Here is a 115343-nt window from a genome sequence, read left to right as displayed (position 1 = left end):
ACCGTGTGCATATTATCTTAATAAGGTTTTTTTAATGTATTTTACAGGGCTACTGCTTAAGTGGCCCTTTTTTGTAAAATTATTAACTGATTGTTCCTTTGTTTTTATTTTTCATTGATTTTTTAAATGCTAGTCGTAGTTTCTTTGTTAGTTTTATTTCAATGTATCGATGAGATAAAAAAGCGATAAAAATAGATAGTAGCAGTAAGGATAAGAATCCTGCCGCAGTATAAGTGGCTCCCGGGAATGTTTTCTCTATTTTTTTAGAGAGAAATGCCCCGCACTGGACGTGAGTCAGATACCAGGAGAATGAAATATTACCAAGCATTATGAAAAATCCAGGTGTTATCTTAATTACAGCGTTGTTGTATAGAGCGAAGATCAGAATAACAACGGAGAACACCATGCCAGATAATAAGCTGTATCCTTTTAACTCACCCGAATAAATCCCGTAAGCTGTTAGTGAAATTATTAATGCCGGTGGGATTAGTGAAAGATAACTTGCCCGGTCCTTTAAGTATAGGTAAATGTAACCTGTCAGTATTCCCATACCAAACTCAAGAATAAGTGGGTTGGTTAAAAACCGCGCCATTACCGAATTAAAATGATAGCCTTTAGTAGAAAAACTCACCTGTGGGAAAAGATACCATGCGATGAAAACTGGAGCGATAAACCAGCAGGCAAGAGCTACCATTCTGAATCTCACTAACAGACACAATGAAAAAATGAGATAGAAATAGAGTTCGTAGTTGAGTGTCCACCTGACATTAAACATGCCGTTGCCATCAATATACAGCGGGGCGGGGTCAAGAAGGTAAGGCATAAATGTTAATGCACTGATGAGATTTTCAGTTTTATCCGTATAATGAAAAATACTCATTGCACCACTGATGAAAAAAGTGATTAGCAAGATAATATAATATGTCGGTATGATTCTGGTGAGTCTGTTAAAGGCAAAATCGATAGTCGACTTTAAACCATGAGGTTTATTATAAGTGACATATACCATAATGAAGCCACTTATTACGAAAAAAAGATCTACGCCAATCGAACCCCAGCCTAATAATTTATTAGGAATAACCATGCTGGCGCCATTTTCAACCAGACGAAATCGATAGTGGAACATAACAACCGCAAGGGCCGCCAGCCCCCTCAATATTTGAAGGGACTCTATTTTGTTTATCTTTGTTTGCTGAGTAATCATTTTTCCTTCGGGATGTTTAGAGAAGTCGCTAACATAGACATGGGTACTTGCATCCAGTCGAAACCACTTCTTAAAAATTAAGGTGTTTATACTAGCATCACTTTACCTGGAAAAAATACCTTAGCTTTGCTATTTCTTCATGTTTTACATTGAATTAATTTATAAAAATCAATGAGTAATTATTGACTTTTAAATCACACGTTGTCCCTTGCTCCCCACAACGCCCATCGCATGCCTGCATATTAAATTCTTGTCATCATGACCTCACCCCAACAACGGAGTGCAATAAAGATGGCTAATTATCACCACGGCGTCCGCGTCGTAGAAGTGAATGACGGAACCCGCAGTATCTCAACGGTTTCCACTTCCATTGTCGGCATGATCTGTACCGCAGAAGATGCCGATGCCACCACCTTCCCGCTGAATACCGCGGTGTTGATCACCGATGTACTGGCCGCCGTGGGCAAAGCCGGTACCAAAGGTACGCTGGCACAGTCGCTGCGTGCCATTGCTGACCAGAGCAAACCGGTCACCGTGGTCGTTCGTGTCGCGGAAGGTCAAGACGCTGCCGAAACCACCAGCAATATCATCGGCGGCAGCGATGCCAACGGCCGCTATACCGGCATGAAAGCCCTGCTCAGTGCGCAGACCGATCTTGGCGTCAAGCCGCGCATCCTCGGTGTACCGGGCCATGACTCTCTTGAAGTGTCTACCGCACTGGCAGCGGTCTGCCAGCAACTGCGCGCCTTCGGCTATATCTCGGCGTATGGCTGCAAAACCATTACCGAGGCAATCGCTTACCGCGAGAACTTCAGCCAGCGTGAGCTGATGGTGATCTGGCCGGACTTTGTGGCCTGGAACACCACGACCAGCGCGGCAGATACCGCTTATGCCACCGCACGTGCGCTGGGCCTGCGCGCCAAAATCGACAACGACACCGGCTGGCATAAAACCCTGTCCAACGTTGGCGTTAACGGCGTAACGGGCGTCTCCGCCTCGGTATTCTGGGACCTGCAACAGGAAGGGACCGATGCCGATCTGCTGAACGAAGCCTGCGTCACCACGCTCATCCGCAAAGACGGTTTCCGCTTCTGGGGCAACCGCACCTGTAGCGATGACCCGCTGTTTGCCTTTGAAAACTACACCCGCTCGGCGCAGGTGATTGCTGACACGATGGCCGATGCGCACATGTGGGCCAACGATAAACCGCTGTCACCGACGCTGGTGCGCGACATTATCGCCGGTATCAATGCCAAATTCCGCGAGCTGATTAACGCCGGGTATTTACTGGGCGCCAACTGCTGGTACGACGAAAGCGCCAACACCCAGGAAACCCTGAAGGCGGGCAAACTGTTTATCGACTACGACTACACCCCGGTGCCGCCGCTGGAAGATATGACGCTGCGCCAGCGCATTACTGACAGCTATCTGGCGAACTTTGCCGCTTCCGTCAACAGCTAAGGAGACACTCTTATGGCACTGCCAAAAAAACTGAAATACCTGAATTTGTTTAACGATGCCAACAGCTACCAGGGCGTGGTGACCTCGCTGACGCTGCCAAAACTGGCACGCAAACTCGACCCGTATCGCGGCGGCGGTATGAACGGCGTGGCGCACATTGATAACGGTCTGGAAGACGATGCGCTGGATCTGGAATGGACCATTGCCGGGCTGGATGACCGCATTCTCAGCCAGTGGGGGGGAGCAACGGTGCCGCTGCGTTTTATGGGCTCTTATCAGCGTGACGACACCGATGAGACGGTGGCGGTTGAAGTAGAGCTGCGCGGTAAGCACCAGCAGTTCGACTTCGGTGAGAGCAAGCAGGGTGAAGAGAGTGAAACCAAAATCACCACCAAATGCACTTACTACAAGCTGACCTGGAACGGTAAGGCGCTGATCGAAATTGACACCATCAACATGGTTGAGATCGTGAACGGCGTCGATCGTCTGGCGCAGCACCGTCAGAACATCGGTCTGGCGTAATCCGCAGGGGTCGGGCATGCCCGACCCGCATTGGCCAACCCACAGGGGTCGGGCATACCCGCTCCACATTGGTTAACCCGCAGGGGGTGGGCCTGCCCGCCCCACATCGGCAATTCGTAGGGGTTGGGCATGCCCGACCCGCATTCTCTCTAAACGTAAGGAAAGTCCATGCAACAGCAAGACAACCTGGTCACCCTGGTGACCCCCATTGCCCGTGGTGAAACCCTGATTACCAGCGTAGAGGTGACCAAACCCAACGCCGGTGCACTGCGCGGAACCCGGCTGGTGGATCTGGCCGGATCGGACGTTGAGGCACTGATCACCGTGCTGCCACGCATCACCCTGCCGAACCTGACGAAATCAGAATGCCTGAATCTGGACCCGGTCGATCTGATCGAACTCGGTGGCAGGGTGATCGGTTTTTTATCCGCGAAGCCGGACACGTCCGCTGGCCCGACGACCTGACGGTGGATGATCTGATGGCCGACATTGCGACCGTTTTTCACTGGCCGCCATCAGAAATGAACCCCATGTCGCTGGCGGAACTGATCGACTGGCGGCATAAGGCGATCGTGCGCAGCGGCATGCAGAGTGGAGAATAGCGATGAGTATTAACCTTGGTCTGGACGGCCTGCGCAAAGCGGTGATCCGGTCGAATTTGTTCCTCAATGATCTGCCGGGGGAGACCAAATCCCTCGGTAATGCGATGTTTCAGCAGCGTATCGCCCTGAAGGCGGCCACGTTAAGTGATGAGGTCAACCAGCGCCATCGTAAAGAGGGGCTGAAGCTGAGTGAGGAGCGGTTGCAGCAGATCGCCCGTCAGCGGACAGACGAACGGCGTCAGCAGGCCAGCGAGCGGCGGCAGACGCTAAGCAAAGGCTTGGATAATGTCGGCCAGCGCTATCAGGCCGGGCAGGCGGTCGTGGACAAAGTCAGCAGCGTCAGCAGCCGGGCAATGGGCGTTGCCTCCTTTGGTGCAAAGCTGCTGAAACCGGGCTATGAGCAGGCGACTGCCGGTACTGCAGCGGTGAGTGCAGCGTCAGGAGCCGCTGTAGCACCACAGGCTGATAATCTGGCAGGGGATATCGGCCAGCTTAATGCGGCGATCGACAGCATCAGCCTGACGGTGTTTACCCAACTGGACGGTACGCTGCGTTCCCTGACGCAGACCGCCACCGGGCTGTTAACCGGCGTTGATCAATGGATCCAGGACAACCCTACGCTGGCAGGCGGGATCACCCAACTGGTGGCGGGGGGCGGGCTGCTGATTGCCGCACTCGGCGGGATCGGTTCCGTGGTGGTGCCGGTACTCAGTGGCCTGAATCTGTTGATGGCGGGTGCCGGGATCCTGAGTGGCGTGTTTACCTTTGCTGGTGGGGCGATTGTTGCTGCGCTGGGGGCGATCACGTTGCCTGTCGGTATAGCCATTGCTGCTATCGTCGGCGCTGCTGCGTTGATTTACCAGTACTGGGAGCCGCTCAGCGCGTTCTTTGGCGGGGTGGTTGAAGGGATCAGTGCTGTGCTGACGCCACTATTCGAGGCATTTAAACCGTTAACGGTCATTTTTGATGAGGCAGGTAAGCAGATTGACAGTGCTTTTGACAGTATAAAGGCGTTTTTCTCACCGATTGAAATGACGGCGCAGAAGCTGGAGCAGTTGGGGAATCTTGGGCGTTTTGTCGGTGAGGCTCTGGTAAATGGATTGAGTTTACCCCTGACGATTTTACGTACGCTCGGTGGGAAAGTCAGCTGGCTGCTGGAAAAGCTTGGGTTAGCCGATAAAAAAGCGGCCGATGCAGATGCCTTGCTGGATGACGATCCGTCAGCACAACGTCCCTCGGTCGCCCTGGGGGGCGCAGACTTTGCTGCGCCGGATACTCCCGCGCCTGTCGCCTTTGGCGGTGCCCGCTATCAACCCGTCACTGCGGGCAGCGCCAGCAACAGCCAGCAGAACACCTTTAACAGCAGCTATGTGATCAACGTTCCTACAAGCATGGGGGAAGCGGAGGTTCGCACGATGATCGACAACCATCAGCAGCAAACGCAGGCGCGTGCCGCTATCAACCAACGCAGCAGCTTCTGGGGGCAATAAACCATGATGATGATACTCGGCATGTTTATTTTTAAACGTCGCACTTTGCCATTTCAGACGATGACGCAGGAAAGTGCGTATCGTTGGGCAGCGGGCAGCCGTATTGGTACTCGCCCGGCACAACAGTTTCTCGGTGTCGGCGATGAAAACATCACGTTGCTGGGCGAGTTACGCCCGGAAATCACCGGGGGAGCTCCTGCGTTGGCGGCGCTGATGGATATAGCAGAAGCGGGGCAGGCATGGCCTTTACTCAATGGTGAAGGATTTCTTTATGGCATGTTTGTCATTGAAAATATCAACGGTGTGCATGCTGACTTACTGGAAAACGGCACGGCCCGGAAGATCAATTTTACGCTAAAACTGAAACGAGTCGATGAATCGAGAAGTGCCATGTTTGGTGATCTCAAACAGCAGGCGGAGCGAATTTACGGCAATGTGAGTTCCCAGGTCTCAACCCTGGCAGGGAGCATCTTATGAATAACAGTTTACCGGTGGATATCGGTGCGCTGTTGGCACCTGATTATCTGATCCTACTGAATAATCTGGATATTACTGAGAACCTGCGGCCACGCCTGCTGAGTATGACCATTGATGATGCTCGCGGTTTAGAAGCTGACGCGCTGACGCTGTTACTGGATGACAGTGATGGCAGGATCATGATGCCGCAGCGTGGCGCTATCCTGCGGGTGTATATCGGCTGGCAGGGCAGGCCACTGTTCTGCAAAGGGGATTTTGTTATTGAAGAGTTGCATCACAGCGGTGCTCCCGATCAGTTGAAGCTGGTCGGGCGCAGCGCCAATCTGAGTGATTCGTTAATGGAAAAGGGAAACCATTCATACGATAAGACCACACTGGGGGCCATGGTATTGCAGATTGCGAAACGCAATGAACTTGGGGCAGAAGTGGCTGATGAACTGGCCTCAATTGAGATTGATCATGAAGATCAGAGTGGTCTTACCGATGCGCAATTTCTGACCACGATGGCGACAAAATATGGTGCAACGGTCACGATCAAGAAGGACAAAGTGTTGATGCTGGTACGGGGGGCGAACAAAACCGTCAGCGGGCAGGCGATCCCACAACTTCTGCTCACACGTAAAGACGGTGATAAGCATGATTATCAGGTGGTATCACAGATGCATTTTAGTGGCGTTAAGGCCAAATGGATGCAGCTCGATAAAGCCAGCAGTGGCACGGTGAGAGTGTTCCGAGTCATTCCTGAAAACCAACCCGATCGTTTTCCCGGCGCGGCCAGGCAGGACATCCCGCAGCCGCTTTATGAACGTTATGCTCTGATACCTGGGGTATTTAAAACCCAGGAAGAGGCGATGGAAGCCGCGAAGGCTGACTGGAAGAAACGCCAGGCGATGACCGCTAGCATGAGTTTTGTGATTGCTCAAGGAATGCCGGTGTTGATACCGGAAACACCGATACGGTTGAGCGGGTTCAAAACGATGATTGATGCCCAACAGTGGACAGTAATCAAAGTGAATCATGTGATTGATAATAATGGATTTCGTACAACGGTGAACCTGGAAAAATCGGTGGGTGGTGAAACCTGGGACATTGACGTTAAACCGAGTAAAGTCACAGGAAGTGAAAAAACCACTTGATGATTCACTTAAAGTGAATATAATTAGTTTTATTCACAATGTGTGAGTTTAACTGATGACCATTGGAGGTCAACCATGATGCCATGCCCGATTTGCCAACATAACAGCCATGCCCGTTCCAGCCGTATTCTCAGCAGCGAAACCAAGGAGCGTTATCATCAGTGCCAGAACCTGAACTGTAGTTGCACCTTCAAGTCGATGGAGAGTATCACCGGGATTGTTGCCCGCCCGCTGGAGGCTACGCCGCCGCCTGTGGCGCCGGTGAAAACCCGCACCAGCCGTCTTGGAAGTTAACCGCCAGCGGCGGGTTCGCGCCCGCCCTGGTTTTGCATTCCCCTGTTCCGCCTAATCTGCGCTATCATCATCTGTCTTCCTGACATCGCTGGCGCCCCCATGACACACACTTCTCCGACCCCTATCTTCGATGGCCATAACGATCTGCTGCTGCACCTGTGGTTGCACCACCCTGAAAACCCGGCTGCGGCGTTTCTGCATCAGCGTCTGAGCGGGCATCTCGACCTGGCGCGGATGCGTGAGGGCGGTTTTGCGGGTGGGCTGTTTGCCGTCTTTGTGCCACCCGCTGACTACGTGGCGAAATTTCCCACGCGCCAGGCGGAGGTGCATGATCCGCTGGCGATCACCGAACAGCAGATGGCGATTTTGCAGCAGCTGGAAGCACAGTCGGCAGGCCAGGCAAAAATCTGCCGCAGCGTCAGCGAGATTGAACACTGTATCGCCAGCGGCGTGCTGGCGATGGTGATGCATATTGAAGGGGCGGAAGCGCTGGATGATGACTTAAGCCAGTTGGATCGCTGGCAGCAGGCCGGATTGCGCAGCATCGGGCCGTTCTGGAATCTGCCTAACCGTTTTGGCGTGGGCATTAACGGCAGCTTCCCTGGCTCGCCGGATACCGGAGCAGGGCTGACTGACGCCGGAGAGCGGTTGATCCGGGCCTGCAACCAGCGTGGGCTGATGATCGATCTGTCGCATATGAACGAAAAAGCCTTCTGGCAAACGGCGCGGCTGAGTACAGCACCGCTGGTCGCCAGCCATTCTAACGTGCACGCCTTATGCCCTCAGCCACGTAATCTGACGGATGCTCAGCTGGGCGCGATTGCCGACAGCGACGGACTGGTCGGGCTGAATTTCGGTACCTCTTTTCTGCGCAGCGATGGCAAACGTGACGGCGATATGCCGCTCAGCGTCATGGTGCAGCATCTGGATTACCTGCTGGAGAAACTGGGGGAAGATCGTGTTGCCTTCGGTTCTGATTTCGACGGCATCAACCTGGCCGATGATCTGGGTGACGTTACCGGGCTGCCCCGTCTGCTGGCCGCACTGCGTCAGTCGGGCTATGACGATGCGCTGCTGAACAAGCTGTGTCGCGCTAACTGGCTGCGGGTCTTGCGAAAAACCTGGAAAGAATAACGCCTGATTTTTGAACCAAATAGTTCAAAACAGCATAAACCGTGCAGATTTTAGGGTTGATATCGATTTATCATAGGCGCAACATCTGTGCCGCCAAATTCCTGTAATTTGACAACATGCCGATTACTCTACGAAACTGGAGTATATCGCCTGTTTTTTAAACACCTTGAGGATATTACTATGTGGACTAAACCGACCTTTATCGATATGCGTCTGGGCTTAGAAGTTACCTTATACATCTCAAACCGCTAATTAGCCGTCATACTTCAAGCTGCAACTGCGTTGGCTGCGTGTGCTCACCCCGGTCACTTACCTGAGTAAGCTCCCGAGGATTCTCACACTTGCCGCCTTGCTGCAACTCGAATTATTTAGGCTAATGCCTGGTCATCATACTTTGAGCTGCAACTGTAACTCGAACGATTCAGGCAAGTAATGTGGATGCCTGCGCTGTAGCAGGCATTTTTATTCCTTCTCCCGGTTTACCCATGAAAATCAAAGTCCTCGGCTCTGCGGCAGGCGGCGGTTTCCCGCAGTGGAACTGTCATTGTCCCAACTGCCAGGGTGTCCGTGACGGTAGCGTTCCGGCCACCGCACGTACCCAATCCTCGATTGCGGTCAGTGATAACGGCACCGACTGGGTGCTGTGTAATGCCTCGCCTGATATCTGCCACCAGATTGCGGCCAACCCTGAGCTGCATAAACAGGGCGTATTGCGCGGTACGGCGATCGGCTCGATTATCCTTACCGACAGCCAGATCGATCACTGCACCGGCTTGCTGAACCTGCGTGAAGGTTGCCCGCATTCCGTGTGGTGTACCCCGGAAGTGCATGCGGATCTGACCAGTGGCTTTCCGATCTTTACCATGCTGAAGCACTGGAACGGTGGATTAGTGCATCACGCCATCCAGCCCGCGGAACCCTTTTCCGTGGCCGTCTGCCCGGCACTGCGTTTTACCGCGATTCCGATCCTCAGCAATGCGCCGCCGTATTCGCCGTATCGCGGACGACCGCTGCCCGGCCACAATATTGCGCTGATGATTGAAAACACCACCACTGGCAGCAAACTGCTGTATGCGCCAGGCCTGGGTGAACCGGATGCTGCGCTGCTGGCGTTGATGGCGCAGGCCGACTGCCTGCTGATCGACGGCACGCTGTGGCAGGACAACGAGCTGGCCACCACCGGCGTCGGGCGTAATACCGGCCGTGATATGGGCCATCTGGCGCTGGGCGAAGAGCAGGGGCTGATGGCGGTACTCAGCGAGCTGCCTGCGCAGCGTAAAATCCTGATCCATATTAACAACACCAACCCGATCCTTGATGAGTCCTCCGCTGAGCGCCAGGCGCTGACCCGGCGAGGCATTGAGGTCAGTTATGACGGCATGAGTATTGAACTATGACCAATCCGACGTTGATGACCCCGCAACAGTTTGAACAGGCGCTGCGCGATCGCGGCGCTTATTACCATATCCATCACCCGTTCCATATCGCCATGCATAACGGTGAAGCAACGCGTGAGCAGATCCAGGGCTGGGTAGCGAACCGCTTTTACTACCAGACCAGCATTCCGCTGAAAGATGCGGCGATTATGGCGAACTGCCCGGACCCGCTGACCCGCCGTAAATGGGTGCAGCGCATCCTCGATCATGATGGTCAGGGTGACAGCGATGGCGGCATCGAAGCCTGGCTGCGTCTCGGTGAGGCGGTCGGTCTTGATCGCGATGTACTGCTGTCTGAGCAGATGGTGTTGCCGGGCGTGCGCTTTGCCGTGGATGCCTACGTCAGCTTTGCCCGCCGTGCAGTGTGGCAGGAAGCCGCCTGTAGCTCACTGACCGAACTCTTTGCCCCACAGATCCACCAGTCGCGCCTGGACAGCTGGCCGCAGCATTACACCTGGATTGAAGAAGAGGGTTACGGTTATTTCCGTGGTCGTCTCAGCCAGGCGCGTCGCGACGTGGAGCATGGTCTGCAACTGGCGCTGGAATACTGCGACACGGTGGAAAAACAGCAACGTATGCTGGAAATCCTGCAGTTCAAACTCGATATTCTGTGGAGCATGCTGGACGCCATGACCATGGCTTACGCCCTTAACCGCCCGCCATACCACACGGTGACGGATCAGCCGGTCTGGCATAAAGGAAAACTGCTGTGATCAATGAACAAATGACCCCAATGTTCCGCCGTGGTTACCGCTTACAGTGGGAAGAAGTGCAGGGCTGCCATGTGATCCTCTACCCGGAAGGCATGGCAAAACTGAACGACAGCGCCACGATGATCCTCGAGCTGGTGGATGGGCAACGTACGCTGTCAGAGATTATCCTGGCGCTGAACACGCGTTTCCCGGAAGCGGGCGGCGTGGATGATGATGTGAAAGATTTTTTCGCCGCCGCGCGTGAACAGAAGTGGATTATTTTCCGTGAACCCGCTTAATCCTGCCGTAAAACCGCCGCTGTGGCTGCTGGCCGAGCTGACCTATCGCTGCCCGTTGCAGTGCCCGTACTGCTCTAACCCGCTGGACTTTGCGCAGCAGGAAAAAGAGCTGACCACCGCGCAGTGGATCGAGGTGTTTAAACAGGCACGGGCGATGGGCGCAGTGCAGATCGGCTTCTCCGGCGGGGAACCGCTGGTGCGTAAAGATCTGCCCGAGTTGATCAAAGCCGCCCGCGATCTGGGTTTTTACACCAACCTGATCACCTCCGGGATTGGCCTGACGCAGAAGAAGATCGATGCCTTTGCCGAAGCCGGGCTGGATCATATTCAGATCAGCTTCCAGGCCAGCGATGAAGTGCTGAATGCGGCGCTGGCCGGATCGAAGAAAGCCTTCCAGCAGAAGCTGGAGATGGCGCGTGCGGTGAAAGCGCACGGCTATCCGATGGTGCTGAACTTTGTGCTGCATCGCCACAATATTGACCAGATCGACCGGATTATCGAACTCTGCATCGAGCTGGAAGCGGATGACGTAGAACTGGCAACTTGTCAGTTCTACGGCTGGGCGCAGCTCAACCGTGAAGGGCTGCTGCCCACGCGTGACCAGATTGAGCGGGCGGAAGCCGTGGTGCACCGCTATCGCGAGAAAATGGCCGCCAGCGATAACCTCGCGAACCTGCTGTTCGTCACGCCTGATTATTACGAAGAACGTCCAAAAGGCTGCATGGGGGGCTGGGGAGCGATCTTCCTCAGTGTGACGCCAGAAGGCATGGCGTTGCCGTGCCACAGTGCGCGTCAGCTGCCGGTTCAGTTCCCGTCGGTGCTGGAGCAGAGCCTTGAGGATATCTGGTTTAACTCGTTTGGTTTTAACCGCTATCGCGGCTTTGACTGGATGCCGGAACCCTGCCGCTCCTGCTCGGAAAAAGAGAAGGACTTTGGTGGATGCCGCTGCCAGGCGTTTATGTTGACGGGCGATGCGGATAATGCCGACCCGGTGTGCAGCAAATCAGCGCATCACCATATGATCCTGGAAGCGCGTGAACAGGCCAACTGCACCAACATTCAGGTCAGCCAGCTGCAGTTCCGCAACCGCGCTAACTCTGAGCGGGTGAATGCTCAGCTGATCTTCAAGGTCTGACGCATGCAGCATCAACAGCGGCGCTTGCACAACGGTTTACGGGTTGAGTTGATCTCAGACCCGCAAGCCACGCGTGCCGCCGCGTTGATGCAGGTGGATGTGGGAAGCCATCATGAACCGGATGCCTGGCCGGGGTTGGCACATCTGCTTGAGCATCTGCTGTTTGCCGGCAGCCAGAGGTTTCAGGATGACCAAAGGTTAATGGCCTGGCTGCCCGCCCGAGGAGGGCGGCTGAATGCCACCACGCTCGGCAGCAGCACCGCGTACTTTTTCGAGTGCGGCCCCGAACAACTGGCCGATGCGCTGCCCCGCCTGACGGATATGCTGGTGGCACCGCTGTTGTCTGCCACCGCCATCCGCCAGGAAGTCGCGACCATTGATGCCGAATGCCGCCTGCTGGCTGACCATCAGGACACCTTGTGTGATGCGGCGCTGAGTGCCGCCTTTGCTGCCCATCAGTGGCAGCGCTTCCAGACGGGCAATGCGGCGGTTTTTGGTAACGACACAACCGAGTTGCGTGCGGCGCTGCAACAGTTCCATCAGCGCTATTACCATGCGGATACCGTGACGCTGTGGCTGCAGGGACCGCAGCCGATAGAAGCGCTGTTGCAGTTGGCCCAACAGGCCGCCGACGCTTTCCCGGTGGGCGCAGTCATGCCGCCCGAACTGCCCGCGTTAGTGCCTGCTGCTCAGCACGATATTGCCCTGCAACTGAACGGTGCACCGCGGCTGCGCCTCTCTTTTCTGCTTGATCAGCGGATCGACGGCGGGCTGGTGTTGCTGCGCCAGCTTCTGCTGGATGAAGCGCCGGGCAGTCTGATGGCCATGCTGCGTGAGCAGGCGCTGTGCGACGGTGCCCGCCTGCTGCTGCCGTATCGCAGCGCACAGCAGACGGTGATCACCCTTGAACTGCTACTGGTGGAGGCCGGGGATGCCGACCGGGCTGAAGCGCGGGTGCATCACTGGCTGGCACAGCTGACTCGACTGACGCCAACGCAGCGTGCTCATTATGCGCAGTTGTCCAGCCGCCATTTTGCACAGTTGTCCGTGATGGATCAGCTGCGTGAAAGTGCCTTTGGTTTTGCCCCGGCCCGCACCGGGGGCGACGACGGCGCAGCACTGTTCGCACGGCTTTCCGCCGCGCCCTTATCGCGGCTATCGATTACTGATAGCGCCCCATTGGCACAGCGCGATGTGCAGGGGTGGACGCTGGCCTGCCAGCCGGGAAGGCGTCCGGCGGTGCAGCCGGATGCAGCGGGTGAGGCGTTCGTGTTCTTTCCACAGCCACAGGCGTCTGCCTCCCCCGCGCTGCCTGCACGTCAGGTGTCGCTGCCCCATCATCGCCGTGATGAAACGCCCGCCGTGCTGCTACTCAGCCCTGAAGGCGACCTGCCTGCACACTGGGGGCTGGTCATGCAGGCCCGTCTGCGGGCGCTGGCGGCGGGCTGCGTTCATCGCGGGGGCGAGCTGGCGATCACTTGTCCGCAGGGGCGCTGGCTGATCCAGTTACAGGGAGAATCTGCGCTGATGGTCAACACGCTGGCATCGCTCAACGCACTGCTGGCGGATATCCCGCCTGCGGCGGTCGCACGCGGTGAGCGTGAGTTTCTGCGCCAGCGGCAGGCGCTGCACGATGATATTGCCGTGCGGGCGCTATTGGGTGCACTGCCGGAACGGTTGCAGATGCTGCACGCCCCCGCAGGCGATCGGACGCCGCTCAATCTCCCCTGGCGGGCGCTGCTGGAGGGCGGCGACCGCGAGCTGCATCAACAGCTGGCCTGCCTGCTGAGTGCCTTTCCGGCGCTGATCAATCCTGCGGTGAGTGCGCTGCCGCAACCCTTGCCCCCTCAGTCCGAATACCGGGTGGCGACCCGCAGCCCGGAGGCCGCACTGCTGCGCTTCTGCCCGCTGGTGGAAGAGAGTACGGCGTGCCTGGCCGCCTGGCAGCTGCTGGCGATGATTTATCAGCCGCTGTTTTTCCAGCGCCTGCGCGTGGAACAGAACATTGGCTATGTGGTGAGTTGTCGTTTCTATCAGGCAGCGGGGCAGGCAGGCATCCTGTTTGCGCTGCAATCCCCGTATCTCACCAAGGCAGAGCTGGCGGCGCGCATTGACCACTTCCTGGTGCAGATGAATAGCGAGCTGGCAGCGCTCAGCGCAGAGGCGCTGTGGGAAACCTGCCAGATAGTGCTGGCGGAACAGCAGCAGGTGCCCGCCGGGCTGCTTGAGGCCAGCCGCTATCGCTGGCTGCGGGCGCAGCAGATCACGCCTCAGCCTGATATCAATGACCTGCGGGCGCTGACGCCTGACAGCGTACTGGCGTTCCATCAGCGCCTGCTGGCCGACGGTCAGCAGGCCTTGTATCTGGTTAACCATTCCCTTTTCTGATCGTTCTCCCTCCCTGAGGTTGAGTTAACACTCCTGACAACAATTCGTGCTATTTTTGCTAGCAGAATGTAAATGAGAGTGATAATCATATTGATCCTTATTTGCAAAAACACTAGTGTCTTGTTTTTTGCTGCCTTGCAGCGCCTTTTGGGGAGTCTTCGCGAGAAGACTGGCATGAAGCCACAGAAAAATATGATGAAAACAAAAATTGTTGCAGCCAGCCTGCTGGCTGCGCTTGCCTCGCTGCTTACCGCCTGCCAGCAACCAGCGGCTAAACCGCAGGCTGAACTCAGCCGTGCCGTGATGGAAACGTCGCACATCAGCCTCCTCAGTTCGCGCCAGACGCTATCGCCACAGGCGTTAGTTGAGCGCCTCACCGTGCAGAACGTGGCGAATAAGAACTATGCCGATGCGTTAAACCGTATGAATCAGGACTTAAGCAACGCCGCAGAAGGGGTGTCGATCAATACCACGGCACGCGGCCGGACGTGGGTCTTTGGCGGTGAATACCGCTTCTAAAACAGAGCAGGCCACCTTGCGGTGGCCTGTTCGTGACGGCGTTTATGCCCGGTTTCCCCAGCGTTTTACCGCCTGCTGAGCTTGCCATAATGCGCAGTATCTCCCGCCTTTTTGCAGCAGATCGCTGTGTTTTCCCTGCTCTGCCACGCGGCCCTGCTCCAGCACCACGATATGATCCGCCGCCGCGATAGTCGACAGCCGGTGGGCGATCACCAGCACCGTTTTATTCTGTACCAGATGATCAATTGCCCGCTGCACGGCGCGCTCGCTTTCGGTATCCAGTGCCGCGGTGGGTTCATCCAGAATCACCACCGGGGCATTTTTCAGCAGGGCGCGTGCCAGTGAAATACGCTGACGTTCGCCGCCGGAAAGATGCCCGCCCCTTTCCCCCATCCGCGTCTGCCAGCCCTGCGGCAGCCGTTCGATAAAGTCCAGGCAGTGCGCCTTACGCGCCGCGTCTTCAATCTCATCCTCGTGGGCATCCGGGCGTGCCATGCGGATGTTGTTAAACAAGGTGTCATCGAACAGATACACATCCTGGAAGACCACGGCGATCTGCTGGTACAGCGTTCGGGCCGGAATGTGACGAATATCCGCGCCGCCCAGCGTAATGCTGCCCTGCTGCGGATCGGCATAGCGCATGATCAACTGGCTGAGGGTGGTTTTCCCCGACCCGGATGGGCCAACCAGCGCGGTCATGCTGTTTGCCGCAAGGGTTAGTGAGATAGCCTGGAGTGCGGGGGCGTTGCCCTGCGCGTACTGAAAACTCAGGTTGTCGATGCGGATCGTGGCGTCCTGCGGTGTGGCGGCGGGCTGATGTACGGGCAGCGGCTCAACCGCCAGCAGGGCCTCAATCCGTTGCAGTGCGGTGGCGATCAGCTCGACGATGGTGGCGTAACCCAGGAGCGTGGTCATCGGCTCCGAAAAACGCACCATGATCACCACCAGGGCCGCCAGCACGCTGAGATCCAGCGTGCCGCTCACCACCTGATGTACCGTTATCATCACCAGGGCGATCAGGCCTATCTCCACCACGCTGCCGATGGCCACCTGGGACGCCGCGCCCTGACGATGTGCCGCGGTTTGTACCTGTTCCACTTGTCGCAGGCTCTGTTGCAGACGTTGCGCTTTTTCCGCGTGGCAGCAGCTGGTGCGCAGTAACGCTAATCCCTGCACATAGTCGACGATATCGGCGTGAGCAGCCTGTTGCGCCTGATCCAGCGCCTGCATGGCGGCACGCTGATGCGGGTTGCGTCGGCGGTAAAGCCAGGCAATGGCGGCAAACACCAGTAGCAGCATCAGCGACAAGCGCCAGTCGATAGCCAGCAACGTCAGCATCACGACCAGCGGCGTCACCGTCGCCAGCATGATCAGATTGGCAATCGCCACCGTGTAGTTCAGGTTCTCATCAACATTGCCCAGCAGCAGCGCACTGACTTCCCCGGTGCGCTGCTGTTGCAGGTGCTCCAGCGGCATACGTCTGAGCTGCTGCCCCAGCGCCATGCGGATTTCATGGGTCGCGGCCGCCATCTGGCCGTTGTACTCAAAGCCCTGGCCGAACCAGCGCAGCGTCAACGTCAGCAGGCTTAGCGCACTCATCACGGCCAGCCACAGCAGACTATCGGCGGGGGCGGAGTGGTTGAACAGCGCTGCCAGCAGCGGAAACAGGCAGGCCAGCGCCAGACCCTGCGCGGCGGCGGCCAACAGCAGCAGCAGAAAACTGCGGCGCAGCGCCGCTGACTGGCTTCCGGCCGCCTTGATCAGGCGCTGGTAGAGCTGAGGCAAAGAGCGGTCAGAGTGGTTCATCGGTGCGGCTCCTGTCGCTGATAGCCCAGTCGCGGGCCTGCTGATAGTGCTGCGTCATACGGGCGTAAATCCCGGCTTTTGCCAGCAATGTTTGATGCGTGCCTGCCTCGGCCAGCTGGCCCTGATCGAACACCAGGATCTGATCGGCATCGCGGATGGTGGATAAACGATGGGCGACCATCAGCACGGTTTTACCCTGCATCAGCTGCGAGAGGGCGGCGATCAGCGCGGCTTCATTCTCCGCGTCGGCAAAGGCGGTGGCTTCATCGAGGATCAGAATGGGGCGGTTTTGCAGCAGAGCGCGGGCAATGGCAATGCGCTGCCGCTGACCGCCGGAGAGGGACGCGCCGCGCTCACCCACGTGGGTGTCGTAGCCCTGTTCCAGCTGCATAATAAAGTCGTGCGCCTGCGCGGCGCGGGCGGCATCCATCACCTGCTCGCGCGTTTTTTCCGGCTGGCCGAGGCGGATATTGTTGAGCAACGTATCGGCAAACAGGAATGTCTCCTGCGCCACCCAGGCTATCTGTTGCATCAGGATATCGGTGGACAGCGTGCGAATATCCACGCCGCCCAGCAAAATGCGGCCGTGTTGCGGATCGCGAAAACGTGGGATCAGGCTGGCGATACTGCTTTTTCCCGCCCCGGACGGGCCGACCAGCGCCGTCACCGATCCCGCAGGCAGATGGAAACTCACATTATGCAGCACCCGCCTGTCGAGATAGTCCAGGCTCACCTGCTCAACGGTGACGCTGGCATCAGCGGGGGCACAACCCTGCTCCGGGGCATCCATCACCGGCAGCCGCAGCAGATCCTGAATACGTTCGATACTCAGCCGCGCCTTACTGACCATATGGTTCAGCATCATCATCGGCATGATCGCCTCCGCCATGCCGCTGCCCAGTAACAGCACTGCCGCCCACTGGCTGAAGGAGAGCCCATCCTGCTGCCAGAGTCCGTAGCCGCACCACAGCAGCACCAGCAGTGTTGGCAGCGGATTCAGTACGGCAAACGACAACCGGGCGGCAATGCCGGCCTGGCGATACCAGGCGGTGATCACCGCCAGATAGCCCTTCAGTGCCTGCTGATAACGGCTGAACGTCTCCGTGCCGCTGTCAAAGGTACGCACCACCGGCATCGCCTGTACAAATTCAACAATTGCGCTGCTGACGCGCTCCCGTGCCTGGTTGTAGTGCTGCCCCATCGACCCGGCGTTGCGCATCGCCAGCGTGAGTACCGCGGCACCCAGCAGCAGCAGTGCTATCCCGGCCAGCGCCAGCCGCCAGTCGAGCCACAGCAACAGCAGCAGTGTGGCGAGGGGAGCGACGAACGCGCGGGCATACAGCGGCGTGCTGTCGGCGACAAAAATGTGCAGTGCTTTGACATCGTCCTGCATAATTTTCGACAGGGTGCCACTGTCATGGTGCTGGAGCTGTCCCAGCGACAGGCTGGCAAGATGCCGGGCAAGCTGGTTGCGCAGGATGGTTTCCAGCCGGAACGCAGCATAGTGCGACTGATTAAACGCCTGTAATTTCAGTAAATAGCTGGCGAGCAGGCATCCCAGCGTGCCTGCCAGTGGCCAGACGGGCCAGCGTGCAGGTGCCAGGCTCAGTGCCTGGATCACCTGGGCCAGCATCCAGAGTGATGCGGTGCCCGCCAGCGCCGCCAGCGCGGCAAGACACATGGCGCGATGCACCTGAGCACGCACCGGATGCATGATTTGCCAGTGGTGGGGGGATGTTTGAGGCTGGGGGGATGGCGACATCTCATCACTCTTTGTGCCGCGCCGGACATTGCTGGAAAACTGTGCAAATCATCTCGACGCCTGGGATAAAGTCGGTAATAATAACTATTCTCAATTGCGTATCTACCCGATTCGGTGCTTTTATCCCCCCAATCGGGTTGTAGTCCCGGAGATATCCCCGATGACCTCGTTGCAACCCTCGCTCCCTTCAGAGCCAGAAGTCTCGATCCTTAACCTGATTGGCGGCTCGCCTGTGCAGTCACAGTCGGATGCGGAGTGCAGTCTGCTGCGGGTGACGTTGCAGGAAGGGATGGATGTGGTGCTGTGGCGTGGGCAGTTACGCGAACCGATGGCGATGAATATTCGCGATGACTGGGGACGGGTGAACTTCACCTGTTCGCTAAAAGGGAACTCCAGCTTCGCGCTGGCCGGGCGCAGCGGCGATCTTATCCTGCGTCAGGGCGCGGGTTGCATCAGTTACACCCACGACTGTAAGGGGACCTCGGTGCATCAGGGGCAGTTTGCCAGTGTCACCGTCTCAGTGGCACCGCATCTGCTGGCCGACTGGCTGCCGGATCTGGACCGCGTGTTGCAGCAGAAGCTGGACAACGATCGCTTCTGCGATCCCTGTTACTGCGATGCGGAAATGCGCGCCACCGCGCAGACCCTCGGCCATGCGCTGGAACGGCTACAGCGGCCGACAGCGGGCAGCCAGCCGCGCTCCCCGCTGTGGCTGCTGGGGCAGAGCCTGGTGCTGATAAGCCATGCCGTTGAAGGGCACCGCCGGGGCGAAGTGCCGCCGGACACCTTGAGCCTGGCCGAGCAGCAGCGCCTGATGACAGCGCGCGATCTGCTGCTTTCTGACCTCTCTCAGGCACCCACGATTGCAGAACTGGCGCGCGCCACCGGCCTGAGCGTGCTGAAGCTGAAACGTGGCTTCCGGCTGCTGTTCAGTAACAGTATTTACGGGCTGTTTCAGGCGGAACGTATGCATGAAGCGCGTCGCCGCCTGTCCGTGACCGGCGTGCCTGTGATGGTGGTGGCCGCCGATCTCGGTTATGCCAATGCCAGCCATTTTACCGCCGCGTTTCAGAAGCAGTTTGGTGTCAACCCGTCGGCGTTTAAACGCGGTATTTCCTGATGCCGCCCCGATCCGGGTAGAAACAGAACGTCTGCGGGTAGCGCGCTGACCCCCAGAAGATATGCTTGCGCCTTCCCCGTTGTCTGCCAGGATTTTTTGCTATGACCCGCTACCTGCCTTACTGGAGCCTCTATCTTCATCAGGGGATGATTACCGCGTTGATTTTACAGGGCGTTGCGGGCTATTTCCGCTATGCCGGCCTCGACCTCGCGCAGCTGAGCTGGCTGTCGTTAAGCCTGCTGCCGTGGGTGGCGAAGTTCCTCTGGGCACCCTGGGGCGAGCGCCATGCGCTGCCGCTGCGCGGGGTGCCGTATCTGGGCAGCCTGGTGATCCTGCAACTGGCGATGGCGGTACTGCTGCTGACGCTGGGTTTTATGCCGCCGACACAGTCGGTGCTGCTGATTGTGCTGGCACTGATGCTGCTGGCGCTGTTCTCTGCCAGCCATGATATCTACGCCGATGGCCTGACGCTGTGTACCACCAACAGCGACAGCCGCCCGGCCGCCAATGCGGCACAGGTGGGCGGCAGCTATCTGGGCATGTTTGCAGGCTCGATGGTGTTTCTTTCCGTCGCGCAGTTCAGCGGCTGGGGGGCGGGCTTTGCGGTGATGGCGTTGTTTTCACTGCTGCTGGTGGTGGTGCCGCTGCTGACACGTTATCCGGTCAGCCTGCGCCCGGCGCAGCAGGCGGCAACGCTCTCCTTACGCGATATCACCGCGCTCTGGCCGGTGCTGGCGTTCACCGCCGTTTACTACCTGGCGATGCGCGGCATGATGGCGTTGCAGACGGTGATCCTCATCGACCAGCATCTCAGCTTGTCGGCGCTGGGCCAGACGCTGACGCTCTACAGCACGGTGGCCAGCGGGGCCGGGATTGTGCTGGGTAATCTGCTGGCAAAACGCCTGGGGGCGATCCATTGCCTGCTGCCGGTGATGATGCTGCATGCGCTGCTGGCGGTGATCCTCGCCTGTGGCTACGCGCAGTTCAGCCTGATCGCCTGGCTGGTGCTGTTTGGCGCGGTCAATCTGGCGGCGGCCATCGGTTTTGTCACCCTGTATAACGTGCTGATGGGGCTGGTGCGGCCGCATCAACCCGCGTCTGACTATGCGCTGTTCCAGTCGGTGGATGCCGCCGTGGCGCTGCTGGCTTCCTTCGGGGCATTGCGTCTTGCCCATCATGCCGGGTATCCGTTCACCCTGATGACCATTGCGCTACTGGCGGTGGCCTGTCTGTGGCCCGCAGCCCGCCTGCGCCGTCGCCTGTCAGCGCAGTTCGACATCCGATCCCTGCCAGCGGACTCATCCGTCGCGAGACAAAATTAAACGCCAAAACCGATCGAGGTAGTAATAAAACGGTTACGGGTAGCACGTTTTTTTTGAATGATTATCATTAACTTTTACCATTTCACGCACGCCCGATGAGGCGTGCGATTGTTACAGGGATCTGGGTTTATGTTGATAAAGCGCCTCTCTCCGTTGGCCCTTACCGGCCTTTTTCTTTCGCCTTTCCTGCACGCCGCCACCACCGAAGACACGCTGACGATCACCGCCAGTAAACAGTCTGCTACGGCTGCCTCATCACGCAACGTCTCCGCAACGGTGGTGACCGCGCCCGAGCTGAACGATGCCGGGGTGACCAGCACCGATAAGCTGTCGCGTGTATTGCCGGGCTTAACCATGCAGAACAGCGGCAGCCTGATTTTCCAGTCGGTTTCGCTGCGCGGCGTCTCTTCGGCACAGGATTTCTATAATCCGGCGGTGAGCTTTTACATTGACGGCGTACCGCAGCTTTCTACCTACGCCATGCAGGCGCTGACCGATGTCGACAGCGTTGAGATGCTGCGCGGCCCGCAGGGTACGCTGTACGGGAAAAGCGCCGAGGGTGGCATTATCAATATTGTCACCCATCAACCGGACAGCACGCCGCGTGGCTACATTGAAGGCGGCATCTCCAGTCGTGACGGCTATCGCAGCAAAATCAATCTGAGCGGGCCGATTGAAGATGGCCTGCTTTACGGCAGCGTCACGCTGCTGCGTCAGGTCGATTCCGGCTCCATCACCAACCCGGAAACCGGCACGGACCACCTCGGCGGCAGCCGCGCCAACGTCGGTAATGTCCGGCTGCGCCTGGCACCGGACGACCAGCCGTGGGAGATGGGCGTCAGCGTGACCGAAGAGTGTACGCGCGCCACGCAGGATACCTATCTGCCTTATGACGCGGTGAAAGGGCGCACGTTAAGCGTCTCGCCAGGATCGTCCGATCCGTTGCTGCGCCGTTGTACTCATAGCCAGGCGCTGACCGGGCTGTACACCACCGACGACTGGAAATTTAACCTGACCAGCGCCTGGCAGCAGCAGAACTACTCGCGTGAGTTCCCTTACTCTGCCTATAACGTGCTGTTACCTGAGCGCTGGAATCAGGATGTGCAGGAGCTGCGTGCGGCAACCTATGGCGGCGGCCGTGCGGTGGATATGGTGTTTGGGCTGTATCGTCAAAACACCCGTGAGAAACTGCATTCCGAGTATCAGTTTGGCGGCGCTCCGGTGATGTCGCTGGATTCGTACACCGCAGCGGAGACCCTGGCGGCCTACAGCGATCTCACCTGGCATGTTACCGATCGTGCCGATCTCGGGGCGGGCGTACGTGTTTCCCACGACAAAGCGAAAACCCGTTACAACGGCGACGCGGGCGGCTTTATCTACGGCGATAACAACACCACTCGCGATGATCAGGTGCTGGGCCAGGTTTCAGCGGGTTATCAGCTGACCCCGGATTTACGCGTTTACACGCGTGTGGCGCAGGGCTATAAACCGGCCGGATTCAGTATTACTAAAACTGCAGGCACCTCGGCCGATGCGTATAGCGCAGAGAAATCGATTAACTATGAAGTCGGCTCGAACTACCAGCACGGCGATGTAACCCTGCAAGGTGCGCTGTTCTATACCCATACCAAAGAGATGCAGCTCTACTCCGGGCCGCAGGGCGCGCAGGTGCTGAGTAACGCAGGCAGCGCCGATGCCACCGGGATTGAACTGAGTTCCGCCTGGCAGTTCGCGCCGGGCTGGCGCTGGGATGTGAACGGCAACTATGTGCGTTCGCAGTTCACCGGCGACAGCGAGCTGTATCAGCATAACGATGTGCCGCTGGTGCCACGTTTTGGTGCCGGAACCAGCATCAACGGGATGATCGATACACCGTTTGGTGCGCTGATGCCGCGTCTGGCGATTAATCTGGTTGGGCAGCACTACTTTGACGGTGACAACACCCTGCGCCAGGGCGCTTACAGCACCACCGACCTGCGTCTGGGCTGGCAGGCGACCGAACGGGTGAATATCGCGGGTTATATCAATAACCTGTTTGATCGCCGCTACCGCACTTATGGCTTTGTCAGCGGTACTGAGGCTTATGCGCAGGTCAATGAAGGCCGCACCGTAGGCATGGATGTGCGCGTCGATCTGTTCTGATTCAGCGGATAAGCGGTAACGAACCACCCGGCGCGAGAGATGGCGCCGGGTGGTTTTTTTATGGGGGGGGCAGACAATTGAGCGCGGGTATTTCTTTCTGCATCATCGGAGGCTATTTCTTCTCTGCCAGCAGCGCTGCTTTTGCGGCCGTCAGGAATTCATCTGACAGGTTATCCCCGGAGGTGGCACGTGCCAGCGTCAGTGCGCCGATAAGCAGGGAAAACTGCACCAGAGCATGCTGACGACGCTGTGCTTCATCATCGATATCCGCAACCGACTCCAGCATTCCCAGCATGCCTTTCACGCCGTCGAGATACACTTCACGTACCGGTTTATCCGCGCTTTCCCTAGCGATATCGCTGGCTAATGCCGTAATCGCACAGCCATCCTGTGCGCCATCCCGATGAGCGGGAGAGAGATAGTGCTCGACCAGCGTATGCAGCATCTGTTGGCTGGATTGCTGACCGATTGCCTGCCAGCGCGCCCCGGAATCGTCAAACGCTTTGCGGCTGGCGATGGCGGCCAGCTCATCTTTGGAATCAAAGTGGCCGTAAAAACCGCCGTGCGTTAACCCGGCTGCGGCCATCAAATCATTGACGCTGACGCCGTTCAAACCGCGCTCACGGAAGAGCTGCGAAGAGACCTTGATAATCTCCTCGCGGTGACGCTCCATCTGCTGTTTAGATACACGGGCCATCGTCTGCTCCTTTTGTTTGAGGGCATCATCTTAGGGGATGCGTCTCACACCATCAATAGATGATGCCCTTCATCAATAACTCATTCAGGCGCGCGGCCAGGCTGGCATAAACTCACCACCGCCCTGTGCTCTCGGCAGAGTGCTGGCAATCTGATCGTGTGGCGTGCCTGCGGAAATGGCGCTCACAGCATCCAGCCGGGCGATCTGATCTTTCTCTAACCTCACATCCAGCGCCTGCAACGTATCGTTTAACTGTGCCAGATTACGGGAACCAAGGATGGGGATCAGACTGGTTGTGGAATGTGCGGCTTTGTCTTGCAGCCAGGCGATGGCCACCTGAAGCGGCAGGATATTCAGCTCCCCGGCGATGGCAAAAACGGTATCCAGCAGCGTGGTGTCCTGTTCGGTATGCACCAGCCGCCCGCCGAATCCGGTGAGGCGTCCTTCGTTACTTTGACGGTATTTTCCTGTGAGCAGACCGCCGCCAAGGGGTGACCAGAGTGTCGCTGCCAGCCCAAGTGCTTCAGCCATTGGCAGCAGCTCTCGCTCGGCGGTGCGCTGCACCAGGCTGTATTCCACCTGAATGCCGGCAATGCGCGACCAGCCGCGCAGTTCAGCGATTGTGTCTGCCCGGGCAATGCGCCAGGCGGGGAAATTGGACAATCCGGCGTACTGGATCTTACCTGCGCGCACCAGATCGTCGAACGCACGCACGATCTCCTCGAGTGGGGTGAGCTGGTCGTCAAAATGTGCCCACAGCAGATCAATACGATCTGTTTTCAGTCGCTTAAGGCTGTTTTCGACCGACTGGATCATATTTTTACGACTGTTGCCGGTACGCGAGATGCCCGGCTCTGGTGAGGCGCTTAAGCTGTATTTTGTGGCGACAACGAAGCGGTCGCGCTCTGCGGCGATAAACTCCCCGACTATCTCCTCAGACTGCCCAAACTGGTAAGCGTCTGCGGTATCAATAAAGTTTCCACCGGCTTCGACGTAGCGGTCAAAGACCTGTTTTGCTTCTTCTCTTTCTGAACCGTAACCCCAGCCAGTGCCGAAGTTTCCGGTGCCCAGTGCCAGTGCAGAAACGCGTAAACCGCTGTTACGACCAAACGTGGTGTAGTTCATGCTATTGCCCTCGTGGGTTTTAAATGTTGTTTGACATTTATTATATATGTCATACATCATCTAAAAACACAATGATGATAACCATCATCTATAAAACCCACAAAAGAGAGCAAACGATGAACACGATCTCCGTCGTTCTGATCACGGTTGCCCCATTCGACATCGAGGTCTGAACAGTGATGAAAGCCTTTATTATTGAGGGTTACAGCAGCAAAAACGTCGGGCGCCTCACTGAGAGACCTGAACCCGAACTGCGGGCGGATGACGTGCTGATCCGGGTGCAGGCAACCAGCGTGAATCTGCTGGATGCCAAAATTCGCAAAGGCGAGTTCAGGCTGATTCTGCCGTATAAACTGCCATTGATTCTCGGTAACGACGTGGCGGGCGTGGTGGTGAGTGTCGGGCCTGAGGTGACCCGATTTCGCTCTGGCGATCCTGTTTATGCGCGGCCTGCCCAGCAGCGAATCGGCACTTTTGCGCAGTACATTGCGGTTAACGAGAACGACCTGGCGTTAATACCCGACAATCTCAGTCGGGAAGAAGCGGCTTCGCTTCCGCTGGTCAGCCTGACGGCCTGGCAGGTGCTGGTGGAGACCGCAAAACTGAAAAAAGGGCAGAAGGTGTTGATTCATGCCGGTTCCGGCGGCGTGGGCACCATTGCCATCCAGCTTGCCAAACATCTTGGCGCTTTCGTTGCCACCACCACCAGCACAGCCAATGTGGCATGGGTGAAAGCGCTGGGGGCCGATGTGGTTATCGACTATAAAACGCAGGATTTTTCCACCCTTCTGCATGACTACGATGTTGTGCTGAACAGCCTGGGCAGTGATGTGCTGGCAAAATCGCTGCAGGTGCTGAAACCCGGCGGCCAGCTGATCTCCATCTCCGGCCCGCCAACCCCGGCATTTGCCACGGAACAGGGGCTCTCCTGGGGGCTGAAGCAGGTGATGCGCCTGCTGAGTTACCGCATCCGGAGGCAGGCTAAACGGCGCGGCATACGCTATTCGTTTGTCTTTATGCGCGCCAGCGGGGCGCAGCTCAGTGAGATTAGCGCACTGGTGGAGGCCGGGGTGATTAAGCCAGTGGTGGACCGGGTATTTCCCTTTGCCGGGATCAAAGACGCGCTGGCCTATGTTGAGACCGGGCGAGCGAAAGGGAAGGTGGTGGTGCGGGTGGAGTAGGTTGATCGGAAAAATGAACCGCCCAATAACGTTGAACCCGCCTCTTATCCCAGGCGGGCGATACGCGATCTGGCCTCGTCAAGGTGGCGGCGTAAGGCCTCAAGGCAGGGGGTGAAACTGGCGGAAAAGCGATCGCAGCTGCTGGCTATAGCAAAAAAGTTCTCCGCCAGATCCAGTGCTTCCCGCCAGATATCTCCGCTAATCACTTCCGGTAGTGACGCGGGTCGGAGCTCGTTCACGATTGCGCCACTCGCTTTGGGTGCGAACCCCATAGGCAGAACGTCATAGGCTGGTGCGAGGTGATATGGGCGACCATGGTGACTGATGAACGACAGGTTTCCGTGGTGCATATCGGTATTGCCAATCAGGACCCCGAATGCCCAAAGCCGTGCGGTGTCGACGGCGGCATCAGCATGGACATGGCCCTCCGTAATCAGACTATTGACCAGCGCTGGCCATGAAGCCCTGGCATTACCGACAAACTTTGCATCCAGTGCCCGCAGCGAGAAGACGCCGACACGGCCCATTTGGCCAATGCGATCGAATCGGGGGATCTCGAGGAAGCGCTGTCCAGCAAAATCAAATACCTCTGTTTTAACACCCAGCACCTTTAGCGCCAGGTGTTCGGCCAGCAGGAGGTCGCGCCAGCGTTCGCTAACCGGGTTGTCATCCGGGGCCGAGAATTTCACTAACACATGGCCACGTTCTGTATAGGTGCAGAATTTCGGCTGTTCACCACCCGCAGATGATCCTGGCGCCTCACCCGCAGCCGCCGCCACGGCCAGCTCGGGGTAGGTCGTGTCGCGATCAACGGGGTGGGGTTCTGGCATCTCCAGGAAACGCTCCCGTGCCTGCTCCCCTATCAGCAGGTTGCCGATCGCATCATGACCCTGTGCGAGCAACGCCCTGACCACATCCGCGTCTGACCATTGCTCTGGGTTCGCCGCCAGGCCCAGCCCGACCGCGTGCGTCGACGCCCAGGCTCGCCCGAGATATCCTTGCGGTCGCATGTCAAACAGCCACCACGGCAGCCCGTCGCTATGGAGGCTCACATTGTCGGTTTGCACCATGACAAACCCGTCAGGGCGAACCGGAATCAGCTCGCCAAGAGGCTGAACGCGCCCTTCATCGGTGATGCGGTAAACAGGTGCAGACCTGAATCTGCGCCAGGTATCGCGCAGGGCATATTGAATAGAGGGACCCGCCCCGAATCGAACAAGATCGTCACCAAGCTGCCTCAATGCACGGGACAGTGTTGGCTGGCTAATTTTCATTTTTTCAATCAGTTGCCGTGCTTGCATTGGCCCCTGACTGAGCAACTGGCGTATCGTGTCGAAGCGATCAGGCATAATGTTGAATCACTGAGTGAATAGATAAGTGAATAGATAAATGAATAGGTATCCTATCAATTAATATGTCACTCGTCACCTCCCCGTTGGGGGAGTGGGCTGAGTACGTCAACGCCCCACGTATCGTTCTCGGACAGCGTCATACCGGTAATATATATATTGAAGCCATGCCAACTATCTAAACACTCAGTCCGATACTTTTTTTGCATAACGAAAATGACAATTCATCAATTGGAATAGAGATGAAACAATCAGATAGCTTAAAAAGGAGAACTTATGCATACCCGAAATCTATCTCAAAACCTCTCTGTCAGTTCTGTTGGCTATGGTGCCATGGGGCTGAGCGAATTTTATGGTCAGACTGACGATCAGGCCTCCCTGAAGCTCTTACATAAACTCGTTGACCTCGATATCACCTTTATTGACACCGCAAACCTGTATGGCCGTGGCCACAATGAACGTCTGATCGGCCATTTTCTTGCCGGTCTGGACAAGACGACTCGTGAGCAGTTCAAAATCGCCACCAAGTGTGGCATCGATCGCTCGCCTGATGAATCCTACGCCCGCACCATCAACAACCAGCCTGACTACATCACCCGCTGCTGTAATGAATCTCTCAAAAGACTGGGCGTTGAACGTATTGATCTTTTTTATCTGCACCGGGTCAGTCAGGCGACGCCCATCGAAGAGAGCATGGAATGCCTGAGCCGCCTTGTTAAAGAAGGCAAGATTAACCACATCGGTCTTTGTGAAGTCTCTGCGGCTACCCTGCACAGGGCACATGCCGTACACCCGCTGGCAGCCCTGCAGACCGAATATTCACTGTGGACGCGCGATATTGAACAGGAAATTCTGCCGGCTGTGAAAGCGTTGGGCATTGGTCTGGTTCCCTACTCTCCTCTGGGCAGAGGTTTCCTGACCGGTAAGTATCGTAATAATAGTGATTTTGCAGAAGGTGACTTCCGCAAAAACAATGAGCGGTTCATCCAGTCGAGTCTTGATCACAATGCTCAGCTGCTTGACGTTATGGGCCCGCTCGCGAAAAAATATGGCTGCACTACGGGTCAGATTGCGCTGGCCTGGTTGCTTGCACAGTATGACAAGCTGGTGCCTATCCCAGGAACCAAGCACATCAGTTACCTGACCGAGAATGCGCAGGCGGCCAATATTGTTCTGGAAGCAACCGATATCACCCTGCTGAACAACATTCATCAGCGCGTTGAGATCAAAGGCGGCCGCTACTCTGAGGAGGGCATGAAAGGCGTTAACGCCTGAGTACTGAGCTCATAAAAAAACCGGGCAATGCCCTAATGCCGATCCGGTGGCTGGTATAGAAAGGGTTCATGTTCATCATGGACCCTTTTTAAATGGAACTTTCATAAGCCCTCGGCATTATCAATGCCACCTTCCCAGAGTACGCCCGTAGCCTCTCAGACCTCATTCCTGCTGAATTCATTCAGAAAGCGTTAACGTTGACTGACACTGTCACGCTCCGCAAACTTCCTCTTGAATCCATGGATGGTGTTGTCTGGCGCACGGCAGACACGCCGGAAAACAGCGCTGCCTTCAGCCGCTGAAAACACACACACAATATCAAGTCGTGCGTACAGACCAGAATCGCTATCCGGGCAATAATATCAGTGACTTATATCGACACAGATGGGAAATCGAACGGGGTTATCGGGAAGTGAAACAGGGAATGTTGGACAGTCGCTGGACGTTACGCAGCAAGTTGCCAGAACTGGCGCGGCAGGAGTGGCGAGCTAACAACGTTGTATGAGAAAGAAAATGGCGGGTATTACCGGGGGAGAAGAGAGCGAAGTTACCCTCGGAAACGAAGAGTAAATGCACAGAAATATTCGGCGAGAAAAACGGCTGATCACCTTAAGTGACCAGCATTAGGGCATTGCCCGGTTTTTAATTTCTGGATATGACGGCTGACTGTTAGCTTTTCTGCCGGTAAACGCTCAGCGCGACACCTTCGCCACCGCCAACACACAGTGCAGCCATACCGCGTTGGCTGTTGGTTCGTATCAGGCCGTGTACAAGCGTGACCAGTATACGGCACCCCGACGATCCAATAGCATGACCAAGCGCGATAGCACCACCGTAAGGGTTGATGCGCTCTTGTGAAATGCCTGTCTGAGCGATAACTGCGAGAGCCTGCGCCGCAAACGCCTCATTTGATTCGAGATGTTCAATGTCTTCTGGCTTCCAGCCTGAACGGGTAAGGCAGTCTGTGATTGCCTGTATCGGAGCGGCACCCATTAGTGCCGGCTTGATACCTGAGTTGGTGAACTCTCCCAGAGAAGCCAGAACCGGCAATCCCTGTGCCTCAGCCGTACGCCGGGTGCACAGAAGAACAGCGGCGGCACCGTCGTTAAGTGAGGAGGCATTACCAGCAGTTACTGTGCCCCCCTTTCTGAATACAGGTTTGAGCTTATAGAGCTTTTCAATGCTGGTCTGACGCGGACCTTCATCAGTATCAACCCTCTGCGTTTCACCCTTTCTGTTCTGCCACTCTACAGGAACAATTTCGCGTTCAAAGAGGTGCTGCTCCTGCGCCCTGATTGCCTTCATGTGGGATAAAAGCGCGAATTCGTCCTGCATTTCACGAGTGATACCAAACTCATCCGCCACGTTTTCAGCAGTAACGCCCATGTGGGTATCATCAAAAGCATCCCACAGCCCATCAGATACCAGACTGTCTTTCATCTCGCTGTTTCCGAGACGTGTCCCGGTACGCGACGATGTCAGGATATGCGGTGCACTGGACATGCTTTCCTGACCACCAGCAATCACAAACGTTGCCTCTCCGGTGAGCAGTGCCTGCATACCCAGATGAACCGATTTCAGGCCCGAACCGCAGACTTTGTTGATGGTCATACACTGTGTTTCGACAGGCAGTCCGGCTTTCAGTGCGGACTGGCGTGCGGGGTTCTGACCGCAGCCGGCGGTCAGAACCTGTCCCATAATGACCTGTGAAATCTCACTGGCTTTGACGCCGGACTCTTCAAGAAGCGCGCGTATAACATGACTTCCCAGCGCGACGGCCGAGTGCCCGGACAGTACACCCATAAATGCACCGGTTGCCGTGCGTCTTGCAGAAACAATCACTACTTCATTCATGCACTTTTTCCTTTCAGACCGGGTAATGTATGCCCGGTTGCCGCCATTGCGGCACGATAGGCAGTCAGGCCATTCATACAAGCCGGGACGCCTGCATAAACCGCCATCTGAATCACGATTTCAAGCAACTCCTCGGGCGTGACGCCGGTATTGAGCGCCGCTCTCATATGCAGCTCCAGCTGCGGCATCGCATTACCCAGCGTGACAAGTGATGCCACTGTCAGCATTTCACGGGTCTTGAGGTCCAGTCCGGGGCGTCCCACCACTGCACCAAATGCGTAGTCGGTGATCAGGGCCGGTAATGAAGGATCAAGTTCAGCCAGTCGTCCGGTGACTTTATCGGCAAGACCGGGTTCAAGGCGGTCCATGATGTCTTTGCCATAACGGGTCAGATCGCTAGCTTCACTCATAAGATTTCTCCAGAACGTTTTGTGCAGACGCCACGCGCGTCGGGATAGCCGCCACCAGCAGTACAGAGAGCCCGATGGCCACGCCGGCTACGACGTAGAGCATCGGAACTGAAAATGCGGATACCATCCACGCACCGGCAGAGGCACCGATACCGATAGCAGTGTTGAAAAATGAAACGTAAACCGCAGAGGCAGGAAAGGTTTTATCTTCAGCCAGGCGCAGGACCCACGTCTGGAAGCCCACAAAGATTCCGGATACTGCCACGCCCCAGATAACCATAGCGGTGAAGACAGCAGTGCCTGAAAGCGCTGAACCGGAAGTTCCCAGGAATACCAGTACCGCACAAATGAGCAGTACTGAAATGGATACTGTCGCCTTGAGATATTTATCAATCATCATGCCGGTCAGGAAATTGCCGGCAAGTCCCGCAATACCGTATACAAACAGCACAGCCGGAATAACCGATGTGGCCAGTGAATGCTGCGTGTGCAGCCAGGGTTCAATGTACGTAAAGGCAGCAAAGTGCGCGGTGACAGCGAGCAGCGTAGCAGAATAGATTTTCCACAGTGCAGATGATTTCAGTACGCTTTTGAGCGCCTCAAAGCCAATTGCGCTTTTGCTGGTGATCTGTGGGATCAGCACGCTGATACCGGCAAATGCCACCACGCTGAGTATCGCCATCAGCCAGAACGCCTGCCGCCAGCCGAAGTGAATACCGATATAGTTTGAAACCGGCACGCCAAACACACTGGCTGCAGATACGCCACCAAATACGATTGAGGTAGCGGCACCAATATATCTTGTCGGCACAATGGAGACGGCCGTTGCACCAATCATTGCCCAGAATGCACCGTGTGCCAGCGCTCCCAGCACACGTGCAGCCAGTAGTACCGTGTAAGTGCTCACCGTCGCGGCCAGTACGTTAGACAGGAAAAGGATCACGGTGAGCGTAAGCAGCAGCCGCTTCTTGGCCACATTGCCCAGAAACACTGATGCAAAAAGTGCGCTCAGTGCACCTACCCATGCATACAGTGAGACCGTCATACCCACGGCTGATTCAGACGCATGCAGGCCGTTTGCGATTGGCGTCAGCAGGCCAACAGGTGCCAGCTCTGTGGTGACGATCGTAAACGTTGAGAGAGCCAGAATAAAAAGAGCAAGCCACGACCTTAAGGTCATATCCTGCGGAGTGCTTTCTACGTTCATAATTTTTTTCCTCTGGAATGATTTAAATAACGGGCCAGTGTTGGTGAATCGCATGACTGGCAAGCGATGACTTCTTTCCTACGCAAATCGGATGGCCGACGGATTCAAGCATGGGAATATCGGAGAGATCGTCTCCATAGGCATAGCAATCCGCAGGACTGATTTCTTTTCCGCGACAGAACGCAATAAGCGCCTCCCGTTTGCCACTGCCAATGGTCTGCGGCGTGCCTATTTCACCTGTCAGTGTTCCTGCCTCAGTGAGTTCCAGTGGGGCACAGAGAATCTCCGTGACACCCAGATATCGGGCAACCGGTGCAAGTACAGGACGCATCGATCCTGAAACAAAGATAGTCAGTCTGTTTTCCGCCTGATGCTGCTTAAGGGCTGCGACGGCACTGTTAATAAAGAGAGTTTTGACACACTGTGATCGGAACCATTTTTCACCCACCTCTTCCAGTTTTTTATAACTGACCCCAGAGAACTGTCGGTAATACTCTCTGTTCAGATACTCGCGACTCGTTCCTTTTTTAACGTTTTCCTTAAACTGCGTCATATAGCATTCAAGCGTGTTCATTTCATTATTTTCACGACACCAGAATGCGTAAAAATCAAACATGCTTTTAATTGTTATAAGGGTCTCGTCGACATCAAAAAATGCGGCTGATTTCTGCAAAGCTTATTCCTCGTAACTCTTTCTTCGGCTTTTTACCGGGAAATCTTTATGATCGCCGGGAATACCTGCATCAGACCAGCGTGAGGGCTGTATTTCAGAAATCACTACAGAGATTTTATCCAGCGGTGCTCCGGTGTTTTTATGCACGGCATAGGTAATGTCCTCATGCAGCCTGAGCATGTCGCCTTCGTCTTTAGCAGGCCAGGTCGTGATATGTACAAATGGCATTTTTAACTCACTTTACGGTAATTAATTCATCGAATGAGCGGCTTTTCAGTTTCAGATGTGCATGGATATCACCACCCAGCCCATACAGCCCAATTGCGCCCCCGTAGCTCTGGCGGGAACTCATATAAAGGACAACCACGTTAATTACCCGATTATCATTGCGTTCATGTGCCGGGAACGGATCGGGTAACTCCGCCCAGTAATCCGCATTGCCATCGTGGTCGGTAATAAATACGTTAGGGATACCCAGCGGTCCCGGCCGGCTTGGATTTTCAGTTGCCAGATCCTGCTCACGCAGGCTCATTACGGTATAAACACTGTCGGGAACCAGGTTGCGAAATGAGAACCTGAACAGCGCGCGCCGGCTGTCTCCTGACAGAAACACCTCAAGACTGCCTTCAGCGCGTAACCAGTCTGCCAGCGTGACAGGCGGGATCTGACGTTTACCGTCACTGCTGCGGTAATCTGCGATGTAGCCTTCATGCAAAGGCAGGCTAGGACGGCTTTCGGTATTAGCCTGTGGCCGCTGCTCTGGCGCGAACAGCATCCCGTAATTATTCAGCGGTACCGGCAGCGGAAGGGTATGCAGGATCACGTCCTTCAGTTCTGCCTGTGACATGTCATCGATATCACGCAATATTTTGTAGGGTGCCGTTTCTCCAAAGCCCGGAAGCGGGCTGTCTGCCGCCACAATCATGCTGCGCCATGCCAGGCCGTTGTCTCCTGGCACCATACCGACCACGACAAAGTTACCATCCTGATCCATTACCTCCGCAGGGGGATAAAGCGGCCCCTGCGTGGTAGCAGTCAGACGGTATTTCTGACTGCTTATTTCAGGCATGCGCTACCTCAAAGGTCGCACCCTGATGTTCTACTATCGCTGCCTGCATAGCCGCCTCAGCCAGGGATTTCTCTTTCTCAGAAATCAGCCCTGAAGGGTATACGGTGAATGAGACGTCCATGCTGGCGCAAAGCATCTGATGCTGCGTTACGCGCACCTGGGCTTTGAAACGGCCACGGCGGTCATTAACGTCCTTCTCAAGGTACTCAAAATGAACCAGCGCAGGTAAAGGAAACAGAAAACTCGAAAAGTTTATCGCCATGCTGTTAATGACGTAGTAACGCCCCGTTTCCTGCTTGTAGATAAATTCTTCAGTAATGGCGATAAACGCCTGACGGCTTGCCTCTACCAAAAGCATTCCCTGAATATGCTGACCGGTCTGATGATCGGCCATCAGCTCACAGCGCTCATCGATCAACAGCGGCATAGCAAAAAGATTACTGTTGTGCTCAGTCTGTTCTGCAGGACCTATCAGGACATTCTGTTCCAGCCGTTTATGGCAGTGTTCATTCTTTTTATCGTTAACAAGCTTTTCAAGAGAACACATTTTTAGTTTATTGCCGTGAATGGTATTTCTCGCCTGATTTGAAAGCACTTTCCCGGCAAAATCCTTACGCACACCCTGCCCGATAATAATTTCATGTTCTTTATCGATGATATTTGCAGGGATTTGCGTTAACAGCTCCAGCTGAGAAATAGTCAGGACATCTTTTCCATTTGCGAATTCATTGAATTTATCGCCGACAACAACCAGTTTCTTACAATTCATGAATCATTCCTCAGCAACAACAAGCGCGATAGATACGGGTATAGAGGCCTTCATTTCCTCCGGTAATATAGTTATCACCTGCCTGCTGAATGATTTCCTGGTAGCGTGCATTGGTAAAGGCTTCTTTATATGTTTCTTTATCGCCATTGAACGCAGAAATGAACATCACACCTGGCACGCCACTGATGAGCGAGTGAAAAGCTTCAAAGCTTTCGATCTTGTCTTTATTATCTCTTACAACGTTGAAGATCGTTTCGTCGCGCCACTGGCGATACTGCTCATAATTGTGTGCAGGAACTTCAACATGGCGCAGCTGAATATATTTTGTCTCAGGGAGATCTCTCTTGCTGTCGATAGGTGACTCGACAAACTTCAGAAGTTCTCTGCGAATATCCGCGGAAAGAACGTCAGCAAACTGATGGAACATAGATTCCATCTCTTCTTCCACCCATGATACTTCTTTAATGTCGTTAAACGAACGAAGTTCCAGTAATTCATTTACACCCTGTTCTTCACAAAAATAATAGCGCGTGCTCTCAGTGTTTTTTAATGACGAGAAAGTATCAGCAGAAACAGTATTTTTTAATGGGAATCGAGACACCAGCACATAGTTAGATGACATTATTATCTCCGAAAGGATATGGGATTAGATTTCGAGTCTAATTTATCAATCTGTGACGCAGGTGGAATTGTTAAATGTGTAATATAAATTTTGTATTACTGTAAAAGAGCCTTTTTCTGAAATGAAATTCCGTGTTATATCTTTACGTATAAATAAGATAGAATAATTTTTCTATTTGAAGGATGGAATCTATGGCAATTGCAGAACATTTAATCAGTAGCAACCTCCCCAGCGTTAAGCAGCTTCAGTGCTTTCTCGCTGTCGCACATGAGCTGAACTTCCGCAGAGCCGCAGAACGTCTCAGGATGACCCAACCTCCTCTGACCCGTCAGATAAAGTGCCTGGAAGCTGTGCTGGAGATACAGCTGTTCAGCCGCAGCACGCACGAGGTCAGTCTGACAGAGGCTGGTCGCGAACTGGTTATCAGGGCAGAGAAGCTCCTTCAGCAGCTCAGCGAAATGAAAACGGCTTCACCTTCCTCAAAGAAGAATCTGCGTATCGGTCTCACCCGTACGCTGAATTTTGAGCTGATAGAGCCTATCAACAAACAGCTCAATAAACTGGATGCCGGCGATGATGTTGAAACTCCCAATCTGACATCGGCGCAGCTGCTTCAATGTCTGTCAAAAAACACGCTTGATCTTGTGCTGACCGGCGAGAAAGGCACCGGTCATGAAGACATCGTCCAGTACCGTTGGGTCTACCGCGAGCCGCTGTTAATGGCAATGCCGGCTATGCATCCTGCAAGCCTGAAAGAAAAAGTCTCGCTGGAAGACATCTGTGATTTACCGCTCTTCTGGTTTGCAAGAAGCGCCAATCCCACCTTCTACGATAAGTGCGAAAGCTACTTCGATCGGCTCAGGTTTCCGCTTAAGCGGATCAAAGAGCCAGATGACTCACTGGTTATGCTCACCCACATCGCCCGGGGCAAGGGGTTTGCCTTGATGCCGCAGTCAAAGTGCACGTTCAATCAGGAGGGGCTATGCTACCGGGAGCTGTCCGATCACGAATCGTCAAAGCTGAATATCGATGTCTACGCGGCTACCCGACTCAATGAAAAGCGAGAAGACATCCTGAATGCGCAGGACGTGTTATGTTGTAACAATCTGTCAGAGTAGATTGGGGTATATAGTCAAAACTTTCTTCACGCCAGGCTTCGCCCCACTAATGATGAAAATCAGGGCACACAACAGCGAAGCACAGACCACAGATGCCCACCCGTTGCATAACGAAGATAAGTATTGCCCGTTTCTAATTAACGTTGATAAGCGCGGCAAGATCTTGCCATGACGCTGATGGCCTGACAGATCTCATACTACAAGCAAATTTGTTTAAGGCTGACGAAGCCGGCTTCTTTGTCACGCCGCTCACTCACTTTCTTGTCGAGTCTGTCAAACAGGCTCCTATGTTCTGTGTGCTGATAGCAGGTGATGCAGCATGTGGATGACATCACCCACTACCTCACCTGTAACGCCAGAAAACAAAAAGGACTCAGCCAGTTTCCTGTCTAAGTCCTTGATAAATTTGGTGGCCCCAGCTGGACTTGAACCAGCGACCAAGCGATTATGAGTCGCGTGCTCTAACCAACTGAGCTATGGGGCCTGAGGCGCAGGATTATAATGTAACTCTGCGGCACGATCCAGCGCTTAACATGTGTATGATGCATTTCCAGGCAAAAATACGATATCGCGAACTGGTTGAATCATAACCATTATCTCTCCAGACCTGCTCTCATGCGCCTTTAGCGCTAAATCACCGGTGGATGATAAATGGCGCTGCTCCAGTAGCGGCTGCTGGCGTGTTTCTCTCCCAGCCAGCCAAGATGACGTAAGCGGCGTGCAATCAGCTTATTCATAATGCCGTGACCCACCAGCAGTACATTGCCTTCGGCAGATAGGGCGATCAGGCGATCGGCGGCGAGCACCGCACGCTGTTTTGCCTCAGCGTAAGACTCTACCTGTCCGGCGTAGCCCAGCAGCCACATCACCCGCAGCAGCGGCAGCCACAGCAGCGGCGATAAAGCCGGGAAGGCCAGCGGCATAACGGGCAGTGCCACTTCACGATAGACTGCATCGATCCGGTTGGCCTGCCTGCCGAGTTTCGCCAGCGACGAAATGGCACGCGGTAATGTGCTGGTGACAATCCAATCCGCCTCTGCGGCCAGCCTCAGGCTGCGTTCTGGCGGCAGGTCACAGATCTCGGCCAGATCGTAGGCCTCGCACCATTCCGCCATCGCCAGTGACGAGCGGCGGCCTGGCAGAGAGTGATCGGGCTTGCCGTGGCGCATTAATGTAATCGTCATTATTTCCCGCCTGATAAGAGCCTATCCCATTAGGCTATTTTATTTGCCATTAATGTACGCCTACTGGGCCAGGCTCTAAGTGTGTTTTTCAGCTTAACCATCCCCCCCGACAAACACAAACCTGAAGCTAATGTGCAGATTGTCATCTCTTCGCAATACTCGGGGGCTAAAACGTCAGTGTTGAAAGCGTGTTCAGCTTCGTTTGCCTTAAGTTTGCGCACGGTTTCAATAGTGAAAAAAAATCGCATGTTTTTTGGACGATTTATTTCATTGATTTTATTGATTTTCTAAGCAATCAGTTGTGTTGAATGTCAAGAAAATCTAACGATTGCCGTTTCGTTACCTTGATTTATCTACACGCGTAGATACAATAGCTGCGTAGTGAAAATTCACGGTGCTTGATGGTTAGCAGCTACGTGAAGGTCAAATTTGTTTCGCGTTACTTATACGATTGGTCAATTTTAGACCGTCGGCGCAAAGCGAATATAGCGTTCCAACACCAGGGAACCTTTTTACCCGTCATACTTCAAGTTGCATGTGCGTTGGCTGCAGTCGTTCACCCGAATCACTTACTTCAGTAAGCTCATCGGGGTTCGCTCCTTTGCCGCCTTCCTGCAGCTCGAATTATTTAGGGTAAACGACCTTTCGTCATGGCTTTATAACACGGCCTGTTCACTGGCGAATTTTCCTCCGACGGAGGAGTGCGTGCCAGGGATGGCGCCGAATAAAACTCCTCACATCAGGGAATTTTTCATGTCTACACCTCAAAGCGTTGCACAGGATACTGCAATGTCGGCCAACTCGGCGGCAGATGAACGTTTAGCCACCCCGGAAGGGCGTAAGGATTTTTGGCGGGCAACATTCTCGTGCTGGCTTGGCACAGCAATGGAATATGCCGACTTCGCTTTATACGGGCTGGCCGCCGGGATTATCTTCGGTGATGTCTTCTTCCCCGAAGCAACGCCAGAAATGGCACTCCTCTCTACCTTCGCGACCTGGTCGGTTGGCTTTATTGCCCGCCCGATTGGCGCACTGTTCTTTGGCTGGCTCGGCGATCGTAAAGGTCGAAAAGTCGTCATGGTTTCCACCATCATCCTGATGGGTGCCTCCACCACACTGATTGGTCTTATCCCCAGCTATGCCTCTATTGGCCTTTGGGCACCGGCGTGTCTGGTGCTGCTACGCTTTAGTCAGGGCTTTGGTGCGGGTGCAGAGCTGTCCGGCGGTACGGTGATGCTGGGCGAATACGCACCCGCGCAGCGTCGCGGTCTGGTCTCCTCCATTATTGCGCTCGGTTCTAACAGCGGCACGCTGCTGGCATCGCTGGTCTGGCTGGCGGTGGTGCAGATGGACCAACAATCACTGCAAGAGTGGGGCTGGCGTATTCCGTTCCTGTGCAGTTCGCTGATTGCGCTGGTGGCGTTATGGATCCGTCGTCACTTACGTGAAACCCCGGTATTTGAACGCAAAAAAGCAGAGCTGGAAGCCGAACGTGAGCAGGTGCTGGCCGCCGTGCACGTCGTAGAAGATACCCGTGGATTCTGGCGCCGTAGCCGTGCCTTCCTGACCATGGTTGGTCTGCGTATCGGTGAGAACGGTCCATCCTATCTGGCGCAGGGCTTTATTATCGGTTATGTGGTGAAAGTGCTGGCAGTGGATAAATCGGTGGCGACCACGGCGGTGTTTATTGCTTCGCTGCTGGGCTTCCTGATTATCCCGCTGGCGGGCTGGTTGTCGGACCGCTTTGGTCGCCGTATTACCTATCGCTGCTTCTGCCTGCTGCTGATCCTCTACGCGTTCCCGGCCTTTATGCTGCTGGACTCGCGTGAACCGGCCATTGTCATCAGTACGATCGTCGTCGGGATGGGATTGGCATCGCTGGGGATCTTCGGCGTACAGGCGGCCTGGGGCGTGGAGATGTTTGGCGTTCATCATCGTTATACCAAAATGGCCACTGCTAAAGAGCTGGGGTCGATTCTTTCAGGCGGTACGGCACCGCTGGTGGCGTCGGCACTGCTGGCCTGGACGGGTCACTGGTGGCCGATTGCCACTTATTTTGCGGTGATGGCAGGTATCGGTTTCCTGACCACGTTTGTGGCACCGGAAACACGCGGTCGCGACCTTAACGCACCGGAAGATGCGATTTAATCACGGATGAAAGCGGAAAAGAGTGTGGGTTTTCCCCCGCTCTTTTTCCCTTAATTGCATTATCTAAGGGACTCACGGGCCGGATTGTTATCCGGCCCGACGCTGTTTATTTGTGAGGAAGACTGCCTGTGGCAAAACAGATTCATCATCGTGCTACCCGTGCAGATGTGGCAAAAGTCGCCGGAACTTCCGTTGCCGTAGTGAGTTACGTTGTGAATAACGGACCGCGACCGGTTGCGCCCGCGACACGTGAACGCGTGCTGGCGGCGATTAAAAGCACCGGTTACCGCCCGAACAGTGTGGCGCGTGCGCTGGCTTCAGGCACCACGAGAACCTATGGACTGGTGGTGCCGAATATTGGCAATGCGTTTATTGCTTCGCTGGCCCATGAGCTGCAACAGCAGGCGCTGGCTAACGATATGGTGATGCTGCTGGGCGATGCCGGTGACAGCCGAAAACGCGAGTTGCAGCTGATCAACAATCTGCTGGGCCAGCAGGTGAATGGCCTGTTTTACATCAGCGTTGACCGCCATCCTTATATTGATCTTCTGCAATCCAGCGGTACTCCGTTTGTGATGCTCGACCGGGTTGATCCCAGCTTGCAGGTGAATGTGATCCGCGTGGATGAACGCGAGGCGTCGCGTCAGGTGACGGCCCATCTGCTAAGCCACGGCTATCAGCATGTCGGCATTATTTGCGGCCCGCCGGAGATGCTGAATACGCAGGATCGTCTGCAAGGCTGGCGCGATGCGTTGGCGGATCATGGCGTGGAAGAACGCCCGGAGTGGATATTCCATACCCCCTATACCCGCGTGGGTGGCTATCAGGCCGCACAGCGCATGATGCAGAGCGAGACGCGCCCGCGTGCGCTGTTTGCATCGAACGAAGCGCAGGCGATTGGCTGTATTCGTGCTTTGTCTGAACACCGTATCCGCGTGCCGGATCAGCTGGCGCTGGTCTGTTTTAACGGCACCGATCAATCTGCTTATCATGTGCCATCGCTGACGACTGTTCGTCAACCCGTGCGCGAGATGGCAAAGACCGCTATCAACATGCTGGCGGCGTGGAAAGGGGAGAGCATGCTGAGTGAGTTCTCTCATCATCTTGAACTTGGCGAGTCCTGTGGCTGCAAGCTGGCCGATAATAAGATAACGATATGAAACGATTAATTATTGATTGTGATCCGGGGAATGGTATTACGGGGGCCAACGTCGATGACGGGTTGGCGATTGCACTGGCGCTGGCTGCACCGGAAATTTCGCTGGAGCTGATCACCACCGTGGCGGGAAATACCCCAAGCCAGGTGGGATACAGCGTGGTGAAAGATCTGATGGAGCGTATCGGGCAGTCGGTAGCGGTGGTGAAAGGGGCCGATGCGGCCTTATGCGAGCCGACGCAACCGTGGCGCGAAGCGTTAGATCAGCGGGTGCACAGCAACCAGCTGGCGCATCTGTGGCGCGGCGTGCGTCAGCCGCAGTCTTTTACCGCCCCGGCTCTGGAAGCCGCGGATGCGATGGGCCAGCTGATTTGCGCGAATCCGGGGAAAATCACCCTGGTGGCGATTGGTCCGCTGACCAATGTGGCGCTGGCGTTAGAACGCTATCCGGAGATGGCCGATGCGGTGCAGGAGATCGCCATTATGGGCGGTGTGTTTGCGCTGGATGATTTTATTAAAGACACCAACTTTGGCATTGATCCTGAGGCCGCACATAAGGTGCTGACCAGCGGCGCGAATATCACGCTGGTGCCGATGGATGTGACCAGTCAAACGCTGATGACGCATCAGGATCTGAATCGCATTGCACAGATTGATACACCGCTGGCGCGTTTTGTCACCGAGACGCTGCGCCCGTGGATTGATTACTCGATTCAGACCCGTCATCTGCCGGGCTGCTGGATCCACGATGCGCTGGTAGTGGCCTGGTTGCTGAACCAGCGAGTGAGCACGGCGGCGGATTATTTTGTCGACGTGGAGCTGCGCGAGGGGATGACGCGCGGTAAGTCATGGCGTTTCCGTCAGCCGTTGCGTGTGGATGTGGGCATCGGTGAGCCGCAGGGTGGCCAGGTGCATGTGTTGCAGACGGTGGATAACCAGTTGTTGCTGGCGATGCTGGAGCATTATCTGGCGAAGCCGTTAGCGTAAAGCCTGCCCGCGGATTTTGCCGATCCGGCGTGCTTAAGCTGGCCTCAGACCTGAAGCCAAACTGTCAGCCACAAAAAATGAGTGGGGATCCCTCAGGGGGCGACCCTTTTTTCCGGTCACCCCGTATTGATGATCAGGCGTGCACTGCACGCCGCCAGCGCCACACATCCACGCCCAGTAACACCAGCAAACTCACGCCCATCACCGGCAAACAGACCGCCGTAATCAACGTGATCACCAGCAGCAGAAAACGTGCGCTAATCGACAACGGTTGCCAGCAGCCCAGTAGCGTATCCAGTGGGGAAACCTGCCCACCCTGCGGGCGGCGCAGCCACCACATGCGATAGCCAATCACAATCATCACGCACAGCCCGGCCCCAAACAGTGCCAGGACCAGCTGATTCGCCACCCCGAACAACACGCCCATATGTGCATCCACGCCCCAGCGCGTCAGTTTGGCCAGCAGGCCAAAGTTGGCGAACTCCACCTTATCAATCACCGCGTTGCTCTGCGGATCTACCGCTACGCTGTCGACCTGCGTTGGCCAACTGCGGTCAATCTCATTCACCGTCCAGGCTTTATCTGCCCGGTATGACGGACGGATCTCCAGTTTAGCCGCATCAATCCCCGCCGCACGCGCTGCGTTCAGCACACCATCGAACTGCGCCGGATTGACCGTAGCCGGAGCGGCATCCTGCGTCATCATCATATGACCCTTATGCTCCGCATGCTCATCCATTGGCATATCCATCATCATCGCGGATTCAGAATGCAGCACGGTATTCACCGAGGGCGTCATCCAGCCAAAATGATTGCGCATCAGGGAGATATTATCCCCGGCCCAGCGTGACCAGGTCAGCCCGGTGGCGGAGAAGAACACCAGCCCGAGCAGCAATGCCAGACCCAGCGTCGTGTGCCAGTGGCGTTGCCCCGCCAGACGCTGGGCGCGCGTTGGGGGAGATCGCAAGGGTTTACGGCGCGGCGTGCGGCTGGTGGCCCAGAGCAGGGCACCCCCCAGTGCGGCAATCCACAGCCAGCTCGCCGCCAGTTCGCTGTAATTGCGACCCACGTCACCCAGCAGCAGATTGCGGTGCAGATAATCCAGCCATGTACGGAAGGGCAGAACGCCGCTGGTGCCGTAAACCGTCATTTCGCCACGGATTTCCAGCGTCTTTGGATCAACAAACACCGCCCGGGTTTCCGATGGGCCGAGATCGGCACTGGCAAACATTACGCGCGTGGTTTCACCGGGATGGGGTGCCGGGCGCACGGCGGCGATTTTCGCCTTCGGCCCCATCAGGGCACTGGCGGTGGCGATCTGGGCTGAGATCGGCTGGTCCGGTCCGGTTGATGAGGTAAACAGCTGTGACTGATAAAGCACATTTTCCAGCTGAGGCGTCAGCACATACAGCGTGCCGGTCAGGGCCGCGACAAAGATAAAGGGGGCGATAAACAGCCCGATATAGAAATGCAGGCGACGCAGCAGCGGGATCAGCGCGCTGCTGCTGCGGGTGGCGTGCGTGGTCGCACGTCGGATATTTTCTGACATTGTCTCTTCCATCAGCCTGTTTTACAGGCATTCGCAGGGACTGTGGGGGAACCCACAGATCAATTGTTATTTGAAGCGTGCGGTGAGGAAGAGAGGCGGGGCGCGGGGATGGAAGAAGCGGGGAACAAAACGCGCCACCACGGGTTGAAAAAGAGGAACATCCGGCTGGGTGGCGGCCTGTAATGTCGACCACAGCAGCGGCAGTGTCATCAGGTCGAGCGGCAGATGCACCAGCAGTACGCAATAACCGCAGGCGCTGTCATCCATCATCGACATCGGATGATGTTCCTGTTTCGTCGCGCTAGTGGAGGTGGCGTCCATATCATGATGCATGTCCGGCATCTCAGACATGTCCATCGCCATCCCATGATGCATCATCATCATCATGCTGTTACTGCCGCGCGTCTGCGCCAGTGATTTTGAAATCACCGGAGCAATAAACAGCAGCAGTATTGCCAGCAGACCAAGCCAGGCGGCGAGGCGATTGCGGGGGGCAGAAAATGAGATCAGTGACACGTCTTTTCTTTCAGCAGGAATACCGCAAGGAGTGTACTTGAATTTAGTAGAACAGGGGAAAGGTAATCTCTGTTTCCGTTTTTAATATCGACAATTTAAGGGCCAGTCGGCGCTATATAACTGAGGAATAATCTTAACTATTTCTACTTGTTTCCGGTTAATTTCCTGAGAGTGATTTGACTTATGTGTATTTTTGTATTTTTTCTAATATATAGATTATCTTTATGATAAATAGCATTTTTTACATTAATTTTTGTGCCTGATATTAGGATTTTCCTTATGTTGTCGTTGTTATAATCATCATTCAATTGTAAGCGTTATGTAAGTTTAGGAACAATCCTGGATAAGAAATCGTTAAAGTACCTGGCATCAACATCGTATAAATAATAAACCTTGCTCAGGGCATTACTATGCTACGGATTGCGTCTGGAAAAGACGGGATAACCCCTGCTCGTCTCAGTAGTTTGGCCGTTATTATCAGTCTCTTTCATGTCACGAATGTGGCTGCTGCCACGATCGGCGATCAGCAATTAATTAACCAGCAGGAACGTCAGCGCGCCACTGAACGTCAGCTGGCACCTCCTGCCCCGGACGTCCGTTTACAGGCGCCGGGCAGCTTTTTCAGCCGTATTCAGTTTCCTGCTGAAGAGCCGTGCTTTGCCCTGCAACATATCGAGTTACAGGGGCGAGAGGCATTCCCGCATTGGATGCCGTTGCAAAAGCTGGCCGATCAGGCGCAGGGACAGTGCCTTGGCGGTAAGGGTATTAACCTGCTGATGAGTGCCTTGCAGAACCGTCTGGTGGATCACGGCTACGTCACCGCCCGCGTGCTGGCCCCGCCCCAGGATATTAATAGCGGCACCCTGAAGCTGTTGCTGGTACCGGGCAAGGTGCGCAATGTCCGCCTGACGCCAGACAGCGATCGTTACGTTCAGCTCTGGAGCGCCATGCCGGCCCATGCCGGGAATTTGCTGGATCTGCGTGATATTGAACAGGGGCTGGAAAACTTACAGCGCCTGCCCACCGTGCAGGCCGATATGCAGATTGTTCCCGGTGAGCAGCCGGGCGAAAGTGATATCAACGTCAGCTGGAAGCAGTCGCGCCACTGGCGACTCGGTGCCACGCTGGATGACTCCGGTAGCAAAAGTACCGGGCGCTATCAGGGCGGCCTGACGCTCTACCTCGATAATCCTCTGTCACTCAGCGATATGTTCTACGTATCCGCAGGTAAGGATTTAGAGCAGGGCGGCGAAAAAGGCAGCAAAAATACCCTGATCCACTACTCAGTGCCGTTTGGTTACTGGACGACGGGCGTCACCTTCAGCGACTACGACTACCACCAGTCGGGTCTGGGCAGTGGTTTTGACTACCAATACAAGGGTAAGAGCAAAAGCATGAACCTCCAGCTCGGGCGCGTACTGCACCGCAGCGGCAGCCAGAAAACCTCGTTCAGCTATGAAGTGATGACGCGCCAGTCGCGCAACTACATCGAAGATACCGAGATTGAGCAGCAGCGTCGTCAGACCGCCGCCTGGCGTCTCGGTTTGCAGCATCGTCACTATATCGGCCAGGCCACGCTGGATACCGGCGTGAGCTATCAGCGCGGGACGCGCTGGTTTGGCGCGGAACCAGCACCGGAAGAGAGCTATGGCGAAGGCACCGGGCTGGCGAAGATTATTCAGCTTTCCGTGCAGCTGAATGCACCGTTCCAACTGTGGGGGCAATCCTTCCGTTATAACGGGCAGTTCCAGCGCCAGATGACCCATTCTCCGCTGACACCGCAGGATCAGATGTCCATTGGTAACCGCTGGACGGTACGCGGCTTCGATGGTGAATACACTCTGAACGGTGACGAAGGCTGGTTTGTACGTAATGACATCGCCTGGCAAACCCCGTTGCCGAATCAGGAACTCTACCTCGGCGCGGACTATGGCGAAGTGAAAGGCGGCATCGATTATCAGGTCGGTCACCATCTGGCAGGCGGGGTCATCGGCCTGCGCGGCAACGTATTGAATACCGGCTACGACCTGTTTGCGGGCGTGCCGTTTTCCAAACCGGACGGTTTCAGCACCAGCCCGGTCTCCCTCGGTTTCAATCTGAGCTGGGAATACTGATATGACGATCCCCGTTAATGGTTTTCAGGTGATTTCCCCGCTGTTGAGCAGCGGGTTCAGCGAATCTGAAGTGCTGGGTGCCAGCGTCTGGTTATGGATGCATTCGGCACAGCACCGCGACATTCCCCTCAGTGCGCTCCCCACGCTGCTACTGCCTGCGATCAAGCATCAGCAGTTTGCGCTGGCGATGCGTGACGATAAGCCAGTGTTTTTCCTTAGCTGGGCCTGGCTGGATGATGAAGCCGAGCAGCGTTATCTCACGCAGCCCGGCATTCACGTTCAGGAGCGGGACTGGAACAGCGGTGACCGTCTGTGGATCCGCGACTGGATTGCGCCGTTTGGCGATCAGCAGGCACTGCGTCGCCTGGTCGGCGGCACGTTATTTCCGCATCACTGCGTACGTTCGCTGTATCACAAAGGTGAGGAGCGCGGTCTGCGCGTTATGAATTTCCGTGGTGATGCGGTAACGCATCAGGATTTCGCACGCTGGCAGCGCGACACCCCGCTGGCAAGCCATTAACTGGAAGGGATGAACCCAGGTGAATAAGAATCTGTATCGCGTAATTTTCAACAAGGCGCGTGGCCTGTTGATGGTGGTGGCCGAAAATGGCCGTGGTCATGGTAAAGGTCCGGCGGTGAGCGGCGAAGGGCATACGCTCAGCCAGCTGATTGGCCAGCTCTCCCCGCTGGCATTCTTCACCCTGGGGGCGCTGGGCATGGTAGCGCTGATGCCACAGGCGCAGGCCGCAGGGATTGTCGCCGATCGCAGCGCGCCTTCCGGCCAGCAGCCGATGATTGGGAAAACAGCCAACGGCACGCCGCAGGTGAATATTCAGGCACCGAGCGCGGGTGGCGTATCGCGTAATACCTATAGCCAGTTCGACGTTGATAAAAAGGGCGTGATCCTCAATAACTCCCACCGCAATACGCAGACGCAGCAGGGCGGCTGGGTGGCGGCGAACCCTTATCTGGCACGCGGAGAAGCGAAAGTGATCCTCAACGAGGTGAACTCGCGCGACCCCAGCAAGCTGAATGGTTATATCGAAGTCGCAGGTAAAAGGGCGCAGGTGGTGATCGCTAACCCTGCCGGGATCACCTGTGACGGCTGCGGTTTTATCAATGCGAACCGTTCCACGCTGACCACGGGTAAAGCGATTATGCAGAACGGCCAGTTGACCGGTTATCAGGTTAATGGCGGGGAGATTGTGGTGCAGGGGGCGGGGATGGACAGCAGCCGCCAGGACTATACCGATCTGATTGCGCACACGGTGAAAGTGAACAGTGGCATCTGGGCCAGCGATCTGAAAGTGACGACCGGTAAAAACCGCGTCAGCGCCGACGGTGCCAGCGTCAGCAAAAATACGGACAGTGATAACGATGTGAAGCCAGCGCTGGCGCTGGATGTGGCCAACCTTGGCGGCATGTACGCCGGGAAAATCCAGCTGATTGGCACAGAAAGCGGTGTTGGCGTGCGTAACGCCGGAACGCTGGGCGCGCAGGCCGGTAGCGTCACCCTCAGCGCCGACGGGCATATCGAAAACAGCGGTACGATCAACGCCAGTGAAGATATTCAGGTGAGCGGCCGTGCGCTGAACAACAGCGGTACGCTGTATGCCGGACGCGATACGCGTGCCAGCGTCAGCGGTCAGTTGAACAACGATGGCATGGTGGTCGCGGCGCGTCATACCAGCGCCCGTGCAGGTGAAATCAACAGTAGCAAAAATGCCGTCTTTGGCGGCGGGGTGAAAACCGATGGCCGCCTGGGAGAAAGCGGCGATCTGGATCTCACCAGCACCGGCAAGCTGGCCAGCCACGGGCAGAACATGGCGGCCGGAAAACTCACCTTGCAGGCGGCCGATATTGACCTCAGCGACAGCCAGACCAGCGCAGCGGAGGTGGCATTGACCACTCAGGGCACGCTGAATAACGATCGCGGAACGGTCTCTGCGCACAGCGGCGATCTGACCCTGACCAGCGGTCAGTTAAGCAACAGCGGGGGGACGCTGTATGCCGGACGTGATATGCATGCCAGCGTCAGCGGACAGCTGAATAATGACGGGCTGATCGCCGCCGGACGCGATACCCGCGCCAGCGCCGGTGAGCTGAACAGCAGTAAAAATTCGGTGTTCGGCGCGGGGATTAATGCGGATGGCGGCGTGGGAAATAGCGGCAATCTGACGCTGACCAGCACCGGGAAACTGGCGAGTAACGGGCAGAATCTGGCCGCCGGAAAACTCACGGTGCAGGCGGCAGAGATCGACCTGAGCGACAGTCGCAGCGCGGGATCGGACGTCACCCTGACCTCGGGCGGCGCACTGAATAACGATCGCGGGATGATCTCCGCACTGAGCGGCGATCTCTCCCTGACCAGTGCGCAGCTTGATAATAACGGTGGGCGTCTGGAGTCGGCGGGCAAGGTGCAGGTGCGCAGCGCCGGGATTAACAACGTTGGCGGAACGATGGTTGGCCAGCAGTTGACGCTGGACAGCGCTGGCCAGGCACTCAACAACCAGAATGGCGGCATTGCGGCGACGGAGGGCGTCACGCTTACGGCAGGTGCGCTGAATAATGAGGGCGGCAAGGTGATTGCCGGGAAAAACCTCAACGCCGGCGTTCAGTCGGTGAGCGGTAACGGGCAGTTGCTCTCACTCGGAGACATGCAGCTGGCGGTCAACGGTGACTTCAGTAACGTGGGCAGTACGCTGGCGAACGGCAATCTTGACCTTAACGTGCAGGGCGCGCTGGATAACGCCGGGCAACTCAATGCCGGCAAGCAGTTAGCGGTGACGGCCGCCAGCCTGAACAACCAGCAGAGTGGCGATATCAGTGGTCAGATCACCCACGTGGATGTCGGTAGCAGCCTGACCAACCGTGGCATTATTGACGGTGTGGAAACCGTGCTGCGTGCCGGAACGCTGAACAATATCGGCAGCGGACGTATTTATGGCGATCATCTGGCGATCCAGGCCGGTGAGTTGAATAACGTGGCGGAAGGTGAGAGTGCGGCGACCATTGCTGCACGCCAGCGCCTGGATCTCGGTGTCGGAACGCTGAATAACAGCGCCCACAGCCTGATTTACAGCGATGGGGATATGTCGATTGGTGGTCAGCTGGATGAGAACAATGCCGCCAGCGGCCGGGCGACGACGATCAACAACCACAGCGCGACGATCGAATCTATCGGCAACATGCTGATCAATACCGCCACCCTGAACAATATTAACGACCACTTTGCTACCGAGATGGTGCACCTCTCGGACGAGCAAAAAGAAGAATATATGGTGGTCGGGCTGAATAATGGTGTGCATTACGGCACCAGCGATTATGACATCAGCTTCTATCATGACGAAGTGCAGCACATCTGCATTAGCGGCGTGGTGTGTAATCAGGATCATTACTACCAGTATGCTTACACCCAGAGCACCTGGCAGGAACAGATCACGGAAAGCGATCCGGCGCAGATCCTTGCGGGCGGCAGTCTGGCGATCAACGCTGACAATACCCTTAACGATAAGAGCCGCATTATTGCCGGGGGCGATCTGCTGGTCAGCAATGCCAACCTGAACAACGTGGAACTGGCCGGAACGCTGCTGGTGCAGAAAGTGGGGCAGGTGATCGAGTGGGATCGTATCCACAAGAAAGGTCACGACAAGCAGAAACATGATGCCTCCGCTTATACACCACCGGATGAGATCCAGTCGATTGCCCTGTCACCGAGCGTGGCGAAAGGCAACACGAAGGTGGACAGCAGTTCGCCTGCGCTCAGCGGTTTCAGCCTCGGTTTACTGAACAGTGAGGACTTGGCTTCACTGCCTGGCGGTCAGCGCATTGAGATCGCGGGCAGCACCGATGCCACGGTGATCCGCTCACAGGTGCCGGACACCACGCTACCAGAGAACAGCTTGTTTAACCCACTGCCATCGTCCTCCAGCAATTACCTGATCGAAACCGATCCCCGCTACACCAACCAGAAAAACTGGCTCAGCTCTGACTATATGCTGTCGCAGCTGCGGTCCGATCCTGATATCACCCAGAAACGCCTGGGGGATGGCTTCTACGAGCAGCGCCTGGTGCGCGAACAGCTGGTGGAGTTGACCGGCGAGCGTTATCTGGCGGGCTATCAGAGCGATGAGGATCAGTACAAGGCGCTGATGGAAGCCGGGGTCGCTTTCGGGCAAGCCTTTAATCTGGTGCCGGGCGTGGCGCTGACCGCCAGCCAGATGGCGAACATCTCGAGCGATATGGTGTGGCTGGTGGCGCGTGATGTCACACTGGCTGATGGCAGTCGTCAGAGTGTGCTGGTGCCGCAGGTTTATGCCCAGGTGAAACAGGGCGATATCGATGGCAGCGGCGCGCTGCTGTCCGGGCGTAATATCGCGGTGGGTGTCAGCGGCAATATGCTGAACTCGGGCCGCGTAAATGCCACCCAGCTGCTGAGCATCAGCGGCGATACCATTACCAACGTGGGCGGGATCATCAGCGGCGGCAACGTGCAACTGCTGGCGAACAAAGATCTGACCAACAATGGCGGCATCATCCAGGCGCAGACTTCGCTGGTGGCCAGCGCGGGACGCGATCTCAACCTCGTGTCGCAAACCACCCATACGGAAAGCACCAACGGCAGCAACACCTTTAGTCGCGATACGGTGTCGCGCGTGGCGGGCATGTATGTGCAGCAGGATGATGGCAAACTGGCCTTACAGGCGGTGCGTGACGTCAATCTGCAAGGGGCGAAGGTGGTGAATACGGGCGAAAACAGCCAGACCACCGTGGTTGCCGGGCGTGATGTGAATCTGACAACGGTCAACTCCGGTGCCAGCGACAATGTGGTATGGAATAAAGACAACCACCTGAGCCAGAGCAACACCACGGCGGTGGGCAGCGAAATTACGGGTGCCGGTGATGTGGTCGTGCAGGCGGCAAACAATATTGCAGCGGCAGCGGCCACGCTGAATGCCGGTAGCGGCCTGAGCCTCGCCGCGGGCAATGACATCACTATTGGCACGGCCAGTGAGCAGTCGTCGCTGGATATGGCCTCCAAAGTGAAAGGGTCGGGCTTCCTCTCCAGCAATACCACCACGACGCGTGCCGGGTTTAATCAGCAAAATGTGGCAGGCAGCAATCTGGGTGGGCAGGATATTACGCTGTCGGCCGGGCACGACCTCGGTATTAGCGGTAGCAACGTTGCGGCAGACAATTCGCTGACCGCCAAAGCGGGTAATAACCTGACCGTTGATACCGCTGAGGAGAGCCGCGACGGCTGGGCGATGACGCAGAAAACCAAGTCCGGCCTGATGAGCAGCGGTGGCATTGGCTTTACCGTCGGTTCAACCTTTAATAAATCGACCGATGAAACCACAGGGCAGACGGCGAAGGGCAGCCAGCTGGGATCGGTGAGCGGTGATACCACGCTGATTGCCGGTAACGATCTGAAAATCAAAGGATCGGAGGTGATCGCCGGTAACGATATCAATCTGGTCGGTAAAAACGTTGAAATCAGCTCAGCAGAAAATCGTGCCAGTAAACACAGCACCACCGAGTCACGCTCCAGCGGTCTGACCCTGGCGCTCTCCGGCGCGGTTGGCTCTGCGCTGAGTACTGCGAAAACCATTTCCGAGATGGAAACCGACAAACAGGATGACCGTGTGGCGCGCCTGCAACAGGTGAAAGCGGGTCTGGATGGGTATCAGGCGGCGCAGGCGGTACGCGGTGCTGTGCAGGATCCTACCAATACCAGTTTCGTCGGTATCAGCCTGTCGCTGGGCATGCAAAAGGCACAGAGTGAAAGCCAGAGTGACCAGATGACCTCGGCGGGCAGTGCGATTCAGGCCGCCCAGAATCTGAATATCTTTGCTAACGGCAGTGATGGTTCAACCCAGGATGGCGATATCGTCGTGCAGGGCAGCCAGCTTCAGGCCGGTGATGAGATGCTGCTGTCAGCCTCGCGCGATATCAGCCTGCTGTCGGCGGAAAATACCCAGATTTCCAGCAGCAGTAAAAGCAGCGGCGGCGGTGCCGTTGGTGCCAGTATCGGGGTCGGCTCTGGCGGCTGGGGCATCAGTATTTTTGCCAATGGTAATAAAGGGAAAGGTAGCGAAAATGGCGATGGTCTGACGCATAACGAAACTACCCTGGATGCCGGTAACAAGGTGACCTTGCTCAGTGGGCGCGATACCACGCTGACCGGGGCACAGATCAGTGCCGATCGGATTGTGGCTGATGTCGGGCGCGATCTGACGATCACCAGCGAACAGGACAGCAATAACTACAAGTCAAAAGATCAGAATATCAGCGGTGGCCTGAGCTTCACCTTTGGCTCGATGACCGCCAGCGGCAGCCTGTCGATCAGCAATGACAAGATCAACAGTAACTACGATAGCGTGCAGGAACAAAGTGGCCTGTTCGCCGGGGACGGCGGCTACGATGTCACGGTCAGTAACCACACCCAGCTTAATGGTGCGGTGATTGGCAGCACCGCAGAGGCGGCGAAGAACCGCCTGGATACCGGTACGCTCGGTTTCAGCGATATTCAAAATCAGGCCGATTATGCCACCTCGGGCGTCAGCCTCGGTCTGACCACGGAGTTCACCACCAAAGATAAAAAAGATGACTCGCTCCCGGCCGATCAGCAGCCGGTGAAACGCACGGTGACGGAGCAACTGGGCGATAATCTGGCGCCGAAGTCGATGTCGGCATCGCGCTCCAGCGGCAGCGGCGAGAGCACCACATACTCGGCGGTGTCGGATGGGACGCTGATTGTGCGCAACGGCGATGCGCAGCAGCAGGATGTCAGTACCCTGAGCCGCGACGTAGAACATGCGAATCAGACACTCAGTCCGATTTTTGATAAGGCAAAAGAGCAGAAGCGCCTGCAGAAAGTGCAGTTGATTGGTCAGGTTGCCAGCCAGACCGTCAGTGCGGCGATCGCCGAGCGCGAATACTGGGCGCTGGAAGCCGGTATTAAAGACGCGGGTGAAGCACCGGGTGCGGATGCCACAATAAAAGATCGCGAGGCTTACTGGAATCGGGTGCGTGGCACCGACACCTACAAAGAGATGATGGCCGACTACCAGGGTGACGGCAAAATCAAGATGGCCGCAGACGCAGCGGTGACGGCGATTACTGCGCTGGCGGGAGGCGATGCCAGTAAAGCGCTGGCCCAAGCCTCTGCACCTTATATGGCCGGGGTGATTAAAGATCTGACGCTTTCCGATCCGAAAAATCCGACGGCAGATGAGATCGCTACCAATGCCTTTGCGCATGCGATCCTCGGCGGTGTGGTGGCGGAAATGAGTGGACAGAATGTGGCTGCTGGTGCGTTGGGCGCAGGGGGCGGTGAACTGGCGATCCGCACTATTCATAACGCGCTGTATCCTGAAGTCGCTACCAGCGATCTTAACGATCAGCAGAAGGGCACGATTAAAAACCTGGCACTGATTGCGTCCAGCATCGCCGGTGCCATCGGTAGTGGCGACAGCGAAGGAGCCGCAGAAGGCTACGCGAACGGCAATAATGCGATAGAGCATAATTACCTCAGTGCCGGAGAAGCAGAGCGCAAAGCCGTACTGGAGCGTAAAGAGCGGCTGGGGACGTTGACGGCTGCTGAGTCTAATGAACTAAACGCCACCCGTACGGTAGATAAAGCCCGCGATCAGGCGATCAAAGACGTTTGTACCAACGGAAATAAGGGTGGGCCGGCGTGTACTGCGCTGGTGAGTAAGGCACAGCAGGCGCTGGACACCTACGGAGAAAGTGTCAGCGTACGTATGCTGTATGGCGAGCTGTACCCACAGGACGCTGCTAATGCCAGTGCAATTATGTCGGGAGTCGATGCCGGCAGCGTCACGCGTGACAGGGCGATTACCGCCATCGCCAGGGATTCGGGGAAAAGCTGGGATGAGATTGCTGAGCGCTACGATACGGTGATGCAGCTGCATGCTATTACGGTATCGCTGGCCAGCGTTTATATGCCGGGTAGCATGAAAACACCTGCCGTATCGACAAAAACCTCCACCAACGCGAATATCATGGAAGAGGCGGCGGCGCTGAAGCGTATTGCCGACAACAATAAGACAGCGACCGATCTCAGTACCAAAACTACCGGAATGGTGTTCCAGCAGCAGGCGCAAAATAAGATCAATGATCTGGCAGCAATGTATAATGACGCCTCACTGCCACCGAAAGACTTCACACTGTCGATGAACGGGAAAACGTTAATGGCTGATCCAACGACCAGTATCGGTGCGCCAGTATTTAAAGGCGCCTCTGAGGCTGAGGTGAAAACTTACTTCCAGCAGATTTCCGGCGCTGAAGTGTTGCCTGCGGCGAAAGCCATCCCTGGTAAAGGCACGCTGTACTCCGTTAAGGTGACCAGTGGAGCTAATGCAGGCAGTACCATGACCCTGAGAGATTTCTCCAATTCCACCGGACAGACCGGGGCGAAATGGACCATTGATGTGATTACGCCGTCGATCAATAAAGGGAAAAAAGTGGAGATGAAATTCCAGTGAACAAAGAAAGTATTTACTCGTCCGTGATCGCCAGCGCCCGTGGATTGTCACTCGGCGCCCTCTGGCAACATCTTGAGGTTGAGTGCCGCAGCATTGCGGATAACAGCGCCCTGAGAAAAGAGCTTTTCTTTGATCTGTTGCAGCAACTGATGAAGAGCGGTCAGGTCCGGCTGGCGTGCGACGGTACCTGGCTGACGGGCACGGTTGAGGAACAGCTTAAGTGTCTGAATGAGGCCTGGCCGCAGCCCGACTCTGACGATGAGTTAGACGATCTTGATGATACTGGCTTCTGGTTTCTGGCAAAAGCGCCCGCCGGGCTGGTGTGGATCACCGCTGACGGGCAGGAAGTCTGGACCTGATACTGTGGAGTAAGTCGATGCATTATCAACGGATATTACCGCTGGCGGTGCTGCTGCTCAGCGGCTGTAGCCTGCTGCCACAGCAGGAATTCTTCACCCCCCCACCTGCGGGGGCTGAGGTTGCCGGGCTGCGCATTATGGGCAGCACCGAGAGTAATGCCCTGTATCAAATGGAGAACGGTAAACTGCGCGGCGGGCTGATTCGTGAAAGCAACTGGGTGTTGCGCAATACGCAGGATCAGGGCATGCCAAAGGTCAGCGGTAAGGAAGCCACTTACACCAGTGATTATTTCGAAACGCCGATTTATGCGGGCCGAAAAACCACGGTATATCACAGCTATAATCGCGGTAAGAACCGCTGCATGAACATCGTCAGTTTTGTTCCGGAAAAGGGCCACTACTATCAGTTGAGCCAGGCGGTTGATCTGAAAATGTATCGGTGCCGTGCCTGGCCGAATGAGCTGGTCAAAAACGCAGATGGTCAGTGGGTGCTGAAACCTATTGCTAACGTCACTTACGGTAATAAATATCTGCCACAGGATGGCGGCTGGCAGAAGATGGTGCGACTTGTCACTGAAGGGTAAGTCAGACTCTGGTGGGTGGTTGACGATGACGGGTGTGCAGGCCAGTGAAAACCTCTTCTGCTGGGCCCGCTTTGTCGCTGATAGCGAGTTGTTGTGGCAGGACAGTGCGTTGGTATCGGATACCGACGCCTGGCAACGCCTGTGGTTTGAGCTGGAGATCGTCAATGGTCTGGCGCTGGCGGAGTGGGATGAGGAGGGGTGTCCGGCAGAAGGGTTGGCAAGCTGGCGTGAAAACTATCAGCAGGAGGCCAGGGCGCTGGCGAATGAACTACTGGCACTGATCTCGTCTGATAACGACAAGAAGAAGCGTTGATGTATCGCCAGATGACGCTGTCCCTACTGCTGACGTATGCCAGTGGCTGTAGCCAGTTTCCACACCATGCATTTTTCACGCCGCCTGCCGCAGGGCCGCATACGGCCTCGGTGCGGATTGTTGGCGGCACCGAACTGGCCTCCATTGAGCAGGAGGTCAATGGCCTGCCTACCGGTGGCCTGGTGCGCAGCAGTGAGTTTATCCTGACGAATACCCAGGATCGCGGGATGCCGGTAGCCCGCGAGCAGGACAAATCGTCCTGGCGCGATTATTACGAAACCCCGGTGATCGCTGGCAGACAAACCCATATCGGGCTGGTTTATAAGGGGGCCAATAGCCAGTGCAGCAGCAGCATGAGCTTTGTGCCTCAGAAAGGACACGACTATCAGTTTGGCCTACAGGTTGATCTGCGCCTGCGTCAGTGCCGTGGTTTGCCGTACGAGCTGACTAAAGATGCACAGGGAAACTGGGTCCTCCAGCGCATTAAGGATGTCATCTGGGGCGGGAAATATGGGCATGAAGACGCCAACTGGCAAAAGATGCCAGACTCGCTGGTGCCCCCCAAAGTCCTGGCACCGTGAATGCGGGGAATATAGCGCTTTCCGTGCTCTCCTCGTTTTGTCCCGCACTGACGATCACTTGCTCTGCCCGGCACACGCCATGATAAACCCATCTGATGATACGAGAAGGAGCGGGCGATGAGTGCTCACGATGTGGGATTCACCCATGTAGCGTTTGAAGTGCAGGACTTACAAAAGAGTATCGATTTCTATCAGCGTTATGCCGGTATGCAGGTGGTGCATCAGCGCCAGCCGGGTATACCAGAAGCACAAGAGGTTGCCTGGCTTTCTGACCTCTCCCGCCCGTTTGCGTTGGTACTGGTGCAGACGGCTGTCAGAAGAGACACGCCGCTTGGCCCCTTCGGCCATCTTGGTGTGGCCTGCGCCACGCGTGAAGAGATTGACGCTAAAGTCGTGATGGCTGAGAAAGAAGGGGTACTGCGTAAAGCCCCGGTTGCGTCTCCCGCTCCTGTTGGGTACTGGGCGTTTTTTGCGGACCCGGATGGCAACACCCTGGAACTGTCATACGGCCAGCAGGTTGGGCTTCAGGCTATGATAGCCCGCGATATTTAGTGGTGAAATGTTAATTAACAGGATAATTATTAGCCTGTTAACATAATGACATCGCCTTTTACAGTCTGAAGAGAACCCTGACAAAAGCGCCGTAATCTACGTCTGTCTTACATGCTATAAACAAATAATTAACATTCTTTGTGTGCCTTTAAGACAGGACTCTCTCCTATGTTTAACTGGACTTCGACTCAGCGCAACGTGGCGTTCGCCAGCTTTGGCAGTTGGACGCTGGATGCGTTTGACTTCTTTATTCTGGTGTTTGTCCTCAGCGATATTGCGGCGAATTTTCATGTCAGCATTACCGATGTGTCACTGGCGATTATGCTGACGCTGGCCGTGCGGCCTGTGGGGGCGCTACTGTTCGGCCGCCTGGCAGAAAAGTATGGTCGCCGTCCGATTCTGATGCTCAATATCATTGCGTTCACTATCTTTGAGCTGCTCTCCGCCTGGTCGCCCACGCTGATATGGTTTCTGGTATTCCGTGTCATTTATGGCGTGGCGATGGGCGGCGTGTGGGGCGTGGCTTCCTCGCTGGCGATGGAAACCATTCCTGACCGTTCGCGTGGGCTGATGTCCGGCGTGTTTCAGGCGGGCTATCCCTGCGGGTATTTGCTGGCATCGATCGTCTTTGGATTGTGCTACGGCCTGGTGGGCTGGCGCGGCATGTTTTTGATTGGTGCCGTGCCGGTTCTGCTACTGCCGTTTATCTATTATAAGGTGCCGGAGTCGCCGGTTTGGCTGGCTGCCCGTGAGCGTAAAGAGACGGTGGCATTGCTGCCGGTACTGAAAAGTCACTGGAAGTTGTGCGTTTATCTGGTGCTGCTGATGGCCTGCTTTAACTTTTTCAGCCACGGTACGCAGGACCTCTATCCGACTTACCTGAAAGTGCAGCACGGTTTTGATCCCCACACGGTCAGCATTATTGCCATCTTCTACAATATTGCGGCGATCCTCGGTGGCATTTTCTTTGGTTCACTGTCGGAAAAAATTGGCCGTAAGAAAGCCATTATGATCGCGGCTTTCCTTGCGCTGCCAGTGCTGCCACTGTGGGCGTTTTCCAGCGGTTCATGGATGGTGGGTATCGGCGCATTTCTGATGCAGTTTATGGTGCAGGGCGCGTGGGGCGTGGTGCCAGGCTGGCTAACCGAACTGGTGCCAGCCACTGCGCGAGCGGTGTTGCCGGGGTTTGTCTATCAACTGGGTAATCTGGTGGCGTCGGTGAATGCCACACTGCAATCGAAGATTGCCGTGGCCAACGGGAATAACTACGGGATGGCGATGGCGGTGGTTGCCGGAACGGTGGCGGTGCTGATCTGCCTGATTGTGGCGTTTGGTCGCGAAACGCGTGGGGTGAAGATCTCCGACAGCGCGTAGGGCCAGGCATGCCTGACCCTGTGTGCTTACAGGGCCGGGGGCTGGCAAACATCAACCCATTTGGCATCGGTCAGCTGTGCCATATACTCTGGCGAAATGCGTACTGCACTGTGGATGGCACCTGCGGCGGGCAGGACTTCCTGATAGTCCCTGAGCGAGATATCGCAATACACCGTCAGCGGATTTTCCAGACCAAACGGGCAGACGCCGCCCACCGGGTGCCCGGTGAGGCTTACCACTTCATCGGTGTTCAGCATTCGGGCTTTGGCACCCAGCGCCTCTTTCAGTTTGCGGTTATCCAACCGGGCGTCGCCACGGGTCACGATCAATACCACCTGGTCTTTCACTTTGAGTGACAGCGTTTTTGCAATCTGCCCCGGTTCAACCCGGTGGGCGGCGGCGGCAAGGGCAACGGTGGCAGTGCTTTCTGACAGTTCAATGATGTCAATTTCGGGTGCGCGATCGGCAAAAAACTGCCGTACAGACTCCAGACTCATGCTTATCTCCTGCTTTTTAAGGAGATAAAATTGCCATATTGTCAGCGGTCTGTAAAACGGAAAAACAGGTATTCACTGGTAAAGAATAAACTGAGATATTAATCATTAAAAAACTTAATTCGCGCTAATACCTTAATGGTAGGCTGTTTGGCGGGAGTTTGTATTAAAAAAAAGGTTAAGTTTTTAAAATGAATTGGCCCTAAAAAAGGCCAATTTCATTTTTAAAGTGCATCGGCGGGCTGGTTAAGCGGTTTTTTTATCATATCCTGATGAGAGAGGATGGTATTACGGCCCTGATTTTTTGCCAGATATAACGCACGGTCAGCATTGGCCAGGGCATTATCAAAGTCATCTTCAATCAACGGGGCAATCCCGGCGCTAATGGTGACATGTGTCGCTACCCGATCATTAAAACGATGAGGAATTTCCAGATCCAGTACGTATTGGCGAATACGCTCTGCCAGCTTCATCGCAATCGATTCATTAACATTCGTCAATAATACCAGGAACTCTTCACCGCCGTAGCGTGTGACGATATCGCGTGATCGCACCGCGTCACGGATAGCCACTGAAACGCGAGCCAGCGCCTGATCTCCCATCGCATGGCCATAGTTGTCGTTATAAGCTTTGAAATGATCAATATCCAGCAGCAGGACGAAGTGGCTGCCGGCATGATTATCGAGAATATTTTCCAGACGGTTTTTGAGTCCGCGTCGGTTATACAGCCCGGTGAGCGGGTCCAACATGCTCAGGTCACTGTAGGTCTCTTTCTCTTCATACAACTGGCTGACAAGGCGCCGGGTAAAGTTATCGCGCCGCCGTTGCATCAGATGGTGCAGGGTAAAGCCAAACAGCGGCAGGATGATGGTAAAGAGGATAACCAACGTATTCTGGCCGTGATCCAGCACCAGTACCGCCACAGACGCCGGGAGGGTGTGCAGACAGAAGGCGAACAGGTGATCGCCCAGCGCAATCGCACTGATAAAGAATACGCTGACCAGAGCGATCAGCAGATAGCTGCCATCAAAATAAAAGCTCTGGTGATACTTCAATACGATTTGCCATGCCCAAAGTAATCCTGTCAGCAGTGCGGCAATATTTAATAGCGGAAATTGACCTAAAGGTTTTAAAACCATCCATATTAACAACGTAATGCTCAATATTATGATGGCTGCCGTTGGTACAGTAACCATGGATGTGGCAATGCTATTAACATTAAACAGACAAAAGATGGCGGTAGCTGTGTTTAAAAAAAGAAATAGCATCAGCGATAGCCGATGCTTGCTGTGAAGCAATTCATCGTAGCTTTGTAATTTCATTATAGTTACTCGTGACTGCCCTGAAATATCAAAGTGCTGGCACGCAGACTCGACTGATATCTCGTAATTGGAATAGTTTAGAGCCGTTATTATTAGATTTTTCTGAATGGTAATCGTTGCCAATTTACCACTTAAACCTGGGGCTGTCATCCGCAGGGACAAAGTTTCAACAATGTTGCTGCAAAGTGATAAAAACTATCATATGCTATTGGTAATCATTATCATTTGAGGTTGTGTGGGGTTAGCGGGATGATCGGTAAAAGACTGGACAGTGGGTGGGGTGTACTGATTCCTTGCGCCATGATGCCGCTGGTGGCGTTAATGGAGTTGTCATTCAGTGAGTGGCGTGTGCTGATGGTCGTGGCATTTCTGGCAACCGTGGTGATGCTGTTTCACAAGCGTCTGCGCCACTATATGCTGCTGCCTTCCTGCATCGCACTGGCTGGCGGTCTTGCGGCGATTTCAGTGAATTTTACGACGATCTGACCAGCGGAGATCATCCGGGCTGATAAACAAATAGCAGGGAGCGTTTTGGCGTCAGAAGTACGGTATGGATAAAGATAAGGCGGATGAATAATGAAATCAGAAGGGTATCGTGGGAGTCACTGCAGAGGGATTCAACATGGTGCGAAGAGAGGGACTTGAACCCTCACGTCCGTTAAGACACTAACACCTGAAGCTAGCGCGTCTACCAATTCCGCCACCTTCGCGTCCTGTTGAACTTTCTATTCATATCACCGCATTTGGTGCGAAGAGAGGGACTTGAACCCTCACGTCCGTTAAGACACTAACACCTGAAGCTAGCGCGTCTACCAATTCCGCCACCTTCGCGCAGATGCTGCGTAATATGAACAACGTGGTTTTTGGTGCGAAGAGAGGGACTTGAACCCTCACGTCCGTTAGGACACTAACACCTGAAGCTAGCGCGTCTACCAATTCCGCCACCTTCGCATACCCGCAACATAACAACGTTATATCGCAACCACGGAGGCGCATTCTAGAGATTTTATGAAGTACGTCAACAGTTATTTCTTATTGTCGAAACAATCGCCTGGAAAACCAACGGAAGCGGCTCATGCGGCCCTGACCCCTACGGATTCTGAGTTGAAATCCCAGGGGCGAGGCAAGCCTCGCCCGGTGCCATCATCCGACACGTCACAGAGGATTATTTCTTCGGTGGACGGCCTTTCACGGCACGGTAAACCTTGAAGCGTCCGTTCTGCAACAGCACTTCATGGCTGCCAAAGGTTTCGTCCAGCACCTGTGGGTAAGGCAGGAAGGCGTTCGCCACGATCCTAAGTTCACCGCCGGTGTTAAGGTGAGTAATGGCCCCCCGGATCAGCGTCTGTGCAGCATCCAGACTGGTCTGCACGCCGTCATGGAACGGTGGGTTGGAGAGGATCATGTCAAAGCGGCCCGGAATGTCGGAGTAGACATTACTGGCGAACACTTCACCTTCGAGCTGGTTCGCCGCCAGCGTGGCTTTACTGGCTTCAATTGCCGCCGCATTCACGTCGGTCAGCGTCAGGCGCACTTTCGGCGAGTGACTGGCCAGCAGGGCAGCAATCACCCCGGCGCCGCAGCCCATATCCAGCACTTTACCTTTGGTGTGCGGTTTAAGGGTGGAGAGCAGCAGCTGGCTGCCAATATCCAGTGCATCGCGGCTGAACACGCCAGGCAACGTTTTAATCGTGAGATCGCCGAGCGGGTATTCATCCCAGAAACTGTCAACGTCGAAGGTCGGTTGCTTGTCCAGGCGGCCATGATAGAGACCACAGCGGCGAGCGCTGTCGATCTTAGTGACCGTTGCCCAGCCTTCCAGCATCTGCTCCGCACTGCGAACGCCGCTGCGGTTTTCGCCGATAACGAAAATATCGCAGCCCACGGGCAGCAGTGACAGCAGATTCTGTAACTGGAACTGTGCTTCTGGTTTGTTCTTTGGCCAGTAATAGACCAGAGTGTTGCAGTCGGCGACCACCTCAGCGGTGGCAACCAGGCCATAATGGGCGCTTTCCCCAAGGGCACGGCTGAGGATCTGCCAGTGATGGTATTGCTGGGTATGTACCCGGCTCAGTGCCGTTTCCAACTGGGCGGGCAGGTCATCCTGCAGGTCACCAGCAAACAGCACGCGGCGTTCAGTAAACTCATCACTATGGCGCAGTATCACTTCACTGGCCGGGGTAAATGCGGACATCGATGGCTCCTTATAAATCAGAGCGGCGATTATAGTCGTTTGTTGGCGCAGTTTCGACGAATTTGCTAGCATGGCGACGCAATCAGGCGACCAGACAGGAAAAAAAGATGTCTTCCAGACGTGACTGGTTATTACAGCAAATGGGCATAACGCAGTATACGCTGCGGCGTCCGCGTGCCTTGCAGGGGGAAATTGCGGTGACCTTGCCCGCAGAAATTCGCCTGGTGATTGTGGCAGAAACGCCCCCGGTGCTGAACGATCCGTTAGTGATGGACGTTCTGCGCGCACTGAACCTGCATGAGCCGCAGGTGCAGATATTTACCCCTGACCAACTTATGATGCTGCCGGATGACGCCCGCTGTGCCAGCTGGTGTTTAGGGCTCGATGCTCCGGTGCCACTGGCCGGAACCCAACTGGCTTCGCCTTTGCTGGCGGAGCTTTATCACAATGCCGACGCCAAACGGGCGCTCTGGCTGCAGATTTGCCAACATGAATCAGATTTCTTTACTCACCCCGAACGATCTTGAACAGGCGTTTGCCATTGAGCAGCGCAGCCACGCTTTTCCCTGGTCAGAAAAAACCTTCTCCAGCAATCAGGGCGAACGTTACCTGAACTTTCGCCTGGAGGTGGACGGCGTGCTGGCCGCCTTTGCCATTACGCAGGTCGTGCTGGATGAAGCTACGCTGTTTAACCTGGCCGTTGATCCGGCGTTTCAGCGCCGTGGCCTCGGGCGCCAGCTGTTACAGCATCTGATTAGCGAGCTGGAACAGCGCGGCGTACTGACGCTGTGGCTGGAGGTGCGCGCGTCTAACACGGCGGCTATCGCGCTTTATGAGCAGTTGGATTTCAATGAAGTCTCAATACGCCGCAACTATTATCCGACGATAGACGGTAAAGAAGACGCGATCATGATGGCTTTAACTATTTAACAGGGAACCTCACTGATGCTAAAAGACTGGGACTGGATTTTATTCGACGCTGACGACACGTTATTCCACTTCGATGCGTTTGCCGGTTTGCAGCGTCTGTTTCAGCAGTACGACGTGCAGTTTAGCCGTGCCGATTACGATGATTATCAGGCGATTAATAAGCCGCTGTGGGTGGATTATCAGAACGGGGCGATCAGCGCCTTGCAGTTACAGCATCAGCGTTTTGAGAGCTGGGCCGCGAAGCTGGATGTCACCGCTCAGGACCTGAACAGTGGCTTTTTGAGCGCAATGGCTGAGATTTGCACGCCGCTGGTCGGTGCCGTCGACCTGCTGAATGCGCTGAAGGGCAGGGTGAAAATAGGCATCATCACCAACGGTTTTACGGCCCTTCAACAGGCGCGTCTGGAACGTACCGGCTTCCTGGGCGTGTTTGATCTGCTGGTGATTTCTGAGCAGGTGGGCTATGCCAAGCCGCATCCGGCGATCTTTGATTATGCGCTGACCCGCATGGGCAATCCTGCGCGTGAGCGGGTGTTGATGGTCGGGGATAACCCGGATTCAGATATTCTGGGGGGGATTAATGCGGGTCTGGCCACCTGCTGGCTGAATGCTGAGGGTCGGGCGCAGCCGGAAGGGATCAACCCGACCTGGCAGGTCACATCGCTGAAAGAACTCCAGGATAAATTAGTGTAAGGGCGGACCGAAAAAAAGGCACGCCCCCGACGTGTAGGGGCCGATCATTGTTTTCGATCGGCCCGTTTACGTTGCCCGGTCAGGTGTTTTACCGCCCCAGTTTGTCGAAATCTGATGCGTCGTGACGTTCAGGCAACTGCTCTTCCGGCGCACCCCATGTCCGGTTGACGATGCGGCCGCGTTTGACGGCCGGGCGCTGTGCGACTTCTTCGGTCCAGCGCACCAGATTTTTGTATGAGGCGGCATCAATAAACTCTGCGGCTTCATACATCAATCCCTGCACCAGCGCGCCATACCACGGCCAGATAGCGATATCGGCAATGCTGTATTCGTTTCCGGCAATGTAGCGATGCTCTGCCAGTTGCTTATCCAGCAGGTCGAGCTGACGCTTGGCTTCCATCGTAAACCGGTCAATGGCGTATTCAATTTTGACCGGGGCATAGTGATAGAAATGCCCGAAGCCGCCACCAAGATAAGGCGCCGCGCCCTGTAGCCAGAATAACCAGTTCAGCACTTCAGTACGTCCCGCCGCATCTTTTGGCAGGAAATGCCCGAATTTCTCCGCCAGATACAGCAGGATTGCACCAGACTCAAACACGCGAGTGCCCGGAACCGTGGTGGTGTCGAGCAGCGCCGGGATTTTTGAATTCGGGTTAACCGCAACAAAACCGGACGTGAACTGCTCACTTTCACCAATGCGGATCAGATGCGCGTCATATTCCGCGCCCTGCACGTTCAGTGCCAGCAACTCCTCCAGCAGGATGGTCACTTTCTGGCCGTTTGGTGTGCCCATGGAGTAGAGCTGCAACGGGTGTTTCCCGACGGGCAGGCTGGCTTCAGAACGTGCACCCGCGGTTGGGCGGTTAATGCTGCCCCAGGTGCCACCCAGACCTTTATTCTCGCTCCAGACTTTGGCTGGTTGATAGTCGTTGTTACTCATAGCAGTAATGGTCCTTTCTTAGGGGAACGTGATCGCGATGGCCTGAAAGTATGGACCATGCCGATAAATACAGTTCACATATAGCATTCTCTGCAACCCCAGGTTTATCCTCAATGAGCACTGTTGATCAAAAGGAGAGGAAAAATGGCGGCATCTGACAACGCGCATCTTGAGCAGGAGGGGCTGATAACAACCCTGGATGGACGGCGCTGCTGCGCCTGGCAGGCGACAATGCCTGACTATCATGATCGCGAATGGGGCAGGCCTGTGGTGAGCGATCGCCTGCTGTTTGAAAAAGTCTGCCTGGAAAGTTTTCACTCTGGCATGTCGTGGCAGATGATTTATAACAAGCGCGAAAACTTTCGCCGTGCGTTCGACGGTTTCGATTTCTCTCTCGTCGCGCAGTATGACGAGCAGGATGTGACGCGACTGATGGCAGATAAAAGCATTGTCAGAAACCGCGCCAAGATCCTCTCCGCGATTAACAATGCCCGCTGTGCGCAGAGACTGGTGGCAGAAGCCGGGTCACTGGCAGCCTGGTTCTGGCAGTTTGAACCGACAGCAGCCGATCGCCCACAGCGCATTGACCTGCATTACTGGCAAACGCAAAACACCTCACCGGAAGCGACAGCGATGTCGAAAGCATTGAAAAAACGGGGCTGGACGTGGGTGGGACCGGTGACCACTTACTCGCTGATGCAGGCGCTGGGGCTGGTGAACGATCACCTTGAGGGCTGCGGCTGCCGGGCCGAGTGTGAAGCTGAACGTGCGGCATTGCACAGGCCGTACTGAAGAGCAGTAAGCCTGCGCGCACGCTTTCGGTTGAATAAGCGCCGGTCAGTCATTGTGTCTGACGCCGGGATAGGCGAAAATGCCGACCATTATTGATTAATCGGCTGTGAAAACCGTCGCACGCGCTCTGCCGTGCACTGGCACAGCGCCAAACCAGAAGAAGCTTCATGTCAAATGCACCGTTTATGCAAGAGGTGGCTCGTCGCCGCACTTTTGCCATCATTTCTCACCCGGATGCCGGTAAAACCACCATCACTGAAAAAGTGCTGCTGTTCGGACAGGCTATTCAGACCGCCGGTACGGTAAAAGGCCGTGGCTCTAACCAGCATGCAAAATCTGACTGGATGGAGATGGAAAAACAGCGTGGGATCTCGATCACCACCTCGGTGATGCAGTTCCCTTATCGCGGTAGCCTGGTCAACCTGCTGGACACCCCTGGGCACGAAGACTTCTCCGAAGATACCTACCGTACGCTGACGGCGGTTGACTGCTGTCTGATGGTGATTGACACCGCAAAAGGCGTTGAAGATCGTACCCGTAAGCTGATGGAAGTTACCCGTCTGCGTGATACGCCGATCCTGACGTTTATGAACAAACTTGACCGTGACATCCGCGATCCGATGGAAGTGATGGACGAAGTTGAGAGCGAGCTGAAAATCGCCTGTGCGCCAATCACCTGGCCTATCGGCTGTGGCAAACTGTTCAAGGGCGTTTACCACCTGTACAAAGATGAAATCTACCTTTATCAGAGCGGTAAAGGCCATACCATTCAGGAAGTGCGCATCGTCAAAGGGCTGGATAATCCGGAGCTTGACGCGGCGATTGGTGAAGACCTGGCGGCACAGCTGCGTGATGAGCTGGAGCTGGTGCAGGGGGCTTCGCATGAGTTCGACCGCGATGCCTTCCTGGCAGGTAAATTAAGCCCGGTATTCTTTGGTACGGCGCTGGGTAACTTCGGCGTTGACCATATGCTGGACGGGTTGGTGGAGTGGGCACCCTCACCGATGCCGCGTGACACTGACGTACGTACCGTCAGCGCCACGGACGAGAAATTTACCGGCTTCGTGTTTAAGATCCAGGCCAATATGGACCCGAAACACCGTGACCGCGTGGCCTTTATGCGTGTGGTCTCCGGTAAATATGAAAAAGGCATGAAACTGCGTCAGGTCCGTACCGGGAAAGATGTGGTGATCGCCGATGCGCTGACGTTTATGGCGGGTGACCGTTCGCACGTTGAAGAAGCGTATCCGGGCGATATTATCGGCCTGCATAACCACGGTACCATCCAGATTGGCGACACCTTTACCCAGGGTGAGAACATGAAGTTCACCGGTATTCCGAACTTCGCCCCGGAACTGTTCCGTCGTATTCGTCTGCGCGACCCGCTGAAGCAGAAACAGCTGCTGAAAGGGCTGGTACAGCTGTCAGAAGAGGGGGCAGTGCAGGTGTTCCGCCCGGTGCACAACAACGATCTGATCGTTGGCGCTGTTGGGGTGCTGCAGTTCGATGTGGTGGTTGCGCGTCTGAAAAGCGAATACAACGTGGAAGCGATCTACGAAGCGATCAACGTCTCAACCGCCCGCTGGGTGGAGTGCAGTGACGCGAAGAAGTTCGATGAATTCCAGCGTAAAAATGAGGTCAACCTGGCGCTTGATGGCGGTGACAACCTCACTTATATCGCACCGACCATGGTGAACCTGAATATCACCCAGGAGCGTTATCCTGACGTGGTGTTCCGCAAAACCCGCGAGCATTAATCCCGCAGAGGGGCGGACCTTCTTTACCGGTCCGCCCTGAATCACCTTTACAGACTCCTCCTAAAACCCCTCTTTTTTGCTGCTTTATCCATCAAATCAACCACCATTCCCGGTGAAATCCTCATTACCGACTATATTCATGTCTACAGGACGAAAAATATGCGGCGCGATGGCTGCAACGTTCAATGGCAAAAGCAGCACGAATTGCCGACAACTACAGTCACGCCGTTTGTGACTGAAAAGCTCACCGTTGTGAGTGGTAAAAGACAAAAGGAACGAATCGATGATGAAGACTAAGATGACAAAAACCCTGATGGCGTTAGTGGTAGGTTCTGCTCTGGTAAGCGGTTCTGCTCTGGCAGAAGGCACCTTGATGAACAAAACAGAGTCTACGGCGGATAGCGCGGGTTCGAAAATCGATAGCTCTATGAAAAAAGTCGGTGGCTACATGGATGACAGCGGCGTTACCGCTAAGGTAAAAGCCGCATTGGTGGATAACGATGCGATTAAAAGCACCGATATTTCCGTTGAAACACACAGTGGTGTGGTGACACTTAACGGTTTCGTGACTTCGCAGGAGCAGGCTGAACTGGCCGTGGCCGCTGCGAAGAAAGTGGAAGGTGTGAAATCCGTTAGTGACAAACTGCACGTAAAAGACAGCACAAAACAGACAGTTAGCGGTTATGCCGGTGATGCAGCAACGACCAGCGAAATTAAAGCTAAACTGTTAGCTGATGACATCGTTCCTTCGCGCAATGTGAAAGTGGAAACCACCAATGGTGTGGTACAGCTTTCCGGTACGGTGAAAACCCAGGCGCAGTCTGAACGCGCTGAAGGCATTGCCAAAGCGATTGAAGGTGTTAAGAGCGTTAAAAACGATTTGACCGTTAAATCGTAATAAACCAGCGGCCCTGGTTTACCGGGGCCGCCAGTTGATTCATCTGCACAGAACAAACATTCCCCCTGCCTGGCAGGAGAGGTGAATGATAAAAAATAGTTAGACTTCACTACTGGTAAGGAGAGACATATGTTTCGATGGGGTATTATTTTTCTGATTATTGCGCTGATTGCCGCAGTCCTGGGCTTCGGTAATTTAGTGGGTGCGGCTACAGGCGCAGCTAAGATTGTGTTTTTCGTCGGTATTATTATTTTCCTTGTCAGCCTGTTTACCGGGCGTAAAAAACTTTAGTCCCTGGCCTGAGTCGCTGAATAAGCAATAAGCGCCTCACGCACCTGACCAAGAACAGGTATCCTCTTTCTCTTTACCTTGAGAGGATACCTGGCTTGGGCACACGCATTCCGATAACCCTTGGCAATATTGAGCCACTGGCGTTAACACCCTTCCGGCCAGGCAAACTCGCTCTGGTATGCGAAGGCGGTGGGCAGCGCGGTATCTTCACCGCCGGTGTTCTGGACGCTTTCCAGCAGGCCCGCTTCAACCCCTTTGATCTGATGCTCGGCACCTCTGCCGGGGCGCAAAATCTCTCTGCTTTTGTCTGCGGCCAACCGGGCTACGCTCGCCGTGTCATCACCCGTTATACCACCCGTAAACAGTTCTTTGATCCGCTGCGTTTTGTGCGTGGAGGGCATTTGATCGATCTCGACTGGCTGATCGATGTGACCCGCAAAGAGTTCCCACTGGCCGTTGATGCCGGGGAGAAACTGTTCTCCAGCGGTCGCGAATTCTATATGTGTGCCTGCAGAAGCGACGATTATACGCCGGATTATTTTTCACCGACCGCCGATACCTGGCATGACATTATCAAGGCTTCCAGCGCCATTCCGGGTTTTTACCGGCCGGGTGTTGATCTCTCCGGCGTCAGCTATCTTGATGGCGGCATCCGCGATGCCATTCCGGTGCGCGAAGCCGCACGGCGCGGCGCGGAAACCATAGTGGTGATCCGCACGGTACCCTCGCAGATGACCTATACTCCTTTGTGGTTGAAACGCGTTGAACGCTGGCTGAGTGAGGGCGCACTGCAACCGCTGATCAACGTTTTGCAGGTGCATGAAGAGAGCTATCGCGAGATCCAGCGCTTTATCGACAACCCGCCGGATTCGCTGCGCATTATTGAAATCTATCCGCCGCGCCCACTGGCCAGCAACGCGCTCGGCAGTCGGATTGCTGCGCTCAATCAGGATTATCACCTTGGCCGCCGCTGTGGGCGTTATTTTCTTGCCACGCTCGGTCAGTGGCTAAACGACGGCAACCGTCTTATCCGGCGGCCGGTGGTGCCATTGCTGCCCGTTGCCAATGAACCGCATCGGCAGGGGATTAACCTGCCATCGTTGCCGGGTAATGATGAAGATTTTGATAAAGGATCGCTGGCATGACGCTGCGCTTTGTAGACACCCACTGCCATTTTGATTTTCCGCCGTTTGTGGGGGATGAAACGGCCAGCCTGCAACGGGCGGCTGCCGCAGGCGTTGAGCGAATTATTGCTGTTGGCGTCTCCGCAGAGCGCTTTGATGGGGTGATTGCGCTGGCTGAGTGCCATGATGCGGTTTATGCCGCGCTCGGCGTGCATCCAATGGCGATTGCAGAGCATCGGCCTGAGGATTTGCAGGTGCTGGAGCAGCATCTGCAACGGCGGCACCCGAAGCTGGTGGCGATTGGGGAAATTGGTCTCGATCTCTACATCGACAATCCGCAGTTCGAACGACAGCAGGCGCTGCTGGATGCGCAGCTTAGGCTGGCGCGTGATTATGACCTGCCGGTGATCCTGCATTCACGCCGCACTCATGACAAGCTGGCGATGCATCTGCGCCGTATCAGCCTGCCACGTTGTGGTGTGGTACATGGTTTTGCCGGCAGCGAACAGCAGGCGCTGGCCTTTATCCGTGCGGGCTATGCGATTGGCGTAGGCGGTACCATTACCTATGAACGCGCCAGTAAAACTCGGCAGACTCTTTCCCGGCTGCCGCTGACTTCGTTGCTGCTGGAAACCGACGCACCCGACATGCCATTACAGGGGTATCAGGGGCAGCCCAACCGTCCGGAGCGGGTCAGGGAAGTCTGGGAAACGTTGTGTGCACTCCGGCCCGAATCCCCGCAACATATTGCTGATACTCTGCGAGAAAACACCCGTACGCTATTTGGCGTGTGAGCTGACTATACTTTTATCCTTCCACATAACGAAAAACAGAATGTTATAATTATAACATTTCCTTATGATGTCGCTGAACGCCGTTATTTGCCTCAGTGGCGCCTTTTTGCGTGATGATTATCAAATTTCTTGCGAAAATGATGAAACAAGAATCCTTTTATTGTGAAATCACCCACAAAATAGTCTAATGCTGGCTGTTATAATTTTAACATTACAGGGCGTCGCGGGTTGAGTATATGTCGACCCCGCCCTCATAAAACCTGTCTGGAGAGAACGATGTCCGATGTGAAATCTCAGGCGCTGCGTGCGCTGCAACTGATGGATTTAACCACGCTCAATGAGGATGATACTGACGCTAAAGTGATCGCGTTATGTCACCAGGCGAAATCTCCGGGTGGTAACACGGCAGCCATCTGTATCTACCCGCGTTTTATTCCGATTGCCCGCAAGACGCTGCGTGAGCAGGGGACCCCAGACATTCGCATCGCTACGGTGACCAACTTCCCGCACGGCAACGATGATATTGATATTGCACTGGCGGAAACCCGTGCAGCGATCGCCTACGGTGCGGATGAAGTGGATGTGGTATTCCCGTATCGCGCATTGATTGCGGGTAACGAAACCGTCGGATTTGAGCTGGTAAAAGCCTGTAAAACTGCGTGTTCAGACGCTAACGTGCTGTTAAAAGTAATTATTGAAACGGGTGAGCTGAAAGAGGAAGCACTGATCCGCAAAGCATCCGAAATTGCCATCGATGCAGGCGCTGACTTTATCAAAACCTCAACGGGCAAAGTGCCGGTTAACGCCACCCCTGCAGTGGCGGAAATCATGATGCGTGTGATTGCCGAAAAAGGGGTCAAGCAGCAGGTCGGCTTTAAGCCTGCCGGTGGCGTGCGCACCGCCGATGATGCTGCACTGTATCTGAAACTGGCAGATGACATTCTGGGCAGCGACTGGGCCGATGCCCGCCATTTCCGTTTTGGCGCTTCCAGCCTGCTGGCCAGTCTGTTAAATGCGGCGGGCTTCTCAGGCGCAACCAGCGACAGCAAATACTAACAGCTGACGGGTCAGGTCTGCCTGACCGCTGTGACGGCGGGTATCACCATCCTGTTTACCCGTAGGGGTTAGGGCATGCCCTACCCGTTGAACCATTTTCGCTATTAATACCGGGGGTTACCGTGTTTCTGCCACAAGAAATTATTCGAAAAAAACGTGATGGACAGGCGCTAAGTGAAGAAGAGATCCGTTTCTTTATCAATGGTGTGCGTGATAACACGGTCTCTGAAGGGCAGATTGCTGCACTGGCAATGACGATTTACTTTCACGATATGTCGCTGCCTGAGCGCGTGGCGTTAACCATGGCCATGCGTGACTCCGGTTCGGTACTCAACTGGAAGGCGCTTAATCTCAATGGCCCGGTGGTGGATAAACACTCCACGGGGGGCGTTGGCGATGTGACCTCCCTGATGCTGGGGCCAATGGTCGCGGCCTGCGGCGGCTATGTACCGATGATCTCTGGCCGTGGCCTTGGTCATACCGGCGGCACGCTGGATAAGCTTGAGGCTATCCCCGGCTTTGATATTTTTCCGCAGGACGATCGTTTCCGCCAGATCATTAAAGAAGTGGGTGTGGCGATCATTGGCCAGACCAACTCACTGGCACCGGCAGATAAACGTTTCTATGCCACACGTGATATTACCGCCACAGTTGACTCGATCCCGCTGATTACGGCGTCGATCCTCGCCAAAAAACTGGCTGAAGGCCTGGATGCGCTGGTGATGGACGTGAAAGTCGGGTCAGGTGCGTTTATGCCGACGTTTGAAAAATCAGAGGCGCTGGCGCAGGCGATTGTTGGCGTGGCGAACGGCGCGGGATGCAAGACCACCGCGTTGCTGACGGACATGAATCAGGTGCTGGCATCCAGTGCAGGAAATGCGCTGGAAGTGCGCGAAGCGGTGCAGTTCCTCACCGGTGAATACCGCAATCCGCGACTGCTGGAAGTGACGATGGCGCTGTGCAGCGAGATGCTGCTCTCCGGTGGCCTGGCAACGTCGGCAGATGATGCGCGCAGCAAGCTTCAGGCTGTGCTGGATAATGGCCGTGCGGCTGAAATATTTGCCCGTATGGTGGCAGCACAGAAAGGACCGACAGACTTTATTGAACGGATGGACAGTTATTTGCCTGCACCGATGTTGAGCAAAGCGGTGTTTGCCGACAGGCCTGGCATCGTTAATGCCATGGACACGCGTGCACTTGGCATGGCGGTAGTATCGCTGGGTGGCGGCCGTCGTCGCGCCAGTGACAGTATTGATTACAGCGTAGGTTTCAGCGATGTGGCGCAACTGGGTGATGCGGTGGACGGTCAGCGTCCGCTGGCCGTGATCCACGCGTCTGATGAAGCCAGCTGGCAGGAAGCGGCCAGCGCGGTAAAACGCGCCGTTGCCGTTGGGGAGGGCGTACCCGCCTCAACGCCAGTTATTTATCGCAGAATATCCTGAGAAGGAGTATTCTGTTCTGATCGCATTTTTTTAACGCTCATCGCGACTATCGCGCAGGAGATCAGGATGAAACGTGCATTTATCATGGTGCTTGATTCCTTTGGGATCGGGTACAGCAAAGACGCCGACAAGTTTGGCGATAAAGGCTCGGATACCCTCGGACATATTGCTGAGGCGTGCTTCAAGGGTGAAGCAGACAAAGGGCGTAAAGGCCCACTCCATCTGCCCAACCTCACGGCACTGGGTTTAGGTAAAGCGGCGGAAGCCTCCAGCGGTAAATTCCCGCTGGGGCTGGATAAAGACGCCGAGATTATTGGCGCTTACGCATACGCCAGCGAGCTCTCCTCCGGTAAGGACACGCCGTCGGGTCACTGGGAAATCGCCGGTGTACCTGTGCTGTTTGACTGGGGGTACTTCAGCGATCTGGAAAATAGCTTCCCGCAGGAGCTGCTCGATCTGTTGGTGGAAAAAGCCAATTTGCCGGGTTATCTCGGCAACTGCCACTCTTCCGGCACGGTGATCCTCGACCAACTGGGCGAAGAACATATGAAAACCGGTAAGCCGATTTTCTATACCTCTGCCGACTCGGTGTTCCAGATTGCCTGCCACGAAGAGACCTTCGGCCTTGATCGCCTCTACGAACTTTGTGAGATTGCCCGTGAAGCGCTTACCGAAGGGGGGTACAATATTGGCCGCGTGATTGCGCGTCCGTTTATTGGCGACAAAGCAGGAAACTTCGAGCGTACCGGGAATCGTCACGACCTGGCGGTAGAGCCGCCTGCGCCAACCGTCCTTAAAAAGCTGGTTGACGAGCAGGGCGGTGAAGTGATTTCAGTGGGTAAAATTGCGGATATCTATGCGCATGTCGGCATCACCAAAAAGGTGAAGGCGACCGGCCTGGATGCGCTGTTTGATGCCACTGTCGCTGAAATGAAAACAGCGCCGGACAACAGTATTGTGTTCACTAACTTTGTTGATTTTGACTCAACCTGGGGACACCGCCGCGATATTCCTGGCTATGCCGGTGGGCTGGAGTTATTCGACCGCCGTTTGCCTGAGCTGATGGCACAGGTGAAAGAAGGGGATATCCTGATCCTCACCGCTGACCACGGCTGTGACCCAAGCTGGCAGGGCACCGAGCATACCCGCGAGCATATTCCTGTGCTGATTTACGGGCCGGGCGTTAAGCCGGGTGATTACGGTTATCGCGATACCTTCGCCGATATCGGTCAGACGGTCGCTCACTATTTTGGTCTTTCACCCATGGAATACGGTAAGCCGTTATTCTGAAGGTTGAAGTAACACTCTATTTTTTGAGATAAGGATGAAACATGGCTACGCCACACATTAACGCTGAGATGGGTGATTTCGCTGACGTTGTGCTGATGCCGGGCGATCCGCTGCGTGCAAAGCACATTGCTGAGACCTTCCTGCAGGACGTCGTGGAAGTGAATAACGTGCGCGGTATGCTGGGCTACACCGGGACTTACAAAGGCCGTAAGATCTCCGTCATGGGTCACGGCATGGGCATCCCGTCTTGCTCTATCTATGCGAAAGAGCTGATCACCGAATTCGGCGTGAAAAAAATCATCCGTGTGGGCTCCTGCGGTGCGGTACGTGCCGATGTGAAACTGCGTGACGTGGTGATTGGTATGGGTGCCTGCACCGATTCCAAAGTGAACCGCATGCGTTTTAAAGACCACGATTTCTCAGCGATTGCTGATTTTGACATGGTCCGTAACGCGGTTGATGCAGCGAAAGCGCTGGGTGTGAAAGCGCGTGTGGGCAACATCTTCTCTGCTGACCTGTTCTATACGCCAGACCCACAGATGTTCGACGTGATGGAAAAGTACGGCATTCTGGGTGTGGAAATGGAAGCTGCAGGCATCTACGGCGTGGCCGCAGAGTTTGGCGCCAAAGCGCTGACCATCTGCACCGTATCTGACCATATCCGTACCCATGAGCAGACCACCGCCGCAGAGCGTCAGACCACCTTCAGCGAGATGATTGAAATCGCGCTGGAATCTGTGTTGCTGGGCGATAAAGAGTAATTTCTCCCGCGAGGCTGGCATTCAGCCAGCCTCCGTTTATCAGCGTTCCTTTCAAAAAATCACGCGAAATGCCGCGCACAGCCGACCTTCATTAACGACATTTGTCCGTAATCTTCACCCGGTTGATATCAAACACACTGTCGTCAGCGGCAGAGAAAATCACCGGCCCTGTGACTTTGCCCTGAGGTTTTAATTTCCCGCGCGCCAGATGCTCATCAACACGGTCAACCGGGAATTCCCGGCCATCACGCGAATACCCTTTCAGGCAAAACATCTGCAAGTCGATATTTTTCGCTGTGGTATTTTTCAGCGTAACGTTAAACGTTTTCCCGTAATTATCCAGGCCATCTGACGACAGGGATTTCAACTCTTTTTGAGTGGAATAAACAGCGATCCCGGATTGATCTGCGGCAACAGCAGCAGCAGAAAAACACAGGCCCACAGTGGTCATCGTGATGATAATAAAGCTCCGTTTCATCGTTGTACTCCTTAGTTTTCAGGCATCAAGAACGCATAAGCGCTCGGGAGTGTTTAAGATGCAGCTGAGGTGAAAAGGAGTACAGAACACGAAAAGCTATTTCAACGGAATAGCTTTATTTGCTGTTAGATAAGGAAGACGTCGCTTTATTTTCTGTATCGGAAGCCGGAGGGCTACCGACTGTTTCAGCGTCTGTTTCACTCTCGTCATCATCCTCTTTCACCGGATTGTTTGCGGTGAGCAGGAACGGCGACTGCTGCCAGCGGGTACGACGATCGCGCAGCAGAGTACGGGAGAGAATAATGCCGATGGCCAACGCCAGGATCATCATTAAGCGCAGTATATTGGTGGTGTTATCCACCTGCTTAGCTTCGGTGACCAGTACATGGGTATCCAGCGTGACGCGCAGAAATCCGCGCGGGCCGTCTTTGCTCGCCAGCGGCTGGACAATCTGATGGTTAAAGTAACTACCGGCACGCTGGCCATCCAGTGCCAGGCGGTCGCGTACGTTAATGCTTTCACCGCTGTGTGCGATCAAACTTCCCTCGCTGTCATACAGTGAAGCATCAAGAATGCGGCTTTCATGGGTCATCTGGTCGAGTGAATCGATAATTTTTTGATGATTATCATCCGGATTGTCCATCAGCGGCGTCAGCGTCCAGGCGACCTGGCGTGTCAGCGTATGGGCCAGTTCTTCAACCTGTTCAGAACGCGCCATCTGGTGCCCCAGACTGAACCACGAGGCGCCCTGCATCAGCACGACCAGGAGTGTCAGGCAAATCAGGACGATCACCGTACGGTGAAGACGAAACTTCAGTTTGGCTTTTGCCATCTCAACCCTTCAATCCTGGAGAAAGAACCGCTTTCCGGTCATTAGCTTTATGTTGCCAGAAGGCGGGCTTACAGGGTAGCCTCTTGCGTGGTTTTAATGCTCTGCCTATGTTGAGCAACAATAGTGATAATTAAGTCCTTACAGGAGCTGTGATGCCAAATAGCCTCACCTGGTGCGACCTGCCTGCCGAAGTCTCTCTCTGGCCGGGGTTACCTCTATCTTTGAGCGGTGATGAAGTGATGCCGTTGGATTACCGTGCTGGCCGTACCGGCTGGTTGCTGTATGGGCGCCAACTCGATAAGGCCCGACTGACAGAATATCAGCGCCAGTTAGGCGCTGCGATGGTGATCGTCAGTGCCTGGGTGGTGGAGGATTATCAGGTGGTACGCCTGGCCGGTTCCCTGACACCGCGTGCGATGAAGCTGGCCCACGATGCGGGCATGGATGTTGCTCCGTTAGGGCGCATTCCCCACCTGAAAACGCCAGGTCTGCTGGTGATGGACATGGACTCCACGGCGATTGAAATCGAATGCATCGACGAGATCGCCAAACTGGCGGGCAGCGGCGAGCTGGTGGCGGAAGTCACCGAGCGTGCGATGCGCGGTGAACTGGACTTCGCCGCCAGCCTGCGTCAGCGTGTGGCCACGTTGAAAGATGCCGATGCCAACATTCTGAAAACCGTGCGTGACCAGCTACCGTTGATGCCGGGCCTGACTTCGCTGGTTGCTAAGCTGCAGGCGCTGGGCTGGCATGTAGCGATTGCTTCCGGCGGCTTCACGTACTTTGCTGAATACCTGCGCGATACGCTGCACCTGTCGGCGATTGCCGCCAACGTGCTGGAAATCCGCGATGGCAAGCTGACCGGCGAAGTGCTGGGCGACATCGTTGATGCACAATATAAGGCAGACACGTTGCGTAAGCTGGCTGCCCGGTTTGAGATTGCTCCAGAGCAGACGGTGGCCGTCGGTGATGGCGCCAATGATCTGCCGATGATCAAAGCCTCAGCGCTGGGCATCGCCTATCATGCCAAACCGAAAGTGAACGAGCAGACCGAAGTGATTATTCGTCATGCTGACCTGATGGGCGTCTTCTGTATTCTCAGCGGCAGCCTGATCCACGAAGAGCGTTAAGGGGTAGATTTGGCCAAAGCGGTAAAGCGCGCCTTTGTCTGTAACGAGTGCGGCGCAGATTATCCTCGCTGGCAGGGCCAATGTAGCGCCTGCCATGCATGGAATACGATTACTGAGGTGCGTCTGGCGGCATCGCCTGTTGTTGCGCGCAATGAGCGCCTGACAGGTTACGCCGGTAGCGCCGGGCCAAGCCGCGTGCAGAAACTGTCGGACATCAGTCTCGACGAACTCCCGCGGTTTTCCACCGGTTTTAAAGAGTTTGACCGTGTGCTGGGCGGTGGTGTGGTCCCGGGCAGTGCGATTCTGATCGGGGGTAACCCCGGCGCGGGGAAAAGTACCCTGCTGTTGCAAACCCTGTGCAAGCTGTCAGAAGGGATGAAAACCCTGTATGTCACCGGGGAAGAGTCGCTGCAACAGGTGGCGATGCGCGCCCATCGTCTGGGATTACCCACTGAAAATCTGAATATGCTGTCGGAAACCAGCATCGAGCAAATCTGCCTGATCGCCGAGCAGGAGCAGCCGAAACTGATGGTGATCGACTCGATACAGGTGATGCATATGGCCGATATCCAGTCCTCTCCCGGTAGTGTCGCGCAGGTGCGTGAAACCGCAGCCTATCTGACCCGTTTCGCCAAAACCAAAGGTGTCGCCATCGTGATGGTGGGCCACGTGACGAAAGACGGTTCCCTGGCAGGGCCGAAGGTGCTGGAACACTGTATTGACTGTTCGGTACTGCTGGATGGTGATGCGGACTCGCGTTTCCGTACCCTGCGCAGCCATAAAAACCGCTTTGGTGCGGTGAATGAGCTGGGCGTGTTTGCCATGACCGAGCAGGGGCTGCGTGAAGTGAGCAACCCATCGGCGATATTCCTAAGCCGTGGCGACGAAGTCACCTCCGGCAGTTCAGTGATGGTGCTGTGGGAAGGAACACGTCCGCTGCTGGTGGAGATTCAGGCGCTGGTGGATCATTCGATGATGGGTAATCCGCGGCGCGTTGCAGTGGGCCTGGAGCAGAACCGTCTGGCGATCCTGCTGGCCGTATTGCACCGCCACGGCGGCCTGCAAATGGCCGATCAGGATGTGTTCGTCAACGTCGTGGGTGGGGTGAAAGTCACGGAAACCAGTGCCGACCTGGCCCTGATGCTGTCGATGGTTTCCAGTCTGCGTGACCGCCCGTTACCGCACGATCTGGTGGTGTTTGGTGAAGTGGGGCTTGCGGGGGAGATCCGCCCGGTGCCAAGTGGTCAGGAGCGTATTTCCGAGGCGGCTAAACATGGTTTCCGCCGCGCCATTGTGCCGATAGCGAATGTGCCGAAGAAGCCACCGGAAAATATGAAAGTGTACGGTGTGAAGAAGCTGGCTGACGCGTTGTCTATACTTGACGAATTATAATGGAGTGAGTCCATGTCATCGTTTGACTACCTTAAAACCGCCATTCGCCAGCAGGGCTGCACCTTACAGCAGGTATCTGATGCCAGCGGTATGACCAAGGGGTACCTCAGTCAGCTGCTGAATGCGAAAATCAAAAGCCCCAGCGCGCAGAAGCTGGAGGCGCTGCACCGTTTTCTCGGGCTGGAGTTTCCGCGTCGCGAGAAAACCATTGGCGTGGTGTTTGGTAAATTCTATCCGCTTCATACCGGCCATATTTATCTGATCCAGCGCGCCTGTAGCCAGGTGGACGAGCTGCATATCATCATGGGTTACGATGAGCCGCGCGATCGTCAGCTGTTTGAAGCCAGCGCCATGTCACAGCAGCCCACGGTCAGCGACCGTCTGCGCTGGCTGCTCCAGACCTTTAAATACCAGAAAAACATCCGTATTCACTCATTCAATGAAGAGGGAATGGAGCCGTATCCGTACGGCTGGGACGTCTGGAGCCACGGCGTGCAGTCGTTTATGGACGATCACGGCATTGTGCCGAACTGTATCTACACCAGTGAAGAGGGGGATGCCGAGCAGTTCAGTACCCACCTCGGTGTTGAGACCATTGTTATCGATCCAAAACGTTCATTTATGAACATTAGCGGCGGGCAGATTCGTCAGGATCCGTTCCGCTACTGGGAATATATTCCCACTGAAGTGAAGCCCTTCTTCGTGCGCACTGTGGCGATACTCGGCGGTGAATCGAGCGGGAAATCCACACTGGTCAATAAGCTGGCGAATATCTTCAATACCACCAGTGCCTGGGAGTTTGGCCGCGATTACGTCTTCTCGCATCTGGGCGGCGACGAGATGGCGTTACAGTATTCTGACTACGATAAGATCGCCCTCGGCCAGGCGCAGTACATCGACTTTGCGGTCAAATACGCCAATAAAGTGGCGTTTATCGACACTGACTTTGTGACCACGCAGGCATTCTGTAAAAAGTATGAAGGCCGTGAGCATCCGTTTGTTCAGGCGCTGATTGACGAGTATCGTTTCGATCTGGTGATCCTGGTGGAAAACAACGTGCCCTGGGTGGCCGATGGGCTGCGCAGCCTGGGCAGCTCGGTGGATCGCAAAGAGTTCCAGTCACTGCTGATCGCCATGCTTGGCGAGAATAACATCAACTATGTTCACGTTGAGCAGGACAACTACGACGAGCGCTTCCTGCGCTGCGTCGAGCTGGTGAAAGAGATGCTGGGCGCTTAAACATCGCTGCCCCGCCGCAGGGGCCGATCCTTTTTTCCGATCGGCCCGCCACGGTGAAACTTAATACACCATCACCACTTTGCCACGCATATGGCCGTCCAGCACTAGCTGGTGGGCTTCTGTCAGTGTTTCTACGCTCAGCCCATGCAGGGTTTTGCTCAGTGAACCTGCCAGCTTACCGTCATCCAGCAGCGCGGCAGTGGCATCCAGAATCTCTCCCTGACGGGCGATATCCGGCGTGGTGAACATGCTTCGTGTGTACATAAACTCAAAATGCAGCGCGGCACTTTTCAGCTTCAGCTGATCCATGTTTAACGGTTTCTCGTTTTCAACGATGGTACAGATATGCCCTTGTGGTGCGATCAGTGTGCTCATCGCTTCCCAGTGACCATCGGTATCGTTCAGGCAGAAAATGTAGTCCACCTGTTTGATATCATGCTTCGCGAGCTCTCCAGCCATATCACGGTAGTCGATCACCAGGTCGGCGCCACGATCCTGACACCACTGTGCTGAATCAGGGCGTGATGCCGTGGCGATCACCGTCACTTTGCTGCGCAGTTTGGCCAGAGGGATCGCCAGCGAACCGACGCCGCCTGCGCCGCCTACAATCAGCAGCGTTTTGCCTGCTGTGGCACTTTCGAGTTGCAGACGATCAAACAGGCCTTCCCACGCTGTCAGTGCAGTCAGCGGGATGGCGGCAGATTCTGCCCAATCCAGTGAGCGAGGCTTGTGGCCGGTAATCCGCGCATCAATCAACTGCTGGCTGGCATTGCTACCTGGCCGGGTAATGTCGCCTGCGTAATAGACTTCATCGCCCGCTTTAAAACCACTGACCTTGCTGCCCACGGCCAGCACGATACCGCTGGCATCCCAGCCGAGCACGCGTGGCTGTTGCAGGCCATTTTTCTGTGCGCCTTTATGGACTTTGGTATCCACCGGGTTGACTGATGCGGCTTTGACGTCGACCAGCAGATCGTATTCACCCGGCGTTGGCTGGGGTTGCTGGATTTCAATAAACTGCTGCGGGTTTTCCGGGCTGATGGCAATGGCTTTAATGGTCATAGTGTTTCTCCTGAATACCTGAATAATTGTCTCTCAGTGTAGGTAATCAGCAAACGAATGATAAGATGGACAATGATGCACGCAGTGTTCGTTTGAGGTGAACAATCATGTTTAAACAGTTGCAGGATATGGCGCTGTTTGCGCTGGTGGCCGAGTGCGGGAGTTTTACCGCTGCGGCGAATCGTGCGGGTTTACCGAAATCCAGCGTCAGCCAGCGCGTCAGCCAGCTGGAGCAGGCGCTGGGGTTGCGGCTGATTAACCGTACCACGCGCCAGCTCAACCTGACCTTTGCGGGCGAGCGCTATCTGGTGCACTGCCAGGAGATGCTGCAGGCCAGTGAACGCGCCGGTATGGCGATTGAGCGACTGCGCGATAATCCCAGCGGGCGGCTGCGCATTACCTCTCCTGCCGGCATTGGTGCCACGCTGCTGGCGCGTTTCAATACGGCTTTTCAGCAGGAATATCCCGATGTGACGCTGGATGTGTCGGTGTCCGATGAAATCCGCGATTTGGTGCAGGATGGCTTTGATGTGGCGCTGCGCACCGGAAGGCCTCAGGATTCGTCGCTGATTGGCCGCCGTATTGGCTACTGCCAGCGCCTGCTGGTGGCATCGCCAGAGTATCTGGCATCGTTGCCGCCGCTGACCCATCCCGGCCAGCTCTCCGCACACCGCTGCATTGCGCACCGCGCCTGGACCGAATGGGTGCTTAAACGTGATGAGGAATATTATCGCTGGCTGCTGCCGCCCACGCATATGACCGATAATCTGGTGTATGCGCGCGAGTGTGCGCTGGGCAAAGCGGGTATTACGCTGTTGCCGCGTTTTTTAACCGATGAGGTGTTGTCGCAGGGCGATCTGGTGCAGGTGCTGCCGGAGTGGGAAGTGGAGGGGAATGAGCTGTGGCTGGTGTACCCAAGCCGTAAGTTGAACTCGCCTGCGCTGTCGCGGTTTATTGATTTTGCGATGCAGTCGCCGGTGTTTCGGGAGTTTTATACGTAGGGGGGCGACCTTTTTTTGGTCGCCCCGTAAGCCCGGTCGCTTACTTGATCATACGCTTGTACTTAATACGTTTTGGCTCAAGCGCTTCCGCACCCAGCGTACGTTTCTTGTACTCTTCGTATTCAGTAAAGTTACCTTCGAAGAACTCGATCTTGCCTTCATCCTGGTAATCCAGAATGTGGGTGGCAATACGGTCCAGGAACCAACGGTCATGCGAGATCACCATGGCACAGCCCGGGAACTCCAGCAGGGCGTTTTCCAGCGCGCGCAGGGTTTCAATATCCAGGTCGTTGGTCGGTTCATCCAGCAGCAGCATGTTGCCGCCAACCTGTAACAGTTTAGCCAGATGCAGACGACCACGCTCACCACCGGACAGCTCGCCAACGCGTTTACCCTGATCAACCCCTTTAAAGTTAAAGCGGCCAACGTAGGCACGGCTTGGCATCTCGGTGTTGCCGATACGCATGATGTCCTGACCGCCGGACACTTCTTCCCATACGGTTTTAGACCCATCCATGCTGTCGCGGAACTGATCCACTGACGCCAGCTTCACGGTCTCGCCCAGTACGATGCTGCCGGAATCAGGCTGTTCCTGACCGGACATCATGCGGAACAGGGTCGATTTACCCGCGCCGTTCGGACCGATGATGCCAACAATCGCACCTTTCGGAACAGAGAAGGAGAGATCGTCAATCAGCAGACGGTCACCGTAAGATTTGCGCAGGTTGTTGACCTCAACCACTTTATCGCCCAGGCGTGCGCCAGGTGGAATAAACAGTTCGTTGGTCTCGTTACGCTTCTGGTATTCGGCGTTGTTCAGCTCTTCAAAGCGGTTCAGACGCGCCTTGCCTTTAGATTGCTGGCCTTTAGCGCCTTTACGCACCCACTCCAGCTCTTTCTCAATCGATTTACGACGAGCCGCTTCGGAGGAGGCTTCCTGCGCCAGACGCGCATCTTTTTGCTCCAGCCATGAAGAGTAGTTACCTTCCCATGGAATCCCTTCACCACGGTCCAGCTCCAGAATCCAACCGGCCACGTTATCGAGGAAGTAACGGTCGTGCGTAATCGCCACAACGGTCCCTTCGAAGTCGTGCAGGAAGCGTTCCAGCCAGGCTACGGATTCCGCATCCAGGTGGTTCGTTGGTTCGTCGAGCAGCAGCATGTCTGGCTTTTCCAGCAGCAGACGGCACAGCGCAACGCGGCGGCGTTCACCCCCGGAAAGAGTGCCAATCTTCGCATCCCAGTCCGGCAGACGCAGCGCATCAGCGGCACGTTCGAGCTGGGTGTTCAGATTGTGGCCGTCGTGCGCCTGGATGATTTCTTCAAACTTGCCCTGTTGCGCGGCAAGTTTGTCGAAGTCTGCATCCGGCTCTGCGTACTTAGCGTACACCTCGTCCAGACCTTTCAGCGCGTTGACCACTTCGGAAACGGCTTCTTCTACCGACTCACGAACGGTGTGTTCCAGGTTAAGCTTCGGTTCCTGCTCCAGATAGCCAATTTTCAGGCCTGGCTGCGGACGCGCTTCCCCTTCGATGTCTTTATCGATGCCCGCCATGATGCGCAGCAGCGTAGATTTACCTGCCCCGTTCAGACCCAGTACGCCGATCTTGGCGCCAGGGAAGAAGCTGAGGGAGATGTTTTTCAAAATATGACGCTTCGGCGGAACGACTTTGCCGACGCGATGCATGCTATAGACGAATTGAGCCACGTTAGTTTGAGCCTCTTAATTAGCAGGGGCATAAGGGTGCCCACTCAGATAGCGGAGTTTAGCTGGTTTCCCCCCTTATTCACAGCCGGAACGCAGAGGATTATCCCGATATCAACGGATCTGCCTGATTTCTGTTTGATTTATGACCGTAGCCGTCTAAGCTCATTTTTTGCCTTATAAATGATGGAGATATCGATGAAAGTTCTGATCGCGGCGGAAGAAAATGCCTGGGGTGGGATGATCCAGCAGTTCCGTCAGAGACTCCCCGATGTCGAATTTGTTGCTTCTGCCGGGCATGCGGCAGAGAGCCTGGCGGGTTTTGATGCGCTGATCCCCGGCATGGCGAAGGTCAATCAACGTCTCTTACAGACAGCCGATCGCCTGAAGCTGATCCAGCAGGCGGGAGCCGGGCTGGAAGGGGTGGATATTGAGACGGCTCGCCAGCGCGGTATTACCGTGGCCAATGTGCCATCGGACCGATCCGGCAATGCAGATTCCGTTGCGGAACTGGGGATCTGGATGATGATCGGCCTGGCACGTAAGGCCAGCGAAGTGCCGCAGATGCTGGCTACCCGTCAGCTGGGCCTACCGGTCGGCATGGGGCTGAAAGGCAAGACCGTCGGATTGGTGGGGCTGGGCGGCATCGGTAAAGCGCTGGCGCAGCGGCTCGCCGCGTTTGATATGCGCATGATTGGCGTGAAACGTCAGGCGTCTGATGATTTTGCCCGTCAGCATCGCCTGGACTGGGTTGGCGGCATGGAGCGTTTACCGCACCTGCTGCGCGAGGCGGATTTTGTGGTGCTGAGTTTACCGGACAACCCGGAAACGCATCATATTATTGATGAGCCTGCGCTGGCGAAGATGAAGCAGGGCAGCTTCCTGATTAACCTTGGGCGCGGCGGTCTGATTGAGAAACCGGCGCTGCTGGCGGCGCTGGAGAATGGGCCGTTGGCCGGTGCCGGGCTGGATGTCTTCTGGCAGGAACCGCCCGACCCGCAGGATGTGCTGTTCCACCACAATGTGATCGCCACGCCGCACATTGGCGGCGTGACCGATATTTCACTGGAGGGCAATGTGGCGGGAGTGTGTGAGAACCTGCGGCGTCTGCGTGATGGTGAGGCGATTTTGAATCGCTGGTGAGGAGGGTTGCGGGTCGGGCATGCCCGACCCCTACGATATCCGGCGCCCGATACTTACGAGGCGATAACCTCAATGCCGATATCTTCACCGGGCGCGGCATCGCTGATCAGGCCGTCGAACGCACTGAGATCGGCAATGCGAGCAGGCAGCACTTTGCCAAATTTGCTGCTGTCTGCCACCAGCAGGCGCGAACGCGCACGCTGTAATGCCAGATGTTTCATCGGCAATTCACTCAGGTTGTAGCAACTGGCACCCTGCCGGATATCGATGCCAGCGGCGGAAATAAAGGCTTTATCGGGGCACAGGCTGTCCATCACTGACTGCGTGCCCAGCGGTGTGAAAATGGCGTTGTCTGGATGGAATTCGCCACCGCACAAGATCACCCGGCAGGCGGTTTTTTCTTTCAGGGCCAGAAAAGTGTTCATGGCGCAGCAAACCGCGGTAAACGGCAGGTCTTCGTCGATGGCATCGATGATCCACGGCACCGTGGTGCCGCAATCGAAATACACCGTCTCTTCCGGCTGGATCAACGCGGCGGCACGCTGCCCCAGCAGGCGTTTGCGATCGACATTCTGCTCCTGCTGATCGGAAACAAAATAATGGTTCTGATGACGCATCGGATCGCTGACGATATATCCCCCCAGCAGAACCACAACGCCCGGACCGCTACTCAGATCGCGACGAATGGTCATCTCAGACACGCCAAGCAGATGAGCCGCTTCTTTCAGATGGATTTTATCGGTGCGTTTCAGCGCCTGGGCCAGCTTATTGATACGCTCGTCGCGCCGGGTTTCCATGAGTCTTTTTCCATTATCGCGAAGAGAAGTGAGGGTGAACGAAAACGATTGCCTGCTGCGTTTTACCTGTTTTGCAGTTTACCTTCAATAGGATAGTGCTGCAAACAAGCTCGGGATGGTGGCAGGGACGTGGCACTATTTAGTTACGCTAAGCAGGCGACGAACGGATGCTTCCAGTGTTTGCACCAATTCCGCCCTGTCTGTTTTTTCCGCCAGGACGACCCGGCGGCGTATCCGGCTCAGATGGGTATCGAAACGACGGTCAAATTTTTGCAGAGACTCGCGTAACTCCTCGCCTTCGGCTTCGGAATTCGCACTGTTGACGTCAAGCACTAGCGCCAGATCGTATTTCGTCTGAGTATGATCCGAGTAACGGATTCTGAAAAATACCGGCCAGTAGAGTTCCTCGCCAGTATATTTCTCCCATCCAGGGGGGCGCACATCAATCCGGGTCCGCGTGGTGTAAATATTGTCACGGTGCAGCAGGGGAATTTTTGTCGCGAGCGTCTCTTTTAGTGAGGCCATGCCCTGAGTCTGACGCAACAGGGAGAATACGGCTTTGTTTTGCAGCAGAAACAGCGTTTCGGGGGCTGTGTGAGTGTTAAACCAGTTTCTTTCCAGCCGTCCTGTCGAGTTTCCCAGTAAAGACTTGAGGGCATTCGCGTGCGTTTCATGTAACCCGGCGGCGAGTGCAATAGCACGCTTCTCCACGGGGCTTTCCCAGTTGCTTTGCCGGGTGCAATAACTGACGACCAGCCGGGCTGCGAGGTTGCCGCGCTCCAGCTGTAACACGGCCCGATCCGCTGAGGGCTTTAACCAGTCATATCCCATATGTAACCAGTAGCCATTTGAGGGATGATCCTCGACATCAGTCTCAAATGCGCGATCAAGCGCAATCAACACGCAGCTGTAATCTTTCAAATGGGCCTTTTTAGCCACGCTTTCCTGCCAGCTTTTCCGATAGCCGTCGAGTTGCTTCTCGCTATGGGCGGTCCCGGCTTTATTCTCGATCAGCAGCACGAATTTATGGGTGGGATCGATCACGAAAAGATCCACACGCTCCGAGGCGTTCATCCCTAATTCACGCGCGGTGAACACACTGCCAAAGCTTGCCGAGCGGATCCTCGATGGTGTCCATTCAGTAAAGAAACGCGAGGTGGTGCTGCGGCCATCAAGCGGATAGCCTGCGGTGATCGTGTTGCTAGCGGCCAGCAGCAGGTCACGGATGATCTGGTCTCCCTGGCCATGACCTTCACGCGGGTCGAACATCCAGGCCAGCAGGTCGGAGTGCTGATTTTCGCTGAGATTGATCACATCCAGCAGATCATCGCCAATCTTTACTACTTCACAGAGTTCAGAGAGTTTATTATCACCCAGAAAGGTTTCGACGGCTTCTTGAGTCGTTGCATCCATACGTAAATATCCCGTTGCTGAGTATTGAAAACCTGAGAGAAGCCACTCGCTAATCGAATGGCTTTTTGTCAGAGTTTACAAAATAACAGGAAAGGTGAACAGCGTCTGGAGGTCACCGCGCTGAGAGAATGTTAAATCGTTACCAGCCCCCGGACGCCTTCGGCTTCCATCGCTTCGCCGCGCCCACGCTGGACGATCTCCCCCCGTGACATCACCAGATAATTGTCGGCCAGCCCGGCGGCGAAATCGTAAAACTGTTCGACCAGCAGGATCGCCATATCCCCGCGTGCGGCCAGCTGGCGGATCACCGCCCCGATCTCTTTGATCACCGAAGGCTGGATCCCTTCGGTGGGTTCATCGAGGATCAGCAGTTGCGGTTTACAGGCCAGCGCCCGGCCGATCGCCAGCTGTTGCTGCTGACCACCGGACAGATCGCCGCCGCGCCGCTGTTTCATCTGCCACAGAACCGGAAAGAGTTGCCAGATCTCCTCCGGCACCTGCGTGGCCTGGCTGCCTGAAAAGCGTGCCAGTCCCATCAGCAAATTCTCTTCCACCGTCAGACGCGGGAAGATCTCCCGACCCTGGGGCACATAGGCGATCCCGGCCTGCACCCGCTGGTGCGGTTTGCGCTGGTTGATCGTTTGCCCCTGCCAGTTGATGTTGCCGGATTTCGCCGGGATCAGCCCCATCAGGCATTTCAGCAGCGTAGTTTTCCCCACACCGTTACGCCCCAGCAGGCAGGTTATCTCGCCGGGTTTGGTTTCAAATGACAACCCGCGAAGGATATGGCTGCCGCCATAATATTGATGTAGTTCAGAGACCTGTAACATATTATCGCCCCAGATAGACTTCAATCACCTGATCGTTTGCCTGCACATCGCGCAGCGATCCTTCGGCCAGCACCTGGCCCTGATGCAGCACCGTCACATGGTCAGCAATGGTTTCAACAAAGCCCATATCGTGTTCCACCACCATCAGCGAATGCTTGCCGGCAAGGGTGCGGAACAGTTCGGCGGTATAGTCGGTTTCTGCGTCGGTCATGCCAGCGGCGGGTTCATCCAGCAGCAGCAGATGCGGGTCCTGCACCAGTAACATGCCAATCTCCAGAAACTGTTTCTGCCCGTGGGAAAGCAGGCCCGCCGGGCGCTGGCGTTCACTGCCAAGGCGCAGCAGTTTCAACACCTCGGTAATGCGATCCTGTTGTTCACTGTTCAGTCTGGCGCGCAGACTGGCCCAGACCGATTTATCGGTTTTTAAGGCAATTTCCAGATTTTCAAATACCGTCAGCGCTTCAAACACCGTCGGTTTCTGGAATTTACGCCCAATGCCGATGCGGGCGATTTCCACCGGGGAAAGGGTGGTCAGGTCGATGCTCTGGTCGTAGATCACCCGGCCATTATCCGGGCGGGTTTTGCCAGTGATCACATCCATCAGCGTGGTTTTCCCCGCGCCGTTCGGGCCGATCACGCAGCGCAGTTCGCCAACGCCAATCTGTAAGGAGAGGTCAGTCAGCGCTTTGAAACCGTCAAACGACACATTGATATTCTCCAGCTGTAACACCGGATCCGTCTGTTCACGGTGACGGTCGGCGCGGTGGGGCTGGGTAAACAGGTGCTCAGTCATGTTTCCTCCTGCGCAGCAGGCCAATCACGCCGCGCGGCAGGAACAGCGTGACGAGGATAAACATCAGGCCTAAGAAAAACAGCCAGTATTCGGGGAAGGCAACGGTGAACCAGCTTTTGGCGCCGTTAACGATCCCGGCACCGAGCAGCGGGCCAATCAGCGTGCCGCGCCCGCCAAGCGCGACCCAGATAGCCGCCTCAATCGAGTTAGTGGGCGACATTTCACCAGGGTTGATAATGCCCACCTGCGGCACATACAGCGCCCCGGCCAGCCCGCACAGCACGGCAGACAGCGTCCAGACAAACAGCTTAAAGCCCCGGGGATCATAGCCGCAGAACATCAGGCGGTTTTCTGCATCGCGCACTGCCGTCAGTACCCGGCCAAACTTGCTGCGTGCCAGCAGCAGGCCCACCGCCAGACTGGCCGCCAGCAGCAGGACCGTGGCCATAAACAACCCAATGCGTGTGCCGGTCGCCGTCACCGGGAAGCCAAGCAGGGTGGTGAATCCGGTAAAGCCGTTGTTACCGCCAAAGCCGGTTTCATTGCGAAAGAACAGTAACATCCCGGCATAGGTCAGCGCCTGGGTCATAATCGAGAAGTAGACGCCTTTGATTTTTGAACGGAAGGCGAACCAGCCAAAGACCAGCGCCAGCAGGCCTGGCACCAGCACAATCAGGCACAGTGCCCAGGCGAAATGCTGCGTGCCTGCCCAGAACCATGGCATCTCGGTCCAGGACAGGAAGGACATGAATGCAGGCAGCCCCTCACCGGAGGCCTGGCGCATCAGGTACATGCCCATGGCATAGCCGCCGAGAGCGAAGAACAGTCCGTGGCCGAGGGATAGCAGCCCGGCGTAGCCCCACACCAGGTCCAGCGCCACCGCCACAATGGCGTAGCAGAGGATTTTCCCCACCAGCGTCAGGGTGTAAGTCGACATAAATAGCGGGTGGTCGGCGGGCAGCAGCGCGAGGAACGGCAATAGCAGCAAGAGCAGCAGTACCACCGCACCCAGCGCGGTCGTCAGGCGCGGGGCTTTTCGTGCCAGGGTCAGCGTTATGGGTTGCGTCATCAGTCAATCACCCTCCCTTTAAAGGCGAACAGTCCCTGCGGTCGTTTCTGAATAAACAGCACGATCAACACCAGGATCAGGATCTTACCGAGCACCGCGCCGATCTGCGGCTCCAGCACTTTGTTCAGGATGCCGAGGCCGAGTGCGGCCACCACCGTGCCTGCCAACTGCCCAACGCCACCGGTCACCACCACCAGGAAGGAGTCGATGATGTAGCCCTGGCCCAGCTCCGGGCCGACATTGCCCAGCTGCGACAGCGCCACGCCGCCCAGCCCGGCAATGCCGGAACCGAGGCCAAACGCCAGCATGTCGACGCGCCCGGTAGGCACACCGCAGCAGTCGGCCATTGCCCGGTTTTGTGTCACCGCACGCACGTTCATGCCAAGGCGGGTTTTATTCAGCAGCAGCCAGGTGAGAACCAGCACGCCGATGACAAACAGGATCACCGCCAGGCGGTTGTACGGCAGCACGAGATTAGGCAGCACCTGCAAACCACCGGACAGCCACGGCGGGTTCGCCACTTCCAGGTTTTGCGCGCCAAACAGGATGCGCACCAGTTGGATCAGCATCAGGCTGATGCCCCAGGTGGCAAGCAGGGTTTCCAGCGGGCGGCCGTACAGATGGCGGATGATGGTGCGTTCCAGCGCCATGCCGATGGCGGCGGTGATAAAGAAGGCGGCCGGCAGGGCCAGCAGCGGATAAAAGGCCAGCCACTCCGGGGCGAAGCGCTGGAACAGGTTTTGCACAATCCAGGTGGCATAAGCGCCGATCATCAGCATTTCACCGTGGGCCATATTGATGACCCCCAGCAGGCCGTAGGTGATCGCCAGTCCAAGGGCGGCCAGCAGCAGCACCGAGCCCAGCGACAGGCCGGTAAAAGCCTGACCTAAAATATCGCCGGGCAGCAGGCGATAACGAATCTGTTTCAGGCTATCGGCTGCCGCCGCACGCACGCGGGCATCGGCTTCATTCTGGGGTTGCAGCAGGTGTTCCAGGCTGGCCTGCGTTTGCGGATCGCTGGTTTCTCCCAGCCGTTTTACCGCGTCCAGACGCACCAGCGGGTTAGGATCCGCCAGCTGTAATCCGGCAACAGCCTGGGCCAGCACCGCATGAACGGTAGCATCTTCCTCGGCGGCCAGACGCTGTTTCAGCAGCGGTAGCTGGTCGATATTGGCTTCATTCTGCAAGGCGCGCGCGGCGTGCAGGCGAATGGGGGTAATCGGACTGACCAACTGGTGTGCGGCGAGCGCAGAGGTAATCATCACGCGCAGTCGGTTGTTCATAAATAATTTTTTGGTTGCCCCCACGGGCGCCTCGTTGCCTTCCAGCGGGACCAGTTGGTCTTTGGTTCGGGTAAAGGGCTGTTTGTGTTCATCCAGCACCACGTTTTCGCTGTGCAGCGCCTGCAATAAAGGCAGGCGGTTGGCATTCGGTGCGGCGGCCCACTGCTGTAAGAGTGTCAGTTGATCGCTGCGGCTGGCGGCGGCAAAGTCGGCGGCCGGGCCTGCCTGGGCCAGAAGCGGCAGGCTGAACAGCAGTAACACCAGGAATCGCATCATTATGGCTCCGGAGAAATAACGGGTCGGGCATGCCCGACCCCTACAACATTGTTAGGCGTAGGGGCCAGGCATGCCGACCCGTACAGCATTGTTCGGCGTAGGGGCCAGGCATGCCCGACCCGTACAACATTGTTCGGCGTAGGGGCCAGGCTGCCCGACCCGTACAACATTGTTCGGCGTAGGGGCCAGGCGTGCCCGACCCGTACAACATTGTTCGGCGTAGGGGCCAGACGTGCCGACCCGTACAGCATTGTTCGGCGTAGGGGCCAGGCATGCCTGGCCCTGGGGTTACACGGGATTAATTGCTGGTTTTCACCGGATGATCGGGCTTCTTGTCGTTGCCGGCGATATACGGGCTCCATGGCTGGGCACGCACCGGTTTGTCGGTCTGCCAGACGACGTTGAACTGACCGTTATCTTCGATTTCGCCAATCATTACCGGCTTGTGCAGATGGTGGTTGGTCTGGTCCATCGTCAGGGTAAAACCATCCGGCGCGGCAAAGGTCTGTCCGGCCATCGCTGCACGCACTTTATCCACATCGGTGGTGCCGGCTTTCTCTACCGCCTGCGCCCACATATGGATGCCGACATAGGTGGCTTCCATCGGGTCGTTGGTCACCACGGTATCGGCGTTCGGCAATTTGTGGGCTTTGGCATAGGCGCGATAAGCTGCCACGAACTTAGCATTGGTCGGGTTATCCACTGATTCGAAGTAGTTCCACGCCGCCAGGTTACCCACCAGCGGTTTGGTGTCGATGCCGCGCAACTCTTCTTCACCGACCGAGAAGGCCACTACCGGGACGTCGGTGGCTTTCAGCCCCTGGTTCGCCAGCTCTTTATAGAAAGGAACGTTGGAATCGCCGTTGATGGTTGAGACTACGGCCGTTTTGCCCCCGGCAGAGAATTTTTTGATATTAGAAACAATGGTCTGGTAATCGCTGTAGCCAAACGGCGTGTAGACCTCTTCGATGTCGCTGTCTTTCACCCCTTTCGAGTGCAGGAAAGCGCGCAGGATCTTATTGGTGGTACGCGGATAGACATAGTCGGTGCCCAGCAGGAAGAAGCGTTTGGCGCTGCCGCCGTCTTCACTCATCAGGTATTCCACCGCCGGAATGGCCTGCTGATTTGGTGCTGCGCCCGTGTAGAAGACGTTCGGAGACATCTCCTCGCCTTCATACTGCACCGGGTAGAACAGCAGTCCGTTCAGCTCCTCGAAAACCGGCAGCACGGATTTACGCGAAACCGAGGTCCAGCAGCCAAATACCACGGCGGCTTTATCCTGAGTCAGCAGCTGACGGGCTTTTTCCGCAAACAGCGGCCAGTTGGAGGCCGGGTCAACCACCACCGGTTCCAGCTTTTTACCCAGCACGCCGCCTTTAGCATTGATCTCTTCAATGGTCATCAACGCCACATCTTTCAGTGGTGTTTCAGAAATCGCCATCGTACCGGACAGCGAATGCATGATGCCCACTTTGATGGTATCGGCGGCCTGAGCGCTCCAGGACAATCCCATGCTGACTACGGTGGCAGAAAGCGCGAAGGCCTTAAGCAGTGAACGTCTCTTCATCAGTAAACCCCTAAATGTATTGAAAGATTAGTTGGATGAAACGGTGTGTAACCTTGCCTGCTGGAGCATATGAATGGTGATTTTCCTGACTTCGGCGCGACTGACGGCAATATGGTCGGTCAGAATGCGCTGGGCCTCCTCACTGTGCTGATGCAATACCGCACGCAGAATGCGGGCGTGTTCGTTATAGGTCGCGCTGATCCGGTCTTCGCGGGTGAAGTCGAGACGGCGGATAATGCGGATTTTCTCGGTTAATTCGCTGTGGATGCGGGCGATTTCGCTGTTGCCTGCCGCGGCGACCAGGGCGATATGGAAGGCTTCATCGTGTAGCGAAACGGCTATGCCATCTTCCAGACGCGGCTCATCGATCCAGAAGCAGGTCAGACGCGTCAGCAGTGCCGCACAGTCATCTGCGGGCAGGCGACACAGGCGTTTGACTGCCTCGCACTCCAGCACGGTGCGCAGGTCATACAGCTCTTCGAAATATTCGAAGTCAAACTGACGCACCTGCCAGCCGCTGCGAAACCACACTTCGACATAGCCCTCACGCTCAAGACGAAACAGGGCCTGACGCACCGGGGTGCGGCTGACGTCCATACGTTCCGCGACTTCGCTTTCGCTGAAGCGGTCGCCCGGCATCAGACGAAAATCAAAGATGTCATTTTTTAGCTGGTGGTAGACGCGATCGGCCAGGGCTTCCGGCCGATCTTTGCTGCGTTTGCTGTCCATGTTTATTCCAGCCATAGCAGGGCATCGCCAGGGCTGACCGGGCGGCCTGGCTGGCAACTGATACGTTTGACGCGTCCTGCCTGTGGGGCGTTGATCGCCAGTTCCATTTTCATCGCCTCGACGATAATCAGCGGCTGACCGGCTTCCACCTCGTCACCGGGCTGCACCAGCACTTTCCAGATATTGCCGTTCATATCGGCGCTGACCTGCAACGCACCGTCATCCTCTTCGGGGGGCCGCAGCGTCTCTTCGCTGGTCAGCGGTGCACCTTCGTCTTCCTGCGCCCACAGCGCCACTTCGGCATCAAAGGCGCTGGCCTGCTTCTGGCGGAAGTCAGCGATAGAGGCGGCGTGATCGCTGAGGAACTGCGTATGTTCGGCAAAATCAAACACTGACTGCTCAATGCGAACGGTGGCGCGGCCTTCACGGAAGTCATCACGCAGCACGTCCAGCTCGGCTTCGCTTACCGGGTAGAAACGCACCTGGTCAAAGAAGTGCAGCAGCCAGGGTTCGTTTGCCGCGAACTGGTCGTTTTTCAGGAACTTGTTCCAGATGGGCAGCGTACGCCCCACCAGTTGGTAACCACCGGGGGAGTCCATGCCGTAAATGCACATGTACATGCCGCCAATGCCGACGGTACCTTCCGCGGTGAAGGTACGTGCCGGGTTGTATTTAGAACTGAGCAGGCGGTGGCGCGGGTCGATCGGCACTGCACAAGGCGCGCCGAGATAGACATCGCCCAGACCGAGGATCAGGTAGCTGGCATCAAACAGCGTCTGGCTGACGGCTTCACGGCTGCTGAGTCCGTTAATGCGCTGGATAAAATCGACGTTATTCGGCAGCCAGGGGGCGCTGGCGCGCACGGTTTCGGCATAGCGTTCTACGGCACTGAGGGTGGCGCTGTCTTCAAAGGCCATCGGCAGGTGGACAATGCGCGATGGCACGGTCATGCGCGTGACATCGCCGAGATTCTTCTCCAGCTGTAGCAGCAGGGTCATCAGCTGTTTCTGGCTGAGGATCTGGCTGTCGTAGCGGATTTGCAGGGAGCGCACACCCGGTGACAGCTCCTCCACGCCCGGCTGGCCGCTCTCATGCAGGGCGGTCATCAGCAGGTGGACGCGCAGGCGCAGCGCCAGATCCAGCACGTTGTCGCCGTACTCCAGCAGGATGTAGTTATCCCCGGCTTGACGATAAATAGCGGTCGGCGTGGTGCTGGTGGCTTTGATGGCGGCCAGTACCGTTGCGGAACCGTGATCGGTTTCGGCCAGCGAAGGCACGGTAAATTCCGTGGTATGCAAGGCGTTGAGACGCGTCACGCTGTGCGTCTGCGCCTGTTCCAGCGCGTGGGCTTCTTCGAAGCTGATCGGATGAAAACGAATGCGGTCGCCGGGTTTCACCTGACCGACTTTCCACAGTTCCGCTTTGGCGATGGTCACCGGGCAGACGAACCCGCCGAGGCTGGGTCCATCGCGGGTGAGGATTACCGGGAAATCGCCGGTGAAATTAACGGCACCAATGGCGTATTCGCAATCATGGACGTTGGACGGGTGCAGCCCCGCTTCACCGCCGTTGGCGCGGGTCCAGCCGGGTTTTGGCCCTACGAGGCGTACGCCGAGGCGGTTAGAGTTGTAATGCACCTGCCACTCGCTGGCAAAAAATTCATCAATAGACTGTTGGGTAAAGAAATCCGGGGCACCGTGCGGGCCGTACAGCACGCCGATGCGCCATTCGTCAGCGTATACGGGCTGCGCGGCGACAGGTAAGGCAGCGGGTTCGCAGACCGGAGCAGGAGTGGTACAGGCGGCGAGTGCGGGCTGCGATATCGCCAGCATATCGGCCACGCGTAGGGTGCGCCCGGCGTGACCGCCAAACTGCCCCAGAGCGAAGGTGGAACGGCTGCCAAGGTATTCCGGTACGTCAAAACCGTTGCGTACCGCCAGATAGGTGCGGCAGCCCTGTTGGGCGCGGCCCAGCGTCAGGATCTGCCCGGCTTTCACTGCCAGCGGTTGCCAGTACGCCACCTCTTCGCCATCCAGTGTGGCCGGGCAGGCGGCTCCAGTCAGCGCGATCAGGGCATCGCTGTGAAAACGCAGGGTGGGCCCTTGTAGGGTAAATTCCAGCCCGGCGGCTTCTTCCGCGTTGCCGACAATGCGGTTAGCGAGGCGGAAGGCATAATCATCCATCGGACCGGACGGCGGTACGCCAATATCCCAGTAGCCGAGGCGGCCCGGATAATCCTGAATGCTGCTCCAGGTGCCGGGCTGGAGAACCTCCACCACCGGAGAAAGCGGGGTGAAGCTGTCGAGCAGTCGCGTCCACACCTGGCCGCTGCGGAATGCCTCAGTGGCGACAATCTGACGCAGGTAATCGAGGTTGGTGGCGATGCCGTGCAGACGGGTTTCATTTAGCGCCGTCTGCATTTTTTCCAGCGCATCCGCACGGTTTTTGCCCTGTACGATGAGCTTGGCGATCATCGGATCGTAAAATGCAGAGACCTCGGTGCCGGTGCTGATCCCACTGTCGACGCGCACCCCTTCCGGGAAGCAGACTTCGGTCAGTACGCCTGGGCTGGGCTGGAAGTTTTTCAGCGGATCTTCGGCGTAAATACGCACTTCGATGGAGGCGCCCTGCGGTGCCTGTGCCATACGCGCCCAGTCCGGCTGCTCTCCGGCGGCGACCAGCAGCATACACTCCACCAGATCCAGCCCGGTGACGCACTCGGTAACCGGATGCTCCACCTGTAAACGGGTATTCACTTCGAGGAAGAAGAACTCATCGCGTGCGGCATCGTAGATATATTCCACGGTGCCCGCGCTGCGATAGTTGACCAGTTCACCGAGTTTCACCGCCGAGTCGAGCAGGGCGGTGCGGGTGGCGGCAGGGAGGTTCGGTGCCGGCGTCTCTTCCACCACTTTCTGATTGCGGCGTTGCAGTGAACAATCGCGCTCGCCGAGGGCCACGACCTTGCCCTGGCCATCGCCGAAGATTTGTACTTCTACATGGCGGGCCTGGTCGATACAACGCTCCAGGAATACCCCGGCATCGCTGAAGAACTGTTCGCCGAGGCGGCGTACGCTCTCCCAGGCGGCGATCAGCGTGGTCTCGTCGGCACAGCGCGTCAGGCCGATCCCGCCCCCCCCGGCGGTGCTTTTCAGCATCACCGGGTAGCCGATTCGGCCTGCGGCGCTTAATGCCTCTTCCAGTGAATCCAGTAAGGGTGTGCCCGGTGTCATCGGCACGCCTGCGGCAGCGGCCAGTTCACGGGCGCGGTGCTTGAGGCCAAATTCACCGATTTGGTGTGCCGTTGGGCCGATAAAGACGATCCCGGCCGCTTCGCAGGCGGCGGCAAACGGCAGGCTTTCTGACAGGAAGCCGTAGCCTGGCCAGATGGCTTGCGCACCGCTCTCGCGGGCGGCGTTAAGGATCTTATCGATGACCAGGTAGCTGTCGCTGGCTTTATCGCCGCCGAGGGCGAGAGCGATATCAGCATCTTTGACATGCTGCGCGTTTTTGTCGGCATCGGAGTAAACCGCCACGCTGGTGATCCCCAGTCGTTTCAGAGTACGGATGGCGCGACAGGCGATTTCGCCCCGGTTAGCGATGAGTACGGTATTAAACATGTGAAGATACCTCGCGGGTCAGCCAGCGGCGCCAGCCGCCAAATTCGGTGATGTCGGTAGCCTGCGCCAGGGCGGCAGGTTCACAGATAAACCCTTTCACACTGCGACCGTCGGCCAGTTCCAGGGTGCCAATCCCCAGCGGGGCGGGGATCTCCGCCACGAACTCGCCAAAACGTGCCAGTGGGATATCCCACAGTTCGACGATGATGGCGGCGCCCGTCGCATCTCTAACCAGCCCCGGTTTGGCGGGGACGGTGTTAGCCAGCGCATACAGGCGATAGCTGGCGGCGGTCTGCGTCTCTTCTACCAGTACGGCATCGCGGCGCGTGAGCTGGTGGTTGAGCGGCATGCCGGTCAGGTGCGCACCGACCACCGCCACACGCACGTGCAGCGGTGAGGCGGGCAGGGAGGCGGGGACAGGCTGAGGTTTGCCGGTGGCACCAAGACTCAGGGCTTGCTGCTGTTGCCAGCGGGTGCCAAAGGTCGCCAGCGCTCGGTCATACCAGGCCGGGGCGATCAGAGTGATCCCGGCAGGCAGGCCATCGGCGCGGAACGGGGCCGGAAGGGCCAGGGCGGCCAGGTCGGCGAGGTTAGTGAAGTTGGTGTAAGTGCCGAACTGCGAATTGTAACGCACCGGTTCCTGTTTCATTTCTTCCAGCGTATGAATGGTCGGAGAGGTGGGGACCACCAGCGCATCGAACTGGCTGAGGGTCTGCTGGATCTGGCGCGTCAGTTCGGCGCGCAGATATTCCGCTTTGTAAGCGTCCACGGCGCTGTAGTGGTTGCCACTGGCGACGATGCCATACACCACCGGGTCCATCTCTTCCGGGCGGCTCAGCATGTCACCCACGGCAACGGTACGCTCCGCGACCCAGGGACCGTAATAGAGCTGCTCAGCCAGCTGTGAGAACGGGGTAAAGTCGATGGGTTGTAAGCTGGCGCCTCCCGCAATCAGGTCGGTACAGGCCGCTTCCCAGGCCGCCTGTGCTTGTGTATCGCCAAAGAACGCCGGGCTGGCAGGGATGGCAAATCGTGGTGAGGTGGGCATCGCTGCCGGGGCGAGGCCCGGATTTGCGCGAGAGTAAGCATCCAGGCTGTCGTAGCCTGCGGCACAGTGTGCGACGAGGAAGGCATCTTCCACCGTCAGCGCAAACACGGAAATGGTGTCGTTCAGGCGACAGGCAGGGACAACGCCAGTGGCAGAGAGCCAGCCTTTGGTCGGCTTCAGGCCGACGATATTGTTAAATCCTGCCGGCACGCGACCGGAACCGGCGGTATCCGTGCCGAGGGCAAAGCAGACCAGGCCGCGAGCGGTGACGGAGGCAGAACCGGAGCTGGAGCCGCCGCTGACATACTCAGGATTAAAGGTGTTGCAGACCGCGCCGAACGGCGAGCGGGTGCCGACCAGCCCGGTGGCGTACTGGTCAAGGTTGGTTTTGCCAATAACAATCGCCCCTTTGCCCTTCAGGTTGGCGACAGCGACGGCATCGCTTTCAGCCGTGTAGGTAAAGGCCGGGCAGGCCGCGCTGGTGGGCCAGCCCGCGATGTCAATATTGTCTTTTACCGCAAAGGGAACGCCAAACAGCGGCAGCGATGCCGGGTCCTGCTGCCAGGCGGCCAGTAACGGTTCCACCTGAGCACGCAGCTGGGCGGGCGTGGCGAGATACAGCCACGCATTATCGTCGGTGGAGAGATCCGCCAGCAGGGCGTCCAGCGTGGACAGTACGTCCTGCGGATGCTGCTGATAATGGTGCTGCCAGTCCTGTAACGTAAACCCTGTGGTAAAAGCCATAAGTTGAATTCCATCTGGTATACAAGATGGAATTCAATAGAGCAAACAGCGTGCCAGATTTTATTTTGTTGATTTTAAAGATGTTATGTAAAGAGGTGCACAGAGGGTGCACAATCAGCGAGCAGGGTTTGTACAATTGTGGGGCACGGAAGACAGGTCTGAGGCCAGTTTGAGCACGTCGGACCGGCAAAAGACGCATCCATGCGGGCCTCGACTCGCGCCATCCCTGGTGCGTGACGTCCGGCTTACCTCAAACTGGCCCCATCCCCTTCATGACGGTGGTTGCGGTGTGGGTATTCCGTAAATATTTGTTGAGTACATGGCATGAAGGGCTGCTCCTGGTTAGCATGAAGGGGGAATATTTCGCAGTTCAGGATAAGACGAGGCAATAACGTGGGGAAAGTCATGGTGGACAAGTGGCAGTGGTGGGTGGTGGCAGCCTGTTTAACAGCGGTAACCGGCAGTGCCCGTGCAGACTCATTGGATGAACAGCGTACCCGTTATCTGCAAATCAAGCAGGCGTGGGATAATAAACAGATGGATATCGTGGGGCAGTTGATGCCCACGCTGCGTGACTACCCACTCTATCCCTATCTGGAGTATCGCCAGCTTGCGCAGAGCCTGGATCAGGAAACCGGGCTGGCAGTGAAAGACTTTATCCAGCGTTATCCTACGCTGCCGCCGGTGCGCTCGCTCTCTTCGCGTTTTGTGAATGAGCTGGCCCGGCGTGAAGACTGGCGTGGGTTGCTGGTTTTCAGCCCTGACGCGCCGAAGCCGGTTGCGGCTCGCTGTAACTGGTATTACGCCAAATGGGCTACCGGCCAGGAGCAGGTGGCATGGGAAGGGGCGAAATCTATCTGGCTGACCGGAAGTTCCCTGCCGGGCACCTGCGATAAACTGTTCAGCGCCTGGCAAATGGCCGGACAGCAGAATCCGATTACCACGCTGGAACGTATACGTCTGGCGATGAAAGCGGGTAACACCAATCTGGTGAACTTCCTGGCGAAGCAACTCCCGCAGGATTACCAGACCATTGCCAATGCGGTGATGGATTTACAGAACAATCCCGGCACGGTAGAAAACTTTGCACGTAATGTCGGGGCAACCGACTTTACCCGCCAGGCCACGGCAATTGCCTTTGCCAGCCTGGCGCGCACGGATGTGGAACGCGCACGCCAGCTGATACCCACGCTGGTGCAGCTGCAAAAAATGGACGATCAGCAGACGCAGGAACTGAAAGATGCGGTTGCCTGGCGTCTGATGGGCAATGATACCACCAGTGAGCAGGCACGCTGGCGCGACGATGTGGTGATGCGCAGTGATTCAACCTCGCTGATTGAGCGCCGGGTGCGGATGGCGCTGGGGAACAACGATCGCCGGGGTATGAATACCTGGATTGCGCGTTTGCCGGTCGAAGACAAGGCAAAAGATGAGTGGCAGTACTGGCAGGCTGACCTGCTGATGGAGCAGGGGCGCAAAGAAGAGGCGGAAGGCATTCTGCGTAAGTTGATGCGTGAGCGTGGCTTCTATCCAATGGTCGCCGCCCAGAAACTGGGGGTGGAGTATCCGTTGCAGGTCGACAAAGCCCCGGCGGTGGACGGCAGCCTGACCCGCGGCCCTGAAATTGCCCGTGTTCGCGAACTGATGTACTGGGGAATGGATAATCTGGCGCGCAGCGAATGGAGCTATCTGGTGTCCAGCCGCACCACTTCGCAGCAGCAGATGCTGGCCAGCTACGCACGTCAGCAAAACTGGTGGGATCTCAGCGTGCAGGCAACGATTACCGGTAAACTGTGGAACAGTTTGCAGGAGCGCTTCCCACTGGCGTGGCAGCCGCAGTTTGAACGCAATATCAGCGGTAAGAGCATCCCGATCAGCTATGCGATGGCGATTGCCCGGCAGGAGAGTGCGTGGAACCCGAAAGCACGCTCCCCGGTTGGCGCATCCGGTCTGATGCAGGTGATGCCCGCCACGGCACAGCATACTGTGACCAAATTCAGCATTCCGGGCTACAGCAACAGCAGCCAGCTGCTGGATGCAGAAACCAATATCCAGATTGGTACGCAGTATCTGGAGTCGGTTTACCAACAGTTCGGTCAGAACCGCATTTTTGCCTCGGCTGCGTATAATGCCGGGCCGTCGCGCGTGCGCACCTGGCAGGGTAACAGCGCAGGGAAACTGGATGCGGTGGCGTTTATCGAAACCATTCCCTTCTCGGAAACCCGCGGCTATGTGAAGAACGTACTGGCTTATGATGCCTACTACCGCTACTTCCTTAACCAGTCGGATAAACTGTTTTCCGACAGCGAGTGGCAGCAGCGTTATTGATTGCGTGTCATCGCCGGAATACGTGAAGAGACAGCCAACACCGCTGTGGCTTCTCGTATGACGGCGATGATGATATGCTACTGTACTAGTTAAATAGTATGGCGGAATATCATGACCAACCCAACTCCTGTTCCCATCACGACTGACCCGGCGAGCGAAGACTGGCTGCGTTTTGTCACGCTGCTGCAACGTGCCTATCAGGGCGAACTGCACCTTCCGCTATTACAATTGATGCTGACGCCGGACGAGCGTGAGGCGTTGGGTACCCGACTGCGTATTGTTGAAGAGTTGATGCGCGGGACAATGAGCCAGCGGGAGCTGAAAAACGAGTTGGGAGCCGGGATTGCGACGATTACGCGGGGGTCAAACAGCCTGAAAAGTGCGCCTCCTGCCCTGAAAACATGGCTGGAGACACAGCTTCTCAGTGGATCAGATAAGGTCTGAGCTCTCTTCGTCGTCTTTGCGCTGATAGATGTCGTTATGAAACGGGCACAGTGCGAGGATGAGCGCCTGGTGATAAACGCTGGTACGCGTCAGTCGACCGGCAGTAAAAGCACCAATTGCACCGCCTTTATGTTTGATATCGTTAACGCCGGTCAGGCGGGCCATCTCTTCGCCCAGTTCACGTCCGGCATGGATACCTTTCATCACGATGGCAGGCAGAGTGAAGCTGGCAGAACGCGATTCGCCGCGTAGTTTGTGATTCTCCACCACCATCCATGCGAAGGCAGTGTTATCTTCAATACCGGCTTCAATGGCCACCCAAAAATTGGCTTCCGGTCTGACCTGGCGAGCATTCATCACGCGCTGACGTGCGCCAGTTCGCGTTTCTGTGTTTGTGATCGGTTGTGCAGCAACGCCGCTGTCGACCTCGACACCCTCAATATGGCAGGATCCTTCCCCGAAGATATCGCTGAACGCTTGAGAAATTGCCTTAATTTTGGCTGGATTGATGGTAGCAGCGACAACATGGTACATAATTGTTTGAACCCTCTACGCAAATTTGTCGCAGTATAACGGAAAATCGCATGTTACAGGTCTATCTTGTTCGCCACGGAGAAACGCTATGGAATGCGGCACGTCGCATTCAGGGGCAGTCAGACAGCGCGCTGACTGAGAAAGGAGAGCAGCAGGCTCATCAGGTAGGAGATCGCGTCAAAAAGCTGGGCATTACCCATGTCATTGCCAGCGATCTGGGCCGTACCCGCCGTACCGCCGAGATCATTGCCGATGCCTGTGGTTGTTCGGTCGTGCTGGACTCTCGTTTGCGTGAATTGAATATGGGGGTGCTGGAAGAGCGCCTGCTGGATTCACTGAATGCTGAAGAAGAGGGCTGGCGTAAGACGCTGGTGGATGGCACGGAGAACGGCCGCATCCCGCAGGGTGAGTCTATGAGTGAAATGGCGCAGCGCATGCATCAGGCGCTGGATGCATGCCTGGCATTGCCTGAGGGTAGCCGTCCACTGATTGTCAGCCACGGGATGGCGTTGGGGGTACTGCTCAGTACGATCCTGGGTTTACCGGCGAATGCGGAACGCCGCCTGCGCTTGCGTAATTGCTCAATTTCCCGCGTGGATCACCAACACAGCGCCTGGCTGGCTTCTGGCTGGGTGGTGGAGACTGCAGGCGATATTGCGCATCTGGAGGATACTTCCCTCGACGAACTGCAGCGCTAACCCTGAAAAAGGGCCGATATTCTCGGCCCTTTTTGTATCATCTGCTGACTACGACTGGCGTCGTATCGGGATCAGATATTCACAATGGATGTCGACCGGTGGCTCTGGACGTTTCTTACCGCCGTGGGTATAGAAACGCTCAATGTCATGACCGTGACGACGTGTCAGATTCAGTGTTGGCATACAGGTGCCGTAAATCTGTAAGACAAAGTTCTGAAGTCCGTTACGCGGCCCTTCATAGGTGAACTGCACATAATCGCCTCCTTCCAGCACGACCGTCTGCGTTGAATGCAACTGGCTGGAAATGGACTCAGCGGTGACCGCCGTGGTGTAAAGAATCTCCTGCTCATCGTCTTTTTCCATGCTGGGGCGCGACTGGTGCAGACCATACAGCACTGGCGGAACGGTATCCGTCTCCGTCAGGAACTGGCGCCAGAAATGCATACGCATCTCATCACGGAAGCGTGAAATCTGCTCCAGTGTGCAGGTATAAGATTGGGTTTGCCCAATCAGCACGATTTCCGGCAGACTTACCCAGGTCGGTTCGGGTAATCTGACGTCGTCGAGGCGAATCGGTGGGCGCAGCCCATAGGCATTCCAGTCTGATGACCGGCGATACCAGGCTGGCGTCTGGGCAAATTGTTTCTTAAAGGCTCTGGTGAAAGTTTGTTGAGAGTCAAAACGATACTGCAAAGCAATATCGAGAATCGGGCGACTCGTCAAACGTAATGCTACGGCAGCTTTCGACAGACGGCGGGCGCGAATATAAGCGCCAATCGCATGACTTGTGACGTCTTTGAACATTCTTTGCAAATGCCATTTTGAATAACCTGCCTTCGCCGCGACATTATCCAGTGATAAAGGTTGGTCCAGGTGGCTCTCCAGCCAGACAAGCAAATCTCGAATGATACCGGCTTGGTCCATAAATCGTCCTCATGTTACTCATAATTGGTGCAAGGTAAGCAAAGTCGACGAATAGTAGCATTAATTGCTAATTTTTAGGTTGTAACTGAAAAATGTACCCATATCCGCGCTGATTTAAACAACATCGCGTGATAAATCGTAAAGGCATGAACTGTTGCTCATGTACCTTACAATGTCATCTATTTTCTTTGAAATGGTCACGTCATGACAATTAAAAAAGTGTTAATAGTCACTTCAATAGCGCTCTGCTCCGGCACGCTTCAGGCAGAACAGGTCGGTTCTGTAGATACTGTCTTTAAGATGTTCGGTCCCGATCATAAGATCGTGGTGGAAGCATTTGACGATCCGGACGTGAAAAATGTCACCTGTTATTTGAGCCGGGCGAAAACGGGAGGAATCAAAGGGGGCTTAGGTTTGGCAGAAGATACCTCGGATGCCGCTATTTCGTGTCAGCAGGTGGGGCCGGTAGAACTCAGTGAGAAAATTAAGCAGGGTAAAGCCGAAGGGGAAGTGGTGTTTCGTAAACGGACATCGCTGGTGTTCAAGAAACTCCAGGTGGTACGTTTCTACGACAAAAATCGTAATGCGTTAATTTATTTGAGCTATTCCGATAAGGTCGTCGATGGTTCGCCGAAAAATGCGCTGAGTGCGGTGCCGATAATCCCCTGGGGCAAGGGATAATAAGTTGGGGCGAGGCATACCTCGCCCTCAAAACTTAATCCTGCAGATCGCCGCAGAAGCGGTAACCTTCGCCGTGGATCGTGGCGATGATTTCTGGTGTATCCGGTGTGGATTCAAAATGCTTACGGATGCGGCGAATGGTCACGTCGACGGTGCGATCGTGCGGCTTCAGTTCACGTCCGGTCATTTTTTTCAGCAAATCAGCACGGGTCTGAATCTTGCCTGGGTTCTCACAGAAGTGCAGCATGGCGCGGAATTCGCTGCGCGGCAGCTTATACTGTTCGCCCTGCGGGCTGACCAGTGAACGACTGTTGATATCCAGTTCCCAGCCGTTAAAGCGGTAGGATTCAACCAGCTTACGCTCTTCGCTGACCGCGGCCAGATTCATGGTGCGGGACAGCAGATTGCGTGCGCGAATGGTCAGCTCACGCGGATTAAACGGTTTGGTTATGTAGTCATCGGCGCCGATTTCAAGACCGAGGATCTTATCGACCTCGTTATCACGGCCGGTGAGGAACATCAGTGCCACGTTTGCCTGCTCACGCAGTTCACGTGCCAGTAACAGGCCATTTTTGCCTGGCAGATTGATGTCCATAATGACCAGATTGACGTCATTTTCCGTCAGTATCTGGTGCATTTCAGCGCCGTCTGTAGCTTCATAAACCATGTAGCCTTCGGCTTCAAAAATACTTTTGAGCGTATTACGAGTAACTAATTCGTCTTCAACGATAAGTATGTGCGGGGTCTGCATGTGTTCGCTACCTAAAATTGCCAACAAAATCGAAAACAGGACATACGGCTGTTGGCGCTGGCTACACCTGGTGTTCAGAGCCAGTAGCAAAACAACAGCAGTACAGAATGATGTTCTTGATACACAATCCATGTACCGTCAACAACGCGGCCAACCCTTAATGATTTTTGGGTTTTGCGCAGCCATTAGGATGTATCCTGCATGCCCCGGCAGTGCCAAAACGGCGTATATCCTAACTGTATTAACAGCAACATAACAGCACAGGCAACAACCATCACGCAATAAAACAACGCTTAGTTGACTTATATCAAACCAATTGTAGCACGTTAACACTTTTGTGAAAAACTCTTCCCAGATTGGCAGGTTAGCTCACAAATACCCCCTAAAATGCGCTATTTAATGCAGAGGGTTAACAGTCGGGTTACGGCACACATTAATAAATGTTAATTAGTTGATAATATGAGTGTTATTGTAATGAAGCCTGTTTTTCGGTGGGTTATCAAGAAAAAATAGGTTTATCATTCGATTACGGCGATTTAAATCAACCCACCAGGGTGTTGATAATATGTTAAATATTGCCGGATGTTTTTTCCACTGTGGGGAAGGCATCATCAACATTGTGAATTTATCTCTATATGAAGGTGGTTATGCGTTTTCCTTTTATCCTTGTCTCTCCTGCGCGTGCTGAAAATGTCGGTGCGGCGGCCCGTGCCATGAAAACCATGGGATTTAGCGAACTGCGTATTGTTGATAGCCAGGCGCACCTTGATCCGGCAGCGAGACGCGTTGCACACGGGGCGGGTGACATTCTGGATAATGCCAGCCACTGGGCATCACTTGAGGCAGCATTAGCCGATATTGATTTTAGTATTGCCACCACGGCACGTTCTCGCGCGAAATTCCGTTACTATGCCACGCCGCAGGAGGTGCAGCAGGTACTGGAAGAGAAGCAACGGTGGACAGGCAGTGTGGCGATGATCTTTGGGCGCGAAGACAGCGGCTTAACGAATGAAGAACTGGCGCAGGCCGATTTGTTGACGGGGATTCCGATGGCGGGTGATTATCCGTCGCTGAACCTGGGGCAGGCGGTGATGGTCTATTGCTATCAACTCTCGGCATTGCGCCAGGTGAGCGCGCAGACGGAACCTGCTGCGGACGTTGAACAACTTGCGGCGCTCCGCCTGCGTGCGCAATTTTTGTTGCAGCGGCTGGACGTCGCCGGGGATGAAAAGCTGGCAGACTGGTTGCAGCAACGTATCGGTTTGCTTCAGCAGCGAGATACCGCCATGTTGCATCGACTGCTGCATGACATAGAAAAAAAGCTGTAGAGAAAAACGCTGGATGAAGCATGAAAACTGGTGTGATTTACTGCCATTTTTTCATAGCGTAACAGAACAGATCGGCAAGGAAGACGAAAAGGGTCTGACGACATCGCCGGGAAAAAGAGGCCATTCGATAAAAAAATTGACTTGGCTGGCACTTTGCTTTAATTCTGAAAGCCGACAGATTTAACAGACAGATAAAAGATAAATCTCAATGCGTAAAAACAGCCTGATTACCACAATCATTATTACCACCACCATTACCACAGGTAACGGTGCGGGCTGACGCATACAGGAAAAATCAAAAAAAAGCCCGCACCTCAACAGTGCGGGCTTTTTTTTCGGCAAAAATTCAGGAGAGCTTGAACATGCGAGTGCTGAAATTCGGTGGAACCTCGGTAGCCAATGCGGAACGTTTTCTGCGTGTGGCTGACATTCTGGAAAGTAATGCAAAGCAGGGACAGGTTGCTACCGTATTGTCCGCGCCAGCGAAGATTACCAATCACCTGGTGGCGATGATTGAAAAAACCATCAGCGGGCAGGATGCATTGCCTAACATCAGTGACGCTGAGCGAATCTTCGCCGAGCTGTTGCAGGGGCTGGCTGAAGCACAGCCTGGCTTTGCTTTTGACAAGCTTAAAGGCGTCGTTGATCAGGAGTTCGCTCAACTGAAGCAGGTATTGCACGGTATTGCACTACTGGGGCAGTGCCCGGATAGCGTCAATGCCGCCATCATTTGCCGGGGGGAAAAGCTCTCTATCGCCATTATGGAAGGGCTGCTCCAGGCACGCGGCTATGGCGTCAGCGTGATCAACCCGGTGGAACAGCTACTGGCCGTAGGTCATTATCTCGAATCCACTGTCGATATTCCTGAGTCTACTCGCCGCATTGCCGCCAGCCAGATTCCCGCAGACAACATGGTGCTGATGGCAGGCTTCACCGCCGGCAACGAACGGGGTGAGCTGGTGGTGTTGGGCCGTAATGGTTCCGACTACTCAGCGGCCGTGCTGGCTGCCTGCCTGCGCGCTGATTGTTGTGAAATCTGGACTGACGTCGATGGCGTATATACCTGCGACCCGCGCCAGGTGCCGGACGCGCGACTGCTGAAGTCGATGTCCTATCAGGAAGCGATGGAGCTTTCTTACTTCGGCGCCAAAGTGCTTCATCCGCGTACCATTGCCCCGATTGCCCAGTTCCAAATCCCTTGCCTGATTAAAAATACCGCCAACCCACAAGCACCCGGCACCCTGATTGGTGGCGATGGCAGCGATGAGGACAACCCGGTGAAAGGCATCACCAACCTGAATAATATGGCGATGTTTAACGTCTCTGGCCCGGGAATGAAAGGCATGGTGGGCATGGCCGCCCGCGTGTTTGCTGCCATGTCACGCAGCGGTATCTCTGTCGTGCTGATCACCCAGTCCTCTTCGGAATACAGCATCAGCTTCTGTGTGTCACAGAACGATCTGGCCCGTGCGCGCCGCGTGCTGGAAGATGAATTCCATCTGGAATTGAAAGACGGCCTGCTGGAGCCGCTGGACGTGATGGAGCATCTGGCTGTGATCTCCGTCGTGGGTGACGGCATGCGCACATTGCGTGGTATCTCTGCGAAATTCTTCTCTGCACTGGCGCGCGCTAACATCAATATTGTGGCGATTGCCCAGGGGTCGTCCGAACGTTCGATCTCTGTGGTAGTGGATAACGATGAAGCGACCACCGGCGTGCGCGTGGTACATCAGATGCTGTTTGCCACTGACCAGGTGATCGAAGTTTTTGTCATCGGTGTTGGTGGCGTGGGGGCGGCATTGATCGAGCAGTTGCATCGTCAGCAAACCTGGCTGAAGAACAAACATATTGATCTGCGGGTATGCGGCATTGCCAACTCGCGCGCATTGCTGACCAACGTCCACGGCATTCCGCTGGGCAACTGGCAGGATCAGCTAAAAGCTGCGAAAGAGCCGTTTGATCTGGGTCGTCTGAATCGTCTGGTGAAAGAGTATCATCTGCTGAACCCGGTGATCGTTGACTGTACGTCAAGCCAGCAGGTCGCCGATCAATATGCCGATTTCCTGGCTGACGGTTTCCACGTTGTGACGCCGAACAAAAAGGCCAATACCTCGTCGTACAACTATTACCAGCAAATGCGTGCCGCCGCGGCGAAATCGCGTCGTAAGTTCCTCTACGATACCAACGTTGGGGCCGGTTTACCGGTGATCGAGAACTTGCAAAATCTGCTTAACGCCGGCGATGAGCTGATTAGCTTCTCCGGTATTCTGTCCGGTTCACTGTCGTTTATCTTCGGCAAACTGGATGAGGGGGTGTCACTGTCCGATGCCACCCACATGGCGCGTGAGATGGGCTTTACCGAGCCGGATCCGCGTGAAGACCTTTCCGGGCTGGACGTGGCACGTAAGCTGCTGATCCTGGCGCGTGAAGCGGGCTATCAGCTGGAGCTGAGCGATATTGACATCGAAGCCGTATTGCCACCAGAGCTGACGGCGATTGCGGATGTGGAAACGTTTATGGCACGCCTGCCGGAACTGGATGCGGAGTTTGCCGCGCGTGTTGCCAGCGCCCGTGAGGCGGGTAAAGTATTACGCTTCGTGGGAGCGATTGAAGAGGGCGGGGCGTGTAAAGTGAAAATCGATGCCGTTGACGGTAACGATCCGCTGTATAAAGTGAAAAATGGTGAGAATGCGCTGGCGTTCTACAGCCGCTATTACCAGCCGATTCCGCTGGTGTTGCGCGGTTACGGTGCCGGTAATGATGTGACCGCGGCGGGCGTGTTTGCCGATCTGTTACGTACTCTGTCGTGGAAGTTGGGAGTTTAATCATGGTTAAAATTCATGCCCCTGCCTCAATTGGCAACGTCAGCGTTGGCTTTGACGTCCTGGGGGCTGCGGTGTCGCCGGTTGATGGCACCCTGCTGGGCGACTGTGTGACCGTGGAAGCCGCCGACGAATTTAGTCTGCACAATGAAGGCAGTTTTGTTAGCAAGTTGCCGGCAAACCCACAGGATAATATCGTTTATCAGTGCTGGGACCGTTTCTGCGAAGCGATTGGCAAGCGCGTGCCGGTTAAGATGACACTGGAAAAAAATATGCCGATTGGCTCCGGCCTCGGTTCCAGCGCTTGCTCGGTGGTGGCTGGTTTGATGGCGATGAACGAACACTGCGGTAAACCGCTGAATGATACGCAGCTGCTGGCGTTGATGGGCGAGCTGGAAGGGCGTATTTCCGGCAGCGTACATTATGACAATGTGGCCCCTTGCTTCCTGGGCGGCATGCAGTTGATGCTGGAAGAGAACGGCATTATCAGCCAGGAAGTGCCAGGCTTTGATGACTGGTTATGGGTGATGGCTTACCCGGGAATTAAAGTGTCCACCGCCGAAGCCCGTGCGATCCTGCCTGCGCAGTATCGTAAAGAGGACATTATCCGGCATGGTCGCTATCTCGGCGGCTTTATTCACGCCTGCCACACGCAGCAGCCCTTGCTGGCCGCCAAACTGATGCAGGATGTGATTGCGGAACCGTACCGCACCAAATTGTTACCGGGCTTCAGTGAAGCCCGTCAGGCCGCTGCGGATATCGGCGCACTGGCCTGCGGTATTTCTGGCTCTGGCCCAACGCTGTTTGCAGTGTGCAATCAGCTGGATACCGCACAACGTATGGCAGACTGGCTCCGCCAGCACTATCTGCAAAATGATGAAGGCTTCGTCCATATTTGCCGTTTAGACACGGCAGGCGCACGCAAACTGGGATAACGCATGAAACTCTATAATCTTAAGGATCACAATGAGCAGGTCAGCTTCGCCCAGGCGGTGAAGCAGGGGCTGGGTAAACAGCAAGGCCTGTTCTTTCCACTGGAATTACCTGAATTCGAACTGACTGACATCGATGCGATGTTGGAAATGGATTTCGTGACCCGCAGCAGCAAAATCCTGTCGGCTTTTATCGGCGATGAGATCGACGCTCATCATCTGCATGAGCGCCTGAAAACGGCATTCACCTTCCCGGCACCGGTCGTAGACGTCACTGACGATATTGCCGCGCTGGAGCTGTTCCACGGCCCGACGCTGGCGTTCAAAGACTTCGGCGGTCGTTTTATGGCGCAGATGCTCTCTTATGTCAGCGGTGCGGATGAGAAAATCACCATTCTGACGGCAACCTCGGGTGATACCGGCGCTGCTGTGGCTCATGCCTTCTACGGTATGGAAAACGTGCGTGTGGTGATCCTCTATCCTCAAGGCAAAATCAGCCCGTTACAGGAAAAGCTGTTCTGCACCCTGGGCGGCAATATTCAGACCATCGCGATTGACGGCGATTTCGATGCCTGTCAGTCACTGGTTAAGCAGGCATTTGACGATGAAGAGCTGAAGAAGGCCATTGGCCTCAACTCCGCAAACTCCATCAACATTAGCCGTCTGCTGGCGCAGATTTGTTACTACTTTGAAGCCGTGGCGCAACTGCCTCAGGAGAAACGTAATCAGCTGGTGATCTCTGTGCCAAGCGGTAACTTTGGCGACCTGACAGCTGGCCTGCTGGCGAAGTCACTTGGTCTGCCAGTGAAACGTTTTATTGCTGCCACTAATGCCAATGACACCGTGCCACGCTTCCTCGTCAATGGTGAATGGGCGCCGAACGTGACCGTTGCCACCTTGTCGAATGCGATGGATGTCAGCCAGCCCAATAACTGGCCGCGAGTGGAAGAGATCTTTCGTCGCAAAATCTGGCGCTTGCAGGATCTGGGTTACGGTGCCGTTGATGACGAAACCACCAAAGCCACTATGCGCGAGCTGGCCGACCTTGGCTATCTGTCTGAGCCTCATGCGGCGATTGCTTATCGCCTGCTGCGCGATCAGCTTCAGGACGGTGAGTTTGGTCTGTTCCTGGGGACGGCGCATCCAGCGAAATTTAAAGAGAGCGTGGAAGCGATCCTTGATCAGAAGCTGCCTTTACCGGAAGCGCTGGCCGAGCGCGCGGATCTGCCGCTGTTGTCGCACAACATGAAAGGTGAGTTTGCGGATCTGCGTGAGTTCTTACTGAAGAAATAATTCGATACGCAGGGGCGAGGCATGCCTCGCCCTGGGTCAGGCGTGCCTGACCCTACTCGTGACGTTTAAACACCAGCTCATTCCCTTTGCTCGCATCCGCGTCAAAGGCATATCCGTCCACATCAAACTTCTTCAGCTGTTCAGGCTGGGTCAGCTCATTTTCAATGATGTAACGGCTCATCAGTCCTCGTGCCTTTTTGGCATAGAAGCTGATCACTTTAAACTTGCCGTTCTTCTCATCGAGGAACACGGGTTTGACGATCTCAGCGTTCAGCAGCTTCGGCTTTACGGCTTTGAAGTATTCATCGGATGCGAGGTTAATCAGCACCGAATCCCCTTGCTCTGCCAGTGCGGCATTCAGCGCATGAGTCAGCTTATCGCCCCAGAAGCTGTAGAGGTCTTTGCCTACCGGGTTGGCCAGTTTAATCCCCATTTCCAGACGATAAGCCTGCATCAGGTCCAGCGGGCGCAACAGGCCATACAGGCCGGAGAGCATACGCAGATGCTGCTGGGCAAAATCAAATGCGGCTTCGCTAAAGGTTTCTGCCTGTAATCCGGTATACACGTCACCTTTGAAGGCAAGGATCGCCTGGCGGGCATTGTCCGGGGTGAAGTCAGGCTGCCAGTCATTAAAGCGTTCAGCGTTCAGTACGGCCAGTTTGTCACTGATATGCATCAGCGAGCTGATCTCAGCCGGAGAGAGTTGACGCGCCACGGCGATCAGCTTCTGCGACTCGTCCAACAGCATGGGCTGGGTATAACGTTTTGTCGCCAGCGGGCTTTCAAAGTCCAGCGTCTTCGCCGGAGAAATTACCATTAACATGCTCGCGTCCTTGTATTTCATTATCGGAAAAAGAATCTGCGCCTACTGTAGCAAAAAAGTGAGGTCGGGTGACGAATCGCTGCCATTGGTGACTGATGACGACCGGACAATCCCCAGAGAAAAAAGGGCTTTATGACGGCAGTTTTATCCGGTTGTGGCGTGATGATTTACGCCCCTTGCATGGTGAGGTACGCGTGCTATCATCCGGGGCAGACATTTTCAACACCCTGACAAATCAACTTTGATGAGAATGACAACTATGACGGACAAATTATCCTCCCTGCGTCAAGTCACTACCGTTGTTGCTGATACTGGCGACATCGCAGCGATGAAACTCTACAAACCGCAAGATGCAACCACCAACCCTTCTCTGATCCTTAGCGCTGCACAGATTCCTGAATACCGTAAGCTGATCGACGAAGCGGTGGTATGGGCGCGTGAGCAGACCAGCAACAAAGAAGAGCAGGTGTCTTACGCTGCCGATAAGTTGGCTGTGAACATCGGCCTGGAAATTCTGAAACTGGTCCCTGGCCGTATCTCTACCGAAGTGGATGCCCGCCTGTCTTACGACACCGAAGGCAGCATCGCGAAAGCACGTAGCCTGATCAAACTGTATAACGATGCCGGTATCAGCAACGACCGCATCCTGATCAAACTGGCCTCCACCTGGCAGGGTATCCGTGCTGCAGAACAGCTGGAAAAAGAAGGCATCAACTGTAACCTGACGCTGCTGTTCTCCTTCGCTCAGGCGCGTTCTTGTGCCGAAGCCGGTGTGTTCCTGATTTCTCCGTTTGTAGGCCGTATCCTCGACTGGTACAAAGCCAACACCGATAAGAAAGAATATGCGCCTAACGAAGATCCAGGCGTGGTGTCGGTGACCGAGATTTACGAATACTACAAACAGCACGGTTATGAGACTGTGGTGATGGGTGCGAGCTTCCGTAACGTTGGCGAGATCATTGAGCTGGCGGGTTGCGATCGTCTGACCATCTCTCCAGGCCTGCTGAAAGAGCTGGCTGAGACTGAAGGCAGCGTTGAGCGTAAGCTGGCCTACAGCGGTGAAGTTAAAGCCCGTCCGGCTAAAATGACCGAATCTGAGTTCCTGTGGCAGCACAACCAGGATCCAATGGCAGTACAGAAACTGGCTGAAGGCATCCGTAACTTTGCCATCGACCAGGGCAAACTCGATAAGATGATTGCCGATCTGCTGTAATTGATCGCGTGGCCGGGAAACCGGCCACTGTTTTTGTTTTTGCTATACAGGGTTCTTTATTCAGCTAATGGTTCCAGCTTGAGAAGATGATTTTTTGCTTTTTCAACAAGATGTAAAAACTCACCATAGTTGAACTCAAGAATATCATTATTATTGGGGTAGATAATAATATTTACGGATTTCTTGTCCTCAGATAATGAGATTTCTCCCCACTGAATGCTATTGAATGATAATTCAGCATACAGATCATCCCTATCCATAGAACTACCTACACTGTACTCTAAGATTGTCTTTTCCTCGTTTTCAGATTGTTATCTCTCTAACTCACTTAGAAGTTCCGCCATTTTATCACTTAACGTCTTCATTTCTTTTGATAGATGATAACGTTATCCGATGCGGAGCCTGACGCCGTAAACCATTTTTCCCTGTGCTTTCAATTAGTCACAGCTCATTTTTCCTGATGCCCTTCCGGGGCGACAACTTTTTTCCCGGACGCGCCTTTTTCTCCCGTACACGCTACCGCCCTGGTTAATATCACCGCGAACAGCAACCTGCACAGCGCTTTTCTTAACATTATCCTCGCGCTTTCCCTGCGCCAGCTCTGCCCGAAGCTCTCGGCGCGTAAGCAGCGCGAACTGCTGGGGGGATTCAGGTGATGGCGAAGCCGCAGAAGCGAACTGCGGGTTGACCGTTAAAGTAAAAATCCCAGCCACTGAGGGCTGGGACTTTCTTTTAATTATTAATATAGTTAGTTATTATTTTATTTATTTCATGTCGAAGTTGATCTTCATTAAATTCGTACTCTTCACGATCATTATCTGGGTTATACATATCAGTGATGCAAAATACGCTGGATAATAATTCGCTTAAGTTATCATCATCTTGCACAAGTAAATTAGTATCACGTTCTATCTTCCACTTAGTCATATAAGAGTCTGCAAAGACATCAGCAGTTATATCCATAGAGATAAAACTATCAATGTAGTTCTTAAGTAATTGGCTCATCTTAACGTCCCGTTATTCATGAAGTTTTCATACTGTTTTGTTTGGGGAGCAAGTTTCCACCCGCTTACAAAATTACCTGTTTTATCAACCACGACTACGTTATTAGTTTTCGGATTAAAGAACACTTTCGATCCTGGAACTAACAAGTATGTTCCGTGTTCATAAGTTTTTGTATTATCTAAGTGTAACTTGATAGCTGTTTGATATTCAATGATGGTATCACCGTTTTTCTTCGTAGTTACCACGCCGAAATCAGAGGCATGTTTAAACTTCTTATCTAACTGTTTGGCACTAAAAGCGACACTATCAGAGACAATAACGGTTTCAATATTTGGAATTTTCTTACCCGGAATAAGGATGCCAGCCTTGCGGGCTTTGTCACCACTCAGGGAGTTATTCTCAACTAAAGAGCTGCTTAATT

105 protein-coding genes, 4 tRNA genes, 2 pseudogenes and 1 other annotated feature (1 of these 112 only partly in view) are annotated in these 115343 nt (G+C 55.5%); of the genes and pseudogenes, 64 read left to right on the top strand and 47 right to left on the bottom strand.

Translation table 11 applies throughout. From position 1 onward, the window contains the following. Nucleotides 1-82 precede the first annotated feature (82 nt). On the bottom strand, nt 83-1204 hold the full coding sequence (locus tag HHI26_RS14175) for an acyltransferase (protein WP_171149262.1): 1122 nt from the start codon (nt 1202-1204) through the stop codon (nt 83-85). A gap of 291 nt (nt 1205-1495) precedes the next feature. On the opposite strand from HHI26_RS14175, the gene HHI26_RS14170 reads away from it, so the two are divergent. From HHI26_RS14170 to HHI26_RS25355, 16 genes are all read left to right on the top strand, one after another. Then, nucleotides 1496-2665, top strand: a complete 1170-nt coding sequence (locus HHI26_RS14170; RefSeq protein ID WP_159336832.1) for a phage tail sheath protein — start codon at nt 1496-1498, stop codon at nt 2663-2665. Nucleotides 2666-2677: 12 nt separating this feature from the next. Continuing rightward, nucleotides 2678-3187, top strand: a complete 510-nt coding sequence (locus tag HHI26_RS14165) for a phage major tail tube protein (protein ID WP_133842461.1) — start codon at nt 2678-2680, stop codon at nt 3185-3187. 168 nt (nt 3188-3355) lie between these two features. Further along, nucleotides 3356-3652 (top strand): phage tail assembly protein, encoded by a 297-nt coding sequence (locus HHI26_RS14160; protein WP_133842460.1) that lies wholly within the window; start codon nt 3356-3358, stop codon nt 3650-3652. 14 nt (nt 3653-3666) lie between these two features. Beyond that, nucleotides 3667-3789 carry a GpE family phage tail protein gene (locus HHI26_RS25360; RefSeq protein ID WP_197931249.1) on the top strand — a complete coding sequence of 41 codons (123 nt, stop codon included), beginning with the start codon at nt 3667-3669 and terminating at the stop codon, nt 3787-3789. Nucleotides 3790-3791: 2 nt separating this feature from the next. Beyond that, nucleotides 3792-5279 (top strand): phage tail tape measure protein, encoded by a 1488-nt coding sequence (locus tag HHI26_RS14150; protein WP_171149261.1) that lies wholly within the window; start codon nt 3792-3794, stop codon nt 5277-5279. Nucleotides 5280-5282: 3 nt separating this feature from the next. Continuing rightward, complete coding sequence (locus HHI26_RS14145) at nt 5283-5756, top strand: phage tail protein (RefSeq protein ID WP_133842457.1); 474 nt, start codon at nt 5283-5285, stop codon at nt 5754-5756. Further along, nucleotides 5753-6892, top strand: coding sequence for a contractile injection system protein, VgrG/Pvc8 family (locus HHI26_RS14140; protein WP_171149260.1), 1140 nt, complete (start codon nt 5753-5755; stop codon nt 6890-6892). The genes HHI26_RS14145 and HHI26_RS14140 overlap by 4 nt, the downstream gene beginning before the upstream one ends. A gap of 75 nt (nt 6893-6967) precedes the next feature. Then, nucleotides 6968-7186: an ogr/Delta-like zinc finger family protein gene (locus tag HHI26_RS14135; RefSeq protein WP_133842455.1), complete on the top strand. Its 219-nt coding sequence runs from the start codon at nt 6968-6970 to the stop codon at nt 7184-7186. 99 nt (nt 7187-7285) lie between these two features. Next, on the top strand, nt 7286-8320 hold the full coding sequence (locus HHI26_RS14130) for a dipeptidase (protein WP_171149259.1): 1035 nt from the start codon (nt 7286-7288) through the stop codon (nt 8318-8320). Nucleotides 8321-8500: 180 nt separating this feature from the next. Further along, nucleotides 8501-8572 (top strand): pyrroloquinoline quinone precursor peptide PqqA, encoded by a 72-nt coding sequence (gene pqqA, locus HHI26_RS14125; RefSeq protein WP_072166356.1) that lies wholly within the window; start codon nt 8501-8503, stop codon nt 8570-8572. Nucleotides 8573-8805: 233 nt separating this feature from the next. After that, entirely contained in the window at nt 8806-9717 is a 912-nt protein-coding gene (gene pqqB / locus HHI26_RS14120) for a pyrroloquinoline quinone biosynthesis protein PqqB (protein WP_133842453.1), read from the top strand. Beyond that, nucleotides 9714-10469, top strand: a complete 756-nt coding sequence (gene pqqC, locus HHI26_RS14115) for a pyrroloquinoline-quinone synthase PqqC (RefSeq protein WP_133842452.1) — start codon at nt 9714-9716, stop codon at nt 10467-10469. The genes pqqB and pqqC overlap by 4 nt, the downstream gene beginning before the upstream one ends. An 11-nt stretch (nt 10470-10480) precedes the next feature. Then, on the top strand, nt 10481-10747 hold the full coding sequence (pqqD, locus tag HHI26_RS14110) for a pyrroloquinoline quinone biosynthesis peptide chaperone PqqD (RefSeq protein ID WP_167863375.1): 267 nt from the start codon (nt 10481-10483) through the stop codon (nt 10745-10747). Further along, on the top strand, nt 10734-11882 hold the full coding sequence (pqqE, locus tag HHI26_RS14105; RefSeq protein WP_171149258.1) for a pyrroloquinoline quinone biosynthesis protein PqqE: 1149 nt from the start codon (nt 10734-10736) through the stop codon (nt 11880-11882). The genes pqqD and pqqE overlap by 14 nt, the downstream gene beginning before the upstream one ends. A 3-nt stretch (nt 11883-11885) precedes the next feature. Beyond that, nucleotides 11886-14270 carry a pyrroloquinoline quinone biosynthesis protein PqqF gene (gene pqqF, locus HHI26_RS14100; RefSeq protein ID WP_171149257.1) on the top strand — a complete coding sequence of 795 codons (2385 nt, stop codon included), beginning with the start codon at nt 11886-11888 and terminating at the stop codon, nt 14268-14270. Nucleotides 14271-14444: 174 nt separating this feature from the next. Beyond that, a complete protein-coding gene (locus tag HHI26_RS25355; protein ID WP_205945499.1) occupies nt 14445-14789 on the top strand; it encodes a hypothetical protein in 345 nt (114 codons plus the stop codon). Between the two features lie 42 nt (nt 14790-14831). Here the strand turns inward: HHI26_RS25355 and HHI26_RS14090 are convergent, their stop codons facing one another. Continuing rightward, entirely contained in the window at nt 14832-16595 is a 1764-nt protein-coding gene (locus tag HHI26_RS14090; protein WP_133842448.1) for an ABC transporter ATP-binding protein, read from the bottom strand. Next, the gene (locus HHI26_RS14085; RefSeq protein ID WP_241008282.1) at nt 16582-18357 is read right to left on the bottom strand and encodes an ABC transporter ATP-binding protein; all 1776 of its coding nucleotides are present in this window, start codon (nt 18355-18357) and stop codon (nt 16582-16584) included. Before HHI26_RS14085 ends, HHI26_RS14090 begins: the two co-directional genes overlap by 14 nt. A 160-nt stretch (nt 18358-18517) precedes the next feature. On the opposite strand from HHI26_RS14085, the gene HHI26_RS14080 reads away from it, so the two are divergent. From HHI26_RS14080 to HHI26_RS14070, 3 genes are all read left to right on the top strand, one after another. Next, on the top strand, nt 18518-19477 hold the full coding sequence (locus HHI26_RS14080; protein ID WP_133842447.1) for an AraC family transcriptional regulator: 960 nt from the start codon (nt 18518-18520) through the stop codon (nt 19475-19477). Between the two features lie 101 nt (nt 19478-19578). Next, nucleotides 19579-20799, top strand: a complete 1221-nt coding sequence (locus tag HHI26_RS14075; protein WP_133842446.1) for an MFS transporter — start codon at nt 19579-19581, stop codon at nt 20797-20799. Between the two features lie 129 nt (nt 20800-20928). Beyond that, a complete protein-coding gene (locus HHI26_RS14070; RefSeq protein ID WP_171149256.1) occupies nt 20929-22941 on the top strand; it encodes a TonB-dependent siderophore receptor in 2013 nt (670 codons plus the stop codon). 112 nt (nt 22942-23053) lie between these two features. Here the strand turns inward: HHI26_RS14070 and HHI26_RS14065 are convergent, their stop codons facing one another. Both HHI26_RS14065 and HHI26_RS14060 read right to left on the bottom strand, forming a co-directional pair. Continuing rightward, entirely contained in the window at nt 23054-23638 is a 585-nt protein-coding gene (locus HHI26_RS14065) for a TetR family transcriptional regulator (RefSeq protein ID WP_171149255.1), read from the bottom strand. Nucleotides 23639-23722: 84 nt separating this feature from the next. Continuing rightward, nucleotides 23723-24763, bottom strand: coding sequence for an aldo/keto reductase (locus HHI26_RS14060; protein ID WP_171149254.1), 1041 nt, complete (start codon nt 24761-24763; stop codon nt 23723-23725). A gap of 179 nt (nt 24764-24942) precedes the next feature. On the opposite strand from HHI26_RS14060, the gene HHI26_RS14055 reads away from it, so the two are divergent. Beyond that, nucleotides 24943-25944, top strand: coding sequence for an NADP-dependent oxidoreductase (locus HHI26_RS14055; protein WP_171149253.1), 1002 nt, complete (start codon nt 24943-24945; stop codon nt 25942-25944). A gap of 44 nt (nt 25945-25988) precedes the next feature. Here HHI26_RS14055 and yjjJ read toward each other — a convergent pair whose 3' ends face one another. Beyond that, nucleotides 25989-27293, bottom strand: a complete 1305-nt coding sequence (yjjJ, locus tag HHI26_RS14050) for a type II toxin-antitoxin system HipA family toxin YjjJ (RefSeq protein ID WP_171149252.1) — start codon at nt 27291-27293, stop codon at nt 25989-25991. A gap of 276 nt (nt 27294-27569) precedes the next feature. On the opposite strand from yjjJ, the gene HHI26_RS14045 reads away from it, so the two are divergent. Together HHI26_RS14045 and HHI26_RS14040 are read left to right on the top strand one after the other, a co-directional pair. Continuing rightward, complete coding sequence (locus tag HHI26_RS14045) at nt 27570-28568, top strand: aldo/keto reductase (RefSeq protein ID WP_133842440.1); 999 nt, start codon at nt 27570-27572, stop codon at nt 28566-28568. A gap of 331 nt (nt 28569-28899) precedes the next feature. Further along, nucleotides 28900-29052, top strand: a pseudogene (locus HHI26_RS14040) (transposase); the annotation flags it as partial. A 185-nt stretch (nt 29053-29237) separates the two neighbouring features. On the opposite strand, the gene HHI26_RS14035 reads toward HHI26_RS14040, so the two are convergent. The 8 genes from HHI26_RS14035 to HHI26_RS14000 are packed head-to-tail and all read right to left on the bottom strand — an operon-like array spanning nt 29238 to nt 35172. After that, complete coding sequence (locus HHI26_RS14035; RefSeq protein ID WP_133842439.1) at nt 29238-30422, bottom strand: acetyl-CoA C-acetyltransferase; 1185 nt, start codon at nt 30420-30422, stop codon at nt 29238-29240. Next, nucleotides 30419-30832, bottom strand: coding sequence for a carboxymuconolactone decarboxylase family protein (locus HHI26_RS14030; RefSeq protein ID WP_133842438.1), 414 nt, complete (start codon nt 30830-30832; stop codon nt 30419-30421). Before HHI26_RS14030 ends, HHI26_RS14035 begins: the two co-directional genes overlap by 4 nt. Then, nucleotides 30825-32039: an MFS transporter gene (locus HHI26_RS14025; protein WP_133842437.1), complete on the bottom strand. Its 1215-nt coding sequence runs from the start codon at nt 32037-32039 to the stop codon at nt 30825-30827. Before HHI26_RS14025 ends, HHI26_RS14030 begins: the two co-directional genes overlap by 8 nt. A 22-nt stretch (nt 32040-32061) precedes the next feature. Further along, the gene (locus HHI26_RS14020) at nt 32062-32712 is read right to left on the bottom strand and encodes an HAD-IB family hydrolase (protein WP_167863332.1); all 651 of its coding nucleotides are present in this window, start codon (nt 32710-32712) and stop codon (nt 32062-32064) included. Between the two features lie 3 nt (nt 32713-32715). Beyond that, the gene (locus HHI26_RS14015; RefSeq protein ID WP_133842435.1) at nt 32716-32940 is read right to left on the bottom strand and encodes a tautomerase family protein; all 225 of its coding nucleotides are present in this window, start codon (nt 32938-32940) and stop codon (nt 32716-32718) included. Nucleotides 32941-32947: 7 nt separating this feature from the next. Continuing rightward, nucleotides 32948-33781 carry a hypothetical protein gene (locus HHI26_RS14010; RefSeq protein ID WP_159336846.1) on the bottom strand — a complete coding sequence of 278 codons (834 nt, stop codon included), beginning with the start codon at nt 33779-33781 and terminating at the stop codon, nt 32948-32950. Next, nucleotides 33774-34550: an AfsA-related hotdog domain-containing protein gene (locus HHI26_RS14005; RefSeq protein WP_133842433.1), complete on the bottom strand. Its 777-nt coding sequence runs from the start codon at nt 34548-34550 to the stop codon at nt 33774-33776. Before HHI26_RS14005 ends, HHI26_RS14010 begins: the two co-directional genes overlap by 8 nt. Before the next feature lie 10 nt (nt 34551-34560). After that, nucleotides 34561-35172 carry a hypothetical protein gene (locus HHI26_RS14000; RefSeq protein ID WP_133842432.1) on the bottom strand — a complete coding sequence of 204 codons (612 nt, stop codon included), beginning with the start codon at nt 35170-35172 and terminating at the stop codon, nt 34561-34563. 191 nt (nt 35173-35363) lie between these two features. Between HHI26_RS14000 and HHI26_RS13995 the strand changes: the two genes are divergently transcribed. Next, nucleotides 35364-36290 (top strand): LysR family transcriptional regulator, encoded by a 927-nt coding sequence (locus HHI26_RS13995; protein WP_133842431.1) that lies wholly within the window; start codon nt 35364-35366, stop codon nt 36288-36290. Between the two features lie 407 nt (nt 36291-36697). Here HHI26_RS13995 and HHI26_RS13990 read toward each other — a convergent pair. Together HHI26_RS13990 and HHI26_RS13985 are read right to left on the bottom strand one after the other, a co-directional pair. Beyond that, nucleotides 36698-36774 (bottom strand) — tRNA-Ile (locus HHI26_RS13990). Nucleotides 36775-36919: 145 nt separating this feature from the next. Beyond that, nucleotides 36920-37474 (bottom strand): histidine phosphatase family protein, encoded by a 555-nt coding sequence (locus HHI26_RS13985; RefSeq protein ID WP_171149251.1) that lies wholly within the window; start codon nt 37472-37474, stop codon nt 36920-36922. 753 nt (nt 37475-38227) lie between these two features. Between HHI26_RS13985 and HHI26_RS13980 the strand changes: the two genes are divergently transcribed. The 3 genes from HHI26_RS13980 (at nt 38228) to HHI26_RS13970 (ending at nt 41765) form a co-directional block, all read left to right on the top strand. Next, nucleotides 38228-39622, top strand: coding sequence for an MFS transporter (locus HHI26_RS13980; protein ID WP_171149250.1), 1395 nt, complete (start codon nt 38228-38230; stop codon nt 39620-39622). Between the two features lie 128 nt (nt 39623-39750). Continuing rightward, nucleotides 39751-40782 (top strand): LacI family DNA-binding transcriptional regulator, encoded by a 1032-nt coding sequence (locus HHI26_RS13975; RefSeq protein WP_133842428.1) that lies wholly within the window; start codon nt 39751-39753, stop codon nt 40780-40782. Then, nucleotides 40779-41765 (top strand): nucleoside hydrolase, encoded by a 987-nt coding sequence (locus tag HHI26_RS13970; protein WP_133842427.1) that lies wholly within the window; start codon nt 40779-40781, stop codon nt 41763-41765. Before HHI26_RS13975 ends, HHI26_RS13970 begins: the two co-directional genes overlap by 4 nt. Nucleotides 41766-41898: 133 nt before the next feature. On the opposite strand, the gene HHI26_RS13965 is transcribed toward HHI26_RS13970, so the two are convergent. Beyond that, a complete protein-coding gene (locus tag HHI26_RS13965) occupies nt 41899-43326 on the bottom strand; it encodes a PepSY-associated TM helix domain-containing protein (protein WP_171149249.1) in 1428 nt (475 codons plus the stop codon). Between the two features lie 54 nt (nt 43327-43380). Beyond that, complete coding sequence (locus HHI26_RS13960; RefSeq protein ID WP_133842425.1) at nt 43381-43830, bottom strand: DUF2946 domain-containing protein; 450 nt, start codon at nt 43828-43830, stop codon at nt 43381-43383. A 410-nt stretch (nt 43831-44240) separates the two neighbouring features. Between HHI26_RS13960 and HHI26_RS13955 the strand changes: the two genes are divergently transcribed. The 9 genes from HHI26_RS13955 (at nt 44241) to HHI26_RS13915 (ending at nt 58217) form a co-directional block, all read left to right on the top strand. After that, a complete protein-coding gene (locus HHI26_RS13955; protein ID WP_171149248.1) occupies nt 44241-45944 on the top strand; it encodes a ShlB/FhaC/HecB family hemolysin secretion/activation protein in 1704 nt (567 codons plus the stop codon). Between the two features lies 1 nt (nt 45945). After that, nucleotides 45946-46464: a toxin-activating lysine-acyltransferase gene (locus HHI26_RS13950; protein WP_133842423.1), complete on the top strand. Its 519-nt coding sequence runs from the start codon at nt 45946-45948 to the stop codon at nt 46462-46464. A gap of 19 nt (nt 46465-46483) precedes the next feature. Beyond that, a complete protein-coding gene (locus tag HHI26_RS13945) occupies nt 46484-54454 on the top strand; it encodes a hemagglutinin repeat-containing protein (RefSeq protein ID WP_171149247.1) in 7971 nt (2656 codons plus the stop codon). Continuing rightward, entirely contained in the window at nt 54451-54813 is a 363-nt protein-coding gene (locus HHI26_RS13940) for a DUF596 domain-containing protein (RefSeq protein WP_133842421.1), read from the top strand. Before HHI26_RS13945 ends, HHI26_RS13940 begins: the two co-directional genes overlap by 4 nt. A 17-nt stretch (nt 54814-54830) precedes the next feature. Continuing rightward, the gene (locus HHI26_RS13935; protein WP_133842420.1) at nt 54831-55397 is read left to right on the top strand and encodes a hypothetical protein; all 567 of its coding nucleotides are present in this window, start codon (nt 54831-54833) and stop codon (nt 55395-55397) included. A gap of 25 nt (nt 55398-55422) precedes the next feature. Further along, nucleotides 55423-55710 (top strand): hypothetical protein, encoded by a 288-nt coding sequence (locus HHI26_RS13930; RefSeq protein ID WP_133842419.1) that lies wholly within the window; start codon nt 55423-55425, stop codon nt 55708-55710. Further along, nucleotides 55710-56291 carry a hypothetical protein gene (locus tag HHI26_RS13925; protein WP_133842418.1) on the top strand — a complete coding sequence of 194 codons (582 nt, stop codon included), beginning with the start codon at nt 55710-55712 and terminating at the stop codon, nt 56289-56291. Before HHI26_RS13930 ends, HHI26_RS13925 begins: the two co-directional genes overlap by 1 nt. A gap of 117 nt (nt 56292-56408) precedes the next feature. Further along, nucleotides 56409-56843, top strand: coding sequence for a VOC family protein (locus HHI26_RS13920; RefSeq protein ID WP_133842417.1), 435 nt, complete (start codon nt 56409-56411; stop codon nt 56841-56843). A gap of 168 nt (nt 56844-57011) precedes the next feature. Beyond that, complete coding sequence (locus HHI26_RS13915) at nt 57012-58217, top strand: MFS transporter (RefSeq protein ID WP_171149246.1); 1206 nt, start codon at nt 57012-57014, stop codon at nt 58215-58217. Between the two features lie 26 nt (nt 58218-58243). Here HHI26_RS13915 and HHI26_RS13910 read toward each other — a convergent pair whose 3' ends face one another. Together HHI26_RS13910 and HHI26_RS13905 are read right to left on the bottom strand one after the other, a co-directional pair. After that, nucleotides 58244-58714: a YbaK/EbsC family protein gene (locus HHI26_RS13910; RefSeq protein ID WP_133842415.1), complete on the bottom strand. Its 471-nt coding sequence runs from the start codon at nt 58712-58714 to the stop codon at nt 58244-58246. A 221-nt stretch (nt 58715-58935) separates the two neighbouring features. Beyond that, nucleotides 58936-60033, bottom strand: coding sequence for a GGDEF domain-containing protein (locus HHI26_RS13905; protein WP_133842414.1), 1098 nt, complete (start codon nt 60031-60033; stop codon nt 58936-58938). A 249-nt stretch (nt 60034-60282) separates the two neighbouring features. Between HHI26_RS13905 and HHI26_RS13900 the strand changes: the two genes are divergently transcribed. Continuing rightward, nucleotides 60283-60519, top strand: coding sequence for a DUF1435 domain-containing protein (locus HHI26_RS13900; RefSeq protein WP_133842413.1), 237 nt, complete (start codon nt 60283-60285; stop codon nt 60517-60519). 137 nt (nt 60520-60656) lie between these two features. On the opposite strand, the gene HHI26_RS13895 is transcribed toward HHI26_RS13900, so the two are convergent. The 4 genes from HHI26_RS13895 to rsmC form a co-directional block, all read right to left on the bottom strand. Continuing rightward, nucleotides 60657-60743 (bottom strand) — tRNA-Leu (locus tag HHI26_RS13895). A 34-nt stretch (nt 60744-60777) separates the two neighbouring features. Further along, nucleotides 60778-60864: transfer RNA gene (locus HHI26_RS13890), tRNA-Leu, on the bottom strand. A 33-nt stretch (nt 60865-60897) separates the two neighbouring features. After that, nucleotides 60898-60984 (bottom strand) — tRNA-Leu (locus HHI26_RS13885). A 214-nt stretch (nt 60985-61198) separates the two neighbouring features. Continuing rightward, a complete protein-coding gene (rsmC, locus tag HHI26_RS13880) occupies nt 61199-62227 on the bottom strand; it encodes a 16S rRNA (guanine(1207)-N(2))-methyltransferase RsmC (RefSeq protein WP_133842412.1) in 1029 nt (342 codons plus the stop codon). A 107-nt stretch (nt 62228-62334) separates the two neighbouring features. Here rsmC and HHI26_RS13875 point away from each other — a divergent pair, with 107 nt between their 5' ends. From HHI26_RS13875 to yjjG, 3 genes are read left to right on the top strand one after another with little or no spacing between them, the layout of a single operon-like run. Next, nucleotides 62335-62754, top strand: a complete 420-nt coding sequence (locus HHI26_RS13875; RefSeq protein ID WP_133842411.1) for a DNA polymerase III subunit psi — start codon at nt 62335-62337, stop codon at nt 62752-62754. Beyond that, complete coding sequence (gene rimI, locus HHI26_RS13870) at nt 62717-63157, top strand: ribosomal protein S18-alanine N-acetyltransferase (RefSeq protein WP_133842410.1); 441 nt, start codon at nt 62717-62719, stop codon at nt 63155-63157. The genes HHI26_RS13875 and rimI overlap by 38 nt, the downstream gene beginning before the upstream one ends. A gap of 15 nt (nt 63158-63172) precedes the next feature. Further along, nucleotides 63173-63850, top strand: coding sequence for a pyrimidine 5'-nucleotidase (gene yjjG, locus HHI26_RS13865; RefSeq protein WP_133842409.1), 678 nt, complete (start codon nt 63173-63175; stop codon nt 63848-63850). Nucleotides 63851-63938: 88 nt separating this feature from the next. Here the strand turns inward: yjjG and yghU are convergent, their stop codons facing one another. After that, entirely contained in the window at nt 63939-64790 is an 852-nt protein-coding gene (yghU, locus tag HHI26_RS13860) for a glutathione-dependent disulfide-bond oxidoreductase (RefSeq protein ID WP_133842408.1), read from the bottom strand. A gap of 144 nt (nt 64791-64934) precedes the next feature. Here yghU and HHI26_RS13855 point away from each other — a divergent pair, with 144 nt between their 5' ends. The 10 genes from HHI26_RS13855 (at nt 64935) to deoD (ending at nt 74995) form a co-directional block, all read left to right on the top strand. Then, nucleotides 64935-65582, top strand: a complete 648-nt coding sequence (locus HHI26_RS13855; protein ID WP_133842407.1) for a DNA-3-methyladenine glycosylase I — start codon at nt 64935-64937, stop codon at nt 65580-65582. Nucleotides 65583-65749: 167 nt separating this feature from the next. Continuing rightward, complete coding sequence (prfC, locus tag HHI26_RS13850) at nt 65750-67339, top strand: peptide chain release factor 3 (protein WP_133842406.1); 1590 nt, start codon at nt 65750-65752, stop codon at nt 67337-67339. Nucleotides 67340-67622: 283 nt separating this feature from the next. Further along, nucleotides 67623-68237 carry a molecular chaperone OsmY gene (gene osmY / locus HHI26_RS13845; RefSeq protein ID WP_133842405.1) on the top strand — a complete coding sequence of 205 codons (615 nt, stop codon included), beginning with the start codon at nt 67623-67625 and terminating at the stop codon, nt 68235-68237. A 129-nt stretch (nt 68238-68366) separates the two neighbouring features. Continuing rightward, on the top strand, nt 68367-68528 hold the full coding sequence (locus HHI26_RS13840) for a DUF1328 family protein (RefSeq protein WP_133842404.1): 162 nt from the start codon (nt 68367-68369) through the stop codon (nt 68526-68528). A 95-nt stretch (nt 68529-68623) separates the two neighbouring features. Then, complete coding sequence (locus HHI26_RS13835; RefSeq protein ID WP_159336854.1) at nt 68624-69673, top strand: patatin family protein; 1050 nt, start codon at nt 68624-68626, stop codon at nt 69671-69673. Next, nucleotides 69670-70446 carry a TatD family hydrolase gene (locus tag HHI26_RS13830; RefSeq protein ID WP_171149245.1) on the top strand — a complete coding sequence of 259 codons (777 nt, stop codon included), beginning with the start codon at nt 69670-69672 and terminating at the stop codon, nt 70444-70446. Before HHI26_RS13835 ends, HHI26_RS13830 begins: the two co-directional genes overlap by 4 nt. A 276-nt stretch (nt 70447-70722) precedes the next feature. Beyond that, on the top strand, nt 70723-71502 hold the full coding sequence (gene deoC / locus HHI26_RS13825; RefSeq protein WP_171149244.1) for a deoxyribose-phosphate aldolase: 780 nt from the start codon (nt 70723-70725) through the stop codon (nt 71500-71502). Nucleotides 71503-71624: 122 nt separating this feature from the next. Next, nucleotides 71625-72944 carry a thymidine phosphorylase gene (deoA, locus tag HHI26_RS13820; RefSeq protein ID WP_133842400.1) on the top strand — a complete coding sequence of 440 codons (1320 nt, stop codon included), beginning with the start codon at nt 71625-71627 and terminating at the stop codon, nt 72942-72944. Nucleotides 72945-73010: 66 nt separating this feature from the next. After that, nucleotides 73011-74234, top strand: coding sequence for a phosphopentomutase (deoB, locus tag HHI26_RS13815; RefSeq protein WP_167863341.1), 1224 nt, complete (start codon nt 73011-73013; stop codon nt 74232-74234). A 41-nt stretch (nt 74235-74275) separates the two neighbouring features. Beyond that, nucleotides 74276-74995: a purine-nucleoside phosphorylase gene (gene deoD / locus HHI26_RS13810; protein WP_171149243.1), complete on the top strand. Its 720-nt coding sequence runs from the start codon at nt 74276-74278 to the stop codon at nt 74993-74995. 91 nt (nt 74996-75086) lie between these two features. Here deoD and HHI26_RS13805 read toward each other — a convergent pair whose 3' ends face one another. Both HHI26_RS13805 and HHI26_RS13800 read right to left on the bottom strand, forming a co-directional pair. Continuing rightward, a complete protein-coding gene (locus HHI26_RS13805; RefSeq protein ID WP_159336856.1) occupies nt 75087-75473 on the bottom strand; it encodes a DUF4354 family protein in 387 nt (128 codons plus the stop codon). 115 nt (nt 75474-75588) lie between these two features. Beyond that, on the bottom strand, nt 75589-76305 hold the full coding sequence (locus HHI26_RS13800) for a YtjB family periplasmic protein (protein ID WP_133842396.1): 717 nt from the start codon (nt 76303-76305) through the stop codon (nt 75589-75591). Between the two features lie 152 nt (nt 76306-76457). Between HHI26_RS13800 and serB the strand changes: the two genes are divergently transcribed. The 3 genes from serB to nadR are packed head-to-tail and all read left to right on the top strand — an operon-like array spanning nt 76458 to nt 80066. Further along, nucleotides 76458-77435, top strand: coding sequence for a phosphoserine phosphatase (gene serB, locus HHI26_RS13795; RefSeq protein WP_133842395.1), 978 nt, complete (start codon nt 76458-76460; stop codon nt 77433-77435). Nucleotides 77436-77444: 9 nt separating this feature from the next. Beyond that, a complete protein-coding gene (gene radA / locus HHI26_RS13790) occupies nt 77445-78827 on the top strand; it encodes a DNA repair protein RadA (protein ID WP_133842394.1) in 1383 nt (460 codons plus the stop codon). 12 nt (nt 78828-78839) lie between these two features. Then, nucleotides 78840-80066 carry a multifunctional transcriptional regulator/nicotinamide-nucleotide adenylyltransferase/ribosylnicotinamide kinase NadR gene (gene nadR / locus HHI26_RS13785; RefSeq protein WP_133842393.1) on the top strand — a complete coding sequence of 409 codons (1227 nt, stop codon included), beginning with the start codon at nt 78840-78842 and terminating at the stop codon, nt 80064-80066. 60 nt (nt 80067-80126) lie between these two features. Here the strand turns inward: nadR and HHI26_RS13780 are convergent, their stop codons facing one another. Next, nucleotides 80127-81128 (bottom strand): zinc-binding alcohol dehydrogenase family protein, encoded by a 1002-nt coding sequence (locus HHI26_RS13780; protein WP_159336858.1) that lies wholly within the window; start codon nt 81126-81128, stop codon nt 80127-80129. Nucleotides 81129-81232: 104 nt separating this feature from the next. On the opposite strand from HHI26_RS13780, the gene HHI26_RS13775 reads away from it, so the two are divergent. Then, nucleotides 81233-82129: a LysR family transcriptional regulator gene (locus HHI26_RS13775; RefSeq protein ID WP_133842391.1), complete on the top strand. Its 897-nt coding sequence runs from the start codon at nt 81233-81235 to the stop codon at nt 82127-82129. Nucleotides 82130-82169: 40 nt separating this feature from the next. On the opposite strand, the gene ettA is transcribed toward HHI26_RS13775, so the two are convergent. Further along, nucleotides 82170-83837 (bottom strand): energy-dependent translational throttle protein EttA, encoded by a 1668-nt coding sequence (ettA, locus tag HHI26_RS13770; RefSeq protein ID WP_133842390.1) that lies wholly within the window; start codon nt 83835-83837, stop codon nt 82170-82172. Between the two features lie 195 nt (nt 83838-84032). Here ettA and HHI26_RS13765 point away from each other — a divergent pair, with 195 nt between their 5' ends. Further along, nucleotides 84033-84977 (top strand): 2-hydroxyacid dehydrogenase, encoded by a 945-nt coding sequence (locus tag HHI26_RS13765; protein ID WP_133842389.1) that lies wholly within the window; start codon nt 84033-84035, stop codon nt 84975-84977. 53 nt (nt 84978-85030) lie between these two features. Here HHI26_RS13765 and deoR read toward each other — a convergent pair whose 3' ends face one another. The 10 genes from deoR to atzF all read right to left on the bottom strand — a co-directional run bounded on the left by deoR (nt 85031) and on the right by atzF (nt 99146). Continuing rightward, nucleotides 85031-85774, bottom strand: coding sequence for a DNA-binding transcriptional repressor DeoR (gene deoR / locus HHI26_RS13760; protein WP_171149242.1), 744 nt, complete (start codon nt 85772-85774; stop codon nt 85031-85033). A gap of 135 nt (nt 85775-85909) precedes the next feature. Further along, on the bottom strand, nt 85910-87187 hold the full coding sequence (locus tag HHI26_RS13755) for a PD-(D/E)XK nuclease family protein (RefSeq protein ID WP_171149241.1): 1278 nt from the start codon (nt 87185-87187) through the stop codon (nt 85910-85912). Between the two features lie 131 nt (nt 87188-87318). Continuing rightward, nucleotides 87319-88017, bottom strand: coding sequence for an urea ABC transporter ATP-binding subunit UrtE (gene urtE, locus HHI26_RS13750; RefSeq protein ID WP_171149240.1), 699 nt, complete (start codon nt 88015-88017; stop codon nt 87319-87321). A 1-nt stretch (nt 88018) separates the two neighbouring features. Continuing rightward, the gene (gene urtD / locus HHI26_RS13745) at nt 88019-88810 is read right to left on the bottom strand and encodes an urea ABC transporter ATP-binding protein UrtD (protein WP_167863345.1); all 792 of its coding nucleotides are present in this window, start codon (nt 88808-88810) and stop codon (nt 88019-88021) included. Continuing rightward, complete coding sequence (gene urtC, locus HHI26_RS13740) at nt 88803-89879, bottom strand: urea ABC transporter permease subunit UrtC (RefSeq protein ID WP_133842384.1); 1077 nt, start codon at nt 89877-89879, stop codon at nt 88803-88805. The genes urtD and urtC overlap by 8 nt, the downstream gene beginning before the upstream one ends. Further along, a complete protein-coding gene (urtB, locus tag HHI26_RS13735; RefSeq protein ID WP_171149332.1) occupies nt 89879-91435 on the bottom strand; it encodes an urea ABC transporter permease subunit UrtB in 1557 nt (518 codons plus the stop codon). Before urtB ends, urtC begins: the two co-directional genes overlap by 1 nt. Before the next feature lie 301 nt (nt 91436-91736). Next, nucleotides 91737-93005 carry an urea ABC transporter substrate-binding protein gene (gene urtA, locus HHI26_RS13730; protein ID WP_133842383.1) on the bottom strand — a complete coding sequence of 423 codons (1269 nt, stop codon included), beginning with the start codon at nt 93003-93005 and terminating at the stop codon, nt 91737-91739. 27 nt (nt 93006-93032) lie between these two features. Continuing rightward, entirely contained in the window at nt 93033-93734 is a 702-nt protein-coding gene (locus HHI26_RS13725) for a GntR family transcriptional regulator (RefSeq protein WP_159336862.1), read from the bottom strand. A gap of 2 nt (nt 93735-93736) precedes the next feature. Beyond that, nucleotides 93737-97354 carry an urea carboxylase gene (gene uca / locus HHI26_RS13720; protein WP_171149239.1) on the bottom strand — a complete coding sequence of 1206 codons (3618 nt, stop codon included), beginning with the start codon at nt 97352-97354 and terminating at the stop codon, nt 93737-93739. Next, nucleotides 97347-99146, bottom strand: a complete 1800-nt coding sequence (gene atzF, locus HHI26_RS13715; RefSeq protein ID WP_133842380.1) for an allophanate hydrolase — start codon at nt 99144-99146, stop codon at nt 97347-97349. Before atzF ends, uca begins: the two co-directional genes overlap by 8 nt. A gap of 405 nt (nt 99147-99551) precedes the next feature. On the opposite strand from atzF, the gene sltY reads away from it, so the two are divergent. Then, a complete protein-coding gene (sltY, locus tag HHI26_RS13710; protein ID WP_133842379.1) occupies nt 99552-101474 on the top strand; it encodes a murein transglycosylase in 1923 nt (640 codons plus the stop codon). A gap of 111 nt (nt 101475-101585) precedes the next feature. After that, nucleotides 101586-101918 carry a trp operon repressor gene (gene trpR, locus HHI26_RS13705; RefSeq protein ID WP_133842378.1) on the top strand — a complete coding sequence of 111 codons (333 nt, stop codon included), beginning with the start codon at nt 101586-101588 and terminating at the stop codon, nt 101916-101918. On the opposite strand, the gene yjjX is transcribed toward trpR, so the two are convergent. Beyond that, nucleotides 101904-102452: an inosine/xanthosine triphosphatase gene (gene yjjX / locus HHI26_RS13700; RefSeq protein ID WP_133842377.1), complete on the bottom strand. Its 549-nt coding sequence runs from the start codon at nt 102450-102452 to the stop codon at nt 101904-101906. The genes trpR and yjjX overlap by 15 nt on opposite strands. A 50-nt stretch (nt 102453-102502) precedes the next feature. Here yjjX and gpmB point away from each other — a divergent pair, with 50 nt between their 5' ends. Next, nucleotides 102503-103150 (top strand): 2,3-diphosphoglycerate-dependent phosphoglycerate mutase GpmB, encoded by a 648-nt coding sequence (gpmB, locus tag HHI26_RS13695; RefSeq protein ID WP_133842376.1) that lies wholly within the window; start codon nt 102503-102505, stop codon nt 103148-103150. 48 nt (nt 103151-103198) lie between these two features. Here gpmB and robA read toward each other — a convergent pair whose 3' ends face one another. Further along, nucleotides 103199-104074 carry an MDR efflux pump AcrAB transcriptional activator RobA gene (robA, locus tag HHI26_RS13690; RefSeq protein WP_133842375.1) on the bottom strand — a complete coding sequence of 292 codons (876 nt, stop codon included), beginning with the start codon at nt 104072-104074 and terminating at the stop codon, nt 103199-103201. 204 nt (nt 104075-104278) lie between these two features. Between robA and creA the strand changes: the two genes are divergently transcribed. After that, nucleotides 104279-104755 (top strand): protein CreA, encoded by a 477-nt coding sequence (gene creA / locus HHI26_RS13685; RefSeq protein WP_133842374.1) that lies wholly within the window; start codon nt 104279-104281, stop codon nt 104753-104755. A 34-nt stretch (nt 104756-104789) separates the two neighbouring features. On the opposite strand, the gene arcA is transcribed toward creA, so the two are convergent. Continuing rightward, nucleotides 104790-105506 (bottom strand): two-component system response regulator ArcA, encoded by a 717-nt coding sequence (gene arcA, locus HHI26_RS13680; protein ID WP_133842373.1) that lies wholly within the window; start codon nt 105504-105506, stop codon nt 104790-104792. Nucleotides 105507-106153: 647 nt separating this feature from the next. Between arcA and HHI26_RS13675 the strand changes: the two genes are divergently transcribed. The 5 genes from HHI26_RS13675 (at nt 106154) to thrC (ending at nt 111881) form a co-directional block, all read left to right on the top strand. Next, a complete protein-coding gene (locus HHI26_RS13675) occupies nt 106154-106834 on the top strand; it encodes a tRNA/rRNA methyltransferase (RefSeq protein WP_133842729.1) in 681 nt (226 codons plus the stop codon). Between the two features lie 208 nt (nt 106835-107042). Next, the gene (thrL, locus tag HHI26_RS13670; RefSeq protein ID WP_105594825.1) at nt 107043-107114 is read left to right on the top strand and encodes a thr operon leader peptide; all 72 of its coding nucleotides are present in this window, start codon (nt 107043-107045) and stop codon (nt 107112-107114) included. Then, nucleotides 107050-107171, top strand: a sequence feature (Thr leader region). (Overlaps the previous gene by 65 nt.) A 25-nt stretch (nt 107172-107196) precedes the next feature. Beyond that, entirely contained in the window at nt 107197-109659 is a 2463-nt protein-coding gene (gene thrA / locus HHI26_RS13665) for a bifunctional aspartate kinase/homoserine dehydrogenase I (protein ID WP_159336867.1), read from the top strand. 2 nt (nt 109660-109661) lie between these two features. Beyond that, nucleotides 109662-110591 (top strand): homoserine kinase, encoded by a 930-nt coding sequence (gene thrB / locus HHI26_RS13660; protein ID WP_133842371.1) that lies wholly within the window; start codon nt 109662-109664, stop codon nt 110589-110591. 3 nt (nt 110592-110594) lie between these two features. Next, entirely contained in the window at nt 110595-111881 is a 1287-nt protein-coding gene (gene thrC / locus HHI26_RS13655; RefSeq protein ID WP_171149238.1) for a threonine synthase, read from the top strand. A 52-nt stretch (nt 111882-111933) separates the two neighbouring features. Here thrC and yaaA read toward each other — a convergent pair whose 3' ends face one another. After that, entirely contained in the window at nt 111934-112704 is a 771-nt protein-coding gene (gene yaaA / locus HHI26_RS13650; RefSeq protein WP_159336869.1) for a peroxide stress protein YaaA, read from the bottom strand. A 259-nt stretch (nt 112705-112963) separates the two neighbouring features. Here yaaA and tal point away from each other — a divergent pair, with 259 nt between their 5' ends. Further along, a complete protein-coding gene (tal, locus tag HHI26_RS13645; RefSeq protein ID WP_133842368.1) occupies nt 112964-113917 on the top strand; it encodes a transaldolase in 954 nt (317 codons plus the stop codon). Nucleotides 113918-113973: 56 nt separating this feature from the next. Here the strand turns inward: tal and HHI26_RS13640 are convergent, their stop codons facing one another. From HHI26_RS13640 to HHI26_RS25510, 4 genes and pseudogenes are all read right to left on the bottom strand, one after another. After that, complete coding sequence (locus tag HHI26_RS13640; RefSeq protein ID WP_205945497.1) at nt 113974-114177, bottom strand: hypothetical protein; 204 nt, start codon at nt 114175-114177, stop codon at nt 113974-113976. A 472-nt stretch (nt 114178-114649) separates the two neighbouring features. Then, nucleotides 114650-114922: a colicin immunity domain-containing protein gene (locus HHI26_RS13635; protein WP_133842366.1), complete on the bottom strand. Its 273-nt coding sequence runs from the start codon at nt 114920-114922 to the stop codon at nt 114650-114652. Beyond that, nucleotides 114919-115239 carry a colicin D domain-containing protein gene (locus tag HHI26_RS13630; RefSeq protein ID WP_259152088.1) on the bottom strand — a complete coding sequence of 107 codons (321 nt, stop codon included), beginning with the start codon at nt 115237-115239 and terminating at the stop codon, nt 114919-114921. The genes HHI26_RS13635 and HHI26_RS13630 overlap by 4 nt, the downstream gene beginning before the upstream one ends. Before the next feature lie 87 nt (nt 115240-115326). Further along, nucleotides 115327-115343: pseudogene (locus tag HHI26_RS25510) on the bottom strand (HNH endonuclease) (its annotated part continues 208 nt past the right edge of the window); the annotation flags it as partial.

It is taken from the genome of Erwinia sp. JH02, assembly GCF_013074405.1.
GTDB classification, from domain to species: domain Bacteria; phylum Pseudomonadota; class Gammaproteobacteria; order Enterobacterales; family Enterobacteriaceae; genus Erwinia; species Erwinia rhapontici.
Note: the sequence above shows the minus strand (reverse complement) of the source record. Positions and strands in the feature narration are given on the sequence as shown.

Bases quoted from the DNA above. Each gene is read 5' to 3' on its own strand.
- thrB (WP_133842371.1), top strand. From the start codon at position 109,662: ATGGTTAAAATTCATGCCCCTGCCTCAATTGGCAACGTCAGCGTTGGC.
- HHI26_RS14005 (WP_133842433.1), bottom strand. From the start codon at position 34,550: ATGAATTGTAAGAAACTGGTTGTTGTCGGCGATAAATTCAATGAATTC.
- robA (WP_133842375.1), bottom strand. From the start codon at position 104,074: ATGGACCAAGCCGGTATCATTCGAGATTTGCTTGTCTGGCTGGAGAGC.
- nadR (WP_133842393.1), top strand. From the start codon at position 78,840: ATGTCATCGTTTGACTACCTTAAAACCGCCATTCGCCAGCAGGGCTGC.
- HHI26_RS14165 (WP_133842461.1), top strand. From the start codon at position 2,678: ATGGCACTGCCAAAAAAACTGAAATACCTGAATTTGTTTAACGATGCC.
- rimI (WP_133842410.1), top strand. From the start codon at position 62,717: ATGAATCAGATTTCTTTACTCACCCCGAACGATCTTGAACAGGCGTTT.
- HHI26_RS14140 (WP_171149260.1), top strand. From the start codon at position 5,753: ATGAATAACAGTTTACCGGTGGATATCGGTGCGCTGTTGGCACCTGAT.
- HHI26_RS14030 (WP_133842438.1), bottom strand. From the start codon at position 30,832: ATGAGTGAAGCTAGCGATCTGACCCGTTATGGCAAAGACATCATGGAC.
- HHI26_RS13995 (WP_133842431.1), top strand. From the start codon at position 35,364: ATGGCAATTGCAGAACATTTAATCAGTAGCAACCTCCCCAGCGTTAAG.
- HHI26_RS14010 (WP_159336846.1), bottom strand. From the start codon at position 33,781: ATGCCTGAAATAAGCAGTCAGAAATACCGTCTGACTGCTACCACGCAG.
- uca (WP_171149239.1), bottom strand. From the start codon at position 97,354: ATGTTTAATACCGTACTCATCGCTAACCGGGGCGAAATCGCCTGTCGC.
- gpmB (WP_133842376.1), top strand. From the start codon at position 102,503: ATGTTACAGGTCTATCTTGTTCGCCACGGAGAAACGCTATGGAATGCG.
- yghU (WP_133842408.1), bottom strand. From the start codon at position 64,790: ATGAGTAACAACGACTATCAACCAGCCAAAGTCTGGAGCGAGAATAAA.
- HHI26_RS13875 (WP_133842411.1), top strand. From the start codon at position 62,335: ATGTCTTCCAGACGTGACTGGTTATTACAGCAAATGGGCATAACGCAG.
- HHI26_RS14160 (WP_133842460.1), top strand. From the start codon at position 3,356: ATGCAACAGCAAGACAACCTGGTCACCCTGGTGACCCCCATTGCCCGT.
- osmY (WP_133842405.1), top strand. From the start codon at position 67,623: ATGATGAAGACTAAGATGACAAAAACCCTGATGGCGTTAGTGGTAGGT.
- HHI26_RS13800 (WP_133842396.1), bottom strand. From the start codon at position 76,305: ATGGCAAAAGCCAAACTGAAGTTTCGTCTTCACCGTACGGTGATCGTC.
- urtB (WP_171149332.1), bottom strand. From the start codon at position 91,435: ATGCGATTCCTGGTGTTACTGCTGTTCAGCCTGCCGCTTCTGGCCCAG.
- HHI26_RS13935 (WP_133842420.1), top strand. From the start codon at position 54,831: ATGCATTATCAACGGATATTACCGCTGGCGGTGCTGCTGCTCAGCGGC.
- HHI26_RS13930 (WP_133842419.1), top strand. From the start codon at position 55,423: ATGACGGGTGTGCAGGCCAGTGAAAACCTCTTCTGCTGGGCCCGCTTT.
- HHI26_RS13925 (WP_133842418.1), top strand. From the start codon at position 55,710: ATGTATCGCCAGATGACGCTGTCCCTACTGCTGACGTATGCCAGTGGC.
- urtE (WP_171149240.1), bottom strand. From the start codon at position 88,017: ATGTTACAGGTCTCTGAACTACATCAATATTATGGCGGCAGCCATATC.
- serB (WP_133842395.1), top strand. From the start codon at position 76,458: ATGCCAAATAGCCTCACCTGGTGCGACCTGCCTGCCGAAGTCTCTCTC.
- arcA (WP_133842373.1), bottom strand. From the start codon at position 105,506: ATGCAGACCCCGCACATACTTATCGTTGAAGACGAATTAGTTACTCGT.
- HHI26_RS14070 (WP_171149256.1), top strand. From the start codon at position 20,929: ATGTTGATAAAGCGCCTCTCTCCGTTGGCCCTTACCGGCCTTTTTCTT.
- HHI26_RS14055 (WP_171149253.1), top strand. From the start codon at position 24,943: ATGAAAGCCTTTATTATTGAGGGTTACAGCAGCAAAAACGTCGGGCGC.
- HHI26_RS14015 (WP_133842435.1), bottom strand. From the start codon at position 32,940: ATGCCATTTGTACATATCACGACCTGGCCTGCTAAAGACGAAGGCGAC.
- HHI26_RS13910 (WP_133842415.1), bottom strand. From the start codon at position 58,714: ATGAGTCTGGAGTCTGTACGGCAGTTTTTTGCCGATCGCGCACCCGAA.
- thrA (WP_159336867.1), top strand. From the start codon at position 107,197: ATGCGAGTGCTGAAATTCGGTGGAACCTCGGTAGCCAATGCGGAACGT.
- HHI26_RS14065 (WP_171149255.1), bottom strand. From the start codon at position 23,638: ATGGCCCGTGTATCTAAACAGCAGATGGAGCGTCACCGCGAGGAGATT.
- HHI26_RS13765 (WP_133842389.1), top strand. From the start codon at position 84,033: ATGAAAGTTCTGATCGCGGCGGAAGAAAATGCCTGGGGTGGGATGATC.
- deoD (WP_171149243.1), top strand. From the start codon at position 74,276: ATGGCTACGCCACACATTAACGCTGAGATGGGTGATTTCGCTGACGTT.
- thrC (WP_171149238.1), top strand. From the start codon at position 110,595: ATGAAACTCTATAATCTTAAGGATCACAATGAGCAGGTCAGCTTCGCC.
- HHI26_RS13635 (WP_133842366.1), bottom strand. From the start codon at position 114,922: ATGAGCCAATTACTTAAGAACTACATTGATAGTTTTATCTCTATGGAT.
- HHI26_RS13855 (WP_133842407.1), top strand. From the start codon at position 64,935: ATGGCGGCATCTGACAACGCGCATCTTGAGCAGGAGGGGCTGATAACA.
- HHI26_RS13985 (WP_171149251.1), bottom strand. From the start codon at position 37,474: ATGACGATTACATTAATGCGCCACGGCAAGCCCGATCACTCTCTGCCA.
- HHI26_RS13780 (WP_159336858.1), bottom strand. From the start codon at position 81,128: ATGACCATTAAAGCCATTGCCATCAGCCCGGAAAACCCGCAGCAGTTT.
- HHI26_RS14080 (WP_133842447.1), top strand. From the start codon at position 18,518: ATGACCTCGTTGCAACCCTCGCTCCCTTCAGAGCCAGAAGTCTCGATC.
- pqqD (WP_167863375.1), top strand. From the start codon at position 10,481: ATGACCCCAATGTTCCGCCGTGGTTACCGCTTACAGTGGGAAGAAGTG.
- HHI26_RS14090 (WP_133842448.1), bottom strand. From the start codon at position 16,595: ATGAACCACTCTGACCGCTCTTTGCCTCAGCTCTACCAGCGCCTGATC.
- yjjJ (WP_171149252.1), bottom strand. From the start codon at position 27,293: ATGCCTGATCGCTTCGACACGATACGCCAGTTGCTCAGTCAGGGGCCA.
- urtD (WP_167863345.1), bottom strand. From the start codon at position 88,810: ATGACTGAGCACCTGTTTACCCAGCCCCACCGCGCCGACCGTCACCGT.
- yaaA (WP_159336869.1), bottom strand. From the start codon at position 112,704: ATGTTAATGGTAATTTCTCCGGCGAAGACGCTGGACTTTGAAAGCCCG.
- atzF (WP_133842380.1), bottom strand. From the start codon at position 99,146: ATGGCTTTTACCACAGGGTTTACGTTACAGGACTGGCAGCACCATTAT.
- HHI26_RS14145 (WP_133842457.1), top strand. From the start codon at position 5,283: ATGATGATGATACTCGGCATGTTTATTTTTAAACGTCGCACTTTGCCA.
- HHI26_RS13955 (WP_171149248.1), top strand. From the start codon at position 44,241: ATGCTACGGATTGCGTCTGGAAAAGACGGGATAACCCCTGCTCGTCTC.
- tal (WP_133842368.1), top strand. From the start codon at position 112,964: ATGACGGACAAATTATCCTCCCTGCGTCAAGTCACTACCGTTGTTGCT.
- HHI26_RS14135 (WP_133842455.1), top strand. From the start codon at position 6,968: ATGATGCCATGCCCGATTTGCCAACATAACAGCCATGCCCGTTCCAGC.
- HHI26_RS14130 (WP_171149259.1), top strand. From the start codon at position 7,286: ATGACACACACTTCTCCGACCCCTATCTTCGATGGCCATAACGATCTG.
- HHI26_RS13805 (WP_159336856.1), bottom strand. From the start codon at position 75,473: ATGAAACGGAGCTTTATTATCATCACGATGACCACTGTGGGCCTGTGT.
- HHI26_RS13980 (WP_171149250.1), top strand. From the start codon at position 38,228: ATGTCTACACCTCAAAGCGTTGCACAGGATACTGCAATGTCGGCCAAC.
- HHI26_RS14150 (WP_171149261.1), top strand. From the start codon at position 3,792: ATGAGTATTAACCTTGGTCTGGACGGCCTGCGCAAAGCGGTGATCCGG.
- pqqC (WP_133842452.1), top strand. From the start codon at position 9,714: ATGACCAATCCGACGTTGATGACCCCGCAACAGTTTGAACAGGCGCTG.
- HHI26_RS14085 (WP_241008282.1), bottom strand. From the start codon at position 18,357: ATGTCGCCATCCCCCCAGCCTCAAACATCCCCCCACCACTGGCAAATC.
- HHI26_RS14170 (WP_159336832.1), top strand. From the start codon at position 1,496: ATGGCTAATTATCACCACGGCGTCCGCGTCGTAGAAGTGAATGACGGA.
- sltY (WP_133842379.1), top strand. From the start codon at position 99,552: ATGGTGGACAAGTGGCAGTGGTGGGTGGTGGCAGCCTGTTTAACAGCG.
- HHI26_RS13725 (WP_159336862.1), bottom strand. From the start codon at position 93,734: ATGGACAGCAAACGCAGCAAAGATCGGCCGGAAGCCCTGGCCGATCGC.
- creA (WP_133842374.1), top strand. From the start codon at position 104,279: ATGACAATTAAAAAAGTGTTAATAGTCACTTCAATAGCGCTCTGCTCC.
- HHI26_RS13915 (WP_171149246.1), top strand. From the start codon at position 57,012: ATGTTTAACTGGACTTCGACTCAGCGCAACGTGGCGTTCGCCAGCTTT.
- HHI26_RS14025 (WP_133842437.1), bottom strand. From the start codon at position 32,039: ATGAACGTAGAAAGCACTCCGCAGGATATGACCTTAAGGTCGTGGCTT.
- yjjX (WP_133842377.1), bottom strand. From the start codon at position 102,452: ATGTACCATGTTGTCGCTGCTACCATCAATCCAGCCAAAATTAAGGCA.
- trpR (WP_133842378.1), top strand. From the start codon at position 101,586: ATGACCAACCCAACTCCTGTTCCCATCACGACTGACCCGGCGAGCGAA.
- HHI26_RS13965 (WP_171149249.1), bottom strand. From the start codon at position 43,326: ATGGAAGAGACAATGTCAGAAAATATCCGACGTGCGACCACGCACGCC.
- HHI26_RS14060 (WP_171149254.1), bottom strand. From the start codon at position 24,763: ATGAACTACACCACGTTTGGTCGTAACAGCGGTTTACGCGTTTCTGCA.
- HHI26_RS14045 (WP_133842440.1), top strand. From the start codon at position 27,570: ATGCATACCCGAAATCTATCTCAAAACCTCTCTGTCAGTTCTGTTGGC.
- deoB (WP_167863341.1), top strand. From the start codon at position 73,011: ATGAAACGTGCATTTATCATGGTGCTTGATTCCTTTGGGATCGGGTAC.
- urtC (WP_133842384.1), bottom strand. From the start codon at position 89,879: ATGACGCAACCCATAACGCTGACCCTGGCACGAAAAGCCCCGCGCCTG.
- HHI26_RS25355 (WP_205945499.1), top strand. From the start codon at position 14,445: ATGAAGCCACAGAAAAATATGATGAAAACAAAAATTGTTGCAGCCAGC.
- HHI26_RS25360 (WP_197931249.1), top strand. From the start codon at position 3,667: ATGGCCGACATTGCGACCGTTTTTCACTGGCCGCCATCAGAAATGAAC.
- HHI26_RS13830 (WP_171149245.1), top strand. From the start codon at position 69,670: ATGACGCTGCGCTTTGTAGACACCCACTGCCATTTTGATTTTCCGCCG.
- urtA (WP_133842383.1), bottom strand. From the start codon at position 93,005: ATGAAGAGACGTTCACTGCTTAAGGCCTTCGCGCTTTCTGCCACCGTA.
- HHI26_RS14035 (WP_133842439.1), bottom strand. From the start codon at position 30,422: ATGAATGAAGTAGTGATTGTTTCTGCAAGACGCACGGCAACCGGTGCA.
- HHI26_RS14000 (WP_133842432.1), bottom strand. From the start codon at position 35,172: ATGTCATCTAACTATGTGCTGGTGTCTCGATTCCCATTAAAAAATACT.
- pqqF (WP_171149257.1), top strand. From the start codon at position 11,886: ATGCAGCATCAACAGCGGCGCTTGCACAACGGTTTACGGGTTGAGTTG.
- HHI26_RS14175 (WP_171149262.1), bottom strand. From the start codon at position 1,204: ATGATTACTCAGCAAACAAAGATAAACAAAATAGAGTCCCTTCAAATA.
- HHI26_RS13950 (WP_133842423.1), top strand. From the start codon at position 45,946: ATGACGATCCCCGTTAATGGTTTTCAGGTGATTTCCCCGCTGTTGAGC.
- prfC (WP_133842406.1), top strand. From the start codon at position 65,750: ATGTCAAATGCACCGTTTATGCAAGAGGTGGCTCGTCGCCGCACTTTT.
- rsmC (WP_133842412.1), bottom strand. From the start codon at position 62,227: ATGTCCGCATTTACCCCGGCCAGTGAAGTGATACTGCGCCATAGTGAT.
- deoR (WP_171149242.1), bottom strand. From the start codon at position 85,774: ATGGAAACCCGGCGCGACGAGCGTATCAATAAGCTGGCCCAGGCGCTG.
- HHI26_RS13755 (WP_171149241.1), bottom strand. From the start codon at position 87,187: ATGGATGCAACGACTCAAGAAGCCGTCGAAACCTTTCTGGGTGATAAT.
- deoC (WP_171149244.1), top strand. From the start codon at position 70,723: ATGTCCGATGTGAAATCTCAGGCGCTGCGTGCGCTGCAACTGATGGAT.
- HHI26_RS14075 (WP_133842446.1), top strand. From the start codon at position 19,579: ATGACCCGCTACCTGCCTTACTGGAGCCTCTATCTTCATCAGGGGATG.
- HHI26_RS13905 (WP_133842414.1), bottom strand. From the start codon at position 60,033: ATGAAATTACAAAGCTACGATGAATTGCTTCACAGCAAGCATCGGCTA.
- yjjG (WP_133842409.1), top strand. From the start codon at position 63,173: ATGCTAAAAGACTGGGACTGGATTTTATTCGACGCTGACGACACGTTA.
- HHI26_RS13640 (WP_205945497.1), bottom strand. From the start codon at position 114,177: ATGGATAGGGATGATCTGTATGCTGAATTATCATTCAATAGCATTCAG.
- HHI26_RS13900 (WP_133842413.1), top strand. From the start codon at position 60,283: ATGATCGGTAAAAGACTGGACAGTGGGTGGGGTGTACTGATTCCTTGC.
- pqqB (WP_133842453.1), top strand. From the start codon at position 8,806: ATGAAAATCAAAGTCCTCGGCTCTGCGGCAGGCGGCGGTTTCCCGCAG.
- HHI26_RS13675 (WP_133842729.1), top strand. From the start codon at position 106,154: ATGCGTTTTCCTTTTATCCTTGTCTCTCCTGCGCGTGCTGAAAATGTC.
- HHI26_RS13970 (WP_133842427.1), top strand. From the start codon at position 40,779: ATGAAACGATTAATTATTGATTGTGATCCGGGGAATGGTATTACGGGG.
- HHI26_RS13920 (WP_133842417.1), top strand. From the start codon at position 56,409: ATGAGTGCTCACGATGTGGGATTCACCCATGTAGCGTTTGAAGTGCAG.
- HHI26_RS13840 (WP_133842404.1), top strand. From the start codon at position 68,367: ATGTTTCGATGGGGTATTATTTTTCTGATTATTGCGCTGATTGCCGCA.